Source organism: Acidimicrobiia bacterium, assembly GCA_035471805.1.
Lineage (GTDB): Bacteria > Actinomycetota > Acidimicrobiia > Spongiisociales > JAHEDJ01 > JAHEDJ01.
Genome location: DATIPS010000058.1, coordinates 1 through 115343 on the forward strand (window position 1 = coordinate 1; position 115343 = coordinate 115343).

102 protein-coding genes and 3 tRNA genes are annotated in these 115343 nt (G+C 63.3%); 54 read left to right on the top strand and 51 right to left on the bottom strand.

Features of this window, described 5'->3' with window-relative positions; translation table 11 throughout:
• Positions 1-113: 113 nt before the first annotated feature.
• Complete coding sequence (locus VLT15_12080) at positions 114-1031, bottom strand: hypothetical protein (protein ID HSR45949.1); 918 nt, start codon at positions 1029-1031, stop codon at positions 114-116.
• Between the two features lie 229 nt (positions 1032-1260).
• Between VLT15_12080 and radA the strand changes: the two genes are divergently transcribed.
• The 8 genes from radA to rlmB all read left to right on the top strand — a co-directional run bounded on the left by radA (position 1261) and on the right by rlmB (position 8841).
• Positions 1261-2550 (top strand): DNA repair protein RadA, encoded by a 1290-nt coding sequence (gene radA, locus VLT15_12085; GenBank protein ID HSR45950.1) that lies wholly within the window; start codon positions 1261-1263, stop codon positions 2548-2550.
• A 68-nt stretch (positions 2551-2618) separates the two neighbouring features.
• On the top strand, positions 2619-3686 hold the full coding sequence (gene disA / locus VLT15_12090) for a DNA integrity scanning diadenylate cyclase DisA (GenBank protein ID HSR45951.1): 1068 nt from the start codon (positions 2619-2621) through the stop codon (positions 3684-3686).
• A gap of 50 nt (positions 3687-3736) precedes the next feature.
• The gene (locus VLT15_12095; protein ID HSR45952.1) at positions 3737-4576 is read left to right on the top strand and encodes a CarD family transcriptional regulator; all 840 of its coding nucleotides are present in this window, start codon (positions 3737-3739) and stop codon (positions 4574-4576) included.
• A gap of 11 nt (positions 4577-4587) precedes the next feature.
• Positions 4588-5652, top strand: a complete 1065-nt coding sequence (locus VLT15_12100) for a TRAM domain-containing protein (protein ID HSR45953.1) — start codon at positions 4588-4590, stop codon at positions 5650-5652.
• Complete coding sequence (locus tag VLT15_12105; GenBank protein HSR45954.1) at positions 5649-6254, top strand: 2-C-methyl-D-erythritol 4-phosphate cytidylyltransferase; 606 nt, start codon at positions 5649-5651, stop codon at positions 6252-6254. The genes VLT15_12100 and VLT15_12105 overlap by 4 nt, the downstream gene beginning before the upstream one ends.
• Complete coding sequence (ispF, locus tag VLT15_12110) at positions 6251-6730, top strand: 2-C-methyl-D-erythritol 2,4-cyclodiphosphate synthase (protein ID HSR45955.1); 480 nt, start codon at positions 6251-6253, stop codon at positions 6728-6730. Before VLT15_12105 ends, ispF begins: the two co-directional genes overlap by 4 nt.
• A 13-nt stretch (positions 6731-6743) precedes the next feature.
• On the top strand, positions 6744-8144 hold the full coding sequence (gene cysS / locus VLT15_12115; GenBank protein HSR45956.1) for a cysteine--tRNA ligase: 1401 nt from the start codon (positions 6744-6746) through the stop codon (positions 8142-8144).
• A complete protein-coding gene (gene rlmB / locus VLT15_12120; protein ID HSR45957.1) occupies positions 8122-8841 on the top strand; it encodes a 23S rRNA (guanosine(2251)-2'-O)-methyltransferase RlmB in 720 nt (239 codons plus the stop codon). The genes cysS and rlmB overlap by 23 nt, the downstream gene beginning before the upstream one ends.
• Before the next feature lie 131 nt (positions 8842-8972).
• Here rlmB and VLT15_12125 read toward each other — a convergent pair whose 3' ends face one another.
• On the bottom strand, positions 8973-9581 hold the full coding sequence (locus tag VLT15_12125; GenBank protein ID HSR45958.1) for a sensor domain-containing protein: 609 nt from the start codon (positions 9579-9581) through the stop codon (positions 8973-8975).
• Between the two features lie 241 nt (positions 9582-9822).
• Between VLT15_12125 and VLT15_12130 the strand changes: the two genes are divergently transcribed.
• Complete coding sequence (locus tag VLT15_12130) at positions 9823-10524, top strand: DUF6629 family protein (GenBank protein ID HSR45959.1); 702 nt, start codon at positions 9823-9825, stop codon at positions 10522-10524.
• Here the strand turns inward: VLT15_12130 and VLT15_12135 are convergent.
• The gene (locus VLT15_12135; protein ID HSR45960.1) at positions 10521-10913 is read right to left on the bottom strand and encodes a VOC family protein; all 393 of its coding nucleotides are present in this window, start codon (positions 10911-10913) and stop codon (positions 10521-10523) included. The genes VLT15_12130 and VLT15_12135 overlap by 4 nt on opposite strands.
• A gap of 67 nt (positions 10914-10980) precedes the next feature.
• On the opposite strand from VLT15_12135, the gene VLT15_12140 reads away from it, so the two are divergent.
• From VLT15_12140 to VLT15_12150, 3 genes are all read left to right on the top strand, one after another.
• Positions 10981-12039 carry a ferritin-like domain-containing protein gene (locus VLT15_12140; GenBank protein ID HSR45961.1) on the top strand — a complete coding sequence of 353 codons (1059 nt, stop codon included), beginning with the start codon at positions 10981-10983 and terminating at the stop codon, positions 12037-12039.
• Between the two features lie 651 nt (positions 12040-12690).
• Positions 12691-14658 carry a glycosyltransferase gene (locus VLT15_12145; protein HSR45962.1) on the top strand — a complete coding sequence of 656 codons (1968 nt, stop codon included), beginning with the start codon at positions 12691-12693 and terminating at the stop codon, positions 14656-14658.
• Positions 14655-15971: a glycosyltransferase gene (locus VLT15_12150; protein ID HSR45963.1), complete on the top strand. Its 1317-nt coding sequence runs from the start codon at positions 14655-14657 to the stop codon at positions 15969-15971. Before VLT15_12145 ends, VLT15_12150 begins: the two co-directional genes overlap by 4 nt.
• 74 nt (positions 15972-16045) lie before the next feature.
• Here VLT15_12150 and VLT15_12155 read toward each other — a convergent pair.
• The 3 genes from VLT15_12155 to VLT15_12165 all read right to left on the bottom strand — a co-directional run bounded on the left by VLT15_12155 (position 16046) and on the right by VLT15_12165 (position 17382).
• Positions 16046-16111 (bottom strand) — tRNA-OTHER (locus VLT15_12155).
• A gap of 273 nt (positions 16112-16384) precedes the next feature.
• Positions 16385-16876, bottom strand: coding sequence for a DUF3592 domain-containing protein (locus VLT15_12160; protein HSR45964.1), 492 nt, complete (start codon positions 16874-16876; stop codon positions 16385-16387).
• 430 nt (positions 16877-17306) lie between these two features.
• Positions 17307-17382, bottom strand: a tRNA-Thr gene (locus tag VLT15_12165).
• 63 nt (positions 17383-17445) lie between these two features.
• Between VLT15_12165 and VLT15_12170 the strand changes: the two genes are divergently transcribed.
• The 4 genes from VLT15_12170 to VLT15_12185 are packed head-to-tail and all read left to right on the top strand — an operon-like array spanning position 17446 to position 20416.
• Positions 17446-17724, top strand: coding sequence for a DUF3263 domain-containing protein (locus VLT15_12170; GenBank protein ID HSR45965.1), 279 nt, complete (start codon positions 17446-17448; stop codon positions 17722-17724).
• A complete protein-coding gene (locus VLT15_12175; GenBank protein HSR45966.1) occupies positions 17725-18306 on the top strand; it encodes a LytR C-terminal domain-containing protein in 582 nt (193 codons plus the stop codon).
• Complete coding sequence (locus tag VLT15_12180) at positions 18303-19178, top strand: hypothetical protein (GenBank protein ID HSR45967.1); 876 nt, start codon at positions 18303-18305, stop codon at positions 19176-19178. The genes VLT15_12175 and VLT15_12180 overlap by 4 nt, the downstream gene beginning before the upstream one ends.
• Positions 19175-20416: an AI-2E family transporter gene (locus VLT15_12185; protein HSR45968.1), complete on the top strand. Its 1242-nt coding sequence runs from the start codon at positions 19175-19177 to the stop codon at positions 20414-20416. Before VLT15_12180 ends, VLT15_12185 begins: the two co-directional genes overlap by 4 nt.
• Before the next feature lie 109 nt (positions 20417-20525).
• On the opposite strand, the gene VLT15_12190 is transcribed toward VLT15_12185, so the two are convergent.
• The 5 genes from VLT15_12190 to VLT15_12210 are packed head-to-tail and all read right to left on the bottom strand — an operon-like array spanning position 20526 to position 26200.
• The gene (locus tag VLT15_12190) at positions 20526-21248 is read right to left on the bottom strand and encodes an ABC transporter ATP-binding protein (GenBank protein ID HSR45969.1); all 723 of its coding nucleotides are present in this window, start codon (positions 21246-21248) and stop codon (positions 20526-20528) included.
• Complete coding sequence (locus VLT15_12195; protein HSR45970.1) at positions 21245-22033, bottom strand: ABC transporter ATP-binding protein; 789 nt, start codon at positions 22031-22033, stop codon at positions 21245-21247. Before VLT15_12195 ends, VLT15_12190 begins: the two co-directional genes overlap by 4 nt.
• Complete coding sequence (locus tag VLT15_12200; GenBank protein HSR45971.1) at positions 22030-23727, bottom strand: branched-chain amino acid ABC transporter permease; 1698 nt, start codon at positions 23725-23727, stop codon at positions 22030-22032. Before VLT15_12200 ends, VLT15_12195 begins: the two co-directional genes overlap by 4 nt.
• A complete protein-coding gene (locus VLT15_12205; protein ID HSR45972.1) occupies positions 23724-24812 on the bottom strand; it encodes a branched-chain amino acid ABC transporter permease in 1089 nt (362 codons plus the stop codon). The genes VLT15_12200 and VLT15_12205 overlap by 4 nt, the downstream gene beginning before the upstream one ends.
• Positions 24813-24871: 59 nt before the next feature.
• A complete protein-coding gene (locus VLT15_12210) occupies positions 24872-26200 on the bottom strand; it encodes a branched-chain amino acid ABC transporter substrate-binding protein (protein ID HSR45973.1) in 1329 nt (442 codons plus the stop codon).
• Positions 26201-26375: 175 nt separating this feature from the next.
• On the opposite strand from VLT15_12210, the gene VLT15_12215 reads away from it, so the two are divergent.
• The 3 genes from VLT15_12215 (at position 26376) to VLT15_12225 (ending at position 28877) form a co-directional block, all read left to right on the top strand.
• Positions 26376-27086: an alanyl-tRNA editing protein gene (locus VLT15_12215; protein HSR45974.1), complete on the top strand. Its 711-nt coding sequence runs from the start codon at positions 26376-26378 to the stop codon at positions 27084-27086.
• Positions 27087-28055: a CvpA family protein gene (locus tag VLT15_12220; protein HSR45975.1), complete on the top strand. Its 969-nt coding sequence runs from the start codon at positions 27087-27089 to the stop codon at positions 28053-28055. It abuts the gene before it with no gap.
• Positions 28056-28118: 63 nt separating this feature from the next.
• A complete protein-coding gene (locus VLT15_12225; protein HSR45976.1) occupies positions 28119-28877 on the top strand; it encodes a hypothetical protein in 759 nt (252 codons plus the stop codon).
• Here the strand turns inward: VLT15_12225 and VLT15_12230 are convergent.
• The 4 genes from VLT15_12230 to VLT15_12245 all read right to left on the bottom strand — a co-directional run bounded on the left by VLT15_12230 (position 28860) and on the right by VLT15_12245 (position 33941).
• Positions 28860-29771 carry a DMT family transporter gene (locus VLT15_12230; GenBank protein ID HSR45977.1) on the bottom strand — a complete coding sequence of 304 codons (912 nt, stop codon included), beginning with the start codon at positions 29769-29771 and terminating at the stop codon, positions 28860-28862. The genes VLT15_12225 and VLT15_12230 overlap by 18 nt on opposite strands.
• 1 nt (position 29772) lies before the next feature.
• Complete coding sequence (locus tag VLT15_12235) at positions 29773-31182, bottom strand: wax ester/triacylglycerol synthase family O-acyltransferase (GenBank protein HSR45978.1); 1410 nt, start codon at positions 31180-31182, stop codon at positions 29773-29775.
• 17 nt (positions 31183-31199) lie between these two features.
• A tRNA-Arg gene (locus VLT15_12240) sits at positions 31200-31272 on the bottom strand.
• Between the two features lie 98 nt (positions 31273-31370).
• Positions 31371-33941, bottom strand: a complete 2571-nt coding sequence (locus tag VLT15_12245; GenBank protein ID HSR45979.1) for an EAL domain-containing protein — start codon at positions 33939-33941, stop codon at positions 31371-31373.
• Positions 33942-34095: 154 nt separating this feature from the next.
• Here VLT15_12245 and VLT15_12250 point away from each other — a divergent pair, with 154 nt between their 5' ends.
• Together VLT15_12250 and VLT15_12255 are read left to right on the top strand one after the other, a co-directional pair.
• On the top strand, positions 34096-35160 hold the full coding sequence (locus tag VLT15_12250) for an NYN domain-containing protein (protein HSR45980.1): 1065 nt from the start codon (positions 34096-34098) through the stop codon (positions 35158-35160).
• Positions 35161-35237: 77 nt separating this feature from the next.
• On the top strand, positions 35238-36632 hold the full coding sequence (locus VLT15_12255; protein ID HSR45981.1) for a tyrosine phenol-lyase: 1395 nt from the start codon (positions 35238-35240) through the stop codon (positions 36630-36632).
• A 36-nt stretch (positions 36633-36668) separates the two neighbouring features.
• On the opposite strand, the gene VLT15_12260 is transcribed toward VLT15_12255, so the two are convergent.
• Complete coding sequence (locus tag VLT15_12260; protein HSR45982.1) at positions 36669-38024, bottom strand: Glu/Leu/Phe/Val dehydrogenase; 1356 nt, start codon at positions 38022-38024, stop codon at positions 36669-36671.
• A gap of 124 nt (positions 38025-38148) precedes the next feature.
• Here VLT15_12260 and VLT15_12265 point away from each other — a divergent pair, with 124 nt between their 5' ends.
• Complete coding sequence (locus VLT15_12265; GenBank protein ID HSR45983.1) at positions 38149-38562, top strand: OsmC family protein; 414 nt, start codon at positions 38149-38151, stop codon at positions 38560-38562.
• 7 nt (positions 38563-38569) lie between these two features.
• On the opposite strand, the gene VLT15_12270 is transcribed toward VLT15_12265, so the two are convergent.
• Genes VLT15_12270 through VLT15_12280 form a run of 3 tightly spaced genes read right to left on the bottom strand, consistent with a single transcriptional unit; the run spans position 38570 to position 40270 of the window.
• The gene (locus VLT15_12270; protein ID HSR45984.1) at positions 38570-39454 is read right to left on the bottom strand and encodes a hypothetical protein; all 885 of its coding nucleotides are present in this window, start codon (positions 39452-39454) and stop codon (positions 38570-38572) included.
• 24 nt (positions 39455-39478) lie between these two features.
• Positions 39479-39748: a hypothetical protein gene (locus VLT15_12275; protein HSR45985.1), complete on the bottom strand. Its 270-nt coding sequence runs from the start codon at positions 39746-39748 to the stop codon at positions 39479-39481.
• Between the two features lie 60 nt (positions 39749-39808).
• Complete coding sequence (locus VLT15_12280; protein ID HSR45986.1) at positions 39809-40270, bottom strand: FABP family protein; 462 nt, start codon at positions 40268-40270, stop codon at positions 39809-39811.
• Between the two features lie 98 nt (positions 40271-40368).
• Between VLT15_12280 and VLT15_12285 the strand changes: the two genes are divergently transcribed.
• The gene (locus VLT15_12285) at positions 40369-42441 is read left to right on the top strand and encodes a chloride channel protein (GenBank protein HSR45987.1); all 2073 of its coding nucleotides are present in this window, start codon (positions 40369-40371) and stop codon (positions 42439-42441) included.
• A gap of 43 nt (positions 42442-42484) precedes the next feature.
• Here VLT15_12285 and VLT15_12290 read toward each other — a convergent pair whose 3' ends face one another.
• The 10 genes from VLT15_12290 to VLT15_12335 form a co-directional block, all read right to left on the bottom strand.
• Positions 42485-42961, bottom strand: a complete 477-nt coding sequence (locus tag VLT15_12290; GenBank protein ID HSR45988.1) for a proteasome activator — start codon at positions 42959-42961, stop codon at positions 42485-42487.
• A gap of 114 nt (positions 42962-43075) precedes the next feature.
• Entirely contained in the window at positions 43076-44248 is a 1173-nt protein-coding gene (locus tag VLT15_12295) for an ABC transporter permease (protein HSR45989.1), read from the bottom strand.
• Positions 44245-45438, bottom strand: coding sequence for an ABC transporter permease (locus VLT15_12300; GenBank protein HSR45990.1), 1194 nt, complete (start codon positions 45436-45438; stop codon positions 44245-44247). The genes VLT15_12295 and VLT15_12300 overlap by 4 nt, the downstream gene beginning before the upstream one ends.
• Positions 45439-45440: 2 nt before the next feature.
• Entirely contained in the window at positions 45441-46397 is a 957-nt protein-coding gene (locus VLT15_12305; protein ID HSR45991.1) for an ABC transporter ATP-binding protein, read from the bottom strand.
• A 157-nt stretch (positions 46398-46554) separates the two neighbouring features.
• Complete coding sequence (locus tag VLT15_12310; protein ID HSR45992.1) at positions 46555-47487, bottom strand: LLM class flavin-dependent oxidoreductase; 933 nt, start codon at positions 47485-47487, stop codon at positions 46555-46557.
• A 37-nt stretch (positions 47488-47524) separates the two neighbouring features.
• Positions 47525-48364 carry a hypothetical protein gene (locus VLT15_12315; protein HSR45993.1) on the bottom strand — a complete coding sequence of 280 codons (840 nt, stop codon included), beginning with the start codon at positions 48362-48364 and terminating at the stop codon, positions 47525-47527.
• Positions 48365-48486: 122 nt separating this feature from the next.
• Positions 48487-51270 (bottom strand): molybdopterin-dependent oxidoreductase, encoded by a 2784-nt coding sequence (locus VLT15_12320; protein HSR45994.1) that lies wholly within the window; start codon positions 51268-51270, stop codon positions 48487-48489.
• Between the two features lie 12 nt (positions 51271-51282).
• Positions 51283-52851 (bottom strand): NrfD/PsrC family molybdoenzyme membrane anchor subunit, encoded by a 1569-nt coding sequence (gene nrfD / locus VLT15_12325; GenBank protein HSR45995.1) that lies wholly within the window; start codon positions 52849-52851, stop codon positions 51283-51285.
• A 56-nt stretch (positions 52852-52907) separates the two neighbouring features.
• Positions 52908-53132, bottom strand: a complete 225-nt coding sequence (locus tag VLT15_12330) for a sulfurtransferase TusA family protein (protein HSR45996.1) — start codon at positions 53130-53132, stop codon at positions 52908-52910.
• A gap of 12 nt (positions 53133-53144) precedes the next feature.
• Positions 53145-53672: a DsrE/DsrF/DrsH-like family protein gene (locus VLT15_12335; GenBank protein ID HSR45997.1), complete on the bottom strand. Its 528-nt coding sequence runs from the start codon at positions 53670-53672 to the stop codon at positions 53145-53147.
• A 143-nt stretch (positions 53673-53815) separates the two neighbouring features.
• Here VLT15_12335 and VLT15_12340 point away from each other — a divergent pair, with 143 nt between their 5' ends.
• From VLT15_12340 to VLT15_12355, 4 genes are all read left to right on the top strand, one after another.
• The gene (locus VLT15_12340; protein HSR45998.1) at positions 53816-54145 is read left to right on the top strand and encodes a metalloregulator ArsR/SmtB family transcription factor; all 330 of its coding nucleotides are present in this window, start codon (positions 53816-53818) and stop codon (positions 54143-54145) included.
• A gap of 117 nt (positions 54146-54262) precedes the next feature.
• Positions 54263-55390: an MBL fold metallo-hydrolase gene (locus VLT15_12345; GenBank protein ID HSR45999.1), complete on the top strand. Its 1128-nt coding sequence runs from the start codon at positions 54263-54265 to the stop codon at positions 55388-55390.
• Between the two features lie 38 nt (positions 55391-55428).
• Positions 55429-55776 carry a DUF202 domain-containing protein gene (locus VLT15_12350; GenBank protein ID HSR46000.1) on the top strand — a complete coding sequence of 116 codons (348 nt, stop codon included), beginning with the start codon at positions 55429-55431 and terminating at the stop codon, positions 55774-55776.
• Between the two features lie 8 nt (positions 55777-55784).
• Entirely contained in the window at positions 55785-57311 is a 1527-nt protein-coding gene (locus VLT15_12355) for a SulP family inorganic anion transporter (GenBank protein ID HSR46001.1), read from the top strand.
• Positions 57312-57561: 250 nt separating this feature from the next.
• Here the strand turns inward: VLT15_12355 and VLT15_12360 are convergent, their stop codons facing one another.
• Positions 57562-58497, bottom strand: coding sequence for an oxygenase MpaB family protein (locus VLT15_12360; protein ID HSR46002.1), 936 nt, complete (start codon positions 58495-58497; stop codon positions 57562-57564).
• A gap of 336 nt (positions 58498-58833) precedes the next feature.
• Entirely contained in the window at positions 58834-62424 is a 3591-nt protein-coding gene (locus VLT15_12365) for a response regulator (protein HSR46003.1), read from the bottom strand.
• 400 nt (positions 62425-62824) lie between these two features.
• Between VLT15_12365 and pyrB the strand changes: the two genes are divergently transcribed.
• Positions 62825-63802, top strand: a complete 978-nt coding sequence (gene pyrB, locus VLT15_12370; GenBank protein ID HSR46004.1) for an aspartate carbamoyltransferase — start codon at positions 62825-62827, stop codon at positions 63800-63802.
• A gap of 43 nt (positions 63803-63845) precedes the next feature.
• On the opposite strand, the gene VLT15_12375 is transcribed toward pyrB, so the two are convergent.
• Genes VLT15_12375 through VLT15_12395 form a run of 5 tightly spaced genes read right to left on the bottom strand, consistent with a single transcriptional unit; the run spans position 63846 to position 69231 of the window.
• Positions 63846-65123 (bottom strand): FAD-binding oxidoreductase, encoded by a 1278-nt coding sequence (locus VLT15_12375; GenBank protein HSR46005.1) that lies wholly within the window; start codon positions 65121-65123, stop codon positions 63846-63848.
• The gene (locus tag VLT15_12380) at positions 65120-65938 is read right to left on the bottom strand and encodes an ABC transporter permease (GenBank protein ID HSR46006.1); all 819 of its coding nucleotides are present in this window, start codon (positions 65936-65938) and stop codon (positions 65120-65122) included. The genes VLT15_12375 and VLT15_12380 overlap by 4 nt, the downstream gene beginning before the upstream one ends.
• The gene (locus VLT15_12385) at positions 65939-66841 is read right to left on the bottom strand and encodes an ABC transporter permease (GenBank protein HSR46007.1); all 903 of its coding nucleotides are present in this window, start codon (positions 66839-66841) and stop codon (positions 65939-65941) included.
• A complete protein-coding gene (locus tag VLT15_12390; GenBank protein HSR46008.1) occupies positions 66834-67952 on the bottom strand; it encodes an ABC transporter ATP-binding protein in 1119 nt (372 codons plus the stop codon). The genes VLT15_12385 and VLT15_12390 overlap by 8 nt, the downstream gene beginning before the upstream one ends.
• A 4-nt stretch (positions 67953-67956) precedes the next feature.
• Positions 67957-69231, bottom strand: coding sequence for a spermidine/putrescine ABC transporter substrate-binding protein (locus VLT15_12395; protein ID HSR46009.1), 1275 nt, complete (start codon positions 69229-69231; stop codon positions 67957-67959).
• Positions 69232-69587: 356 nt separating this feature from the next.
• Between VLT15_12395 and VLT15_12400 the strand changes: the two genes are divergently transcribed.
• The 5 genes from VLT15_12400 (at position 69588) to VLT15_12420 (ending at position 78434) form a co-directional block, all read left to right on the top strand.
• Positions 69588-70064 carry an Lrp/AsnC family transcriptional regulator gene (locus VLT15_12400; GenBank protein ID HSR46010.1) on the top strand — a complete coding sequence of 159 codons (477 nt, stop codon included), beginning with the start codon at positions 69588-69590 and terminating at the stop codon, positions 70062-70064.
• Between the two features lie 94 nt (positions 70065-70158).
• Positions 70159-71520: an aspartate aminotransferase family protein gene (locus VLT15_12405; GenBank protein ID HSR46011.1), complete on the top strand. Its 1362-nt coding sequence runs from the start codon at positions 70159-70161 to the stop codon at positions 71518-71520.
• A 40-nt stretch (positions 71521-71560) separates the two neighbouring features.
• On the top strand, positions 71561-73201 hold the full coding sequence (locus tag VLT15_12410) for an amidohydrolase family protein (GenBank protein ID HSR46012.1): 1641 nt from the start codon (positions 71561-71563) through the stop codon (positions 73199-73201).
• A gap of 169 nt (positions 73202-73370) precedes the next feature.
• Positions 73371-75860 carry an FAD-dependent oxidoreductase gene (locus VLT15_12415; protein HSR46013.1) on the top strand — a complete coding sequence of 830 codons (2490 nt, stop codon included), beginning with the start codon at positions 73371-73373 and terminating at the stop codon, positions 75858-75860.
• Between the two features lie 102 nt (positions 75861-75962).
• Positions 75963-78434 carry an FAD-dependent oxidoreductase gene (locus tag VLT15_12420; GenBank protein HSR46014.1) on the top strand — a complete coding sequence of 824 codons (2472 nt, stop codon included), beginning with the start codon at positions 75963-75965 and terminating at the stop codon, positions 78432-78434.
• A 167-nt stretch (positions 78435-78601) separates the two neighbouring features.
• Here VLT15_12420 and VLT15_12425 read toward each other — a convergent pair whose 3' ends face one another.
• From VLT15_12425 to VLT15_12450, 6 genes are all read right to left on the bottom strand, one after another.
• Positions 78602-80611, bottom strand: a complete 2010-nt coding sequence (locus tag VLT15_12425; protein HSR46015.1) for an FAD-dependent oxidoreductase — start codon at positions 80609-80611, stop codon at positions 78602-78604.
• A 159-nt stretch (positions 80612-80770) separates the two neighbouring features.
• Entirely contained in the window at positions 80771-81883 is a 1113-nt protein-coding gene (locus tag VLT15_12430) for a spermidine/putrescine ABC transporter substrate-binding protein (protein HSR46016.1), read from the bottom strand.
• Positions 81884-81896: 13 nt separating this feature from the next.
• Complete coding sequence (locus tag VLT15_12435) at positions 81897-82688, bottom strand: ABC transporter permease (GenBank protein ID HSR46017.1); 792 nt, start codon at positions 82686-82688, stop codon at positions 81897-81899.
• Positions 82685-83572: an ABC transporter permease gene (locus VLT15_12440; protein HSR46018.1), complete on the bottom strand. Its 888-nt coding sequence runs from the start codon at positions 83570-83572 to the stop codon at positions 82685-82687. The genes VLT15_12435 and VLT15_12440 overlap by 4 nt, the downstream gene beginning before the upstream one ends.
• Positions 83569-84639, bottom strand: a complete 1071-nt coding sequence (locus VLT15_12445) for an ABC transporter ATP-binding protein (GenBank protein ID HSR46019.1) — start codon at positions 84637-84639, stop codon at positions 83569-83571. Before VLT15_12445 ends, VLT15_12440 begins: the two co-directional genes overlap by 4 nt.
• On the bottom strand, positions 84636-86099 hold the full coding sequence (locus VLT15_12450) for an aldehyde dehydrogenase family protein (GenBank protein HSR46020.1): 1464 nt from the start codon (positions 86097-86099) through the stop codon (positions 84636-84638). Before VLT15_12450 ends, VLT15_12445 begins: the two co-directional genes overlap by 4 nt.
• A gap of 66 nt (positions 86100-86165) precedes the next feature.
• Here VLT15_12450 and VLT15_12455 point away from each other — a divergent pair, with 66 nt between their 5' ends.
• Genes VLT15_12455 through VLT15_12465 form a run of 3 tightly spaced genes read left to right on the top strand, consistent with a single transcriptional unit; the run spans position 86166 to position 88924 of the window.
• A complete protein-coding gene (locus VLT15_12455; GenBank protein HSR46021.1) occupies positions 86166-86402 on the top strand; it encodes a hypothetical protein in 237 nt (78 codons plus the stop codon).
• Positions 86402-87712, top strand: coding sequence for an aspartate aminotransferase family protein (locus tag VLT15_12460; GenBank protein ID HSR46022.1), 1311 nt, complete (start codon positions 86402-86404; stop codon positions 87710-87712). Before VLT15_12455 ends, VLT15_12460 begins: the two co-directional genes overlap by 1 nt.
• A gap of 48 nt (positions 87713-87760) precedes the next feature.
• Positions 87761-88924, top strand: a complete 1164-nt coding sequence (locus VLT15_12465; GenBank protein HSR46023.1) for a saccharopine dehydrogenase C-terminal domain-containing protein — start codon at positions 87761-87763, stop codon at positions 88922-88924.
• Between the two features lie 4 nt (positions 88925-88928).
• Here VLT15_12465 and VLT15_12470 read toward each other — a convergent pair whose 3' ends face one another.
• The gene (locus tag VLT15_12470) at positions 88929-89330 is read right to left on the bottom strand and encodes a TIGR03667 family PPOX class F420-dependent oxidoreductase (GenBank protein HSR46024.1); all 402 of its coding nucleotides are present in this window, start codon (positions 89328-89330) and stop codon (positions 88929-88931) included.
• Between the two features lie 128 nt (positions 89331-89458).
• On the opposite strand from VLT15_12470, the gene VLT15_12475 reads away from it, so the two are divergent.
• A complete protein-coding gene (locus VLT15_12475; GenBank protein ID HSR46025.1) occupies positions 89459-90304 on the top strand; it encodes a phospholipid scramblase-related protein in 846 nt (281 codons plus the stop codon).
• Positions 90305-90369: 65 nt separating this feature from the next.
• On the opposite strand, the gene serB is transcribed toward VLT15_12475, so the two are convergent.
• Positions 90370-91587 carry a phosphoserine phosphatase SerB gene (serB, locus tag VLT15_12480; GenBank protein ID HSR46026.1) on the bottom strand — a complete coding sequence of 406 codons (1218 nt, stop codon included), beginning with the start codon at positions 91585-91587 and terminating at the stop codon, positions 90370-90372.
• 123 nt (positions 91588-91710) lie between these two features.
• Between serB and VLT15_12485 the strand changes: the two genes are divergently transcribed.
• Both VLT15_12485 and VLT15_12490 read left to right on the top strand, forming a co-directional pair.
• Positions 91711-91947: a PGPGW domain-containing protein gene (locus VLT15_12485; protein HSR46027.1), complete on the top strand. Its 237-nt coding sequence runs from the start codon at positions 91711-91713 to the stop codon at positions 91945-91947.
• Between the two features lie 142 nt (positions 91948-92089).
• Positions 92090-92491, top strand: coding sequence for a YbaN family protein (locus VLT15_12490; GenBank protein HSR46028.1), 402 nt, complete (start codon positions 92090-92092; stop codon positions 92489-92491).
• A gap of 63 nt (positions 92492-92554) precedes the next feature.
• On the opposite strand, the gene VLT15_12495 is transcribed toward VLT15_12490, so the two are convergent.
• Entirely contained in the window at positions 92555-95974 is a 3420-nt protein-coding gene (locus VLT15_12495; GenBank protein HSR46029.1) for a vitamin B12-dependent ribonucleotide reductase, read from the bottom strand.
• Positions 95975-96412: 438 nt separating this feature from the next.
• Between VLT15_12495 and VLT15_12500 the strand changes: the two genes are divergently transcribed.
• The 7 genes from VLT15_12500 (at position 96413) to VLT15_12530 (ending at position 102198) form a co-directional block, all read left to right on the top strand.
• Positions 96413-96850, top strand: a complete 438-nt coding sequence (locus VLT15_12500) for a hypothetical protein (protein ID HSR46030.1) — start codon at positions 96413-96415, stop codon at positions 96848-96850.
• 127 nt (positions 96851-96977) lie between these two features.
• Positions 96978-97493 carry a hypothetical protein gene (locus VLT15_12505; protein ID HSR46031.1) on the top strand — a complete coding sequence of 172 codons (516 nt, stop codon included), beginning with the start codon at positions 96978-96980 and terminating at the stop codon, positions 97491-97493.
• A 140-nt stretch (positions 97494-97633) separates the two neighbouring features.
• Positions 97634-98536 (top strand): haloalkane dehalogenase, encoded by a 903-nt coding sequence (locus VLT15_12510; protein ID HSR46032.1) that lies wholly within the window; start codon positions 97634-97636, stop codon positions 98534-98536.
• A gap of 37 nt (positions 98537-98573) precedes the next feature.
• Positions 98574-99164, top strand: a complete 591-nt coding sequence (locus VLT15_12515; GenBank protein HSR46033.1) for a hypothetical protein — start codon at positions 98574-98576, stop codon at positions 99162-99164.
• 76 nt (positions 99165-99240) lie between these two features.
• Positions 99241-99825 (top strand): NfeD family protein, encoded by a 585-nt coding sequence (locus VLT15_12520; protein ID HSR46034.1) that lies wholly within the window; start codon positions 99241-99243, stop codon positions 99823-99825.
• 10 nt (positions 99826-99835) lie between these two features.
• Complete coding sequence (locus VLT15_12525; protein ID HSR46035.1) at positions 99836-101128, top strand: SPFH domain-containing protein; 1293 nt, start codon at positions 99836-99838, stop codon at positions 101126-101128.
• Positions 101129-101187: 59 nt separating this feature from the next.
• Entirely contained in the window at positions 101188-102198 is a 1011-nt protein-coding gene (locus tag VLT15_12530) for a MoaD/ThiS family protein (protein HSR46036.1), read from the top strand.
• 71 nt (positions 102199-102269) lie between these two features.
• Here the strand turns inward: VLT15_12530 and VLT15_12535 are convergent, their stop codons facing one another.
• Positions 102270-102650, bottom strand: a complete 381-nt coding sequence (locus VLT15_12535; GenBank protein HSR46037.1) for a CrcB family protein — start codon at positions 102648-102650, stop codon at positions 102270-102272.
• An 82-nt stretch (positions 102651-102732) separates the two neighbouring features.
• Here VLT15_12535 and VLT15_12540 point away from each other — a divergent pair, with 82 nt between their 5' ends.
• From VLT15_12540 to VLT15_12565, 6 genes are all read left to right on the top strand, one after another.
• Positions 102733-103704: a M20/M25/M40 family metallo-hydrolase gene (locus VLT15_12540; protein ID HSR46038.1), complete on the top strand. Its 972-nt coding sequence runs from the start codon at positions 102733-102735 to the stop codon at positions 103702-103704.
• 117 nt (positions 103705-103821) lie between these two features.
• Positions 103822-104925, top strand: a complete 1104-nt coding sequence (locus VLT15_12545) for a peptidoglycan DD-metalloendopeptidase family protein (protein ID HSR46039.1) — start codon at positions 103822-103824, stop codon at positions 104923-104925.
• Between the two features lie 10 nt (positions 104926-104935).
• Positions 104936-105469, top strand: a complete 534-nt coding sequence (locus tag VLT15_12550) for an aerial mycelium formation protein (protein ID HSR46040.1) — start codon at positions 104936-104938, stop codon at positions 105467-105469.
• Positions 105470-105476: 7 nt separating this feature from the next.
• Complete coding sequence (locus tag VLT15_12555; GenBank protein HSR46041.1) at positions 105477-106415, top strand: asparaginase; 939 nt, start codon at positions 105477-105479, stop codon at positions 106413-106415.
• Entirely contained in the window at positions 106412-107326 is a 915-nt protein-coding gene (locus tag VLT15_12560) for a GNAT family N-acetyltransferase (GenBank protein HSR46042.1), read from the top strand. Before VLT15_12555 ends, VLT15_12560 begins: the two co-directional genes overlap by 4 nt.
• Complete coding sequence (locus VLT15_12565; GenBank protein ID HSR46043.1) at positions 107323-108531, top strand: glycosyltransferase; 1209 nt, start codon at positions 107323-107325, stop codon at positions 108529-108531. The genes VLT15_12560 and VLT15_12565 overlap by 4 nt, the downstream gene beginning before the upstream one ends.
• 395 nt (positions 108532-108926) lie before the next feature.
• On the opposite strand, the gene VLT15_12570 is transcribed toward VLT15_12565, so the two are convergent.
• Both VLT15_12570 and VLT15_12575 read right to left on the bottom strand, forming a co-directional pair.
• A complete protein-coding gene (locus tag VLT15_12570) occupies positions 108927-109643 on the bottom strand; it encodes a CAP domain-containing protein (GenBank protein ID HSR46044.1) in 717 nt (238 codons plus the stop codon).
• Positions 109644-109707: 64 nt separating this feature from the next.
• A complete protein-coding gene (locus VLT15_12575; protein HSR46045.1) occupies positions 109708-110598 on the bottom strand; it encodes a Clp1/GlmU family protein in 891 nt (296 codons plus the stop codon).
• A 191-nt stretch (positions 110599-110789) separates the two neighbouring features.
• Between VLT15_12575 and VLT15_12580 the strand changes: the two genes are divergently transcribed.
• Positions 110790-111602 (top strand): SAM-dependent chlorinase/fluorinase, encoded by an 813-nt coding sequence (locus tag VLT15_12580; protein ID HSR46046.1) that lies wholly within the window; start codon positions 110790-110792, stop codon positions 111600-111602.
• Positions 111603-111907: 305 nt separating this feature from the next.
• A complete protein-coding gene (locus tag VLT15_12585) occupies positions 111908-112186 on the top strand; it encodes a glutaredoxin family protein (protein HSR46047.1) in 279 nt (92 codons plus the stop codon).
• Between the two features lie 29 nt (positions 112187-112215).
• On the opposite strand, the gene VLT15_12590 is transcribed toward VLT15_12585, so the two are convergent.
• Genes VLT15_12590 through VLT15_12600 form a run of 3 tightly spaced genes read right to left on the bottom strand, consistent with a single transcriptional unit; the run spans position 112216 to position 115338 of the window.
• A complete protein-coding gene (locus VLT15_12590; GenBank protein ID HSR46048.1) occupies positions 112216-113133 on the bottom strand; it encodes a cytochrome c in 918 nt (305 codons plus the stop codon).
• A complete protein-coding gene (locus VLT15_12595) occupies positions 113130-113912 on the bottom strand; it encodes a cbb3-type cytochrome c oxidase subunit II (protein HSR46049.1) in 783 nt (260 codons plus the stop codon). The genes VLT15_12590 and VLT15_12595 overlap by 4 nt, the downstream gene beginning before the upstream one ends.
• Positions 113905-115338: a cbb3-type cytochrome c oxidase subunit I gene (locus tag VLT15_12600; GenBank protein ID HSR46050.1), complete on the bottom strand. Its 1434-nt coding sequence runs from the start codon at positions 115336-115338 to the stop codon at positions 113905-113907. The genes VLT15_12595 and VLT15_12600 overlap by 8 nt, the downstream gene beginning before the upstream one ends.
• Positions 115339-115343: the final 5 nt, after the last annotated feature.

Sequence of the window (115343 nt, forward strand, 5' to 3'; positions counted from 1 at the left end):
CGCCCTACATAGTCACGATCATCGTCGTCGCCGGAGTCGTCGGCAGGGCCCGTCCACCGGCGGCCGATGGCCCGCCCTATATCCAGGATTGAGCCGGAGTCGGCTCGTTGCGCTCAGCTACCGGGCTTCCCGTAGAACTCCAGCTCTGCCAGCGCCAGCTCCGAGAACGGTATTCCGACGTTCCCGGTGGCTGGGTCGGTATAGGCCTCGGCAGGATAGGTTCCGGTGACCCTGATGGTCAGCTCGGTCGTGGCCAGTGTCTGGATCCTCACCGATTGAGGCTGCGATCTGTCGTCCAGTGTGAAGTTGAACGGCGACGTCACATCGTTGGCGATGATCTCGAGGTCCTTGATCCGGTAATTCCTCTTGAACTTCTCCTCATCGGTCACGTTCATGATGACGATCGTCTCGAGTTGGACGGGAGAGCCGAAGGTGATGACGAACTCTGCGCCTTCGCCTTCGAGGCTCTTGTCGTTCCAGTAGGTCTCGACAGATTCATCCTTGAGGTTCTCGCATGGAAGGCTGTCGAACTCCGAGGAGCATGAGATCAGCAGCACCGGCAGCTTCTGGGTGGCAGGGACCGTCGCAGGGGTGGCGACGGTACTGGAGGTGTCGGTGGCGGCCGTGTCTTCAGGAGAGTCCCCGGTGAGGGCACCGAAGGCCCATGCAACGAGGAGAACTCCTGCCAGGACGAGGGTGATCATGATCGCCGCGCGCACTCCGGCGGACACCTGGAGGAGCGGCTGCGGCGCAATCGGGAGTGGGCCCTGTGAGAGGCGAGCCCCGCACTCTTCGCAGTGCCGGTTCGTTTCCGGGTTGCCTGCGCCACACGACGGGCAGGTCACCGAGTCGTAGGGAATGCTCGCCACGCCGGAGCCGGCGTCGTCCAGATAATCGTCCGGCGGCGCGCTGTCGAGATCGAACTGCTCGAACTCGTCATCCGCCAGGGGATCGACCCATTGACCGCATTGCGGACAGAACTGATCATCTGAGAAGTGGGTTCCACAGTTAGTGCAAGTGTGTTCGCTCAACCAGAGTCCTTCCGTCGTGGGTTATTGTGCCATGCATCGATGGTGCTTTGGGCGATCAGGACCGCTGAAACATGGACTCCGGGAGATTATGTCGGTCTCCTGGTGCTGTTGACGGTCACTTCGGCAGCCGGCTACTGGCTGCGTCGAGCTCGCAACGGCAGGGATTGAGCTCTTCACCCGTTGCGCAGTCCGCCCCTTTTCCGTCACATGCCGTCGATAAGATCGCCGCATGACGTTTCATTGCGGCGAATGTGGCTATCGATCAGGGAAGTGGATGGGCTTCTGTCCACAGTGCCGGTCGGATGCCGGCTTGGTCGAAGATGACCGGGCTCGACACTCCCGACCTATTCCGACGCCCGTTCCGCTTGCGGCTGCCGGCAAGAAGAACGTGGTGCGAGCGGCCGTCGGGATTGCCGAGATCGACCGGGTGCTCGGCGGAGGCTTAGTACCAGGCTCGGTTGTCCTCGTGGGCGGCGAGCCCGGTGTCGGCAAGTCGACCCTGCTCCTGCAGATGGCCGGGAGCCTTGCAAGTTCAGGCAGAAAGGTGTTGGTCGCGACTGCCGAGGAGTCCGAGGATCAGGTGGGGTTGCGGGCCCATCGCCTGGATGTGAGCGACGATGATGTCTTCCTGCTCGCAGAGGAGGATGTCGATACCGTCATTGCGGCAACCGAAGAGCTGCGCCCCGATGTACTGATCGTCGATTCGATTCAGGCTGTGAGTGTCGCCGAGGTGGGGAGCGGAGCGGGCTCGGTGGCTCAGGTTCGGGAATGCGGCGCTCGTCTCACGAGGTTCGCCAAGACGCAGGAAGTAGCGGTGGTATTGGTCGGCCATGTCACCAAGGACGGCGGGATAGCCGGGCCCAAGCTGCTCGAACACATGGTTGACGTTGTGTTGTACCTCGAGGGGGAGTCCGACCGGGGTTTGCGGACACTGCGCAGCCTCAAGAACCGATTCGGCGCCACCCATGTAGTTGGGCTCTTCGAAATGGCCACCGGCGGCCTCATCGAGGTTGCCGACCCTTCCGCAGTCTTCCTGGCAGGATGGCGCCATTCGGTGGCGGGATCCGTGGTGGTGCCTGCAGTCCAGGGTCGACGGCCGGTGCTGGTCGAAGTCCAGGCTCTCGTCGCCCCCACGAGGCTCGTCCAGCCGCGCCGCAGCACCCGCGGTTTGGAAGCAGCCCGCCTCCACCAGCTGCTCGCGGTCCTGGCCCGGCATGGGGGTATCCCATTCGACGATCGCGAGGTCTACGTCGGCCTCGTGGGCGGCCTGCGCGTGGTCGAGCCGGCAATCGACGTGCCGGTTGCCCTGGCGCTGGTCTCTTCGCTGCTCGATAGGCCGCTCGGCAAGCTGGCCGCCTGGGGTGAGGTAGGCCTCACCGGAGAGATCAGAGCGGTGCCTCATGAATCCCGTCGCCGGGAGGAAGCCCAGCGGTTGGGGGTGGAGCGAATAGTCGCTCCTTCCGACGTTGCCTCATTGCCGGAAGCGCTCGAGTGGGCGGCCCTGACTCCCGGCAGTTGATCGCCGGACTGCTGCGGGTCGACCGTTACCTGCCGCCCCCCCGGCACGTGTAGTACCCTCTGCAGGAAATGTCTGGTCCCGTCACTCTTCACCAAGTTCTCGAACGCTTGGCACCGGGAACTCCGCTGAGGCAGGCCGTCGAGCGCACCATCCAGCAGCGAAACGGTGCACTCGTCATCCTGGGTTTCGATGCGAGCGTCGAGGGACTCTGTAGCGGCGGTTTCGAACTCGCCAACTCGGCGTTCACCCCGGCCAAGCTTGCCGAACTGGCGAAGATGGATGGGGCAATCGTGATGAACAATGCCGGCGATCAGATACTCCGCGCCAACGTGCACCTCTTGCCGGATCCAAAATACGGTACGGATGAGACCGGCGCCCGCCATCGGACTGCCGAACGGACCGCCCAGCACACGGGCAAGCCGGTTCTCAGCGTGAGCGAGGATCGTCGTACGGCCACCCTGTTCATCGACGGAACCAAGCATGAACTCCTCAGTCCGACTCTTGTGGCCGCCAGTGTCAATCAATCTCTGCAGACTCTCGATCGGTTCCGGAGGCGCCTGGACGACGCAGAAGAGATACTCACTCGCTCGGAGATGGCGGATCTCGTCACGTTTCGCACGGTTCTGGCGGTGCTGCAGCGATCTGAGCTGGTGCGGAGGATCGGCCAGGAGATCAAACAGGACGCGGTCGGCCTTGGCGAGGAGGGAAGTCTTATCGCCCTCCAGATCGCCGATCTGATTCATGGGGTCGATGAGCTTCGAGAACTCATTCTCGCCGACTATGTTCGCCCCAATCGTCGTAGTCGGGTTCTGGGAGCGCTCAGCGACCTCGAAGCTATTCCGACGGTGGATCTGACCAGCGCCGAGGCCGTGGCCCAGGCGCTCGGCCTGGACCAGCCGGACAACGAGGCGAATGCACGCGGCCTACGGCTCCTGTCACAAGTTCCCAGGCTCCCCGATACTGTCCGCACGGCTCTGGTCAGGCACTTCCGCAATCTTCAGGGATTGCTCTCTGCTTCGGCGGCCGATCTCGAGCGAGTGGAAGGTGTTGGGGCTGCGCGAGCCGAACAGATCCGGCAGTTCTTCGATCGGATGCAGGACCGAACACAGATGTGGCAGTCGACCTTCCCCGACTGACGGGCTGCGGCCGACGCGAGGTACACTGGCTCGCCCCAACGAGAGTGTCCATGGCAACAAAGAAGACCCCTGCAACTGAAAAGCCTGCCGCCGCTGCCTCGAAGAAGGCGGCCGTTGCCAAGTCCGCAACCAAGACTGCGGCTGCCAAGAAATCTACAGCCGGGAAGCCGGCGGCGAAGAAGCCCGCGGCGGCCGCCAAACCCGCTGCTTCAAAGAAGACCACCGCCGCCAAGAAGCCCGCCGCCAAGAAGCCCGCGGCGGCCGCCAAGCCCGCTGCTTCCAAGAAGCCCGCCGCCAAGAAGACGGCGTCCGCCCCAACTCCCGCGGCCAAGCAGGCGGCCGTTGCTGAAGCTGCGGGCAAGACTGCTGCACCGCGGCGCAGGAAGAAGGCGTCGCCGTTCAGCGTCGGCGACAAGGTAGTCCATCCGCATCACGGAGCTGCCGTGATCACCAAGAAGACCAAGCTTGAAGTTGCCGGAGAGAAGCGCGACTATTTCGTCCTGGCGATCGCCACCGACCAGCTCACCGTCTCCGTCCCCATCGACAATATCGAGGAGACCATTCGGCCGGTCATCTCCAAAGCTGCCGCCAAGCGAGTCTTTCAGCTCTTCAAGGACGACCCGCAGGAGGCCGGAAGTAACTGGTCGCGTTGGTACAAGGTCCTGAACGAGAAGATGACGAGTGGCGACATTTACCAGGTTGCCGAAGTCGTCAGGGACCTGACGTTCGCCCAGCAGACGAAAGGCATCTCGCCCGCACTCAAGCGCATGCTGAGCAAGGCCCGGCTCACCCTCACGAGCGAGCTCCAGTTCGCGCTGGCCATCGACGAAGAAGAGGCAACCAAGAGGCTCGACAGGGCGCTTCCCAAAGTAGAGATCGAAGAAAGTTAGGGAGGGCCGCTGTGGTCGTTGAGGCCGTTCGCCTGCTGATCACGTTGGTCTTGACCGCCGTCGGTTTCCAGCTCGGAGATGCCCTTTCCGACCGTTATCCGGAAGCTTTTGGGTTGTCGGATACGGCGTCCGTGGTCGGTGCAGTCCTGGGGGCCGGAGTCGGCTATGTAGGCGGCGGGATATTCGGCCGCGCCTTTCGAGTCCGCCTCGAGGTAGCGCCGGAGCGATTGGTGGCACGGGTTTCCGGACCGAGCCTCTTTGCGGGGGCATTCGGGGTGGTAGCCGGCTTGCTCGTGGGGATTGTCATCTCGATTCCCGTCGTCCTGCTTCTTCCCCCGGCGATCGGCTGGCCGCTGGCGGCTCTCGCCGTACTGCTGCTCATCCTGATAGCCGTCCGGGTCTTCATGGCGCGAGCCGAGGATCTGCTCGCGGTAGCGGGTCTGCGCAGCCGGGGGCCTCTGCGGGCCGTCACTCTCGAGGAGGATGAGCGGGCACATCTGATCGACTCTTCGGCGGCCATCGACGGCCGCCTGCTGGCGCTCGTCCAAACCGGCCTGGTGGAAGGCCGATTGTGGGTCCCGGCTTTCGTCGTCGACGAGCTGCAGGGTCTCGCCGATGCCGGTGACGCCGGTCTGCGGCGACGCGGGCGTCGGGGACTCGAGGCACTCGAAGCGCTGCACAGCGCTACGCCCGAGTTCATGGTTCTCGAAGAGACCGTGCCCGAGTTCGACGAGGTCGACGCCAAACTGCTCCAACTCGCTTCCAGGGCCGGCGCCCGCCTGGTCACAACGGACTACAACCTTTCGAAGGCGGCGGAACTGCGCGGCATAGTCGTTCTCAATCCGAGCGTTGTGGGGGAGAAGCTGAAGCCGATCGTCAGCACCGGGGAGACTCTCACCGTGACCATCTCCAAGCCCGGCAAGGGAGCCGGGCAAGGTATCGCCTATCTGGACGACGGGACGATGGTGGTTGTGGAGGAGGCAGGCAGCCTGGTAGGCCATGACATCGAGGTGGTGGTGACCAGTACTACGAGGACGGCAGTGGGCCGGATGTTGTTTGCCCGCCCCGCTTCATGAGCATCTCAGGAATCGTCGTTGCCGCAGGTTCAGGGCGTCGGTTCGGCGCCATGAAGCAACATGTGGAACTCGACGGTGTGCCGGTGTGGCAGTGGGCGCGAAGGGCACTGATCGAGGGCGGTGTCGATGAAGTCGTCGTCGTCGGTCCGGTCGAGGGCGGCATTCCCGGTGGCTTGCGCCGGCGCGACTCGGTGGCGGCCGGTCTCGGCGAGATTTCCGATCAGGCGACTTTCGTTCTCGTGCATGATGCGGCGCGGCCGCTGGCGAGCCCCGACTTGGTAGATCGAGTCATCAAACGTCTGCAGGAAGGGGATGTCGACGGAGTTGTTCCGGTTGTTCCAGTCCGGGACACACTGAAAGAAGTCTCCGGGCAAGACATCGTCCGCACCGTCGACCGTTTGAACCTGGTCACCGCACAGACACCCCAGGGTTTCCGCGTCTCGACGCTCGCCCGAGCACACGCATCGATCACTGCAGATGCCAGCGACGACGCGTCGATGGTCGAAGCCGCAGGGGGCACCGTGGCCTGGGTTGCCGGCGATCCGGGTAATTTGAAACTGACATTTCCAGAGGACCTGAAGGTTCTGGAGGCCCTGTTGTGAGCAGTGTCGGCTGGGGCTACGACGTTCATGCGTTTGGTGGGCTCGGACCGCTGGTACTGGCCGGAGTGATCATCGATCCGGATCGAGGATTGGCCGGGACATCCGATGCGGACGTCGTGGCGCACGCCGTTTGTGATGCGCTTCTCGGTGCGGCCGCATTGGGTGATCTGGGGCAGCTCTTCCCGTCATCCGACCCCCGGTGGCTGGGGGCAGATTCGATGGCCTTGCTGGGCGATGTGGTCGGCCGCTTTGTCGGCGCCGGGTTCGCCGTCTTGCATCTCGATGTGTCCGTGGTTGCGGAGCGGGTTCGAATCGCGCCGTATCGGACTGCCATGCGAGAGCGTCTGGCCGCCGCTTTGGAAGTCGGAATCGACAGGGTCTCTGTCAAAGCGACAACCACAGACGGCCTCGGTTTCGTGGGCCGCGATGAGGGACTTGCCGCAGTGGCGGTGGTGACCGCCTCGGGACCCGCCTAGCATCCGGTCCCGCATGCAGTTCTTCAACACACTCGGACGGACCATGGAGACGTTCGTTCCTCGCGATCCGGGCAAGGTTTCGATGTATGTGTGCGGTCCCACAGTGCAATCCGAGCCCCACCTTGGCCATGGGCGGGCGGCTGTGGCGTTCGATGTGATTCGCCGCTATTTGAGGTGGCGGGGGTTCGAGGTGACTCATGTCCAGAATGTCACCGACATCGAAGACAAGATCATCGCCGCGGCAAACGAACGCGGGGTGCCGGTAGCCGACCTCGCCGCGGAGATGACCGCGCGCTTTGATGCCGCGTATCGCAGCCTCGGGGTCGAACGACCCGACATAGAGCCCCGGGCAACAGAGCATATAGACCAGATGCTCGACCTGATCTCAACTCTCGTCGAGCGTGGCCTGGCGTATTCCGCCGGCGCCGACGTCTACTTCGCAGTCCGATCCCTGCCCGGGTACGGGAAGCTCTCCGGAAGAAACCTGGACGACCTTCTGGCGGGTGCACGTGTCGCAGTGGGTGAGGACAAGCGAGACCCTCTCGACTTCGCATTGTGGAAGGGAGCGAAAGAGGGGGAACCCCGGTGGGATTCTCCTTGGGGTCCGGGTCGACCCGGCTGGCACATCGAGTGCTCGGCGATGGCGGCCGAGTATCTGGGCGACGGCTTCGACATCCACGGTGGGGGAGTGGACCTGATATTCCCGCATCACGAGAACGAGATCGCTCAATCTGAGGGTGCAGGGGCAGCCTCTTTCGCCCGCTACTGGTTGCACAACGAGATGCTGAACCTCGGTGGAGAGAAGATGGCCAAGTCCACCGGCCACGTCATCGACCTCGCCACGGCCATCAGTCTGTTCGGGGGGCCAACGGTCCGGCTTTTCTACCTGCGCGCTCACTATCGGTCTCCGCTCGAGTACTCGGAGCAACTGCTGAAGGACGCCGGAGCTTCGCTGGAGCGGTTGCAGGCTTTCCACCGTCGTTCTGTCGTCAGTGAGTCTCCGGCGGACCCGCAGCTGATGGGGCGGTTCACCGCGGCGATGGACGATGACTTCAACACCCCGGACGCGCTCGCCGTCGTCTTCGAGGCGGTGAAAGAGGGGAACCGCCGGCTCGACGAGGACCTCGATGCCGGTCCGGCGATCACGGCGTTTTCCTCGATGATCGCCGTCCTCGGCCTGGATCTGACGGGCACGGTTGGTGATGATCTGGGCGGGCCGCTCGGGGCGATCGCCGACCGATTCGGTGTCAAAGGCTCCTCGACCGACGAGATCATCGCCGGTCTGCTGGCATTGCGAGCACGGGCGAGGGATGAGCGGGACTGGGCGACCTCGGACGGCATTCGCGACGATCTGGCCGATATCGGAGTGATTGTGGAGGACGGGGTCGATGGTGCCCGCTGGCATCGGGGATAGCGTCGAAGGAGTTCATGCGGTGCGGGCGGCGCTGGCAGCGGGCCGTGTCGACAAACTGCTGGTCGATCGGCGCCGGCGAGACGACGTCGACGGCATGGTCGGTACGTCCGCAGTCCCCGTCGAGTTTGTCGACGATATCCGAGCCCACGCGCGGACCGAGGTTCCGCAAGGATTCGTCGCCCGATGTCGTCCAATCGCAACGGTCTCGCTGGAGGAGGCGATAGGGCTTGCCGATCCGCCGGCTCTGATGGTGCTCGATCACGTGGAGGATCCGCACAATCTCGGGGCGGTGGCGCGTTCGGCGGGCGCCGCCGGAATACCCGCCCTCGTCGTCGGTGGTCGGAGATCGGCACCCATAGGGGCGGTGGCATTCAAGGCGGCCGCCGGTGCGCTGGAGCATGTGCGCGTGTGCATCGTCAACTCGATCCCGGACGGAGTGGCGAGATTGAAGAAGGAGGGCGTATGGACCGTCGGGCTGGCCGCGCACGCGGCGGACAGCCTCTTCGGACTGCCGCTCCTCACCGAACCGGTCGCCATCGTCGCCGGCGCCGAGGGCAAGGGATTGAGCCGGCTCGTGGAACAGCGGGTCGACGTGCGGGCCTCTATTCCGATGAGCTCCGGTGTCGAAAGCCTCAACGTCTCGGTGGCGGCTGCGCTGGCGATGTTCGAGATCGGCAGAGCGCGCGGAAGCCTATGACGGTATGCGGGTCTGTTTCGGCAGGCCCGTGTCAGTCCGAACACGCGCCTTCTTGAACCAGGAGCGCATGACCCCCACGACTCACTGGTCGCGCGACCCGATCATGCCGCCGAATCCGGCATGGTCTGCGGTCATTGATGGCTGGGGCCCAGCATCGCCCTGGCGAACTCGCCCCACACTCGTGCCATCCCGTTGATCGCATGGATCAGCACAAACCCGACCAGAACGGCCAACACTGCCAGCACGATCGCCTCACCCAACGTGTCGATGATCCACACTTCGTCGATCCATCCACGACCGTCCAGGAACCAGGATCGCTCGTAGAAGAACGGCGCGGTGACCAGGGCGAATACCGATGCGGTAACGGTGATCATTACAAAGGAAACGATTCCGAAGACAAACTCGGTGAAGAGGTAGAAGACCCGCTTCCATGTCTCCGAACTCGTCACCAGGGCTTTGACCTTGGGCCACAATCCGCCTTCGACCTCAAGTCGATGGGCGGCCGGTGTCTCCTGTCCGAGAAGGAGATTGGTGGTGGTCCGTTCGAACTCCCCCATGCCGTAGGCGGCCGCCAGCACCCCAACCAGGATCGGTATTCCCAGCAAGGTGATGGACAATCCGAAACCGAGCGACAGTCCGGTAACTAGAAATACGAAATAGAAGATGCCGAGCGGGAAGGTCAACAGAAGGTATCCGAAGTTTCTCCACGTCTGCGGTTTGGCTACTACATCAAAGAACACAGCAAACCTCCTGGCGATCACCCTACGCCGAATACGAACCGCCTGATACGGGCATGAGGAGACCGGCCGGCAGGAAGCCGCACGTGGCTCGAGGGCCCTACGGCCCTGGTGGCCGCACCATTTACCCTGATATCGTGAAGGAGATCGGCTCGCCCGGCCCGGCCGATTCATCGGCCGCGGTAAGAGGTGACCGACTTCGGGAACGGGTTCCGGGGCGTATCTAGGTGAGGCGGAGCCGACCGTGTGCTTTTCACCTGAGGCGGATCTCATCGCCGGAGTTGTCATCACCGCCATCGGTGTTGACACGCTCCGCAGCGTCGAGCATCCGGCCGAGCGACCGCTGGCTTCGCTGCCTTTGATCTTCGGAACTCATCAACTGATTGAATCCCTCGTCTGGTGGGGTGTAGACGGCTGTGTCGGAGAAAGTGTCTCGCAGTGGTCCACCTGGCTCTATCTGGCCCTTGCGTTCGGCTTGCTTCCCTGGTTCGTTCCATGGGCGGTGCAGCGCATCGAGCCGCGGCCGCGGAGAAGGTCCCTGATGGCGCAACTGGCGGTGCTCGGAGCTTTCGTCAGCCTCCTCTTGATGTGGGCCATCATCGTCGGGCCGGTCGAAGTCGCCGATGCCGGATACCACCTCGATTACTCGGTATCCGTCCCCTACGGTGGCTACGTCGTAGCCTTGTATGTGGCCGCCACGTGTGGATCGCTTCTCCTTTCCTCCGACCGGTATTTGGCGATATACGGAGCCGGCAACCTGCTGGCGGTGAGTGCTCTGTCGGTATTGCTCTTCACGGGAGTCATATCACTCTGGTGTGTGTGGGCTGCGATCACCAGCGCAGCCATCGCGGTGCACTTGCGACGGGCCGACTCACAGCGAAACCGGTTTCGAGCGGTCGGGATGAGCGGAGGCGGAAAAGCCTCGCCAAACCGACCCGTCGTCTAGCCGGCGGGAGCCAGCTTGGCGGGTCGCGGCCGAGGGTGCTCGCAGAGTTCGTAGTAGTTCCCGTCGGGTGCCCTGAAGTAGAACCAGCCGTGCCCATCCCTTCCCCGCTCGATGCTGGTGAGGCCATCGGCTCCGGCCTTCTCCAGTTCGCGATGGGCGGACTCGATATCGTCCACCCACAGCCCGGCAACCGGCCCTTGGTCGAGCTGGTCGTGCTCAACCGAATCGGGGCCGAAGAGTTCCAGACGGTCTCCGTTCTCCGCGACGAGTTGCGTGAATCCCGGAACATTCAAAGCGACCCGCAAGCCCAGGTGTTCGGCAAAGAAGTCGGACGTCGCCTGCCGGTCTTTGGTGGCCGAACCGACCCAGATGATTCCCTTGACCCGCACATTCCCTCCTCAGATATCGGAAGCCTACAAGCGGTCGAGCAACTAGATTCGAACTCGGGAGGTGCCGATGCCGATCGCAACACCGCAAGACCTGCGAGAGCACATAGAACTCGCCGTAAAGGTGGAGTTGGCGACTATTCCGCCCTACCTGTTCGCCATGTACTCCATTGAGGATCGAAACTCCGAACCGGCGCTCTTGATCAGGAGCATCGTGGCCGAGGAAATGCTTCACGCGGCGCTTGCCGGCAACCTGTTGCTGGCGGTCGGGGGCCGCCCCCGGTTCGAAACGACCGCTTTGATGACGACCTACCCGGGACTCCTGCCTCACCACGTTCCGCCACTCGAGCTTCGCCTCGAGCCCATGTCGCAGACACTCGTCCGCAACGTGTTCATGAAGATCGAACAACCCGAAGAACACGGAGCCCCCGCCGAACCTGACGCATTTGAGAGCCTTGGCCAGTTCTATCACGCACTCGAGCTCAGCATCGGCGATCTCTCCGAACGCTTCGACTTGTTTGGCGATCCCCAGGCGAGCAGCCAACTTTCCGACCCGACGTTCTATGCTCCGATCGCCTACGACGCCGACGACAGCGGCGGTCTCATGCTCGTGGACGGCCCCGAATCCGCCCGGGCCGCCATCGAGGTGATAGTGCATCAAGGTGAGGGGTTGAGTACCGCTCGCTGGGCCGATCCTGCCCATCAGGAACTCACCCACTACGCCAAGTTGTTGCAGATCGCCTCCGGCGTGAGTCCGCTCGGCAACGTACTGGCGGTGAGATCCGACCCGCGCACCGTCGAGTTGCCGAAGGCCCTGCAGCCCGTGTCCGAGCTCTTCAACGCCAGTTATCGCTACCTCTTCTTCGTGCTCTCCGAACTTTTCGGGCCCCTCGAGGACAAGGGCAGGACGGTAGATCGCATGTATCGACTCATGGTGGACGTCATGTCTGAACTCGCATACTTCCTGGTGCGACAACCGATCGGCGGGGGAGAGTTCGCCGGACCCACTTTTGAGATCTTCGAGTTCGGCTCAGACGATCGGAAGGGTGAGCTGGCGGGTCTTGCCGGACGGGCCGTCGAGCTCCATCCCGATCTCGCCCACATCGCTGAGGCAATCGAAGTCCTCTAGACGGCAGTTTCAAACGTATCCTCTTCGTGGTGTCGGGGATCGCACAAAGTGCGTTATCGCCTCAGGTCGACGCGGACGGTTCAACCGGCGACCAGTAGCAAGCAAGGCAGAGGTCGTCGAGAGCATCGGGCGGATCGTGAACCGGATCACGGCAGCCCGAGCCCCTGTGACCGAGATCAGAACCGCCGAACCGAGCAGCAAGCCTGCCACGGCGCGCCACAGAGGTTCTGCTTCCTTCCAGCGTCGCCACCAGGACGATTGCGAACAGCCCCCTGCATCGTGAAAGCTTCTGCAATCCACTCCAAGGCAGGGAGGCGGCGAATGCCGGGTTCGATCGGGGCGAATCCGACAATCACCTCACGGGTCGGGATGGCATGGCCAACCCCAATGGGCGACGAGCACCGAAGCCATGACCACATGTTGCCGCATTCGCCGGACGGCGATACATCATTGTTCTTCCGGGTCGACACCGACCGTATCGCGAGTTTGCGGTGCCCGCCGTGGCCGCGTCCAGGGCCGAGCCGTGGTGGGCTGTCCGGTCGAGACGGAGGGGACACGAACCGCGAAAACCTCCGCCTCGTCGGCCGCAGAAGGGTCTGCCCGGCATTCCCACTTCGGTGCCGCTGCAAACCCTCCCATCCGTTCCCCCCGGTGGAACCGTACAAGTTGCACATGCTCACCACCTATCCCAATGAAGTTGCAGGAACAACGGCCACCCTGGCTCCGTTGTCCGGTGATGCCGGAGTGCTGGAAGGTTTGCGGGCGCTTCCACACATCGTCGAACTCGCCCGGCAGCATGCTTTCCCCGATGAGATCGCCGGCACGCTCGTGGATGTTGCCGAGGGCCACGCCGACGACCCTCTGGCCGCCTACGTGGCGCTTCAAGCTGCGTCCCGGGTCCCTTCGAGCATCGTGGACAAGGCATTGTCGCGCTTCATCAGGAGCGATCATCCCGGATTGCGAGAGCATTCCGCGTGGGCATTGAGCCGCCGTCGTCCCATGTCGTCTGCAGTCCCCTATCTCGTCGACATGGCTGCTGCCGGTGGATTCGGCCGGATGATGGCCGAGTTGGCCTTGGAGAACTGGCTTCATCTCGATCCTTCCCTACCGCTGCCGCCTTCCGTACACGGCACGCCGCTCGACGCTCGCCTGCGGTGGTTGGCTTCGACACCTGCGTCACCGCGTCCGGGCGCCCGGAGGTCGGGGGGATTACGGATCGCGCAAGTCCTAATGCAGGGAAGGGTCGACGGCCGCCTCACCTCGGCCGGGTCGGGAGACGGAGGAGGTTTGGCCACCTTGCAGGTAGGCCTCACCGGCGCGCTGGCCGATCATGATGCGGTGGCCGACACCTACCTCATCACCCGGCGACTGCCCGCCGCCGAGGGTGTCTTCCATCTGGAGAGGGAACACATCGGACGGCGTGGGACACTCGCCCGGCTCGAGTTCGGACCGCCCCGATATCTCTCGACGTCCGAGATGTGGGCCTGGCGGGCGGACATCGAGCGCTCCATTCGCCGTCTATTGATCTCGGAAGGCCCCTTTGACGCCTTGCACCTCCGTTTCGCCGATGCCGGCACCTTCGCTGCGGCCCGTGCCGGCCGGGCTCTGGGTATCCCCGTATTCTTCACCCTCGCCCCCGATCCCCACTCGGTCATTGCCGCCGACGAGGCCTCAGGCCGGCTGAACCGGGCCGGCTTCGCGGCCGCCGATCTGGAGCATCATTACGTGTTCAGGACCTGGTTGATCGAATGGATGCTCGAGCATGCAAGGCGACTGGCCCTGATCCCACGACCCGATCACACCAGACAACTCCTGGATCTGGTCGGTGTCGACATCACGGCCGATCCCGGCCGATTTCAGTCGATAGCAGAAGGAGTCGACTTCGGAGTGGCCGAGCGCGCCGCGCGGCAGGTGAAGACGGCTCAGGACGGAGTTTCGCGACAGGGAATACTTTCGCACCTCGAGGACGCCATCGGTCGACTTCCTGAAGGTAGGCGCGGACTGCCGCTCATCGTCACAGCCGGGCGGCTCCATCGGGTCAAGGGGATTGATCGGCTGGTGCAGGCCTGGTTGACCGATTCGGCTATCCAGGAATCGTTCAATCTGGCCGTCGTCGGCGGCAACCTGGTCGAACCCAGCTCTGAAGAACGGCTGATCCTGGATGCGGTGGAGGCGCTGCTCGGCGACCGCCCGGCCGAGGACGTAGGTCTGTTGATGCTCGGTAATCGAACGCACGAGGAGGTGGCCATCCTGCTGGCCGCCTCCTCTGCCGGAATGCCGGGACTCGTTGGGCCGAATGGGATCTATGCCTGTGCGAGCGACAAGGAGGAATTCGGACTGGCCATCCTGGAGGCTCTGGCAGCAGGTCTACCCGTGGTCGTTCCCAGGGTGGGCGGTCCTGCGACCTACGTTGATCACGGCTTCACCGGACACCTGACCGACACCCGTTCCGTTCCGGATTTGCAGCAAGCGCTGCACTGGGCTTGTGAGACCCGGTTCTCTGAGATTCGGGCCGACGCCGGCCGCCGGCTCGTGAAGACGGGCTACAGCATCGCCGCTATGGCTGATGAGCTGGTCGACTTCTATCAGGCCGATGATCTGGAGGAGGCCGCCGGGTGAACGTGGCGCTGATTATCAGCCCAGACTACGCCTCCCACTACTTTCCTCTTTCCACCGTTGGGAGAGCGCTTGCCGAGCGCGGATACCAGGTGACGGTCGCGACCGGTCCTGCTCTGGAAAGGAGTGTGTGGAGGGACGGATTCGCATACCGCCGGCTGGTGCTTGGTCCGGGGAGCAATCCCGGTCTCATCAGAGAAGACGGCCAGCCTCCGGGTGAAGACGAGAATCTGGCGGCCTTCTTCGAGGCAAGCCGGCGGGGTATGGTCCCGACGCTCCTATACCAGGCCCGTCGGCGGCTTCACGACTTGCTGTGGCAACCTGATCAGGTGATGTCCCGCCTCGGCGGGCTGCTGGGCCGCCTGCAACCTTCCGTGGTTATTTGCGACCAGCTCTCGTATAGCGCCACCGCCGCCCTGCGAGCCCTGCAACAGCCTTATGTGGGGTTTCTTCCCGGTCACCCTTCTGCGGTCGCACTCGATGTTGCATACGGGTATCCACCCAGTCATCCGGGCCGGCTCACCGCCGCGGATTGGGACCTCGCCGAGCTTCACGAGGTCTGCCGCAGTGTTGCCGAGCAGTTCACCGCCCGGTTCAACGAGGCCGTGGCGCGACACAACCCGAACGTGAGCGGCGTCGAGGATGCGTTCGCCGCAACGTCGGGAATGCTGACCCTCGTGAACTACCCGGGTGTGCTGGGCCGGTCCTACCGGTTGCCGGCTGATTGTCGCTTCATCGGCTCGGCCGTTCGACCGGTCGAGCTGCCCGCACGGCTGCGAGAAGTGGTTACGTCTCGGGCAAGGCCACGGGTCTATGCATCTCTCGGGAGCTTCTTCTCGACGCGTCGCGACATACTGCAGAAGCTGGTGGATTCGTTCCGTCGCCTCCCGGTTGACCTGATACTCGCCACAGGAGTAACCCCGCCGGGTGAGCTGGGCTCGCTCCCCGAGTCGTGGGTCGTCGAACCGTACCTCCCTCAACCAGCTCTGCTACCTCATTGCGACCTGGTGGTCACCCACGGCGGGAACAACACCGTGACCGAAGCCCTAACGGCCGGAAAGCCCCTGCTGGTTGGACCGCTCTCCACAGATCAGTTTGCCGGAGCCGCCGACATCGAGCGGGCCGGCCTGGGCCTGGCGTTCGACCCCAATCATGATGACCCGGGTTCCATCGCCGACCTCGCCGAACGGGTGCTGGGAGGTTCGGCAGTCGATGAGTCGAGGCGCCTCGGCAAAGAACTGCGGGCGAATCCAGGCCCGGAATTGGCAGCAGATCTAATAACACGACGAGGTACGGTCACAGCGAGAACCGCCTGAGCAGGGCTTCCGGGGGAGCCGGGGAGCGGAGTCGAATCTGCCAGAAACCCCCGCTGACCTGGGGCTTCTTCCGGAGCCGGGTACCGGAATCTAACCGATGGCCACTTCTCAGAGTGGCGGTCTACTTGGCTGACCTGGGCAAATGCTCAAGAAGGAGGTCTGCCCTGGGATTTCACTCCTCATCCTTTCGCGGCGTTTCTCGCTGTATTCCGTACTCTCACAGACCCCACACGGACCCGCCGACGGATTCCGGGCAACTATCTCCTGGACGCCCGCGGACCGTCGCCGGCGTTTGTGGCCGTCGCAACACTCCCGTGCCCCTTGCCGTCGCCGAAGCATCCGTGGCGATTTCCGGCCCTTCCTTCTCCTGGTTCTCAGGATCAATCGAGATCATCAGGCAGGAATGCCGGGCGCTAGCCGGTTCGGAGCTCTAGGTATTCACAGATTGGTTCGAGAAACTCGTTCCGAATCGAGCTACACGCCTCACGGGCGACACCAAACATCAGGGCCACTCCTGCCAAAGCTCCGACCATCCAGAGCAGAGCAACACTCAGCTTCCAGTACGGGTTGGACGACCAATGTTCAATCACCGCAATGTCAGGCTTCTCAGGATTCACACGAACCGGGACGGAAGAACCTTCGGGCAGTTCCCACCAGGCGTGTGGCACTTGAAACTCGCCACTGTGATACCCAGAACCCGACCGCCATCGAACCGTCAGAAAGAAATCAGACGGCGCATCACCTTTGGGAGCGCTTTCGAACCGGCGGTCCAGGATCTCGGCCGCTTCAACCACACCGGACATCCGCAACCGAACAGCCCGTACCGCCTTCCTGACCGCCCCAAACGACATCCGAACACCGCCCGCAAAGAACCCAAGGCCCACCACAAACACCACAATGTCCATATCGACCAACCATAGGGCACCGCCAACCGTCGAGAAAGCTTCACACCACCGGCCCATGGAACGTCATGCCGGTAGGAGCGATGACATGAAGCGAAGAAACGGTCGTGGAGGGGAGCAGAGCAAGGGGTGGAGCTCCGACCAGAACTCGGCATCCTTCAGAGACATCACGGCTATCGAGAAAGACCCCTTGGCAGCCAAGAACAGTTGGGTCGACCGCCACCGCGACCTGATTCGATCCCTAGAAGCGGCCGGGCACTCGCTGACCTTCTCGGTTCATCCGGATCGGTCGGCGACAAAAGGAGCAGATCGTGACGCTGCGGACCGTCTCGACGATGCTTGGACTGGATCTGTGACGGACCCACGACCAACTTGCGGGCACTTCTATACCTGACATCGCAGCAGAAAACCCACACTGACCTGGGGCTTCCTGTGGAGCCGGGTATCGGAATCGAACCGATGACCACTTCTTTACAAGAGAAGAGCTCTACCGACTGAGCTAACCCGGCGATGGCGGACAGAATAGCGTCGTTCGGCGAGGAGCCGATATTGGGCGAAATACCCCGGTTCTCATGGCTCCTTCGATAGCCTCATCGTCATACGTGGCCCTTTCTCAACGCGACCAATCGGTCCTCGACTTCGAACGCTCCTGGTGGTTGATACCGGGGCCGAAAGACCGCGCCATCGGTAAGCACCTGGGAATGAGTGCGACGCAGTACTACCGCACCCTGAAGCGCCTGGCAGACGATCCCGCTGCGGTGCAGTACGATCCACTGACGGTTCGACGACTCCGGCGGTCGGCCACTAGGAAGAATGTGCGGGTATTGGCCGCGGAAGGAGAAGACCTCTAGATGGGCAGGCATGCTTCGCCCGGGTACGGTCGATTCACGCGAGAGCTCACCTCGTTCGCGGTGAGGCTGTTCCTTGTCGCCGTCGTCTTCTTCGGGGCGATCTGGGTCCTGGTCACCGTCGTTCCAGACTGGCTGGGCAACGGTGGCGACGAAGACACTGCGCTGGCGACGGATCAGACCACGTCGACGACTGAGGAGTCGGTTTCTTCGGTGCTCGACTCCGTCCTCACTCCCCCGACCGTCGGCACACCTACCACCACCTCGACGGCTCCGGAGACGACGACGACGGTGCCTCCGGAGCGTTTGCCGGCCGACGTCGTCGTTCTTGTGCTCAACTCGACGAACAGAAGTGGACTGGCGGCTTCCGCGACCGCAGTGCTGGCGGATCTCGGCTATCAGACACTCGAACCCGGCAACGCGACCCCGGTTTTGAGCGATTCAGAGATTCACTACTCATCGGGGTTTGCGCTGGAGGCTTTCACAGTGGCGGCACAGTTCCCCGATGCTGTGGTGGCGCCGGACCCGGAGACAGATCCAGCCGCCGACATCGTGGTCATCCTCGGGACGAGCTACGTTCCGTGACCGGGCTGACGGGCAGACGGTTCTCGAGCGTCTGGCCGATCTGGGCCTGGACCATGGTCGCGTTCGGATTCGTGGTGACGGGGATCGGTGTATTCGGTGGGGTGTTCGCCCGATCGTTGGTGCTCGACCTCATCTCTTTCTGGCCGGGTCTGATCCTGGTGATGCTGGTGGCGGCGGCTCTGTATCCATTTCATCGAGGGGAGTGGACCCGACTGGCGGCGGTCGTGCCGCTTCTCATCCTGACGTGGCTCGGATCGACGATCGCCCTGCATTTGGCCGAATGGAGCGTGCTTCCCTCGGCGGCTGCCGACTTCGCCGGTCCTTCGGCCACCGGTATTGAGGAGGCAAGCCTGACCATCGTCACCGGCGGTGATTTGGCAATCGACTTCTCGGGAGCGGCTTCTTTGTATGCAGTGAAGTCGGTGCGGCGCGGCGGTTCGACTCCTGCAGCACGGAGTTTCGAGCGGGTCGACGGCGGGTCTGCGCAAGTGGTGATCGATCAGCGCACCCCGGACACCTGGTTTCTCACGAGCGGGTGGCGTGTGGAACTGAACGACGCCGCATCCTGGAATATCGTCCTGGATGCCGCCTCCATCGAAGCCGACCTGAGCGGAGGCAGCTTGTCGTCCCTACGATTGGCGGGAACGGGTGACGTCCTCCTCTCGGAACCGTCGGGGGACGTGCAGGTCTTCGTTGACGGCCGGTTCGGGCTGAGTCTCCCGTCGGGGGTAGCGATGGTGGTGACCGGGGATGACGTTTCGGTGCCCGCCGGTTGGACCGGTGCCGGTGGCGAATGGCAGTCGCCCGGATCCGGCGAGGGATACGTCGTCACGGTAACGAGTGGAGCCTCCTTGGTGGTCAAAGACGCATGACGATACCGACGCCCTATGAGCGCATCCGCAAGGTGGGAGTCACGATCTGGACGGCCATTGGGGGATTCGCCCTTCTTGGTCTCGTCACGTGGATTCTCATCCAGATGCATGTCATCTGGTCTCCGGTTGTCTTTGCGGTGGCCATCGTGTACGTGCTCAATCCGCTGGTCAGTCGCCTCGAATCTCGCCACATCCACCGGTTGCTCGGGTCCTGTATGTCCTACCTGCTGCTCATCTCGGTCTTGACCGCCATAGGTTTCCTGGTGGTACCGATAATCCGGACACAGGCGATAGCACTCGCCGAGGAAATGCCGGTGATCATCGATCGAATCTCGGAAGCTGCGCAGAACCTGGGCGACCGTTTCGACGTCACCATCGAGATGCCGGGATTCGACGCAGTCAGCGACTGGTTCTCACAGACTGAGAACCAACAGCGCTTGACCGACGTGGCGTCCGGTGTATTCGATGTTGCGGCGACCGTCGTAGAAGCGGTCCTTCTGTTCCTGCTCGCTCCGGTGCTGGCCTTCTACATGCTCGTAGATGCACCGGCAACGCGGCGAGTCGCCCGAAGTCTGGTGCCGGAGGACATGCGTGATGAGGTCATGCATGTATCCGGTCTTGTCGGCAGGGCTCTCGGAGGCTTCGTTCGCGGCCAGTTGCTCGTAGCGCTGATCGTAGGAGTGCTGACGAGCTTGGCTCTGTGGATAATCGGCCTGCCCTTGTGGTTGATCATCGGAGCGATCACCGGCCTCCTCAACCTCGTTCCCTTCGTCGGTCCTACTTCCGGCGGGGTCCTCGCCGTGGCGGTATCGCTGGTTCTCGGCGACTGGCGCATGGCCCTCTGGGCTGCGGTGGCAATGATCATCGTGCAGCAGATCGACAACCATCTGATCAGTCCGATAATCCTCCGCGCGACGGTCAAGCTGCATCCGGTGATCATCATCCTGGCTCTGCTGGTCGGAGGGTCACTCGCCGGGTTGCTCGGTGTGCTGGTAGCCGTCCCGACGGCTGCGATCGCCAAGATCATCGTTGCGCACATCTGGCGCACGCGCGTCCTCGGCCAGTCGTGGGATGAGGCAACGCAGGCGGTCCTCTTGGAGTACGATCCTCCGTCGGCCGAGAACCTCCTGAGTCGATTCCAACTGATCCGCGACCTGCAGGTGTCGAAGGGCGACGTCTCGCACCAGCCCCACGGCGTGCCGGATGACTCGAGGGACGATCTCGAATCTGACGACTGATCGACAAGGGCCGGCCGCCCGGGACTCCTGCCCCGAGAATCGTCGGCCGGAGAGCAGCCCCTTTCGACCTTCGGCGAAGCCCTTGGCCGGCGATCCACCCGAGACCGTGTTACTCCATTTCGCCGAGATAGGCGGCCGACAGTTTGGGATGCTGCAGGAGATTGGCAGCGGTATCTTCGAGGACGATCGACCCGGTCTGGAGAACGTATCCGCGGTTTGCGATCGAGAGAGCCATATGTGCGTTCTGTTCGACCACGAAGATCGTTGTTCCTTGCAGGTTGATCTCCTGGATGGTCGCGAAGACCTGCTCCACGAGAATAGGGGCCAGCCCCATCGACGGTTCGTCCAGCAGGAGCACTTTGGGTCGGGCGGTCAGCGCCCGACCTATCGCCAGCATCTGCTGCTCGCCACCGGAGAGCGTCCCCGCCCGCTGGCGAATTCGCTCCTTGAGCCGCGGGAATAGAGAGAAGACCCTCTCGATGTCTTCCTGAACCGCGGCCTTGTCGTCGCGCAGATTGGCGCCGATCTCGAGGTTCTCCTTCACCGACATCTTGCCGAACAAACGGCGATTCTCCGGGACCATCGTCAAGCCACGGCTCACGATTTCGGGGGTGGTCAAACCCTCGATTCGCTCACCGTCGAACACGATCTCACCGGCGTTCGCCCTCGTCATTCCAAGGATGGTTCGAAGTGTGGTTGATTTGCCGGCGGCGTTGGAACCAAGCAGGCAGACGATCTCGCCCTCTTGCACATCGATGGAGATGTCGTCCAGCGCCCGGACGGGCCCGTACGAAGCGCTGACATGGCGGAGGCTCAGGATTGCTTCGCTCATTGCTGATCTTCCGATCCGGCCTTGCCGAGGTAGGCGGCGATGACCTGAGGGTCGGCTGCGACTTCGTCGTAGCTGCCTTCGGCGATCTTCTTCCCGTAGTCGAGAGCGACGACCCGATCAGACACTCCCTTGATGACGGGCATGTCGTGCTCGATGAGAACGATCGCATAGCCCTTCTCGTCCCTGAGCCGGCCGATCAACTCGATCAACCCTTCCTTTTCAGCCGGGTTCATCCCGGCAGCCGGTTCGTCGAGGAGGAGGAGTTGCGGTTCGGTAGCCATCGCCCGTGCGATCTCGAGGCGCCGGCGGTCGGCGTAGGCGAGTTCGGAGGCGAGAGAGTTGATGCGCGGAGTCAATCGCTCGCCGAAGAAGGAAAGAGACTCGATGGCCGATGCGTGAACCTTCTGTTCCTCGGCCACCGTGTGGCGGGTGTTGAACAGCGCTCCATAGATTCCGGCCTTGGTTCGCGTGTGTTGGCCGACCATCGCATTCTCGAGAACGGTCATTGCCGCAAAGAGTCGTACCGATTGGAACGTTCGAGAGATGCCGACCCTGGTGATCTGGTTTGGCTTGAGTCCGACGAGATTGTGCCCATCGAAGTTGATCTTGCCTGCATCCGGCGAATAGAAGCCGGTGACGATGTTGAACAGCGTCGTCTTTCCGGCTCCGTTCGGCCCGATTACTCCGACGATCTCGCCGGGATCGGCGAAGAAGTCGACGCTGTCGACCGCCTGCACGCCCCCAAATCGCTTTGAAACACCCTCGAGTTCGAGGAGGTGGCTCATGATGACCCCCCTTCGGCGACCTCCACGGCCGCGCGTTCTTCCCCTTCGTGAAGCTCGCGCTGGCGGCGCTTGTTCGGCAACAGGCCCTCCGGCCGGAAGATCATGATTGCGATGAGGATGGCACCGTAGATCAATAGGCGGAACTCACCGAACTCACGGAGCAGTTCGGGCAAGCCGACAAGGGCGGCGGCACCGACGATGACGCCCGGAATCGACCCGATCCCGCCGAGAATGATCACTGCAAGCACGTTGATCGACACCTGGAGCCCGAAGCTGTTGGGGAAGATCGAGCCGATCTTGGCGGCGAAGAAGACTCCACCCAGACTTCCGACACCCGCACCCATGGCAAAAGCGAGGAGTTTGTAGCGGACCACGCTGATTCCCATCGCCTCGGCAACGTCTTCGTCCTCGCGCATGGCTGCCCAGGCACGCCCGACACGTGAATCGACGAGCCGGTAGGAGATGTATGCCGCAATGAGGCCGAAAGCGAGGATCAGATAGTAGATGTGTTGCGGGTTCCTCAGATCGAACGAAGCAGGCGGTGCCGCCGGGACTCTGGTCAAACCCTGAGCTCCACCGAGGTACGGAGCCAGCCAGTCTGATAGAACCAGCGTGCGAATGATTTCGCCGAAACCGAGCGTCACGATCGCCAGGTAGTCGCCGCGCAACCGGAGAACGGGGGCGCCGATGGCCGCGCCGATCACCACGGCGATGATGACAACGAACGGCAGCGCAACCCAGAGATTCGTCAGGCCGGCCTCAGCGAACTGTTGTCCTTCCTCGGTCACCAGGAACGAGGCAGGCGACGTGAAGATTGCCGCCGCGTATGCGCCGACCGCGAAGAACGCAACGTAGCCGAGGTCGAGCAGTCCCGCATAGCCGACGACGATGTTGAGGCCCAGGCCGAGCAACACGTAGAGGCCGACGGTTCCGAGCACGTCACTGACAAACGGGCCGACTATCCAGGGAAGAGCGACCAGAGCCACGATGGATACCGTCAACGATGCACGACTCCACGTGCGACGGGTTCCCTCCGGCATGTGGTCGGCAGCCTCCCGGCGGGTCTCGGCACGGCTCATCCACCACCAGCGAAGGCCGAACGCAAGGGCGAGGACGATGATTGTCCCGGCGATTGTGAGGCCACCGAGTTCATAGAGCCAGCCGGTCGGAATCTGCAGGTTGCCGAGCGTAACTCGCAGGATGGGTTCGCCGAGGCTCATGAGCAGTGTGATGCCGATGGCGAAAACCACTGCCGACCGGAGATGGCTTTCGAGCCCGACTAGGACACCGGCAACGGCTCCCACCGCCGTCGACGCTACGACCATCATGATCGCACCGGAGACCGGATTGAGGCCAAACTCGAGGGTCTCCAGCAACCCGGGAGTGATGCTGACGAACATGCCGCGCACGTCGAGCCCGGCGTTGATCAACCCTTCAAACCCCAGGGTCACGATTGCGACGAACGCGCCGGAAACGAAGCCGACGGCGATGCCGGTCGCAAAGGGTGAATCGCTCTTGCGAGCGGAGGTGTAAGAGGTGATCGCAAAGGCAACGAGCATCAGGACCACACCGAGCCCGACCAACCCCGTGATGACGTTGCGGTCCTGGAAGCGTTCGACCATGCCGATCGCGGACAGGTAGATGACGACGATGCCGCCGATCAGACCCGGCTTCAATGCGGATCGCAGCTTCATGCGCGCTTCTCCTCAGATGCTCCGAGGAATCCGCCGGGCAGGAAGATCAATACGAGTACGAGGATTCCGAAGGCGATGACCGGCTGGAGTTGGTTCGGTGAGGGGACCTCGGCGCCGGTGAGGAAGAGGTTCGGTCCCACCGCCTCGAGGATCCCGAGGATGAGGCCGCCCATGGCCGCTCCGGTGATGCTGCCGATACCGCCCAGCACCGCGGCCGTGAAAGCCTTGATACCGGGCAGGAATCCCATAGTGAAGATGACTTGATTGAAGAGGAAGACGTAGAGGATGCCCGCCGCCCCGGCCAGTGCACCTCCGATCGCGAAGGTGGCAACGATGGTCCGGTCGACGTTGATGCCCATCAGGGAGGCAATCTCGCGGTCCTCGCCGACTGCGCGCATCGACCTCCCGGTCCGGGTTCGGGCCACGAACAGGTAGAGCAGGACCCAGAGGAGCAGAGCGGCAACGATGACTATGCCTTGCGTCTTGAGCATCTGGATGCCAAAGACCGTCCATTTGCCTTGGAGGACTTCAATAGTGGGGTAGGCGCGTACGTTGGCCCCGTAGAAGCCGCGAAACGTGTACTGGAGAAAGAACGAGGCGCCGATGGCTGTGATCAGCGGCACGAGGCGAGGTGCACCTCGGAGGGGTCTGTAGGCGAGGCGCTCGAGAAGCACGGCGATGAAGACCGATACGGACATCGAGACCAGCAGCAAGATGGCTATCGACAGAAGGGGGTTGGAGTTCAGAAAGCCGTTGCCCGCAAAAGCCACTGCGACGAAATAGGCGGTGTACACGCCGGCCATGAAAACCTCGCCGTGCGCGAAGTTGATCATGAAGAGGATGCCGTATACGAGGGTGTACCCGATGGCGATCAGGGCATATACGCTGCCTCGGGCTAGGCCGTTGATGAAAAGCGACTGCCAGTCTTCTGCAGTGAAGACCTCGGTTCGGAGGGTGGCGGTGCTTCCGGCCACCACACCGTAGATGATCGACACACTCAGAATGATCAGGATTATCCGACGCATCGGGATGCGTTCGAATCGAAGTCTGCGGCTCGACTGTTCGGCGGGTGCGGGAGCGCTCATGGGTGTCACGGTGTGAGGAGGGGGGAAGCTGAAGCGCTTCCCCCCTCGGTCACATCTTCTCAGCTATCGAGGCTCGCGACTTCGCTGTAAACCGGGTTGGCGGTGTCGTAGTTCCCGCCAATGACCTGGTACACGGCGATGGTGGCCGTCGACTGGCAGTCACCGAGGTCGTTGCAGTTCAACGTACCGGTGATGCCCTGGACGCCGGAGGTGGCGAACAGTGCGTCCTTCAGAGCCGTCCTCGGGATGTACAGCGTCCCATCCTCGTCGATCGCTACCTCTTTGATGGCGTCGAAGAGCATGTTGGCTGCATCGTAGGAATGGGCGTGGAAGGCCGCAGCCGGCTCACCGCCCCACAACTCCAGATAGGAGGTCTTGAACTCGCCCTCGTAGAAGTCCTGGTCGCCGGTGAAGGCAGACAGGTCCGGTCCCGACAGGTAGACGCCTTCAACGGCCTCGCCTGCCGCCGCAACGTAGTCGGCCGACAGCATGCCGTCGGAACCGATCAGGATCGTGTCGGCCAGGCCGTCTGTCTGACGTGCCTGCTGTGTGATCAGGCCACCTTCAGCGGCAAAGATCGGGAAGTAGAGCACGTCGGGGCTGTCTGCGCCGATCGAGGTGAGCACCGAGGTGAAGTCGGTCTCCTGGACCTGGATGGCTTCACGGACGGTGATAGTGCCGCCGAGCGACTCAAACGTGTCCGCAAACACGGCCTGGAGTCCGTCGGCGTAGGGGCTGCCGTCATGAATCGTGGCGGCCGTGCGCGCCCCAAGCTCGTTGTAGGCGAACTTGGCGACTGCTGCGCCTTGCAGCTTGTCGTTGTGGGCGGTACGCAGATAGAAGGCCTGATGCTCCTCGGGCGTAGTCAGCGCCGGACCGGTGTTGGACGGCGAGATGATGGCGATTCCCTTGTCGCTGAGGATCGTGTCGGCTACACCGAGCGCGGCGCTCGAGCAGCTCGTCCCGATGACCCCGACGGTACTGGGGTCGGCGGCAAGGGCCTGAGCACCTGCCTGGCCACCTTCAGCCGAGCAGCCATCATCCTGATGGTTGAAGGCGATCGGATGTCCGAGTAGCTCGCCGTTGACCCCGTCGAACGTTCCGTCGAGGTGGTCGGCGGCCATCACGACGCCGTTCTGGCTGTCCTGGCCGAGGCTGGCGTTCGGGCCGGAAATGACGAGCAAGGTTCCGATTGTGATCGCTTCGCCGTCTCCGACCTCCACACAGCCGAATGGGTCGGCATCGCAAGCTGCTGCGGCTCCACCGTCGCCACCATCTCCGGTGTCGGCAACGGTCGTATCCGTGCTGTCACCGCCGCAAGCGGCGACGATGAGCGCGAAGACCATTAGCAGCAGAACGAGCTTCCCGAAGGATGAGTAGTTCCGCATTGAGTTTCCTCCTTGAGTACCGCAGGGCGGTACCGCTTTTCCCTTTGAACCTGCCGAAGGCAGGATGTGGAGCGGAAGTTTAGGCACGTTGCGGGCAAGGTGGCGGAGGGATCGGCCAATCAGTGGCTTTTCTTGGGCTTGCTGTACTCTGCCTCGACCGACCGAAGGAGTGTCGATGACCGAGGAGATAGCCGCTGTGGACGCCTACCGGCGTTCGGTTGATGCCGTCGTCTTGGGTGTTGATGAGGCAGGCGTCATTCTCGATCGCACCGTGTTCTACCCGCGCGGCGGCGGGCAACCGGGTGACACCGGAATCCTGCGGGCGGGCGGAGCCGAGATACGGGTAATCGACACTTTCAAACAAGGCGGAGAGCTCCGGCATCGGATCGAGGGAGGGAACCTCGCGGCGGGTTTGAGCGTTGAGGCGGTGATCGACTGGGAACGGCGGCACACTCTGATGAGAACCCACACGGCGCTGCACGCGCTGTCGGCCGTCATCTGGAGGGACTTCGGTGCCAAGGTGACGGGCGGCAACATGGAGCCGGGGTCGGCCCGAATGGATTTCGAGCTCGACTCGATATCGACCGACTTCGGCCGCGAAGTCGAGCGTGTCCTGAATGAGGAACTCGCCAGGGATCTACCGGTTTTCGTTCACTTCCTTGCCAGAGAGGAAGCGCTGGCCGACCCGGATCTCATCCGTACCAAGGTGAACCTGCTGCCTGAGTTCCTCGATCCCATTCGAGTGATCGAGATCCAGGGCCTCGACAAGCAGGCCGACGGCGGGACTCATGTTCGATCGACCGCCGAGGTCGGCCGAGTCGCAGTGACCGGGACGGAGAGCAAGGGCAAGGCAAACAAGCGGATCCGGATCGAACTGGCAGGCTGAATGCTCGACTTCGTTCTCGGTCTCTACTTCGCAGGTTTGTTCGTTCGAGGGTGGCTTCGTGGCTTTGTCAAGGAAGCTCTCGACCTGGCCGGGTTGCTCGTCGGCCTGGCCCTTGCGTTTCGATTGAGTGGACCGGCGGGCTCCGCCGTTGAGGCAGTAACCGGGGTGAGCGACCCGACCGCACCGCTGCTGGGGGGCGTAATCATCTTTCTGGTGGTCGGTATCGGTGTCACCGTTGCCGCCCACTTCCTGAACAAGGTGGCCAGGTTGCCGGGTCTCAACCTGAGCAACCGGGTGCTCGGCGGGGTGATCGCTCTGAGCTGGGCGCTGTTTCTCGCAACACTCATCTTGTCGCTGGTTCGGGTGCTGCCCCTTTCGGAGTCCATGCAGGACTCCATAGAGGAGTCGCGCGTTGCCTCGACTCTCACCGACCCGGGGTTCGTGACGCACCAGGCGTTCTCCGCCATCTCAGGCGACGACATCATCTCGAATCTCTTGAGCCTTCAGGAGGTCCTCGGGGAGAGATCGGTCATCCTGGATGAAGATGACCGGATCGAGTTCGCAGCGGTGCCGGTGGACGAACTGGAGGAGGCACCGGATGCCGCACAGGAGATTTTCGAAATGTTGAACATTGCCAGAATCGAGGACGGCCGAGCTCCGCTGGCCTTTTCCGAGGGCCTCACCGCCGTTGCCCTCGGCCATGCCCGGGCCATGTATGCCCAGGGCTACTTCTCTCATGTGTCTCCTGCGACCGGGAGCGTCGCCGACCGGGTCGATGCAGCCCAGATCCCCTACAGAATCGTCGGAGAGAATCTCGCCCTGGCCGTGACACCTTCTCAGGTACACGACGGATTGATGGACAGCCCCGGCCATCAGGAGAACATCCTCCGACCGGAGTTCCGCCGGGTCGGGATCGCGGCGATCAAGGGGCCATTGGGGTATATGGTCGTTCAGGTCTTCAGCGGGTAGCGCTTTTGCGTCGCCTGCAGCCGCCCTCCGTTAGCCGTAACCCTGATTCGCTACGCTCTTCCCATGCCCCTCTCTGATGTCGCGCAAGCTCTCTTCGATGAGTTCACTTCGGTGTTCAGACCAACGATGGAGGAACGGCTCGGAGCCGGCGGGTTCGCGCTCTCACCGGAAGTCGACCTGGCCATCGACACCGGCGAGCAATGGCTGCGCGGCCGGTTGGCCGAACTGCTCGAGCAACCGTTTGCGAAGCAGCAGCGGAGTCCGCTCGAACTCTTCCAGGCTGCGGCCCGCTTTCCGACCGAGGCGTTGAGTGCGGCAGGAGAGACGCCGGTCGTCAGAGATCGCGCCGCAGCTGCCGCGTTGCCGGGGGACTTGTACGGACTGGCACCTGCCTCATCGCAGGAACTGACATCCGAAGCCTGGCGGGCTCATCTCGCCTGGGGCGCCGGCAAAGCTCAGGAAATGGCGCACCGGGTGCTGCGCCCGCTGGCCGGTGTGTACAGCCGGAACCTGATGGACCGTTCGAAGATCGAGTTGGAACTGCGCGCAGCCGGGTTCGACATCTTCCTACTCCGGAACCTCGATCTGGTCCGTAGAGCAATGACGGGCAAGAGGCCGTCCGTCGCTTTCGTCGACCTCGAGAGCCCGGACGTCGACGAGGTGGTGCTCGTGCTCTCCGGTGCAGGCGTCCGGGTCGTCGCATACGGCCCCCACGTGGACGACCTGGGTCTCCAACGGGTCCTCAGCCTCGGTGCCGCCGATGCCGTCACACGGGCGCGGTTCTTCGGACGGTTGCACGAGTACCTACCCCAGATCGTCTGACGGGGCCGGTAGGCGAACCGACCCTTTCCACGTTACGAGTGCGATGCCGCTGAGAATCAGCGCCACGCCGACCCCTTGCGTCGGAGAGATCGCTTCACCGAGAAGAGTTGTGCCCCAGACGAGTCCGAGCACCGGTTGCAGGAGAATGAGGAAGGATCCGGCGAGCGCAGGCAGGAGAGGAAGAGTCGACCCGATGAGCAGCCAGCCGGCTACCTGCACCGTCAACGCCATGAGCACCAGCCAGCCGTGTGACGGCCAGGCGGGAACGAGGTCGAATCCGGAGTCGAACAGGCCGAGCACGAGAGCCCCGGCCGCGGCTCCGTAGGTTGCGTCGAGCAGTGGTCCGGCAGGCGGCGCCGGGGCTGTGTTCGCCGATCTGAACATCAGGATGAAACCGGCGTAGGCCATTGCCGCGCCCACTCCGAGAACGACGCCGAGGCCGGGCTCCGCCCCGTAGGTGTCGATCCTGCCAAAACCCGACAGGAAAGCTGCGCCGGTCAGCACCGTGGGAAGGGCGATGAACGCCGCCCGGCTCGGTCGATCTCGATACACGAGAAAGGCTGCAAATGCCACGAACAGCACCTGGAGATTCGCCAGAACCAGGCCGAGCGCCGCACCGATCGCATCGATCGCGGCGTGAAAGAGCATCAGGTCGACCGACAACATGAGGCCGGCTCCGATGGCCATCGCTCTCTCCCTCGTGGAACGGCGGTCTCGAGAACGAGCGGGGCGCCAAATCAGCAAGAGCATGGGAATCGCGTAGAGAGCTCTGAAGAAGGTCACCGTGTTCGGCGACGCCTCGGACAACTTAACGAGAGTGGATGAGAAGGAGATGAATGCGACACCGACCGCGCCGCGCAGGTAGATGCTCGTCGGGGTTCTGTCGGGCGGCACGTCAGATGGCGGCCGTCAGAGCATCGAGAGAAGCCTGGATGGCTTCGCCGAAGTAGCGAAGGTCGGGGACGAGATCCCGATCGGCGTTCAATCCCCAAGTCAGTGTGCCGTCGTAGCTGAACTGAGCCATCCCGAGGCCGTGCTGCGCCCAGAGAGGTACCAGAGGGACCTGGAGCATCATCCGGGAACCGAGGAGGAACAGCGGAAACTGTGGTCCGGGAACGTTGGTGATCGTCATGTTGAAAGGCCTGATCGTTCCGGCTGCCAGCCTTGCCCCCATCGAGACGAGCGTGCTCGGTGCTCCGGCACTGAGTTGCACGAGCGTCGAGGCTCCGAGTGCCTGGTCGCTCTCCTTGAGTGCCTTGGTCTCCTGCTGGACCCGCCTCAGACGTTCGCGCGGATCCGGTTCGTCGAGGGGTAGGGACATGAGCCACATCGCCACCTGGTTGCCGAGCTGACCGCGCTGATCGGCAGAGCGAACGCTGACCGGTGCCATGATGCGGTAGTCGAGGTCATCAACGGGGAAGTCCCTGCATTCGATCAGGAACTGTCGGATGGCGCCGGCCGCGACGGCCAGTACGGTGTCGTTGACGGTTCCGCCGAGAGCGTTCTTGATCGCCTTGAGCTGAGCCAGGTCGGTCACCTGCCAGTCGACTCGCCGGTTCGGGCTCATCTGCCGGTTGAGTGGTGTTTCCGAAGCCGAGCTGAGCCAACCTGAACTCAAGGATTGTGTCATCGCCCGCAAGCGCCTCCCCGCTTCTCCGGTGAGCCGCTGTGCGTCCCTTGTGAACCGTCCGAGGTCCTTGACGAGGTCGATCGAAGCCCGGAGGCGTCTCCCCGCCTCACCGGCAACCAGTTCGGCACCGGAGGGAACGGGACGCGGCACCCACCGGGGCGCCTCCTCGATGTCGTCGGAAGGTATGACGTTGAACATCACCGCCATGAGGTCCACACCGGCGATGCCGTCGATCATGCAGTGGTGGACTTTGGCTACGACGGCCAGCCGGTCGCCTTCGAGTCCCTCGATTATCGACAGCTCCCACAGCGGTTTGGCCCTGTCGAGGTTGCGAGAGGCCATGTGCCCTACCAGCTCCTGCAGTTGCTGGTCGGTGCCGGGTTTCGGCACGCTGGAGTGCCGAACGTGGAAAGACAGATCGAACTCTGGGTCGTCTACCCAAACCGGGTGTCGTTCGAATGGAACCCATGCGAGCTTCTGCCGATACCTGGGTACGTACTGCAACTTCGATCCAACGAAGGCACGGATCCGATCGAGGTCGATTCCACCGTCGGCCCGGCGCAGGGGGCCGGCCTCGAATATCCCTATTGCCGCAACATGCATGTGGAGATCTGGTGTCTCGAGAGCCAGAAACGATGTATCCAACGCTGAGAGTCGTTCGTAGCCGGCGGCCATTGAGGGGGTCCTTTCGGCGCCCGCGGCAGGAATCGAACCTGCGACCTACTGCTTAGGAGGCAGTTGCTCTATCCCCTGAGCTACGCGGGCGGTTGACTGCAAGCGTACTAGGAGGGCCCGCAGTTGACAGCCGTTGCTCTGACGGGTCGGGTATTCGAAGCGGACGGATGCCTCGATCGAGGTTCCCGTCAGCCGGTGCGCAGTTGCCTGACAGAGTACGAGTATTCCGGCGGCTCGATTATCTGCCGCGTCGCCATCTCGACGGCGTCGTCGATCGTCACGGCGGGGGACAGATAGAACCCCTGGACGTGTCTGCATCCGAGCTCTCTCAGCCGCGTGAGCTGCTGGCGGGTCTCCACGCCCTCGACGATCGAGCCTATTCCCAGGGAGTTTCCGATGGTCAAGACGGTACGGACCAGTGAGGTCTCCCCTTGTCCGAGTTTCTCCACGAATGAACGGTCGATCTTGACGATGTCCAGCGGCAGCCGGTCGAGATAGCTCAACGAGGAGTACCCCGTCCCGAAGTCGTCGATGGCAAGATGGATTCCCAGCGACTTCAACTGCTCCAACTTCTGCACCGCCGTGTGCATCACCAGGTTCTCGGTGATCTCAAGAGTCAGGTGATCGGCCGCCAGGCCGCTGTCGGCCAGCGCCGAGCGGACATCGTCGACGATGTCCCGCTCGCTGAGTTGCTTGGGAGAGATGTTGACGGCTACTCCGACGGCACAGCCCGGGTTGGCGACCAGCCATTTCCGCGCGTCATCACACGCTCTCGCCAGGGCCCACCGGCCGAGGTGGACGATGAGTCCCGAATCCTCGGCGTAGGGTATGAAATCGGTTGGTTGGATGGTTCCCAATGTCGGGTGGTGCCATCGCATGAGCGCCTCGAAACGGCTGATGGTTCCCGAGGTGATGTCGACTATTGGCTGGTAATACATCTCCAACTGGTTCAGCTGGAGGGCGGTCTGCAGCGATGTACGCAGCTCGAGGGTCTTCTTCACCTCGTCGTGCATTGTGTCTACATACTGCCTGTAGGTTCCTTTGCCCTGGTGCTTGGCTGCGTACATCGCCGCGTCCGCGTTGCTGAGCAGCTCTCTCGGGTCTCCATCGGGGACCGAGAGAGCGATGCCGATGCTCGCCCGGGCCAGCATCTGGTGGCCGTCGATGAGGAAGGGCAGTTCCAGGGAGTCGATCATGCGGGAGGCGAGTCCTGCGGGAGCGGCGGTGTCTCGTGTTGAAGGGATGAGGATGGCGAACTCGTCACCTCCGATGCGGGCGACCGTGTCATTGCTGCGGCACTCGGCTTGAAGTCGCTCCGCAACGCCGATCAGCAACTGGTCACCTGCGGCGTGGCCGAAGCTGTCGTTGACGGTCTTGAAATCGTCGAGGTCGAGGAACATGACGGCGGCAGAAGCACCTTCTTCCAGGTTGCTCAACGCGTCGCTCACGCGGGCGGTGAAGTTTGCCCGATTGGCGAGACCGGTCAACGAGTCATGGAGCGCCTGGTGCCTCAGCTCCTCTTTCAGGATGGTCAAGCTTGCGAGGGAGTCGACGAGTTTGCCGTTTTCGAGGGAGACGGCGACCTGCCTGGCGAAGGTCTCGAGGAGTTTGATGTCGCTGGGTTTGTACGAGCTCACGTCGTCGAGCTTGTTTGCGACGAGAAGGATGCCGCCGACCGCCTCATCCACGAACAGCGGTGTGGCGATGCCTTCCCGAATGGACGGGCAGTCGCCCAGCCGCGTGAACTCCTCGTCGTCTCTGTCGAACAACCTGCTGGCGCGTGTCGATGCAATCTCATGCCAGACAGGGCGTTCGTGATCCAGGGGAATCAACTTCATCTGGAGTTCGCCGTCGGCCGGACCGACCCGGGTCCGGTATCCGGCCTCATGGGATTCGTCGACGAACAGTGTTATCTCCGCGAACTCCGCCGCAAACATCGCACGTGCCCGGTCTACCGCCACGAGCATCGCCTGCTCGATTTCGGGCGTCTGGTGCAGCACCCTGGTCGCGTCGTAGAGGGCCTCCAGGCGTGTGCGCTGCTCGCGCTGGCTCATATAGGCCCGGTAGGAAAGGAAGAGAATCGCCGGCGGGATCATTGCCAGGAAAGCCATCCCCGGTGCCAGTTGGGTCATGGTGACCGCGATCAGCGCCAGGCTCGAACTCATAAGTGTGGCAAGTGTGCTCAGGCCGATGACCTCGCCGATCCCGGGCCTGCGGAAAGATCCGGAAACCAGGAAGATGGCCAGGTTGACGAGGAACATTGCCGTCGTGAGGGCGGCCAGCGCCGCAATGAGCGCTCCTGCCCATCCGGCGATTCCCAGAGGCTGCCCGAGCCGCGCAATGCTCCGGAACACCACGATCGCTATTCCGAACACAAGTGTGAACTGGGAAACGTTGAAGAGGAGTTTCAACAGGGGTTGACGGCGGTGGAGGCTCAACACGAGCGTCGAGCCGATCGCAACAGAAAGCATCATGTGGGCAGGCGCGAAGAAGAAGAGGCCGAAGATCATTGGGATCTCGCTCATCGAGAAGGAGTGAGCGTCGCGTCTCCCGCGAAAATGGACGACGGTGATCTCGCTCAGGTATACGGCCGGGATCAGAACCCACCACGGCACACCGAGTTCCTCCCCCAGGGAGTCCCAGTCGGAGACGATCATGGCGATCAGCAGGGCGGCAGCCGCGATGACGGCCGTCAGGAAGAGGACGCGCGTCGACCCGGACCTTCGAGGCGCTTTGGTGCGGGTTGTTGGTGCTTTCACTGCGACCGCTTTCTATCGATCGAGCCGGAGCTTGCCCGATGCGACTTCTATCGGCGCTTGAACACGGGAACTTGCGATCTGTTTGACGGGCTCTCCAAGTGACTAGTGCCTTCCGGGTGCCGGAGCGGGCCGTCACGGCGGCTACGCTGAACCCATGGCACCTGAAGAAGAACGCATCGCCCTCTTCCTGGACTATGAGAACCTGGCGATCGGAGCTCGAGACCACCTCGGGGTCACCTTCGACTTGAAGCCGATTGCCGACGCTCTGGCCGAACGCGGCAGAGTGATCGTGCGGAAGGCCTACGGCGATTGGTCGATGTTCGACGAGGATCGCCGGATGCTCACTCGGAACCATGTGGAACTGATCGAGATCTCCCAGCGGATGGGTGCGTCTCGCAAGAACGCGGCCGACATCAAAATGGCAGTCGATGCGCTCGAACTGGCTTTCGAGCGAGACTACCTCTCGACGTTCGTCATCGGCACGGGGGACAGCGATTTCACCCCGCTGGTCCACAAGCTTCGAGAGTTGAACCGGAAGGTGATCGGGGTCGGAATCAAGGACTCGACGAGTGCGTTGCTTCCGCCCGCCTGCGACGAGTTTCTGTTCTATGAACGACTCGAAGGAGTCGAGGTGCCCGCCGGTACCCGGTCGGGGGCCCAGCGGCCTCATCGCCGGACGAGTGATCAACAGGAAGAGCCGAAAGTCGAAGTCGAGGTAAAGGGCCTCGACGACCTCGACAAGCTGGTGACCCAGACACTTTCGGGCCTTCAGCGTTCCGCGCCGGGCGCCGTACTTGCCTCCTCCCTCAAGCGGGCATTGATCCGGAAGGATCCGACCTTCAGCGAGGCCGACTTCGGCTTCCGGGCTTTTGGAGAACTCCTGAGGCATATGGAGAAGCGGAAGGTCGTCGCCCTGAGCGAAGGGAGCGCAAAGGGCGATCCGGTCGTTGATTTCCGCTCAGGTGACAGCGGTGAAGACGAGGCTTTCTCGCTCCTGTTGTCGGTTGTGGCGGGTCTGGAGACGGCAGACGGCCCACCTGCTCTATCCGGCCTGAAGAACCAGTTGCGCAAACAGAATTCGAAGTTCACCGAGAAGCGCTATGGATTCGGGGGGTTCCTGCAGTTCTGCAAGGCAGCGCAGGCCCGTGGACTCATCGAACTCGAGTGGAACGAAGCTGCAGACGACTACCTGGTCAGGGTCGCGCTGCCCGATCGGTAACTGCCAACGGCCGGACAGCGGGTCCCGGCCGGGGCTTAGACTTAGGGATCTTCGCCTCGAAGCCTCAGGAGGTCATTGTGGAACAACGCCGTCGCAGCTGGGCAGAGCCCTACAAGATCAAGATGGTTGAACCCATCAAGATGACCACCCGGGAGCATCGCGAGAAGGCAATCGCCGAGGCCGGATACAACAGCTTCCTGCTCCGCTCCGAGGATGTCTACATAGATCTACTCACGGACTCCGGCACCTCGGCGATGTCCGATTATCAGTGGGCCGGTCTGATGCTCGGCGATGAGGCCTACGCCGGTTCCAAGAGCTTCTACCACCTGGTCGATGCCGTGCAAGAGGTGTACGGCTATCCCGAGTTGATCCCGACGCATCAGGGCCGTGGCGCCGAGCACATTCTGAGCCAGCTGATGATCAAGCCGGGCGATTACGTGCCGGGCAACATGTATTTCACTACAACTCGTTTCCACCAGGAGCACGCCGGCGGGATCTTCGTCGATGTGATAATCGATGAGGCCCATATGCCTTCGGTCGAGCACCCGTTCAAGGGCAACGTCGATCTGGGCAAACTCCAGAGCTTGATCGACGAGGTGGGAGCGGACCGGATCCCCTATATATCGGTTGAGACGAACGTCAACATGGCCGGCGGCCAGCCGCTGTCCATGGCGAATCTCAGAGCGACTCACGAACTGTGCAAGAGAAACGGCATCCCGGTGATGCTTGACGCCACCCGTGCGGTTGAGAACGCCTACTTCATCCAGCAGCGTGAGGGCGGTTATGAGGACAAGTCGGTCAAAGAGATCATGCTCGAGATCTGTTCCTATTCGGACGGCGCAACCGTGTCGTCCAAGAAGGACAACCTCGTCAACATCGGAGGGTTCCTGGCAGTGCGCGACCCGGATCTGGCCACTCGAGCCCGTGCGATGCTCGTCCAGTTCGAAGGTCTGCACACCTACGGGGGAATGGCGGGCCGTGACATGGAAGCGCTTGCCCGCGGTATCTACGAGATGGTTGAAACCGATGATCATGCAAGGGCTCGAGTAGGTCAGGTCGAATACCTCGGGAACGCGTTGCTGAAGGCAGGTATCCCTATAGTGATGCCGGTCGGCGGCCACGGGATCTTCATGGACGCCGCTGCGATCCTGCCGCACCTTGCGCAGGACCAGTTTCCTGCTCAAGCATTGACGGCGGCGCTGTACGTCGACTCGGGTGTACGCGGGATGGAGCGTGGAGTTGTCTCCGCCGGGCGGGATCCGAATACCGGCGACCATCGCTACCCGAAGCTCGAACTCGTGCGGATGGCCATTCCCCGCCGGGTCTACACGCAGGCTCATATGGACGTCACCGCCGAGTCGGTCATCGAGGTCTACGAGAACAGAGAAAACGTCGGCGGTCTGAAGTTCACCTACGAACCGCCGGAACTCCGTTTCTTCCAAGCCCGCTTCGAAAAAGTAGCGAGTCGCTAGAAGCGAGTCTCGGGCAAGCTAGAACTCGCGACCCTTCTACGGCCAGATGCCTCTTTCCATCAGCGTCTTGACGCACCGTCCCACCGCGACGACATAGGCGGCGGTGCGAATGGTGGGGGCTTCGAGGGGAGGTTCATCTGGATGATCGACGGCCCACTCTGCTCGATAGTGGTCTATCGCATCGACCAGAGCGGCCCTGGAGGTGACCACGACGTTGGTCGCTCGATACATCTTCTTCTTGAGCTTCTCCTGGACCTCGTGTTCTTCCCATTGCTGATTCTGGAGGTTTTGCACCCACTCGTAGTAGCTGACCACGACGCCGCCGGCGTTCGCCAGGATGTCCGGGAGGACGATGATGCCGTTGTCGTGAAGGATCACATCGGCTTCAGGGGTCGTCGGGCCGTTGGCGGCCTCGACCACCAATCTCGCTTTGACGCGACCGGCATTGCTCTCGACGATCTGATTCTCCATCGCGGCCGGTATCAGGATGTCGCACGGAACTTCCAGGACTTCTCTGGGTGCGAGTGCGTTGGAGCCCGGGAAACCGACGACCGATCCTGTTGCCTCCTTGTGATCGGCGACCCTCTTGACGTCGAGTCCCCCCGGGTCGAAGATCCCGCCCCGAGAGTCGCTGACTGCCACGATTCGGGCGCCGGCGTCGTCGTAGAGCTCGGCAGCCCATCGGCCTGCGTTCCCGAAACCCTGTACGGCGACATCGGCCCCCTTGAGCGAAGTCAAACCGGGGAGACCGCCCAGTTCCAGGAAGTGCTCGGTCACATACAGACAGCCCATCGCGGTGGCACTCTCGCGCCCGAGCGATCCCCCGAGGTCCACGGGCTTGCCTGTGACCACCGGAAAGCAGTTCTCGCCCGGGTGCATCATCGAATATGTGTCGAACACCCAAGCCATCGTTTGCTGGTCCGTGTACAGGTCCGGGGCGGGAATGTCCGTATGAGGTCCGATGTTGTCGCCCAGGGCTGAGATGTACCTGCGCGTGACCCGTGCTTTCTCGCCCTCCGAAAGCAGCCGGGCGTCGCAGGCCACCCCTCCTTTCGCCCCACCGAACGGCACATCGACCAGGGCGCATTTCCACGTCATCCACGCCGCCAGGGCACGGACTTCCTCTTCGTTGACCGACGGATGAAACCGGAATCCTCCCTTGCCGGGTCCGCGGGCGTTTGAGTGCAGAACGCGGTAGCCGCGGAACATCTCCACACATCCGTCATCCATGCGCACCGGCAGGGAGACCCGGACCACTTGTTCAGGTTCGAACAGCCACTCGCGCATGCCAGTGCATTCCTTGAACTGATCGAGGAATGGAACGGCCTGGTTGAACTGGTGGTTGGCCACCCGGAGCGGATTCAACTCTCCTTCGGTGATCACCGCAGTCATCCTTTCCGGAACGGACGCCGCCGACGGGTCCCCATTCGTCTCATCGTCCTCCCGGTCGTCTCGCCTCCCAAGGGGCCAAACGACCTTGGACTCGAGACACCCGGCCCTCAGCCATACTGGGGCGATGCAGAAGATCGCCACAGCAATTCATGACGAAGGCATTGCCTTCAACGTTCGAACCCGCTCCGGTCATGACATTCGAGTCGAGGGCACGGCTGCCGAGGTGCAGTCGGGGCCGGGGCCGATGGAGTTACTTCTTGTCGGTCTGGCTACTTGCAGCAGTACGAATGTCGTAGAGATGCTGACGAAGATGCGACAGCCGTTCACGTCTCTCGAGATAGACGTCTCGGGCGAGAGAGCTCCGGATCCTCCACGGATTTGGACCGACATCGCCCTGCACTACCGGATAAAGGGCAACGTCGACCCGCGCCGGTTGGAGCGGGCGATCTGGCTGAGCGACAACAAGATCTGCTCGGTATACGCCATGCTGTCTGCCGTTGCCAGCATCCAGAGCACCTATGAGATAGCCGCCGGATGATTTCCGCTCAGGTCGAGACGTAGGTCACCCGTTCCCGGCCGATGCGGTCCCAGAGGGCGACGCCGGTCACGGCCGCCCACACCGGCGAGAGTCCCACGATTCCCGCCTCGCCCGCCATGGCGAAGGCAAGCAGACCGGTGCCCAGCGCGCCCACCCGGGCGCTCCGGAGGCGCCGCACCTCCAGGAGGGTGTCTGTGTGATCGGCGCGGCTGGAGGGTTGGTAATTCCGGAGGCTGAGCCCTGCAGAGAGGCCGACTGCGAGGACCGCGATCGATCCCAGAGCCGGGACCGGCCAGCTCCCGGGAAGGCCGGTCGCTGCGGCGCCTGCGGTCGCCGATGCGGCAATGAGGAAGGCACCGGCTAGCTGGAACCTCGGCGCAGGCTCGGGCAGCCGGTGGTCTCTGGCTACGGCGAACGCCATTGCCACGCCGCTTGCCCAACCGGTTGTTGAAGTCCCGCCGACGTAGGCGACTCCGATCAGGGCAAGCACGTCGAATGCGGTGGGAGGCAGGCCCGTTGATCGGTGGAGTATCCGAGCGGTGACGAGAGCGAGGGCCACCGGGAGCAGGAGCGCCTTTCCCAATAGGGCGATCGTGGCTCCGGCGAGTACGCCGCTCAGTGCCGCGGCGTCCGGGCGATCCGGGTCGAGCTCCCGGGCCACGGCCCAGCCGAGGAAAGATCCTATGCCGGCGTTGAATGCGTACCCGAGCGAGTTGTCGAGGTTGACCGCGAGCGCCAGTGCCCCCGACGCGATGGAGATCAGAAGCGCCTTTCTATGCGAAGGCAGACGAGGATCGATGATTCGCGCAAGCGCGGTCAGGCGACGCGCGGTCCGACCTGAGTCTTCGGCGGGTTGCGGACCGGCGAGGTTGTGTTCCATTTCATCGTTCATACGTCACCGAACCTTTGCCGGATGTCATCGCGGCGGGATGCGCCGTCGGGGAGTCCTCACAGGGAGCACGACCACCAGTTCGTCGTGGCGACCCGGGATGGGTTCACGGCCGACGTCTCTTCGGGCGGTGTCATGATCCCACTTCCCGTACATTTCCCAGCACGATTCGGAGCAGAACTCCGATGCCTCGTCACGCCTGCCTCCGTCCCACAGGCAGCGCGTATAGGAGGCCCGCAGCCAGGGCGGGTCCCACACGGGGTGATATGCCCGATCGGGGAAACTCGCTTCGGTCATCAGATACCAGTCTGCCCCAACAGTAGGAGAATCCCTAGCGCTCTCCCCGAATGGAAGGAATCAGCCAGTCCGCAGGAGCTCTGCTTCGAGATGAAACTGGTACGGCCGGCCGACGGCCTCCATGTCGAGGCGATAGCGCAGTGCATTGCCCGTCATCTCGAGTCTCCTGCCAACGGTCACGATCTGCTTGGCGGTCGGAGTGAGCAGGACTCCTGTGCTCTTGAGGTCGATTGTCGAACCGCGGAGACTTCCGACGTGGACTTCGGCGATGCCGCTCGGCTGGGCAATCACGAGTTCGACCCCGTCGCCCATTCGGAAGTAGCCGGCTTCGGAATGGAGCGGAGCCCCGTCCGGCCGTCGCCAGGTTCGCTGGTGATAGAACAGGAACGGTTTGCCCGTATGGTCGATGCTGATCTCCTCGTCGTACTCGAAGGGAGCGATCGTCGGGTACTCGCCGCGTCCCCTCCCGCTCCAGGCCCCCACCAGGAATGCAAGTGGTTGAATGTCAGGATGCATGTCCATCGTTGTGCCTGCTATCTCGGGATTGGAGCACTGAGACTAGGGCATTGGCGACGCCCAATCGGCCGGGCTTCAGTGCCGTCTCGCCTACCCTGTCCTCGATGTTCGACCGGATAACGCAAGCCTTCAGCGCCTCCCGTCGCGCGGCCGGTGAAACGGGCGATACCGCCTGGACGCTGGCGCTCGCCGCTCTCGTGGGTGTCGGTGTCGGCGGTGCCGCGGTGCTGCTGATCGCCGCCATCGAGGTTGTCGCCGACGTCTTCTCCGAAGCGGGGGAAATGTCGGGCATTGGTGACTGGATGGTCTTCATTTCACTTCCCCTCGGATTCCTCGGTGCCTGGTGGGTTGCGAAGCACTTCGCTCCGGAGGTCGAGGGTGACGGCGTACCCGAGGCAGCCGAGGGCCTGGCCCTGCACGGTGGATACCTGGGGAGTCGATCGGTGCCGTTCAAGATCATCGCAACTGCTCTGACCCTCGGAGGGGGAGGATCGGCGGGCCGGGAAGGACCCGTCGTGCAGATCGGAGCCGCCGTCGGATCTTTCGTGTCACGAAAGGCCCGTCTCGGTGAGGATCAGATCAGGAGCATGGTGGCTGCCGGAGCAGGTGCTGCCATCGGAGCGAGTTTCAATGCTCCGATCGCCGGGATGTTGTTCGCCATGGAGGTCATTCTTCGCAGCTTCGCCGCCCGACATCTCAGCTCGGTCGTCGTCGCGTCCGTTGCCGCCGCCGTGACGACCGAGGGTTTGTCCAACACTTTCGGCTTGGATGAGGTGCTGCTGGTGGCATTCCCCTTCGGGATGGAAGACTCCCGGGAACTCCTCCTGTATCTGCTGCTCGGTCTGGTCGTAGTTGTGGCGGCCTGGGCATTCCTGCGGTCGCTCGACGTCATGGAGGGGCTGGCGGCTCGTCTGCCGGGACCGGCATGGATTCGGCCGGCGCTGTTCGGACTCGCGGTGGCCATGATCGGTTTCTTCGAGCCGCGGGTGCTGGGAACCGGCCAGGAGTTCACTCGCCAGACGCTTCAGCTGGTCTCGGAGGCCGACGACGTGTGGTGGGCGCTGCTGTTGCTTGTCTTGCTGAAGCTGGTTGCCACCTCGGTCACTCTCTCGTCGCGCGCCTCCGGTGGCGCCTTCATGCCGTCGTTGTTCCTTGGTGCAGCACTGGGGGCAGCGTTCGGGGAGTTCCTGGCCCCGTACTGGACGATCTCCGTGCTGGCGCCCGGCGCTTTCGCCATCGTCGGAATGGCCGCCATGTTCGCAGCAGTTGCCCGTGCCCCCTTGACGGCCATCCTGATCGTCTACGAGATAATCGGTCGCGACTATGCGCTGATTCTCCCCTTGATGCTCGCCGCGGCCATCGCGACGGCACTCACGGAACTCATCCATCCCGAGAGCGTCTACACGATGCCGCTCAAGCGTCGCGGCATAGTGCTGACCAGCGTCGGGGAGGTCGATCTGCTCGACACGATTGCCGTCGGCGAGGTTATGTCCACCAGCGCTGCCTTCGCGGAGCCGGCAATGACGTTGCGCGAGGTGCAGCAGCTGTTGGATCGCAACCGGCATCATGGAGTGGCAGTGCTCGATGAAGGTCGTCTCGTCGGCTTGATCACCGTCAGCGACATCATGCGGGCCGGAGGGGCACGTGACGACCTCACCGTCTCACAGGCGATGACTGCCCGGCCCGTAACCGTTCAGCCGTCGACACCGGTGTCCGCCGCGCTCGAGCGCATGGCTGCACTGGGAATCGGCCGTATGCCGGTAGTGGCCGACGACGATCCCGGACGTCTCGTCGGAATGTTCCGCCGTGAGGACGCGGTGCGGTCGTATCACTATGCGCTGGCTGCCAATACCGGGCGCCGGCTCGATCGTCAACGCATGGCAACCCGAACCGACCCCGGCACCAAGTTCTTCGATTTCCGTGTTCCGCCCGGCTCGTTCGCAGACGGGCGCCCGCTCCGTGAGATCGCCTGGCCGGAGGGGTGCACCATTGTCTCGGTTCGGCGCCACACAGAAGTCACCGTTCCGACCGGAGACACGCAGCTACACGCCGGAGACGTGGTGACGGCTTTCGGTACGACCCGCGGGCAAAATCGGATGATCGAGCGGCTGAACGCCACGGGCGATGAGCCGACGGCGGAAATCCAGCTGGAGGACCGCATCGAAGACGAGCAGTGAGCCTGTGCGACCTGCGACTCGCGACTCTTGACTCGCGACCCTTCTAGAGATACACCCCGGGGTAGTCTTCTTTTTCCTCCGTTGCCGGCAGGGCCGGCGGTTTCTGCATCTGCTGGAGTTGCGCCCGCGTGGCCAGCTGCTGGCTGAACAGCGACGCCTGAATGCCGTGGAACAAGCCCTCGAGCCAGCCGATCAGCTGTGCCTGGGCGATGCGTAGCTCAGACTCGCTGGGGGTGTCGTTGGTGATGGGAACGAAGATGTCGTTGAACTCCTCGCGTAGATCCTCCGACAAGACGCCCTCGAGTTCGGCCAATGTGCGCTTGTGGACGTCCAGTAAGCGACGCCTACCTGCTTCATCGATGGGCGCCTGGCGCACTTCGTCGAGCATCGCCCTCGTCATCGAGGCAAGCCTGATCAGTTTCGTCGGGTGGGTGACGAAGCTCTCTTCGCCGTCGGGCACTGCCGATTCGGGGGTCTCGACGACCTCGGGATGAAGCGGTTCCTCGTGTTCGGTGGGCATCATTCTCCTTGGATGCTGCTGCTTCGAAGCTTAGAGCCGTTCACGAACTTGGCGGTTGCCGGCCGGAGGAGCAGGTTGAACGAGGGTCGGCGCCGGTCCTTCCAGGCCCGGCCGTCACCTGGTCAGGATCGCTCGCAATCTCCAGGCACCCACGGCGAAGAAGATTGCTGCGTAGCCGAGCAGGATCAGGAGGAATCCGGCGATGTCGCCGAATCCGCCCCCGTATCCCACCAACTCCTCGAAGGACTCCAACGCCCACGCGTGCGGAGTTATGTGAGCCACTCGCCAGACCGTGTCCGAGAGGAGTTCGAAGGCTGCGAGCGGAAACATGGCTCCGCCCAGCGCGGCCAGTCCAAGGCCGATCATCGTCGCAAGGCCGCCTGCCTGCTGGTCGTTGGACACGACCGCACCCAGCAACATCGCAGCCCCGCTCGAAACCAGGGCGAAGACGGCGAGAACGACCAGCGCCAGCAACGGGTCTCCCCAATCGACTCCGAATATGAGCCACGTGCCGACGAAAACGACGATTCCCTGCACGAGTGCGATCGCCAGTCGGCTGAGTCCTTCGCCGAAGATGACGGTTCTTGCCGTAGTCGGTGTCGAGATCATGCGGCGGGTGACTCCGAGCCGCCTCGATTGGACCAGAGCGGCCGCTCCCTGGAGTGTGGTGAGGAAGATGAACAGAACGAGCATCGTTTGGGCGTAGATATCGAACTGTCCCAGCCCGGCGAGTGCGAATGGTTCACCGGCGGTTGAGGCTACGACTTCAACGGGAGGGATGGCCGTCTGCACCTCGGTTGCGACGGTGAGAGCTTCGTTGAACGAACCGGCGCCTTGCAGTTCTGCGAAGCGGGCCGTTCGGAGGATCGTCGACTGCTGGTTGACTACCGAAGCTATTGCCGTGTTGATGCCCTGAAGCTCCTCGCTCTGGGTGCGGGTGACGTAGCGGACTTGCACATCACCGCCCGACTGAAGGGTCGCCGCGTATCCGTCGGGAAGTATCAAAGCGGCCTCGATTTGTCCCCGTTCCACGGCCCGGACGGCAGTCTCCTCAGAATCGAACTCCTTGACGATCATGCCCTCGATGTCTTCGAGCCCACCGAGAAGCTGGGTCGAGAGGGCGTCCTCGGCCTCTGCGTGAAACCCCAGCCGCGGGGTGGAGGCCCCTCCTTGCATGGAGCCGAGTAGCAGTACCAGCAAGATCGGAAACAGGAAGACGGAGAAGATGTTGGAGCGATCGCGGAAGAACCTCCGCAGGCTGGTTCCGGCAATCGCCAGGGCCTTCATGGTCGCATCCCCCTTCTGAGGCCTGCCATTCCGATCGAACCCGTCACCAATCCGAATGCCAGCATCACAACCACCGGCAGGAATACGACTCCGAGTTCACCGGAGCTCAAGTCCGCCAGACCCTGCATGAACCAGGCATGGGGCGAGACGAACCGGAGGCCGGCGATCAACCCCCCAGCCTGCGCAACGTCGAAGAAGGTGCCACCGAGGAACCCCAGGATGACGCCCGCCATCGACGCCATGGAGGCGGCTTGCTCGGCTGTTCGTGAATAGGAACTGACGAGAGAGACGATTCCCATGGCGGATATCACCGCAGCCAGCACCAGCAGGGTCACTCCCAACGGGTTTCCCCAATCGGCCTCGAGGATGAGAGTGGTGGTCAACATCAGTACCGCAATGCTCACTATTCCAACGAGGAAGGCACCGGTCGCCTTGCCGGCGATGATTGAACGCTTCGAGATAGGCGCGGCCAGGAGCCTCGCCAGCGTTCCGTTGTGACGTTCCTCGAGCAGGCTGGTGATGCCGAACTGTACGGTGAAGAAAACGAAGAAGATGGCCATCCCGGCTGCGTAGAAAGTAACTTGATCCAGTTGCTTGGTGTCGGCAGAGACATCGGCCAGCGTGGCGGGATAGGGCGTACTCAGGACGGCGAGCCCGGTGGAGAAACGATCCACCTCCTCTTGGAGCAAGCTCTCGACGGTTGCCACAGCCACCCGCACCGAAGTGATTTCGGCGGCGTATCCCTGCGCAAGAGAGACGGCGATCCCGGCATTCGACTCGGCAGATTGGTTTCCGATCACCTGGAGTGCCACTTCCCGCTCGGATTGAACGTCGGAGCCGAACTCCGGGGGGATGACGAAGAGGGCATCGGCGCTCGTGCCCTCCTGCTCGGCGAAGGGGTTGGCATCCTTGTCGACGAGTGCCATCCCTTCGTCGACGGTCGCCAGTTGAAGTACCTCGACGCCCGGCGCCTTGCGAAGGACGTCGTCGACGAACAACCTGCTCACCTCGCTCTGATCCAGGTCCACCACGGCATAGGTGGCGCTGAACTCGTAGTTCTTGAGAGGGTTGAGAGCGAACCCGAAGATCAGTGCCATGGCCAGGGGCGCCACGATTCCCACTATGTATGCCGAACGGTCGCGCAACCGTTCTCTGAGGTCTTTGGCGGCGATGGTCCACGCGGTGCCCATGATCACTCCCTCAACGCGCGCCCGGTTAGGTGCAGGAACACCGCCTCGAGGTTGGCGGTGTCGACATCCACCCCTCCAACGGAAACCCCCGTCGCTGAAGCCACCGACAGGATCTCCGGCAACTTGTCGTGGGCGTTCCCAACCAGCAGGTCGATTCCCTGGGCGGTCACGGCAGCATCTTCGATGCCGGGCAACTCCACGAGGGCGGCGGATCCGGCGGCGAGGTTTCCGGTGGCGACGAGGCGGACACGGTCTCGCTGACCGACGAGCTGCACGAGGTCGCGTTGAGTTCCTTCAGCTTTGATCGTGCCGTGGTCGATGATCCCGATGCGATCGCAGAGCCGTTCTGCTTCCTCCATGTAGTGGGTGGTGTAGAGGACCGCCATTCCCTCCTCGCCGAGTCGTTCGACGCTCTCGAGAATGGCATTGCGGCTCTGCGGATCTACGCCCACCGTGGGCTCGTCGAGTATCAAGAGAGTTGGATGGTGAAGGAGGCCGATTCCGATGTTGAGCCGCCGCTTCATACCGCCCGAGTACTCGTCTGCCCGGTCGTCGGCCCGGTCGCGCAGTTCGATGATGTCGAGCACTTCGTCCACCCGCCGGTCGAGTTCCGCACCCCGCAGGCCGTAGAGCTTGCCGAAGAAGCGAAGATTCTCACGGGCATCGAGGTCCGGGTAGATGGCGAGATCCTGAGGTACCAGTCCTACGTGACGTTTGGCGGCAGTGGCCTCCGGATCCATCACCTCTCCGGCGACGAGCACCCGGCCGCCGTCACGTTCGAGCAACCCTGCGATGATCGAGATGGTGGTCGTCTTGCCGGCTCCGTTCGGCCCCAGCAGTCCGTACGTCTCCCCGGCTGCGATGTGGAAGCCGACACCGTCCACGGCAGTCAGATCACCGAAAGACTTCCGGATGTCCGAGCAATCGAGCACGATCCCGTCGGATGGTCCCGACCCCATTTCCACCTCCGTTTCTGTTGAGGACAGGTTGGGTCCGCATGAAGAGATGTCTTAGGGTCTTTCGGCCCATTCACGTACGGCGGTCAGAAGGCTCCGAGTAGCGCGCAGGGCTTCGACCGGCGCGCAGGCCGAACTGACGGCATGCCGCCTCCCGCCCCTACCGTCTGCAGAGCTCGGCGAGGGCGCGTTCGAGATGCCAATCGACGCCGGCCGCGAGCTGCAGGTAGGTGCGCCGGATACCGGAGTGCTCCATTCTCTCGATCCACTCGCGATGCTGGTCCCAGGATCCGACCTGTATGCCGTCCGTTTGGCGATAGCGGGCGAGCAACTCTTCGGGATCGGCTTTGGTTCGCCGTGCCAGCCCGGCCGCCGCTTCGAGGAGTTCGGCATCGGAGTCCCCGCCCAGCATCGGCATGCAGGTCGAGATGAGGATCGCATCCGGATCACGGCCGGCCTCTTCGGCGGCCCGCCGCATCACCTCGATCCGCTCTGCGATGCCTTTCGGTTCGTGGTGGTACAGGTTGAACTCATCGGCGTACATACCTGCGAGAGTCGGAGTCTTCGCCGCGCCGGAGCCACCTATCAGGAGTCGCCTGCCTTCTCTGCGGGCCTTCGGATGTGAGTCGAATCCGGTGAAGCGGAAGAACTCGCCTTCGTGTCCACCCTGGGGGTTGTCGAAGTATTTGTGAACGTAGGCGAACGCGTCGGCGAGTTGGGCGAACCGAACCTTGCGATCCGGGTAGTCGAGGCCGTGGTAGTGGTGCTCGTCGTCGTGCCATCCGGCACCGAGTCCGAGGGTGAATCTGCCCCCGGAGATCTCGTCGATTGTGATCGCCCCTTTGGCGTAGACCGCCGGATGACGAAAGGTGATCGGGCTGACCAGCATCACCAGTTCGAGGTCCCGGGTGTCGCGCGCCAGGGCGGCCGCCTGAAACAGCGAGTCGTAGGCCGGGTTGCGGTAGTCCTGAGGTTTCGATCCGTACAGGTAATGATCGGCGAGGGCCAGGGCGACGGCTTTGGACTCTTCTGTGATGCGGGCGATGTTGGCTACGTGGGCGTAGTCGCCGACGACTTGAACTGCAATATCCATGGGAGCACGGTATCAGGCCGGGGGCGCAGGCCTCCCTCTACCACGTATCTTCATCCGAGATGTCGCGATAGGGACGCCAGCGGCTCAGTTTGGCTGCGGTCCGGCGAGCTCGGTTGGCGAGATCTCGCCAGAGCTGGGCACTTCCCTGTCTCGAAAGCGCCAGCTCGTCCCACCGCTGAGCGGAGGCACTGAAGGTGGCGTGGAGAGCCGGGAGAGCCCCCGGATATGCATCCCATCCCTCGGGGAGCCGGCGACCCTCGACCGGTTGGTCGAAGAGGTCGGTCAGGTACCCGTTCAAGAGCACGGTTCCCCCCCACACCGAGAGCATCATCGTTTCGAATGGGGCGTCGTCGAGTGGTCCGTATCCATCGAATCCGGGAACCACCAGGCCTTCGGTGCCGGAGAGGGCCGGGGCCGGACGGTGCAGGTCACCGAGGTCCAGCAGGATCCGCTTCGCCTCGTTGGCGGTGTCGGTCGATGCCGGGTAGTGCCTGCCGACGGCGTCCAACCAGGGGATTGCCCAATGAAGGATCCGGTCGCCCAGGAGGAATCGCCTGTCTTCGTGCGCCCGGGTCGCGATGTGTCCCCGGTCGCCGGCCCATGCCTCGCCCTCCGCGCGGGCCAGCGCTGCTCCGAAACGTGCAAGATCGGAGAGATCGCCACCTTTGATGTCGTAGTTCCAGGTCCTGGCGCGTCTCGACAGGTCTTCAGCCGGGTTGAACAAGCGGACTACCGCAGCTTCCGTAGGTGGAACGTCGATCAGGGCGGGCTTCTGCCGCCCGGTGTGCCAGGCACGGGCGACGCTCATCCATTGGGCGGCTTCGGCATTGGAGCGCGCCGCCGCATCCAGAGAAGAAGATGTCGGTGAGGTGGTCATCCGTCCCTACGGTAACCCGGATTGTTCACTGTGCGTGGCATCTCATCGGTGCACGTGCAGTGGCCGAGGTGTTACCCCCGCCAGTGCGCCGATGTCGATTGCCGGCTCTGGTTGATGTCCCGTCAATGGGCCCTGTAAGCCTCCGGGCTTGGCTTCACCGGGCGATCCAGCCAGAGCGGTCGGCGGGTTCCATCGGGCCCCGGGCCCGGCTTCGTCTGCGCCAACCATTCCCTGTAGACCTCGAAACTCTTGGAAGTGTCCACAACCACGTCACCGTACTGATCGCCCGGCTCGGCCTTCGTGATCCGCACCCGCTGGTGCCAGGCGTGCATGCCGGACACGGGATCGGGATGCGTCGGGAAGGTGAGATTCTGGTGAACGCCCGCATCCTTCCACCAGATGCGCTCCGAGTCGGGATCGTCCGATTTGAAAGGTTCGATTCCTTTCTTCTGACGCATCATCCACGTGCTCGAACCGGTCTTCGTGATGTCCACCAGCGCCGATGACCACCGCTCGTTTCCGAAATCGTCCGAAAGGCGCCAACGACCGAGGTGGTGGCTCGCAGCCACGACGCCCGGGCGTATGCCTTCCGTCCGCCAGGCACGAATCACGAAGTGGCCGTTGTCGGTGTTGACCCGCACCAGGTCACCGGTGTCAAGATCGAGCGCGTCGGCATCGACCGGGTTTATCCATAGAGGGTGGCCGTGGCTGATCTCATACAGGTACTTGGCGTTTCCGGATCTCGTGTGAATGAGCGTCGGCAAGCGAAAGATCGGCAGAAGGATCCTCTCGTTGCCGGCCATGTCCATTTCTCTCCAGTAGACGTGCGTCTTGAGATACGAGGGGATCGCCTGGTCTGGCCAGCCCCATTCGTGCATCGTCTTCGACCACCACTCCAGTTTCTTGGACGGCGATTTGAATCCGGTGACTACATCCGAGTGGACCCGCACGCCCACCGGCTGGCCCTGTCTCCGGGCAATGCCGTTCATGCCGACGTCGTCGTAGGCGACCGGTCGCTCGTGGACCTCATAGATGTCCTTCTCCACCTCGACCGCGCCGTACTTGCGCATGAACTCGAGCGGTGTGATCCCTTCAGCGGCCGCCTTGTCGGGGAGGCCGGGCACGGAGTTGTCGAACATCCACCCGTAGTATTCGTCGACCGAGATGGGCCGGTTCGGGTCGTTGGGCGACTGGAACCATTGCTTGATGCTCAGTTCGCCGTCCGGGTCGATCCGCCACGACAAGTCGATCCAGAACTCGGTCTCTTCCCAAACCTCACCCGGATTGGCCTCGTACGTGCGCTCGTATACCTTGCCGTCTCGTTCGCCGGCCACGCGCAGGACGGGTTGGCGGAAACCAAGCCACTGCCCGGCATGGGTTTCGTAGGAGTGCGTGTCGTGTCTCTCGGCACTCACACCCATCGGCAGGACGTAATCGGCGTACCAGGCCGTCTCCGACCAGGTGGGGGTGAGGGCGACGTGGAGGCCCACCATGTCCTCGTCTGTCAGCACTTCTATCCAGCTGAACCCATCGGGGTTGGTCCAAACGGGGTTGTATACGCGGGTGAAGTAGGTGTCGAGTTTCCCCCGACCTTCCTTGAGGAAGTAGGGGAGCAATATGCTCATCTCGTGGTGAGCCAGCGGATACTCGGGCGGCCACAGGAGCTCATTCCACCGGTTGTGGGTGGGCGGCATGTTCCAGTGGGTCGGCTTGAACTTGTCCCAGGCGCTCGGCGAGGTGCCCCCCTTGGTGCCGACCGAGCCCGTGAGGACGTGCAGGAACCACAGGGTCCGGGAGACTTGCCAACCACCCAGATTGCCCGATCCTGCCGAACGCCAGGTGTGACTGGCGAACCGGTGTCCGGCCTCGGCGATCCCCCTGGCGACCTCCACGAGACGGTCGGCATCGACACCCGACTCCTCGGCGGCCCACTCAGGGGTGTAGGAGGCGTAGGTCTCCTTCAGCACTGCGATGAACTCGCTGAACGTGCAGGGTCGATCGGGGTAGACCTCGGTGAGGGTCTGCTCCCAGTTGACCCAACGCTCCACGAAGGAGCGATCGATGGCGTCCCATTCGAGGAGCAGCCGGGCGATGGCGAGCAACATTGCTGCCTCGGTTCCCGGATAGGGCGATAGCCAGATGTCCGACATGGAGGCGGTGTTTGACAGCCGCGGGTCGATGGTGGCGAGTTTCGCACCCGCCTGCTTGCCCTCCATGATCCGTTGTGCGTGAGGGTTGAAATAGTGGCCGGTTTCCAGGTGAGAGGACAACAGCAGAATGAATCGGGCGTTGGCGAAGTCGGCGGAAGGGCGGTCGTGTCCCATCCACATGGCGTAACCAACCCGGGCACCGGACGAGCAGATATTGGTGTGCGAGTTGTGGCCGTCGACCCCCCAGGCCTTCAGAGTGCGATCCATGAAGCCGTCCTCGCCGGGACGGCCGACGTGATACATGATCTCGTCGTTGCGATCCTCCTGGAGCGCCTTGCGCATCCGGCCCGCGATGTCGTCGAGTGCTTCGTCCCAGGAGACCCGCTCCCACTCGCCCGAACCGCGCGGACCCTTGCGCCGCATCGGGTACAAGATGCGTTCGGGGTCGTAGACCTGGTTGATCGTTGCCGGGCCCTTGGCGCAGTTGCGTCCGCGTGATCCCGGGTGTTCGGGGTTCCCTTCGAAGCGGCGAATCTCCCCCGTGTCCTTGTCGATCACGGCAAGTAGACCGCAGGCGGATTCGCAGTTGAAACAGGTGGTCGGCACCATACGCACGTTGTGCTTGACCTTCTCCGGCCAGGCCTGTGCGTCGTACTCCTCCCAATCGTCCCACCGGTCGGGTGGCGGGAAACTGGTGAGTTCGGTTCCCGGCAGCAATCGGGGAATCTCGAGGTCCGGCTCTCGGTGTGCGGTCATGCGATCCCTTTCCTACGAGAGCGGAACACTCTGCCCGGCTTTCACGAATGCGTCGTCGGCGAACCAGATCCCCGCCGACGCGGCTAATCCTCCAACGGCTCCTATCCATGTGGCTCCTCCGGCGAGCATGATGGAGCCGAGAGCTATCGGAACGACCACGCCGATCAGCTGTCCACCGATCCACCATTCCCTGGCGAAGTGGCCGCGGGTCATGTGGTGCATGGCCGCCTCGATGTTCCTGGTCGGGTGAGGTGTAGTCAGTTCGGCCAGTGCAATCAATCCGAGAACCGAGCAACCGATCACGAGCGTCCATCCGAATGCTCGCTCGGCCGTTTCCCCGACATCGAAGAACAGCGAGGCGATCAAGGCCACGCCGCCGCCTGCCGCGAAAGCTCCCGCAATCATGTGGTAGAGCAGCACCGGACTCTGCCACAGGTCACGTGCTTCGGCCTGGCCGAACAGGAAGGCGGTGTATCCGGCGGTGGCGATGCCCAGCGGCAGTCCGATCCATGCCATGATCTCGACCAGGCCGTCCAACTCGAACAATCCCGCCAGGAACCACACGGCCAGGACGGCCGCATAGGCGCTCAGAATGTAGGCGCCCCGCACCAGCCACGATCCCGGGTTGCCTTTGATGATCAGGTAGTGGAATCGATCGGGGCGTTTGAGGTCCCAGATCAGCAGCACGCCGGTCAGCGCCAGAAACAATCCGGCGACCAGCGGTGTCGTCCAACGCATCCAGTTGCTTGTGAGTGAGGCGCCGAACAGCATTGCCATCGCAACGGCGATCGCCAGCCCGGCCGCGATACCTTTCGTGAGGAAGTAGGCGGACACGCGCCATCCCCACGGTGCCGGGTGATCGGTGTTGTATACGACGCGCGGTGGAGCGGCAGCATGATCCGAGGCCGCCGAAGGAGTCTGCCGGCGGCCGTTGGAGCCGGGGGTCAGGTCGACTGCCATGAAAGACCCTTCCGATGCTGGTTCGCGCCAAATGCCGCCATCGTGGAGGCTCGTCGCCGCCAGGGGATCGATGCTGGCGCCGTCTGCCCCCAGGTAGAAGAGGTTGGGGCCGGTTCCCTGTTCGGGAGCGCGGACGGTGGTGACCCGCGTCCGCACCAACCCGGCGATCTCAGTTGTGGGATCGTCCAGGTCGCCGGCGACGATGGCGTGTTCGGGACAGACGACGACGCAAGCCGGCTCGAGGCCCACCTCGACGCGGTGGACGCAGTAGTTGCACTTCTGAGCGGTGTGCTCGTTGGGGTCGATGTAGAGCGAGTCGTACGGGCAAGCCTGCATGCACGATTTGCACCCGATGCAGCGGCTGGTATCGAAGTCGACGATGCCGTCGGAGCGCTTGTTGAGCGCAGTGGTCGGGCAGATCGCCACGCACGGTGCGTCGGTGCAATGGTTGCACCGCATTACCGAGAAGAAACGCTTGGTTTCCGGCCAGGCGCCTTTCTCTACGTACTTGACCCATGTGCGGTTGACCCCCAGCGGAACCCCGTGCTCGGTCTTACAGGCGACCGTGCATGCGTGGCAGCCAATGCATTTCGTCTGGTCGATGACAAATCCGTACCTCAGCTTGCCCTCCCAGGTTCGCTACAGAGCCCAATTCCCACCCGAGGTCTCGTCGGTTCCTACGCTTTCTCGACCACGAAGTGATACTCGCTGTCCTGTTCGAACTGTTCCTTCAACGGGTTGCCCGTGTCCTTCGACCAGGCCGGGATGTCGCTGAGGGCGCCGCGGTCGGTTGCGACGAGTTCGATTGTCTGGCCGGCGGCGGCACCGCTGACGGCCTGACTGAGTTTGAGAACGGGCATCGGGCATTGAAGATTGCGAGCGTCGACGATGATGTCGGCCATGTGCTCTCCTTTCTAGATGAACAAGCTGATCGAAGCCTCTTTCATGAGGCTAATTGCGGAACCCGCCCCGACGGGTGCGGAGAGGCCGTCGATGAGATGCTCATCCTTGAGGCCCATCAAATCCATCGTCATCTGGCACGGCCAGAGGTTCACTCCGAGGCTGATCGCCATTTCGAGCAACTCCTGTACGGAAGCGACGTTGTGGTCTTCCGCCAGGCCGCGCATCATTGCCGGGCCCATGCCGGCGAAATGGAGCTTGGACAATCCGAGTTTGGACGGCGACGCGTTGTGAAACATCGAAAGCATCTTCTGGCGCCAGTCGTCGCCCGTCAGGCCGGCATCCTCCTTCTTGAGGATGCCGAGTCCCCAGAAGGTGAAGAAGACCGTGACATCCATGCCGTAGGCGGCACCGGTGGTGGCCAGGATGAGCACCGGCCAGGCCTTGTCCAGATCGCCCGAAGCGGCGATGATGACCATCTTCTCCTTCTCAGGAGTCGTCTTATCGGCGACAGGTTCGGTCTGATGAGCAGTATCGGTCATCGTCCCTCCTTCTCGTGGGCTCGTCCCCCTGCGCGCATATGCGCCTCGGCGAATCTTGGTACGGCCGCTTGCGGGCGTCAACCGGTTCCCGGGGTTTTCTGAGCGAGCACGATGAGGTCGGACCGGTCGGCTATGTTCTTGAGATGCAATCCGTCGCCGACGAGCTAACCGCGCTGCACGCCAGGGTCTGCAAGGGCATAGCGGACCCCAAGCGCCTCCTCATCCTCAACGCCCTCCGTGGCGGTGAGCGCTCCGTGATGGAGCTGTGCGACGATCTGGGCTTGCCTCAGGCCAATGTATCGCAACATCTCGCGGTGCTTCGGGACCGCGGTCTGGTCTGCACCCGCAGAGATGCTCAACGGGTGTTCTACTCGTTGACTTCGGTCAAGATCGTCGAAGCCATCGATCTCTTGCGCGAGGTGATGGCAGAGCAGGCAGGCTCGGGTAGCGAGTCGCGCGCAGCCGGCCGGTAGCCGGAGTCCCGGCCTCCAGACGCTCAAGAACCCCTTGCCGCGCGTCTTGCCCTCCCATAAGATACATGCGCCGATATGCATGTCAGGCACCGAGATTGCCTGTGAGGAGGGAGACCAATGCCCGGCTCGATTACCACCGACGATCTTGCCGCGCGGATCGAGGATCCCGAGAACGCCCCCTACATCCTCGACTTGCGTGCCGGGGACCAGTTCGAACGCTGGCGCATCGAGGGCAAACTGGCGCTCGACACGGTGAATGTGCCTTACTGGACGGCGCTTGGAGACATCGAAGGCATCGCCGCCACGCTTCCCGACGATCGCGACGTGATAGCTATCTGCGCGCACGGAGGATCCTCGGGCATGGTGGTTGAGATGATGGACAAGCCGAACGTCAAGAACCTCGATGGTGGCATGGACCTGTGGGCTAACACGCTCATACCGCGAGTCCTTTTCGACGACGGCACTCACTTCGTGATCCAGCTGGATCGAATGGCAAAGGCGTGCCTGTCCTATGCCGTCGGTGCGCGCGGTCACAACATGGCCGTCATTGATCCGGCCGCCGACATCGACCGCTACCTGGCGCTGGCCGAGAGCTACGGGTCGAAACTGTCCGACATCTTCGATACCCATCTCCACGCCGACCACATATCGATCGGCGCTGCGATGGCCGAGCGCACCGGCGGCACCTACCGGATCGCGCCGGGCGATGCGGAGGACGCGGTCTTCGAGTACTCGCCTCTGGAGGACGGCCAGGTGTTCACGTTCGGCGAGCTTGAGATGATCGTACGGTCGGTGGCGACGCCCGGGCATACTCCCGGATCGACATCACTCGAAGTGCACGGACGATTCCTGATGACGGGTGATGCCGTGTTCGTGACCGGCGTTGGACGGCCGGATCTCGGCGGCGAGACCGAGCCCTGGGCCAGGGACCTGTTCAACACGATTCATGTCAAGTTGTCGCCGCTCGATCCGAACCTCGAGGTCTGCCCCGCGCACTACACGAGCCGCGCCGAATCGCGTGACGACGGGACCTTGCGCCGCAATCTCGGGGATCTGCTCGAGAATGATCCGGTGGTCTCGATTGCGGACGAGTCGGAGTTCGTTGATTTCGTGGTGTCCCACCTCGGCGAGCCCCCGGCGATCTACAACGATATCCGAAAGGTGAACCTGGGCTTGCTCAGGCCCGACGCAGAGAAGGCGAAGGAACTCGAAGTCGGCCGCAATGAGTGCGCCCTTTCCAAGTGACGGGTGGCCGGCTCCGGAACCCGGGTAACCTCTCTGTCGTGAGCATTCCCCGGAGCCCGATTCTTCCGAACAACGGAAGCCGTGCGCGCGACCATCTCGCCAACGAGCGGACCTACCTCGCCTGGGTGAGGACTGCGCTCGGCATCATCGGTCTGGGTGTCCTCGTGGAGAAGCTCATTGAGTTGCAGGGCGTGGCGGCGGAAATCGCCGGGTTGAGCATGGTGGCCATGGGGGCTGCGGCGCTCGTTTACGCAACATTTCGCTACGAGCGAGTGCGGAGGCAGCTCGAAGAAGGGATGTTCCAGACCGCATCCACCGGCCCGATCGTGATCACTGCGCTGGGGCTGATCATGACGGTCGTCGCCGTCGTTTTCGTCCTGCTGTAGGCGGAGACTTGACGCCGCCGACAGGAAAGAGAGGCCGCCCGCGAACGGGGGACGTCATCGCCGGGCTGAGTGTTGCCCTCATCCTCGTCCCGCAATCGCTGGCCTACGCCGAACTGGCCGGTTTGCCGCCCTTCGTTGGCCTGTACGCGGCTGCGCTGCCGCCCCTTGCCGCCGCCTTCCTCGCTTCATCCCCGTATCTCCAGACAGGGCCGGTGGCGATGACGGCCTTGCTGACCTTCGGAGCTCTGAGAGGGATAGGGGCCGAGCCGGGCACCGCCGAGTACGTGGCGCTGGCCGCCTTGCTGGCGCTCATCGTTGGGGCGGTGCGGACCTTGATCGGGGTCGCCCGCGGCGGGTTTCTCGCCTACTTCATGTCGCAGCCCGTACTGATCGGGTTCACCTCTGCCGCGGCAATCCTCATTCTCTCCTCACAGTTCCCCACCGCGGTCGGCGTGTCGGCCCCGGCCTCCAGAATCCTCGGAAAGCTCTGGTGGACACTGACCCACTTCTCAGAATGGGATCCGGCGGCCGTCGTAATATCGCTGACGACCATCGGGCTGGTTGTAGGGGGGCGGAGGCTGCATCGGCTTTTCCCCGGCGTGTTGGTGGCAGTCATCGCAGGGATCCTCTACAGCACGATGTCCGGCTACGAAGGATTCATCGTCGGAGACGTTCCGGCCGGCCTACCGCCCTTTTCGCTCGACCTGCCGTGGCATTCATTGCCGTCGCTGCTCGTCAGCGGTGTGGTCATTGCACTCGTCGGGTTTGCCGAAGCGGCCGCCATCTCGCGCACGTTCGCCGCCCAGGATCGTCAGACCTGGAACCCGAGCAAGGAGTTCGTGAGCCAGGGCATCGCCAATCTCGCCTCCGGCATCTCGGGCGGCTTTCCGGTGGGCGGGTCGTTCTCCCGCTCGTCCGTGAATCGTCTGGCCGGTGGCAAGACCCGTTGGTCCGGTGCCGTCACCGGGATTGCGGTGCTGGCCTTCCTCCCGGTCGCCGGCGTGCTTTCTCCGCTACCCCAGGCAGTTCTCGCAGCCATCGTGATTTCTGCAGTCGCCCGCCTCATCCGGATCTCGCCTTTGTGGTCGATGTGGAGCTATTCGAAACCCCAGACCACGGTGCTGTGGACGACTTTCCTCCTGACTCTGATTCTCAGCCCTCGCATCGAGATCGCCGTGATTGTCGGGATCGGGCTCGGAATCCTCATTCACCTGTGGCGCGAGATCAAAATCGGCGTGCAAGCGAGCTACGACGGCGGGACGTTGCATCTGACACCGACCGGAGTCTTGTACTTCGGCTCTGCGCCGCAGCTGAATGAAGCGCTGCTGGCGTTGTTGACGAGCCATCCTGAGGCCAGAGCCATGGTATTCGATCTCGGCAATCTGGGTCGGATCGACTACACCGGCGCGCTCGTCCTCAAGAGCGTGGCGGACGAGGCAGTGGCTGCAGGACTCGAGATCTCATTCGAGAATGTTCCGCCGCAAACGAGGCGGATACTGGGCCGCGTGCTCGAGCAGAAGCTGCCGATTCCCTAGCCGGGTCGAAGAACGCGAAATCCAACCCCTCGACAACCCCGGCGAGTTGGTCGTACGATGAGGATCCGATCGGGATACGTAGGCGGCTGACGGGCCGATACAGAAGGGCTCTCACTGCCGGACCACGGCGATGGGTGAGTGGGCACCAGGCGGTGTTCACGAAAGGGAAGCCCCGGGATGTTGCAACATCGCGGGGCTTCTCCGTGTGCGGACTCCCGTCTGTCGGGCGTTCGATCTCCCGCTGGCTGGCTCAACCGGCGGTCGGCGGGCTGATCGGCGGCGGCTGGCGGAAGAGTCCCGCCGGCACGGGCGATTCTGTTCTTATCAGAGCGAGGTTCCAGGAGGGAGAAGAGCCGAGCGCCCACCTGAGCACGCCGACGGTGCGGCGGCCGACCCAAACCGATCCCGGAACCCGCCGGACGCCGAGTATCAGCCGCAACCGGGCCGGGACCGTTGCGACCGCCGCGTTGAAGAGGAGCTTGTAGCCGATTCGTTGTGACCTCGACAGCGGGGGGTCGCGAAGGAATCCGATGACCTCCTGCATGCCGGTGGACGAATCCAGATCCGGATGCTCGGAGACCCATGCCGACAGTGCGGCGGATTCGCCCGGCAGGGGATCAGCACTAAGCATCGATCCGACCATTGTCTGTTCGCTCACGAACAGGTCTGCCTCTTCGGACGTCAACCGGTCGCGTCCGAACACCTGGTAGGCGGTCATGAATGATTCGGTGAGCGCATTGTGTACCCATGCTGCGAACTCGGGGGTGGCGGCCGTGTAACTCCGGCCCCTCGAGGACTTGCCGCGTACCGGGCGGTGCGCCCTTCGCACGACGTCAACGGCCTGCTCCACCTCGGGCATCGCGCCGTAGCAAGTAGCGGTCACATACGCCGACGTTCGGGAGAGTCTTCCGAGAGGATCGGACCGGTAGGCGGAGTGGTCGGCCACCCCCGCCACCACCTCCGGATGCGCCGCCTGGATGAGCAACGCCCGAATCCCGCCGACGAATGCTGCAACGTCGCCGACCACCCGCCATGTCACCGAATCCGGACCGAATAGCCCGGGATCACCTCTGTAGTCCAGTGTCGAAGCCAGCGGGTAGCCGGCGTGGCTGAATGGATCGGTGACACCGGCCGTCAAGCGGCTGCGGATGTATTCAGCCGGTCGGGCAATGGTCGGGAGGGGCATGCCGAAAGTCTTCCACGCTCGCGCCGCAATCGGGAATTCTCGAGCTGTTCCCCGGCCCAATCCATAGCCCCGGCGCCGGAAGCGAAGATCTCGATGGGTCTCTTCGTTTCCGTTGAGGGGATTGGCTTGGCCCTTGTCAGGCTGGTACCCGACCCGACAATGAGAGGTGCTGCGGGCTCTGATGATTCCACCGACGACGCGCCCAACGCCTCGCGGGCCGTCCGATCGGCATACCCGACGGGTCGGTGAGCCGGGTGCGCGGAGCGGTTTGCTCGATCCTGTAGGTCATCTCATGGCCGCCGCCACTCCGGAGCTCACTCGGCGGTGCGCAGTTTCTCAACTCGCATCGATGTTTGATGGTTGTCGGGACGAGGGGGGAAGGTGTGGCCCGGCCGGCCGCTGAGGAATCAGCCCCGCATCGAGAATCAGCTCTTGCAGCTCGGGCTCGAGGCGCGAGATCTCGAGTTCGAGTTCTACCCATGCGCCGCCGGCTCCCTGCCGGTCGCCGGCCCTGGCAACATCGTTCAGATCTCCGGCGGCTGCGGACACTGCGGTGGCCCCCAGCAGGCTGGAGCTGCCCTTCAGGCGGTGGGCAGCCTTGGCGACTGCACTCAAGTCTCCTTGGTCGATCCCGGTCTTGATGGCCCCGACCAGCTCCGGGAGCTCAACCATGAAGAGATCAGCCATTTCCGCGAGAACGTCGAGCATCCCCTCGACTCTGCCGAGGGCGTCCTGGCGGTCGAATACCCTTGGCCGGCCGGCTTGATCGGCGAAGCCGGACCGATCGGTGCGCGTCGGGTTGCCGGGCACCATCTGCTCGAGGGTGGCGAACAGCTCTTCCGCTCGGAAAGGCTTGGAGAGGAAGCCGTCCATACCGGCTTTCAGACATCTGTCTCGATCGGAATCCATCGCGTGAGCGGTGAGAGCGATGATGGGAATGTGGGTCTCGTCGTTCTCGTTGTCGCGAATGACCCGGGCCGCTTCGAGGCCGTCCATCCCCGGCATTTGGATATCCATCAGGACGGCGTCGAAGTTGCCCTCTGCGACCGACCGTACTGCCTCGTAGCCGTTCTCGACTGCGACCGCGACGTGCCCGCGTTTTTCGAGGAGCCTCAACGCAAGTCGCCGATTCGTGGGGCTGTCGTCGGCCACGAGGACCCGCATCCGTGTGCGCCGTTCCCGGATCCAATGGCGGGTAACCAGCTGATCGGGTCGGGACGGTCTGCTGAGAACCCTGACCATCTCGAGGAGCTCGGAGGCGTCATAGGGTCGAGCGAGGTATCCGGCCACACCGATCGATCTGTATTCGGCAGCTTCGCCGCGCCGGCCCGAACTCGGGCAGGCAATGATCGGGATGCCTGAGAACTCTCCGAGTCGCAATACCCGCGACGAAACCTCGAAAGTGGTTCGCTCGGTGTCGACGATGATGACGTTGGGTCGCCTGTTCAGCTGCTCGACCTCGAGCATCACGCTGACCGCAGTGGAGAGATCGGTCGCCCCGACCGACGCGACGTTGCCCTGTCGGAGCATCTCGACGATGTTCCGCTGGGTGGCCGGCGAGTCCGTGATGAGGAGCGTCTGTATCTTCCCGGACGCAACCGGGCCGAGGGATTGGAGAAGAACGGCGGTGTCGTCGGCTACACCCAGAGTCGCTGTGAAGTGAAAGGTGCTGCCGGCTCCGAGGGCGCTCTCGACCCAGATTCTGCCGCCCATCTTCTCGACGAGTTCCGCGGTGATCGTGAGCCCGAGGCCCGTGCCGCCGAAGCGGCGGGTGGTAGATCCGTCGGCCTGGGCAAAGGCTTCGAATATCTGTTCCTGCTTGTCTTCGGGTATCCCGACGCCGGTATCGGCTACCAAGACGTGCAGGTCGATGTCCGTGTCGGTGACTCTTTCCCCCTTGACGCTGACGAGAACACGACCGACATTGGTGAACTTGACCGAGTTACCGACCAGATTGAAGAGAATCTGGCGAAGTCGCCCGGGGTCACCGACGACCGCGTCCGGGAGCTGCGGGTCGAGTTCGTAGTCGAGTGACAGTCCCTTTTCTGCCGCTCTCACTGCGATGGTCCGTATGGTGTCGCCGACCGTCTCGGTGAGACTGAACGGTATCTCCTCCAGCTCGAGCCGCCCTGCTTCGATCTTGGAGATGTCGAGAAGATCGTTGACGAGCGTTAGAAGGCCGTCTACAGACAGTTTCACCGTCCCCAGGTACTCACGCTGCTCGGCCGTGAGATTCGTGGAGAGGGTCAGTTCGGTCATTCCGAGAATGGCGTTCATAGGGGTGCGGATCTCATGACTGACGTTGGCCAGGAACTGCGACTTGGCGTCTGTGGCTCGCTCGGCCGTCTCCTTCGCTTCCCGCAGAGCAGTTTCCGCAGTCCGCCGCTTCTGTTCGGTTCGGATCGCGTCGGCGAGGCCTGCGACCGTGGCTACGAACGGCTCCAGGTCCTCGGCGATTCGCGAGGTGTACCCGCCGGGACGGTTGGCGACGGCGAAGGCACCGGAAACCGATCCGTCCAGCCCGAAAGGTACGACCATTACCGAATCGAGTGCGGAAGCATCGCCTGGGAACAGGGGGAGATCCTCAGCGTTCGGTCTGTCGGCTATCACGACTTCCCGGGTCCCGAGGGCCAGCCCGATCAGTCCTCCCGGCGCAGCCTGTTGGGTCTGCCCGGCCGGGTTCCAGCCTTCGCCCTGGGTGGCCTGGAGTTGCATCTGGCCGGCCTCGTCCATTTCGACGATTACCCCCCATGGGCTGGCGGTCAGGGTGAGCAGGTCGTCGAGGAGTGGCCCGAACTGGTGCAGGCGGTTGCCGTTGTCCTGGATGAACCGTCGCTGGGCTCTCGCCACGTGATCCAGCAGGGCGTTCTTCGCTGCCAGGTCGCGTTGGGCTCTCTTGAGCCGGGACACGTCGACGATCGAAAGCACGACGCGGCTCAGGTCCGGGTTGCCGTTGGTATGGAACGGCACCTCCCAGTGCATCACACAGTCGATGGGGTTCCCCCGGAGGGTTGATCCGGAGAAGTCGATGTAGAAACTCGATCGCTTCTCCCAAATGGCCAGGATCTGTTCGGTGAAGGCCAGATAGGTGCCGGCATCGATGGTTGTCGGGTTGATCGGTCCGATCAGATCGGCGCGACTGCCGGCCTCGACGAGGTCGACCGCCGCGTCGTTGACGTCGGTCACCTTTATGGCGGCGATGGCAGCCTCGAGGACCTCAGGATGGTCCCCGAGATACGAGCGGAGGTCCTCGACACCGTCCCGGCGGAGGCGGTCGAGGATGGCTGCAGTGTCGAGATAGTTCTCCTGCCAGATCGAGGTCGGTGCGCTGTCGAACAGAGAGCGGTAGCTGAGCTCGCTGGTTCTCACCGCGTTGGAGATCCTGTGGAGGGCGCCGGCGATGATCACGAAGACCGCGACCTGGAGAGCCATCGTGAAGAGGTGGGCTTCCCGGTCCCCGGCAAAGATCCCGGCGCCCCGGTCGGCCGCCCACACCAGCTGCAGCGCCCAGATCGTACCCAGGTAGGCGAGGTACCATTTCTGGTGCTTCTTGGGTAGGAACAGCAGTCCAACCGCGCCGATCGCCGCTACTCCAACCAGCAGTGGGCTCCAACGCTCTGCCGGTTGGACCGGCAACTGGAGCGCGGCCAGTGTGGCGACCACCAGAACCAGTTGCGGGGCGTTGATACTGCCGCGGTTGATCTGGAGAAAAGCAAAACCCGCGGTGACGATCGACAGCGCCCCGAGGAAGCCGACACCCGCGTCTCTCGACAGGGTGGCGGCGATGATCAGCGGCACTCCGAGCGCGACTCCACCCCAACTGAGGCCGCGCACCACCGTTCGCTCGATGGCGGATGCCGTGTCGTCGACGGCGTCGCGCGCCGCGGAGATATCTGTCCCGGCGCGTAGTCCCTGTAGCTCGACCATGGCTAGATATTCGGCAGGTCGAGTAGCACCCTTGATTGCTTTCCCCGGGTCGGGGCATGCCGACCTCGAGGCGAAGGTGACGGTCCCGCGTTGTGGATGAAACAGGGCCCACGCCCTCGGCGCGGCTCGCCCGGTTTGTGTTCTTCCGTGTGTTCAGCCTCAGCGTCCGTCCGCCTTCGACCTGCCGGTGGGTTACGGCGTGGACGGGCTCCCGATCGTGAAATCTCCGAATAGGCGCGAATATGTCTTCCGCAGGATCGCCGTTCGGCTATGGTGGCGTCTCGATGAGCCACAAGCCGTTCGTTGAGAAGCCGCCCGAGGGGGCGGCCTTTTTTCTGCCCGGGACACGGTGCGCTGCCGCACCCGGCGCGGATCAGCGGCGAATCGAAGGAGATACGACATGACCACGCTGCGTACCACCGAGCACCTTCCTTTCGGCGAGAAGAGGGATCCGCGATTCTTCGGAAGGGACATCCTCTCGGTCTCGCAGTTCGATCGCTCGGATCTGGACACCATCTTCGCGGTCGCCCATGAGATGCGCGGGATGGTCGAGCGCATCGGTTCATTCGACCTGCTCAAGGGCAAGGTCCTGACCAACCTTTTCTACGAGCCTTCGACCAGGACGTCTTCGTCGTTTGTGGCGGCGATCGAGCGTCTCGGGGGCAGCGTGATTCAGATCAACAACGTCACGTATTCGTCGGTCTCGAAGGGCGAATCCTTGCCGGACACCGTCAGGACTCTGGAGTCCTATTCGGACGCGATCGTTATCCGTCACCCTGAAAAGGGTTCTGCGGCCGAAGCTGCCGCAGCCGCCTCCAAGCCCGTGATCAACGCCGGCGACGGCCCGGGCGAGCATCCAACTCAGGCGCTGTTGGATGCGTTCACGATCCTGGCGGAGATGGGGACTCTCGACGGGCTCACCGTGACAATGCTCGGAGATCTCAAGTACGGGCGCACTGTTCATTCGCTGGCCAAACTCTTGACCATGTTCGACGTGAAGCTCAACTACGTTTCGCCCGAGATACTCAAGATGCCGGCCGACCTCGTAGCTGAGGTTGGGGCGGCGGGAATCGCGCAACTGGAGACCCCCGACCTCGACGCGGTCCTGCCGGACACCGACGTCCTCTACGTCACCCGTATCCAGAAAGAGCGTTTTGAGAGCGTGGACGAGTACGAGTTGGTGAAAGACTCGTACGTGATCACTGCGGAGACCATGAAGCACGCCAAGGAGCAGATGGCCGTGCTTCACCCGCTGCCCCGTGTCGGTGAGATCGCCATGGAGGTCGACGACGATCCCCGCGCTGCCTACTTCCGGCAGATGGAGTACGGCATGTACGTCAGGATGGCCCTGCTGGCGCTGGTGCTCGGCCGGGCCTGAGCCTTGGGCGGTCGGGCGACCCGTCGGACGGGGTCGGCGAGGGTCAGCGGCTGAAGCGGTCGAGTATCCGGTAGCCGGCGGCCGCTGCCGGGAGGAACCACGGCCGAGATCGGTAGTACCACCGGTGGGGATGTCCGATCTCGGCGAACGGGCTTCGGTCGATCTCACCGATCATCAGACGAGCGACCTCGTCGCCCAGGTAGGTGCCTAGTCCGAGTCCGTGGCCGCCGTATCCGAGCGTGTACCAGATTCCGTCGATGGTGCCGATGTGCGGCATCAGATCGAAAGTGGCGGCGAGGCGTCCGTTCCACACGTGGGTGATCGGCACGTCCTCCAGCTCGGGGAAGAACTCGACTATTCGACGGCCGAGATCCCGTCCGCTCTCCAGGAGGTCGAGGTCGGGGGACATGTTCCGGCGGCCGCCCATGAGAATCCTGTTGTCCGGTGTCCGCCGGAAGTAGTTCAGCAACCGGCGCGCCGTCCAGGCCATTCTGTTGCCGGGGATGAGGCGTTCGGCCAGTTCGGGCGGCAGCGGTTCGGTGACCGCGGAATAGCTGCCGATTGGTATCACTCCGCGTCGAAGGCCGGGCACCAGATGCCCGGTGTAGCCGTTGGTGGCCACCAGCACTTGCGGTGCAGCCAGCATGCCTCGCCCGGTGCGTACCGAGAACCGGCTGCCGGAGCGCTCGATCGACTCAACGGGTGCATGCGGAACGAGCGATGCACCGGCCTCCAGCAGCTGCTCGGCGAGTCCGAACGTGTACCGGGCGGGATGGACGCCTGCGCTGGTCGGCTCGGTCAGGGCCCCTGAGAACCGGTCGCTGCCGATCACCGACCTCATCTCGTTTCCGGAGTGGAACATCAGGTCCAGTCCGGTCGCCTGCCGGTGCCAGGCCTGTTCCTCCCGCAGGAGTCCGACGTCTCGCTCGTTGTATCCGAGTTCGAGCGACCCCGACCGGGAGAAATCGCAATCGATTCCGGACGCCACCTCCTCGACGACATCGATAGCGCGCATCGACGCGTCCCACAATTCCTGGGCGAGGGCGGGCGGATAGTTGGCGAACACCGATCTTGCGGAGGCCTTGAGCCCGTAGATGACCATGCCGCCGTTGACCGCACTCGCTCCGCCGGCCAGCTCGAGAGAATCCAGAACCACGACCGATTTGCCGGCCGCCCGGAAACGGCGCGCGGCCGCGAGCCCGGTGATTCCTGAGCCGACGATCGCTACGTCGCAGTCTGCCGGCAGGTTGGAACCTGCGGCGAGTTGATCGGAACGAGGCCGGTCTTCCGTCCAGAAGGAAACTGTGAGCGGCGGGCTCATCCCCTTCGCCGCTGCAATCGGATGTTGAGCAACATGATCGAAACGGTGATGAAGAAGATCGCCGCACCGAAGACGTTCACCTGCGCCGGGACGCCGACGCGTGCGGCACCCCAGATGAACAGCGGGAAGGTGATCGTGTTGCCCGAGTTGAAGTTGGTGATGATGAAGTCGTCGAACGAAAGTGCGAACCCGAGCAGGAACGCCGCCATCACGCCGGGCAGGATCATCGGCAGGGTTACCTTCCGGAAGGTCGTCCATTCATTCGCATAGAGATCCATGGCTGCTTCCTCGAGATGTCGATCGAATCCGGCGAGCCTTGCCTTGACGGTCACCACCACGTAGCTGATGTTGAACATGATGTGAGCGATGACGATCGTTGCGAATCCGCGGGCAACGCCCAGGACGAGGAAGAGGGTGAGGAGCGAGGATCCCATCACGATCTCAGGGGTTGCCATCGGCAGGAAGAGCCCCAGGTTGGTCATCGATCGACCCCGGAACCGGTAGCGGACCAGCGCCAGCGCAATCAGCGTCCCGAGGAGTGTGGCAACGGCCGAAGCGAGGAAAGCGATCTGCAGACTCGTAACGAGAGAGTCGAAGAGTCTGGGGACGCCAAATGCGTTCTGCCAATGGTCGAGCGTGAATCCCTGCCACGTGAAGTTGAACCGTCCCTGATGGTCGTTGAACGAGAACAGGATGACGATCGCCACCGGCATGAACAGGTAGGTGAGGGCGATGATCATGTAGGCGGGCAGGATCCGGCGTTTGATCCAGGCCCAAACCGACGGCTTCCGGCGTGTGGTTGCAGACTGGGCCATCTACGCCACCAGGTCCTCGGTGCCGGATGCGCGGACGTACGGGATGATGATGGCCAGGATCACCAGCATCAACGAGAACGAGAGGGCTGCCGCCGTTGGATAGTCCACGATGCGCAGGAAACGGTTGTCGATGATGTTGCCGACCATCAACCTTTGCGGATTGCCGAGGAGGCTCGCGTTGACGAAGTCGCCTGCCGCCGGGATCAGAGTCAGCAAGGTTCCCGCCACGACCCCGGGCAAGGACAGTGGCAGTGTGACCTTCCGAAAGGCCGTCACAGGTCTCGCGTAGAGGTCGTTCGCCGCCTCGATCATGGACGGGTGGATCTTCTCGAGTGACACATAGATGGGCAGGGTCATGAAGGCCAGGAAGTTGTAGGTGATTCCGGCGATCACCGCCCAGCCGGTGGCGAGGACCCGCCCGGTCGGAGAGATGATGTGAAGCGTCTTGAGTGCCTCAACGACGAATCCGCTATCGGCCAGGATGACCTTCCATGCCAGTGTGCGGAGCAAGAAGGGGGTCAGGAAGGGCATCAGCACGAGAACCAGCAACAAATTCTTGTACCTGCCTCCGCGGAATGCGATGCCGTAGGCGAGGGGATAGGCGATCAGCAGCGCGAGTACCGTCGCTGCGCCGGCGTACAGGAAGGAGCGAAGGAAATGCTCGCCTGCCAGTGAGAAAGCATCTGCATAGTTCTCCCATCGCCAGGTCATCTGGTACCCGGTCTGGTAGCTCCCTTCCTGCAGCGAGATACCGACGAGCTGGACCATCGGGGCGATATAGAAGATCGCCAACCACAGGCCGCCCGGCAGCAGCAGCAGATAGGGCACGGCCTTGCGTCGGCGGGCCGCCTTGCGGGCGCCGACGTTCACCAGCGAAGGAGCGTCGTCCGTCGTGCTAGTCATGGATGACGAAACTTCGTTCCGGGTGCCAGCCGACGGTGACCTCCTCGCCCGAGGCGAAGCGATCACCCGTGAGATTCTGAACGACGGCGGTCAGATCGCCGGCAGTTCCGGTCCGTATCACGTAGTGGGTGCTGACACCTATGAATGACGCGTCCAGGATCCTGCCGGTGAGAACATTCGGGGGGACATCACCGCTTCCCGGCCGGTAGACGTTCAACTTCTCCGGTCTGACGCCCACACGCAGCGTGCTGGTTCCGGTACCGAGTGCCTCGGGCCTGACGAAGAGCGCCGTGCCGTCTGCCGTTGCCACCGACCCGGCCGCTCGATCGACGACCGATACCGACATCAGGTTCGAACCACCGAGGAAGTTGGCAACGAACGCGGTTCTCGGGTCCTCGTAGATCTCGGCCGGGTCGCCCATCCGCTCGATCTTTCCCTTGTTCATCACCGCGATGGTGTCGGCCATCGTCATGGCCTCCTCCTGATCGTGGGTCACGTGGATGAACGTGATGCCGACCTCCTGCTGGATGCGTTTCAGCTCGATCTGCATCTCCTTGCGAAGCTTGAGGTCGAGCGCGCCGAGCGGCTCGTCCAGGAGCAGCACCCGGGGATGGTTGATCAGAGCGCGCGCCAGCGCCACCCTTTGCTGCTGACCTCCCGACAGCTTGCCGGGATGCCGGTTCTCGAGGCCGGCCAGCTGAACGAGTTCGAGCATCTCGCCTACCCGCCGATCCAGTTCACTCTTCTCGACGTTGGTCCGGCGCAAACCGAAAGCAACATTCTCGAAAACCGACAGATGGGGAAAGAGCGCATAGCTCTGGAAGACCGTGTTGACGGGGCGGCGGTAGGCCTTCAGGCCGGTGACATCCTCGCCGTGCAGGTTGATCGTGCCTTCAGTTGGGTCCTCGAACCCGCCGATCATGCGCAGGGTCGTGGTCTTTCCGCAGCCCGACGGTCCGAGCAGGGCGAAGAACTTGTTCTCTCCGATGGCAAGCGTCAGGTCGTCGACGGCGAGTACGTCTCCGAACCGTTTGGTGATGTTGAACAGTTCGACGGCGGCGGGTTCGGGTGACCCGAACCCGCCTTCCGTCTCTACAGGCCGATCGGTCACCCGATTATCCACCGGTTACAGCGGCGAACATCTCGTTGAGCTCCGTCTCCTCTTCCTCGGTCAGATCGCGGAAGATGTGCGTCTTGGCCAGGGTCGCCGCATCCGGGAAGATCAAAGGATCGTCTGCGATGGCGGCCAGTTCCTCGTCGCCCATCTCGGCGCCGAGCTCGCGCAGCGCCTCTTGCGCGCCGGCCACCGGTGAGATGAAGTTGATCCAGCTCTCGGCTTTGGCGGCCACGACCGGGTCGTAGAAGTAGTTCATGAACGCTTCTGCTTCAGCCTTGTTGGTGGCACCCTTGGGGATCAGCATGTTGTCCGACCACAGCATCAAGCCTTCTTCAGGAACCAGGAACTGGAGATCCGGGTTGTCGAGCTGAAGCTGAACGACGTCTCCGGACCAGGCGAACGCGGCAGCCAGGTTGCCTTGCGCGAGTTCCGGCCCGTAGTCGTTGCCGAGGAACTGGCGGATCTGGCCGTTGTCCACGTTTTCCTGGATCTTGTCCATGGCTTGCCTGGCCTCGTCCATCGTGAAGGTTGCCGGATCGATGCCCATTCCGAGCATGACGAGGCCCACGGTGTCACGCATCTCGGTCAGCATGCTCACGCTGCCGCCGAAAGCCGGATCGAAGATGTCGTTCACCGAGGTGAGTTCCCGTCCGGTCAGCGCCGGGTTGTATCCGATGGCGGTGAAGCCCGACTGCCAAGGCAGGGTGTACTTCCGATCGGGGTCGAATCCGGGGCTCTTCAGCGCGTCGACGAGATTGGCGGCATTGGGGATGTTGGCGTAGTTGAGTTCCTCGGTCCAGCCCAGTCGGATGAACCTGGCGGCCATCCAGTCGGTCAGAACCGCGATGTCCCGGTCGATGTTCTGCCCGGCGCTCAGCGGCGCCTGGTACTTGCCGAAGAAGCCGTCGTTGTCGTTCACCTCCTCGATGTACTCGAGTGCGATGCCGGTTTCCGCCATGAAGTCGTCGAGCGTCGATGTCTCGAAGTAACTGTCGTCGCCTCCCGGGTCGATGTAGAAGGGCCAGTTGGCAACCACCAGCTTCCTCGGCCCGGAGGCGGCCGTCGTTCCGGTGGTCCCTGCGGAAGCCGCGGTCGTCGTGGTCTCAGATCCATCGACACCGCACGCGGCCAGGAGCGCTGAACCGCCGAGTATGAAGAGGCCGGTTCCTCCGGCCCTCTTGAGAAACTCTCGTCTGTCTATCCCTTGTCGGGATAGCTCTCTCATGATGGCGTCCCGCCCGCCACGACGTCGTGATGTTCGCTCGTTGGTCACGTGACCTCCTCAACGAATGGGATCCGGTTTCCCGTGATCCGCATAGCCGGTTTTGCTAGTGGCGCTCACCATTGTGCAGGTCCGCCGCCGATTCGAGGCTACCTGGCGGACGTGAGCTTTGCCGGTCGGGTGGCATACGATTTCACAGTCCGTGTGCTTGGACCTCCCGTTTCTGCAGCGTTCATGCCCCGACCACGCTCGCCGGGTCGTTCCCCGACATTATCGATTGCAATTGTCGGCATGGCAAGCGAAAATGTCGAAACAGGCGATATGTTCGAGTGTTAAGCTTGGATGTGTGATCCAGTGCGATTGAATCCGAATACGACCGTGCCCGGGCTGATCGAGGGTGGGTAACCATGGCCGAAGAACCTGCCGTCAAACATCCTCGGTCCCGCCTCGATGAAATCGACAAGAAGATCATCCGGATACTGCAGACCGACGGTCGAATGCAGTTCTCCAAGCTCGGCCCGCTCGTCGATCTATCACCTGCAGCCGCCCGGCAGCGGGTATTACAGCTGATCGAGGACGATGTGATCTCCTTTGTGGCGGTCACCGATCCGACGGCAACCGGCCAGCTGGCCCAGGCGATGGTCGGCATCAAGGTGCAGGGCGACATCGATCGTGTACTGGAGGGGGTCGAGGCCCATCCCGAGGTCGTCTATCTGGTGTTGACGGCCGGTCGGTTCGATCTTCTCGCCGAGATCGTGTGTACGAACACGGACCGGTTGATGGAGGTCCTGCAGGGCATCCGGATGCAAACGGGAGTGCTGTACGCGGAAGTCTTCACGTACCTCCGCCTGGCCAAGCAAACCTACAACTGGGGTGTTTCTTGATGCGACCGGAGCTACCCGACCATTTGAGCGAAGAGACAGACGCCGGCTCCGCCGTCACGTTGCTCGAGATCGCCAGACACTCACGGAGGAAACCATGACCGCAAACATCGACCGCGATCGTATCGCGTTGCTCACCCGGCAGATGGAGGAGCGATTGCTCGCGCAGACCGTCCGATCCGGTGAGTTCGTCGAGGAGGCGAAGCGAGTCCTGCCGGCCGGCGTTGCCTCCTCATTCCAGGATCAGCCGCCCCATCCCGTCTACATCGTCGAAGGGCGGGGATCGCGGGTCATCGACCTGGACGGAAATGTCTACACGGACTACCACAACGGTTTCGGCGTCATGGTCGTCGGCCATGCTCATCCGGTGATCGTCGAAGCCATCGCGAATGCGGCTTCCAAGGGCACCCATTTCGCGGCGCCCAATCAGGCCGCGGTCCGGGTGGCAACGGAGCTCTCGAGAAGGTTCCGGCTGCCGAAGGTCAGGTTCTCGAACTCGGGAACTGAGGCAACTCTCGACGCGGTGCGCCTGAGCCGGGCATTCACCGGCAAGGACGCACTCATAAAGGTCGAGGGGTCGTATCACGGGCACCACGATGCGGTGATGGTTTCGGTGGGTCCCGATCCCAAGCTGATAGGTCCGCGCGCCAGGCCGGTCTCCGTACCGCAGACCGCAGGAATCCCCGCTGCGTTGCTCGACCTGACGGTCGTGGTCCCGTTCAATGATGCGGATGCGCTGGACAAGGCGTTGAGCGAGCGCGATGACATCGGGACGATGATCATCGAACCGATCATGCTCAACATCGGAGTCGTACCTCCGCTGGATGGATATCTCGAAGCCGTACGCGAGATCACCGCGAAGCACGGAGTCGTGCTCATCTTCGACGAGGTCAAGACAGGAGCGACGATCGCTCCCGGTGGGGTTGTGGAGCGATACGGGGTGGTCCCCGATCTCATCTCCCTGGCAAAGGCGACCGGTGGCGGTACCCCGATCGGTGCCGTCCTTGGAACCGAGGAGATCATGGGTCAGATCAGCAGCGGCAAAGTCACCCAGATCGGCACGTTCAACGGCAATCCGCTGACGATGGCCGCCGCCGAAGCGACCCTCACCAGGGTTCTGGATGGGAGCGCATATCAGAAGCTCGAAGACGCCGGGAGCCGGATCCTCGCAGGGTGCCAGGATGTGTGCGACCGCTACGGTTTGCCGGCCTATGCCGTCGGGATGTCCTCCAAAGGCTGTGTGATGTTCTCCAAGGAGCCTGTGATCGACTACCGCTCGTACGTAGCCGGGTTCGACGAAGACCTCAACTACTTGGGTTGGCTGTATCACATGACCAACGGCGTCTACATGACGCCCGGGGCCGATGAGCAGTGGACCCTGTCCGTCTCCCATTCGGACGAGGAACTCGACCACTACGTCGCCGTCTTCGAGGAGTTTGCCAGAGATGTGACTTCCTGACGGTGGCGCCGGGCCGGCAGGTTTGAAGAGAGGCGCAGCTTTGAGAAGCCATACGGAATCGCAACGGAGGGCCGACCTCATTGTGCACGGCGGCCCGGTTGTCACGATGGCACCAGGGGTCCGGGAAGCAGATCACCTGGTCGTCCGCGGCGGGGCAGTAGTGGCGGTCGGGGGCGACGCGTCCGAGTGGGCGGGTCCGGGAACCGAGTTCCTCGATCTGGAAGGCCGGATGGTGGTGCCCGGCTTCCAGGATGCGCATGTTCATCCCTCGACCGGCGGGCTGAATCTGCTGCGCTGCGACCTGGCGGGCGACGCGGATCGCCGGGACTACGTGGACACCATCCGCCGCTACGCAGACGCCCATCCCGATCGGATCTGGATTCTCGGAGGCGGCTGGGGAATGGACCGATTCCCGAGCGGGATCCCGACCAGGGAGGAACTCGATGCGGTGGTCGCCGATCGCCCGGTGTTTCTGGTCAATCGGGACGGGCACGGTGCCTGGGTCAACTCGAAGGCGCTCGAGCTGGCGGGCATTCATCGGAACACGGCCGATCCAGCCGACGGCCGTATCGAACGTGACGCCGGCGGCGAACCCATCGGTTGCTTACAGGAGGGCGCGATGGATCTGGTCGAGCGAGTGCTGCCGGAGACGACCGAAGACGAACTGCAGCGGGCGCTCGCGGAAGGGCAGAGACATCTGTTGTCCTTGGGAGTCACTGCCTGGCAGGACGCGTGGGTGACGCCGGTGGTGGAGAAGGCGTATAGAGCGCTTGCCTCCAACGGCACGCTGAAAGCCCGCGTGGTGGGAGCACTGTGGTGGGAACGCGGCGAAGGCGAGGAGCAGATCGAAGACCTACTCGCCAGGCGAGCGAAGGGCCCTGCCGGCAGGTTCAGGCCCGGCGCAGTGAAGATGATGCTCGACGGCGTTGCCGAGAACTTCACGGCTTCGATGCTCCATCCGTATCTCTGTGCCGACGGCCGGCCGACTGCGAATCGGGGCCTCGACTTCATCGATCCCTCCCTCCTCGGCGGATACGTCACAGCGCTGGACGCCTTCGGGTTCCAGGTTCACTTCCATGCCATCGGGGATGGCGCCGTCCGCAACGCCCTGGATGCAATCGATGAGTCGAGGAGGGTGAACGGGGCGTCGCAAAACCGCCATCACATTGCCCACCTTCAGGTCGTTCACCCCGACGACATACCGCGATTCCGCCTGCTGAACGTGGTGGCCAACGCCCAGCCTTTTTGGGCGGTCCACGAGGACCAGCAGGATGTGCTCACCCTTCCCTTCCTGGGACCGGAGCGGGGCGGGTGGCAGTACCCATGGCATAGCCTGGTGAGCGCCGGTGCTCGACTCGCCTTCGGCAGCGACTGGTCCGTTTCCACTCCGAACCCCCTGGTGATCATCGAAACCGCGCTGCGGCGTGTCTCGCCCTTCAACCGCGCGGGCGCGCCGTTCCATCCCGAGGAGAGGCTCGACTTGGAAACTGCCCTGCGTGCTGCGACCAAAGGAAGCGCCTACGTCAACCATCTGGACGACCGGACCGGGACTCTGGAGCCCGGCAAGCTGTCCGACTTCGTCGTCCTGGACCGGGATATCCGAAAGGTTCCACATGATGAAATCGGCGACACGCGGGTCGAGATGACGTTCATCGAAGGCGAGTGCGTCCATGGGGGTTGACGGCAACCAGAAGACCATGCCGCCGACCGGTCCCGCTCCGGCAGATCGTCTGCCGGGGGATCTTGAGGAGGAGCGTGAGCGCACGGGGGACCCGTGGAAATCGAAGTCTTGACGTGTACCGAGGACGGGAAACCGGCATTGGTCCGCGCTCAGAGAGAAAGGTCAGAACGTGCAGGACTCAGCGACGACATCGGACACAACTCCGGGCAATGATCTTCCCACCCGGGCTCGAGTGGTGATCATAGGTGGTGGGGTCATCGGTGCCAGCGTCGCATATCACCTGACCAAACTCGGCTGGAGAGACGTGGTCATCCTGGAGCGCTCTCAGCTCACCTCCGGGACTACCTGGCATGCGGCGGGCCTGATCGTCTCAGGTGGCATGACCACTGAGACACTGGCCTGGATGGCCAAGTACTCGCGTGACCTGTTCGAAGTCCTCGAGCAGGAAACCGGCCTCTCGACCGGTTTCCGTCCGGTCGGATACCTCCAAACGGGCAGTACGAAGGAACGAACCCACAAGCTTCGCCGGGAAGCTGACTTCATGCGGTTGATGGGAATCGAGCGCGAGGAGATCTCCCCCGCGGAGGTCGCCGCCCTGTGGCCCCAGGTCGACGCCTCCGACGTGATGGCAGGTTTCTTCACTGCCAACGAGGGTCGGGCGGACCCTGCGAATGTCACGATGTCCCTGGCCAAGGGGGCAAGGATGGGCGGGGCCCGGGTACTGGAGGGGACCCGTGTGACGGGGATCACTCAGAAGGACGGGCGGGTCACCGGTGTCGTCACCGACCGTGGAACGATCGAGGCCGAGTACGTGGTCAACTGCGCCGGAATGTGGGCCAGGGAAATCGGGGCCATGGCCGGCGTCTCGGTGCCACTCCAGGCTTGCGAGCACGCCTACCTGATCACGGAGCCGTTCGAAGGGGTTTCGCGCGACTTGCCGATCTTCGAGGATCCCGATCGTTTCGCCTACTACCGCGAGGAAGTCGGAGGTCTGATGGTCGGCTTGTTCGAACCCGTTGCGGCTCCCTGGTCGCTCGACGCGATTCCCGACGGCTTCAGCTTCGGCGAGATACCTTCCAACTGGGACCGGCTGGCGCCCTTTCTCGAGTATGCGATGGAGATCTTGCCCGACCTCAAGAACGTCGGTATCCGTAAGCTGTTCACCGGCCCCGAGAGCTTCACGCCGGATAACGGCTTCCTGATGGGCGAGGCGCCCGAATTGATCAACTTCTTCGTGGCAGCCGGATTCAACTCGCTGGGAATCCTCACGGGCGGGGGAGCCGGATCGATCATCGCCGGCTGGATCGTCGACGGCCTGCCCCCGGTAGATGTCACCGATGTCGACATCGCCAGGATGTCTCCGTTCCAGACGAACCGCCCCTATCTGGAGGAACGGAGTGTCGAGCTGCTCGGCAGGCTCCACTCGACCGGCTCGTGGCCCCATTCACATCCGGCGACGGCGCGCAATGTGCGGCGCTCCGCCGTGCACGAGCGCCTGGAACGAGCCGGTGCTCACTTCGCAGACTCTTCCGGGTGGGAGAACGTCGCCTATTTCGCCACTCCCGGCATCGCGATCGAGAACAAGCTCACCTATGCCCGACAGGATTGGTTCGAGTTCCACGCCGCCGAGCACCGCGCCGTTCGAGAAGATGTCGCCATGTTCGACCTCTCGTCGATGTCGAAGTTCTTGCTGCAGGGGCCCGATGCCGAGGAGGTTCTGAACTTCATTGCCGGCAACAATGTGGCCGTCCCGGTTGGACGATGCGTCTACACGCAGTTCATGAATGTCCGCGGTGGTGTCGAGGCCGACGTCACGGTTACCAGGATGGCCGAGGATCGGTTCCTGATCGTTGCGGCCGAGGCATTCCATCGACGGGTCGAGAGAATGCTGCGCAGGGGAGTGCCGGCGGACAAACGTGCCTATGTGACGGACGTGACGTCCGGCTACACGCTCCTCAGCGTGCAAGGCCCCCGGTCGCGCGAGCTCTTGAGCGAGGTCACGGCCGCGGACCTCAGCAACGACGCCTTCCCCTATTTCACGGGAAGAGAGGTGGACCTGCACCATGCGAGAGGGTGGGCGCTGAGGATGAGCTTCGTAGGAGAGCTCGGATGGGAGCTCTACATCCCTACCGAGTTCGCCCTCGGCGTGTACGACCGGATCATCGAGGTCGGCACCGAGTTCGATCTCGCCCATGCCGGAATCGAGACTCTCGAGAGCACGCGCACGGAAGCGGGGAGGCGAGATTACGGTCTGGACATGGAGAACAGCGACACGGCCCTCGAGGCGGGGCTTGGATTCGCCGTCGCCTTCGACAAGCCGGGAGGATTCGTCGGTCGCGAAGCACTGCTGGCCCAAAAGGAATCCGGGCCGCTGCAATCTCGACTCGTTCAGTTCCTTCTCCGCGATCCTGAGCCGTTGCTGTACGGGGAAGAGCCGATACTGCGCGACGGAGTCGCGGTCGGGTATCTCCGGTCGGGTGCCTACGGCCACACACTCGGCGGTGCCATGGGGTTCGGCTACGTCGAGCACGAGGAGGGCGTAACGGCCGACTTCCTCAGGTCGGGAGACTTCGAGATTCTGGTCGCCGGAGAACGCTTCCCGGCCGCAGCTTCACTCCGGCCCATGTACGACCCGGGCAACGAGCGGGTCCGCATGTGAAGTCGGGGCACCGCGCGGTGGAACCCCCGGGTAGGATCGCAATCCGGCGCACTCCGCGACGCGTCGGATTGAGAAGCCGGTCAGAGACGGGGTGAGGTGACCGTGAGTCGAGCATTCGAGCCGCCGGTTGGATCAACCGCCGAAGTGCCCGACCGGTCCCAGGTTCTCGTCATAGGTGGTGGCATCGTCGGATGCAGCGTCGCCTACCACCTGACCCGGCGCGGGATCACCGACGTGACGATCATCGAGCAAGGGGCGCTGACCGGGGGAACCACCTGGCACGCCGCCGGCCTGGTCTCCCAGCTCAAGTCCTCTCATAGCCTGACCAGGCTGGCCACCTACTCAGCACGACTCTTCGAGGAACTGGAGGATGAGACCGGACAGGCAACCGGCTGGCGCACGCCGGGTTCGATCTCGGTTGCCGCCGATGAGGAACGGTGGGAAGAGATATTGCGCGGCGCAACCATGGCAACCACCGTTGATGTCGAGACGGAGGTAATCGACCTCGATCGAGCCAAGGAACTCTGGCCTCTCCTCAACACCGACGACCTGGTCGGAGCGTTGTACATTCCACACGACGGAGTGACCTCCCCGGTTGACACGACCATGGCCCTGGTCAAGGGGGCGAGGGCGCGAGGGGCACGCGTCGTCGAGGGGGTGGCGGTCACCCGTCTGGTAGGCAAGAACGGCAAGGTTGTAGGCGTTGAAACCGAGCAGGGCTACATCGAGGCCGAGACGGTCGTTCTCGCCGGCGGAATCTGGACCCGTCACCTCGCTGCCACGATAGGTGTGAACGTTCCGCTCCAGGCCTGCGAGCACTTCTACATCGTCACCGAGCCACTCGACGGAGTGGAGCCGGGTATGCCTACGTTGCGCGACCCGGGGGGCTACACCTATTTCAAGGAAGAAACCGGCAAGATAATGGCAGGTTTCTTCGAGCCCCGTGGAAAGGTCTGGAAGCTGGAGGGTATACCGCGCGACTTCTCGTTCGGAACCCTGCCCGAGGACTGGGAGCATGTAGGCCCGATCTTCGAGCGTGCCGTTCACCGCGTTCCGGCGCTGGGTGAGTGCGGTCTCCAGCTGTTCTTCAACGGGCCGGAGGCGTTCACTCCGGACGGTGTGTACTACCTGGGCGAAGCGCCGGAGGTCGACGGCTGTTTCGTTGCCGCCGGGTTCAACTCCGTGGGCCTGCAGTCGGCCGGGGGTGTCGGCTGGGTCCTGGCCGACTGGATAGCCGACCGTCATCCCCCCATGGACCTGTCCTCCGTCGATATCCGTCGCGCCTTTCCATTCCAGGGCAACCCCGAGTACCTGCGGGAACGGATCTCGGAGAGCCTCGGGCTCCTATACGCCATGCACTGGCCGTTCCGCCAGTACGAGAGTGCTCGCGGGCAGCGTTTGTCTCCCCTCCATGACCGCCTCGAGGCGGCTGGCGCCGTTTTCGGCGAGGTGGCCGGCTGGGAGCGACCCAACTGGTTCGCGTCCGATGGACAGGAGCGCATCTACGAGTACAGCTACGGCAAGCAGAACTGGTTCGGGGCGTCCGGGATCGAGTGCAACGCGGTTCGGACTGCTGTTGGACTGTTCGACCAGGCGTGCTTCGTCAAGTTGCGGGTGGAAGGTCCGGACTCTGCAACAGCTCTCAACGAGATCTGTGCGAACGAGGTGGATGTTCCGCCGGGTACGGTCGTGTACACCCAGTGGTGCAACGAGCGCGGCGGGATCGAGGCCGACCTCACCGTCACCAGAATCGACGAGAACGAATACCTGGTAGTGACCGCGGCCGCCGCCGGCACTCGCGATGGTGCCTGGCTCCGCCGTGGATGCCGTGACTACGACGTGACCGTGACCGACATCACCTCGGAGACTTCGACACTCGGTGTGATGGGCCCGAAGTCGCGGGCACTGCTGGCGACCTTGACATCGAGCGGATTGACCAACGACGACTTCCCGTATGGAACCGCTCGGCATATCGAGGTGGCCGGGCACGACGTGCTTGCGATGCGCATTAGCTATGAGGGCGAACTCGGGTGGGAGCTGTACGTCCCCTGGGATGAAACGCCGGCACTGTACGACGCCCTGTTCGGGGTCGGCGACGATTTCGGGCTGAAGCACGCCGGATATCACGCGATGAACACCCTGCGTCTCGAGGCGGGGTACCGCCACTGGGGACACGACATCACCGACCAGGACACACCACTCGAGGCCGGACTCGGTTTCGCGGTCGGATGGGAGAAAGCATCCTTCAAGGGCCGCGCCGCGCTGCTGGCACAACGTGAGCTTCCGCCGACGAAGCGTCTGATTCAGTTCCGGCTGGAAGATCCCGAGAGGCTTCTCTACCACGATGAGCCAATCCACCGCGATGGACGGCTCGTCGGTCGGACCAGTTCGGGGATGTGGAGCTATGTCGAGAATCGGTGCCTGGCGATGGGATATCTCCACCATCCGGACGGTGTGACGAAAGAGTGGCTCGAGGCGGGTAGCTTCGAGATCAACGTGGCGGGAGACCGTATTCCCGCCACCGCGTCGATCCGCTCCTTTTACGACCCTATGAATCAGCGCGTGAGAATGTGAGGTTCTCCAGGTTCTGGGTTCTGGGTTCTAGGTTCTAGGTTTTAGGTTTTAGGTTCCGGGTCCGGGGCGGTCGACAACAGCGGAACATCCACGGGGCGGAACCCATAACCCGTAACCCCTGGACCTCAACCGCGGTTCGGTGAAGACTTCTCGGCCGCGTCTGCTGCTCACTCCCGCCGGAACGGGACCGGGACCATCAACTGAGAGTCCATCTCACGTGCATATCGATGTCCTGAGTAGACCGACGTTGCGATAGTGCCGGGCGCCAGGCAGTCGCCGATCCGCTCGATGTCGAGACGATCAACCAGCGAGTAGAAGAGAGCATCCTGGGGCCGTCGCGAGGTGACCATGACGGTGCTCTGCGCGGCGACCTCGCGGGTTTCCCCGGTGTAGATGCACTCCAGCAGCACCGAGTCCCCGGTCACACCGGCCAGCGTCGTACCGGTCTCCAGCACGATTCCCAGCGCCAGGATCCGCTGCTGAATGCGGTGCTGTTCCTCGGTGTGAGTGGTCCAGGTCGAAGCCTCGTTGGCCGGCGTAACGAGGGTGACGGCGAGCCCGTCTCGCCGGAGCTTCTCCGCGATCACGCCGCCCATGTAGTAGTGGTCGTCGTCGTAGACGACCACCGGGCCGGCCGGCGTGACCCCTTCCATGATGTCGTCCGGGGTGATAACCGAGGGGGTCTCCCAGCCGGGCACCGGTTCCTCGAGCCAGCGCCCGGTGCCGTCGCGGCGCCACTTGGCGCCGGTGGCGATCACGACCCGATCCGCACCGAACTCGAGGATCTGCGCCTCGTCGACAACACTCTCCAGGTAGAAATCGACGTTGCCGAGCTTCTCGATCTGGGTGAGGCGCCAGTCACGGACCCGGGCCCATTGGGCCAGTCCAGGGAGAGCGGACTCGAGCGTGACCCGGCCGCCCAGCGCTCTGCGTGCTTCTGTCAACGTGACGTCGTATCCCCTCTTCCCGAGGGCCACCGCCGCTTCGAGTCCTGCCGGACCGCCCCCGACGATCAGTACCGATGAGTCGGAACCTCTGGCAGGGATGTATTCCGGGTGCCATCCCTTGCGCCACTCCTCTCCCATCGTTGGATTCTGGGTGCACCGGATCGGCGTCCCCGTCTGGTCGCCGGTGTAGCAGATGTTGCAGCCGATGCACTCGCGGATCTCATCGTCGCGACCCTCGGCGATCTTCAGCGGGATGAACGGATCGGCGATCGAGGGCCGCGCCGCGCCGACGAGGTCCATCACTCCTTGACGAACGAGGCGCAGCATCGTCTCGGGAGAAGTAAACCGCCCGACGCTGACCACCGGTTTGGTCGTCACGCTCTTCACCCAGGACATGGTCGCCTCGAGTCCTGCTTCGGGAACGAACCGCGAAGTGCCCATCTCGTATGTGTAGTCGTGCACCGTGATGTCCCACAGGTCGGGCATTTCCCCCAGGAGCTGGATCATCTCGCGCGGCTCGGATGTGTCCTGGTCGTGGTCGGGCCCGCCGATGCTGGCTGAGAAGCGCACCGCGATGGCGCAGGTGTCACCCACGGCTTCCTTTGTCTCCTCGATGAGCTCGCGCAACAGGCGGGCGCGGTTCTCCAGCGACCCGCCGTACTCGTCGTTCCTCTGGTTCGAAGGCAACAGGAACTGGCGAATGAGATACCAGTGGGCTGCATACACGTAGACGATGTCGAAGCCGGCACGCTGGGCCCTGCGGGCGGCTTCGAGGTGCCAGCGCTTCAAGTCGCGGATGTCCGACTTGTCCATGGCACGCGTTTGCACGGGATTCCACACTCCCGCCGGCCGGCTGCTCGGCCCGAGCGGCGCCTCACGGGAATAGTGGTTGGCGCTGGCTGCTCCGCCGTGCCACAGCTCTACGCCTGCGAGTGCGCCGTGGTCGTGAATCTTCTCGACGGTCATCGCCAGCGCGCTCACGTCCTGGTCGTCCCACAGGGATGCCGAAGGGTAGGGTTCGTCGTCGGACGAAGGGTGGATCGAGCAGTACTCCGTACAAACCGTGCCCCAGCCGCCCTCGGCTTTGACCCCGCGCAGCGCGGCAAGGGTCTGCGGTCGTCTGTACCCCATGCCGGTGCAGTGTGGAACCTGATAGAACCGGTTGGGCGCCGTGACGGGCCCGATGCGGACGGGCTCGAAAAGGACATCGAATCGGGGATCGCGTGGCATTGCTCTCTCCAGGTGTGGCTCGTCTACTGGCTCGTTGGACGCCCCCTCAGAGTGTTGCCCATGAGTCCTCAAGCCCACAGCTCCCGAGACTCGGTTGACCTCAGACCGATGACCGATGGCCGGTTGCAGGGGGCGGCCGAAGCCGCCCCCAGACAACTCCTAGCTCTTCACTTCGTTGAGGGCATCCGAGTAGTTGGTCTCGAAGTCGCCGGTGTCCGCCAGGAACTCGAGACGCTCGAAGACATCGTCGGGCGGGTAGATCGTCTCATCCTCGAGTATCTCGGGATCGATGAACGGCTCCGACGCCGCGTTCGGACTTGCGTAGAAGTTGAAGTTCGTCAGCGCTGCTCCGTTCTCCGCATCGAGGATGAAGTTGATGAACGTGTGTGCCGTGCACGGCGAATCGGCCGTAATCGGGATGGCCATGGTGTCGACCCAGGCCACCGCACCTTCCTTCGGGATTCCGTAGCCGAAGTCCTCGTAGGCGTCGTAGTCGTCGGTGGAAGCCTCGTCGAAGGCTGCGAAGAAGTCGCCGGACCAGCCGTGTGCGACCGTGGTCTCACCCGAAACGAGCAGGTCTTCGAACTGGTCGGAATCAAACAGCTTGATGCGGTCCTTGATGCTGAGTATCAGCTCGACCGCCTCGTCGAGCTCTCCCTGGTCGGTGGTGTTGATCGAATAACCCAGGTACTTGAGCGCTATGCCCATCGTCTCCCGGGGATCGTTGAGCAGGGAGATGCTTCCCGACACCTCGGGGGCGAACCCCGGATCGAAGATGATCTCCCAGCTGACCTCCCAGTCCTCCGGAACGACGTCGTAGGTGTAGCCGATTCCGCTGGTTCCCCACTGGTAGGGAACCGAGTATTCATCGTTCTCGTCGTAGGGCAGACCGGTGAAAGCCGGATCCAGGTTGCTCAGATTGGGAAGTGCGTCCTTGTTGAGCGGGATGATCAGTCCTTCCTCGGACATGATCGTCACGGTGTAGTCGGAAGGCACGACCAGGTCGTAGTCGTTCCCACCCGATTCGATCTGGGGAAGCATCGCCTCGTTGGAGTCGTAGAAGGACTCATTGATCGTTACGCCGTACTCTGCTTCGAAGGCGGAAATCAATTCCGGCTCGATGTACTCGGACCAGTTGTACAGGTCCAGGTTGCCGTCGACCTCACCCGCCTCGCACGCTGCGGCCGCGTCAACCAGCTCGGAATTCCCATCCCCCCCGCACGCGGCCGCCAACAGTGCTAGCACCAGCGCGATCATGAGTATGCGTCTCATTGCCGACTCCTCCTTATTTCTTCCTCTGCAAGGCTAGTGAACTCAGCACAAGCACCACAGATGCCGTCAGCATCAACGTCGATACGGCGTTGATCTCGGGCGTAACGCCTCTCTTGATCAGTCCGAAGACGAAGGTTGGCAGAGTGTCGGGTCCCTTGACGAACTGGGTGATCACCACATCGTCCAGGGAGAGAGTGAGGGCCAGCAACGCCCCGCCGAGCACGCCCGGCATGATCAGCGGAAGCGTCACCCTGCGAAAAGCCTGCCACCGGCCGGCGTACAGGTCGGCCGCCGCCTCCTCCAGCGAAGGGTCGAGGTTGGCCAGCCGGGCACGCACGACGATCGAGACGAAGGAGATGTTGAATGCGATGTGGCTGAGCACGATGGTGGTGATGCTGAGCTGCTGGCCCAATGAGGTGAAGAAGACGAGCAACATCGCAGCCATCGTCACATCCGGAATGATGACCGGCAGGTACAGCAGTGCATCGAACGTGCGCTTCCCGAGCCAGCGTCTGTACCGCTCGAGGGCAAGCGCCGCAGTCGTCCCGAGCACGGTCGACACGATGGTCGCAACAATCGCCACCTGCAGGGACGCCAGGAGTGCAGCCATCAGGTTGTCGTTGGCGAACATCTGGCGGTACCAGCGGAGCGAGAAGGACTCCCATATGAAGAACCGGCTCTCGTTGAAGGAGAAGACGATCAGTACGAGGATCGGAAGGTAGAAGAACAGGTAGACCAGCCAGGCGTGACCGGTGAGGAAACGGTCCAGCCGGCCCGTGAGTGCTGTGCTCTGGCGGACGGTCATAACGTCTTAGCCCCGGAGCGGAAGTACCAGATCGTGGCGATCAACATGACCACCATGATGGCCATCGAAACGGAGGACCCGAGCGGCCAGTTGCGGGCAGTCAGGAACTGGTTCACCACGTAGTTGCCGATGAGCGTCGTTTTGGCTCCACCCAGGATGTCCGGCGTGACGTATGCGCCGAGGCTGGGGATGAAGACGAGGATCGACCCGGCGATTATGCCCTGCTTCGTGAGCGGCAGGGTGACCTTCCGGAAGGCTTCCCACCCCGACGCGTACAGGTCGCGGGCTGCTTCGATCAGCGACCAGTCGAGACGCTCGATCGCGGCATACAGCGGCAGCACCATGAACGGCAGGAACCCGTATATCAATCCGATATACACGGCAGGCAACGTGAACAGCATCGAGTCCCAGAGTTTCAGGAACCTGCCCAGTTCGGTGATCAGGCCGTCCTCGCCGAGCAGGACCCTCCATGCGTAGGTGCGTACGAGGAAGTTCGTCCAGAAGGGAATCATCACGAAGACCAGTAGCAGGTTCCTGGCCTTCTCGGATCTCGTGGCGATGTAGTAGGCGAACGGATAGCCGATGAGCAGGCAGAAGGTAGTGGTGAGGACGGCCACGATCAGCGAGCGGGCAAAGATGGAGCGGATTAGATCGTCGGTGAACAGCTTGGTGATCGAGTCGAGATTCCATGCCTCGAGCTTGGGCATTCCGGTGCGGGACCGGCTCGCAAACGAATACATGCCGATGATCACCAGCGGCAACGCGAACAGGAGCAGGAGATAGATGTACGACGGCAGGGCCAGGAAGAGTCCCCGCCGGGACTCCGCCTTCTCGGCCCTCGCCTCCAGTTCGGCGGTGACGGGTCCTTCGGCCGTGAAGGTCATTCGGTCAGAGCCTCGGCCGCCTCCGGGTGGAAAGCGGCGATGATGGGCGCGCCTTCCTCAAAGCGCGGCCGGCCGGGTCGATTCTCCTCGCGAGCGTCCACGACCGTATGCCCGAAGTCGACCTCGTAGAAGAGCGAGTCGCCGAAATAGAGCCTGCGGGAGATCGTTCCCGATAGCTTGTTGAAGTGCTCCGGGATCTTCTCCTCTGCGTCGTGCAAGTCGATCTTCTCGGGCCGCAGGTTCAGGGTCACCGTGGACCCGGCAACCGAGTGGGTTCGAGCTCTCACCAGGCTGCCGTCCGCCAGTTTCACAACTCCGGGCTCTGAGACGGTTCCGGTGATCAGGTTTGTCTCCCCGATGAACTCGGCGACGAATCGGGTGTTCGGCCGCTCGTAGATCTCTTCAGAAGTTGCCACCTGGAGCAGCTGCCCCTCGTTCATCACCGCGATGCGGTCGGACATGGTCAGGGCCTCTTCCTGATCGTGAGTCACGTAGACGAACGTGATGCCCACTTCGCGCTGAATCTCCTTGAGCTCGAGTTGCATGGCCTGTCGCAACTTGAGGTCCAGCGCTCCCAGTGGTTCGTCCAGCAGGAGGACTTCGGGTCGGTTGACCAGTGCTCTGGCGAGGGCAACCCGCTGTTGCTGGCCGCCCGAGAGCATGCCGGGTCGGCGATTCTCCATTCCCGACAGTCGGACGAGATCGATGGCCTCACCGACCCTTCGGCTCGTTTCCTCTTCCGGGACCTTCTGCATCTGGAGTCCGAATCCGATGTTGCCGGCCACCGTCATGTGCGGAAAGAGCGCGTACGACTGAAAGACGGTGTTGACCGGCCGTTTGTTGGGAGGCCGCAGCCCCATCTCTTCACCGTGAATGGTGATACTGCCCTCGGTCGGATATTCGAGTCCGGCGATCATGCGCAGAGTCGTAGTCTTCCCGCATCCAGAAGGGCCGAGCAGCGAGAAGAACTCGCCATCTGCGATATCGAGGTCGATGTTGTCGACCGCCACGACATCACCGAACCGCTTGGTCACCTCCCGGATGCCGACGGCCGGTGCCGCCACTATGCGGTCCCGATATCGAAGACGACGGTCTGCAGGTCGGTGAACTCGGCGATCCTGCCCCGGCCCCAACCTGTGTCGGTTCCGGCTGCGCCGCCGAACGGCTGGAAGGTCTCCCAGAAATCGGTTGAGTCGTTGACTACCACGGTGCCCGAGCGGATCCGGTCGGCATACCAGAAAGCCTTGGAAAGGCTTTGCGTGAATACGGCGGCCTGGAGCCCCAGTCGCGAACGGTTGGCGACCGCCACTGCTTCGGCGTCGTCGGCGGCACGCAGTATGGGGAGAACCGGGCCGAACGATTCCTCCTGCGAAAGGGCGCTGTCTTCGGGGACGTTGTCGACGATCGTGAAGTCGTAGTAGAGATCGGTCGGGTATCCGGGCGCTCTCCCTCCGCCCACCAGCACCTCGGCCCCGCGTTGGCGGGCTTCGGCCAGGTGGCGGTCCATCTTGGATGCCGTCGGCTCGTTGTTCAGCGGTCCCATGGTCGTCTCTTCGTCGAACGGGTCGCCGAGCCTGGCGGCGCCGGCGGCCGCGACGGCCAGCTCGGTGAACTCGTCGTGAACCTCGTCGAGGACGATGACGCGTTCTGTGGCGCAGCAGACCTGGCCTGCGTTGTAGTACGCACCGTAGACGGCCAGGGATGCCGCCCGTTCGAGATCGGCGTCGCCCGTCACGATGGTGGGCCCGTTGCCGGACATCTCCATGATCGACCGCTTGACACCCATCTGGGCGATGATTCGCTTCCCGGTTGCAGAAGACCCGGTGAATCCGATCGCGTCGATGCCGTCGTGTGTGACCAGCGCTTCCCCTACGCGGCCGTTGCCCGGCAGGACCGAGACGGCACCCTTCGGGACACCGGCCTCATCGAACGCCTCGGCCAGCTTCAGGAGGGCCCACGAGGTGAACTCGGGTGGTTTGACGATGACCGAGTTGCCGGTAGCGAGGCCGGGACCGATGTATTCCAGGGGAATCGTCACCGGGAAGTTCCAGGGTGTGATGGCGGCCCACACGCCGACGGGCCGGTGGAATGTGAACATGCGCTTGGCGCGATCAGAGGTGGGGATGACCTCCCCGAACAGTCTCTTGACGTCTTCCGCCGCGTTGTAGAAGTACTGGTTCGCTTCCTCTATGTCCGCCAGCGACTCCGCGTGATAGGGCTTGCCCTGCTCGAGGGTCTGAATCCTGGCGATCTCCGCTTCGAGCGGCTCGATGGCCGCTGCAATCCGGAGACACAGATCAGCTCGTTCGAACGCCGACCAGTGGCGCATCTCGTCCGCCGCGGCGCGTGCCGCACGTACAGCTCGATCGATGTCGGACTGCGATGGGAGCGGAACCGTCGCAATGTGCTCCCCGGTCACGGGAGAGATCAGTTCGTGAGTCTCATTTCCGGTCCCCTCGGTCCATTCACCGCCGAGATACATCTTCAGGTTTACAGCCATTGCACTCCAGAATCCGACTTTCGCCATTATGGCTCAGGATGGTGGCGCTTCGCTCCGCGGAGGCTTTTCGTCTAGCTTGGATGGTGGTGAAATGTGATTCCCTGGGACTCTCCAATTGACGGCGCTCGGAGCTTTGGCGATCTCGTCGTAGTCGGTGTCCCCGCCCCCGTTACGGGTGATTTGCCGGTGCGCGACGCGGCCATCTCCGCGGAACGCGTCGAGCCGATCGGCGAACCCCCCCGGCAGGTCGGCCGGGGCGTGTTCACCGCCCGCATCGGGGCGGTCGGGAATCTGAACATCGAATCCAATCCCTACGAGGAGGCAAACTGATGGGCCTGCAAGGAGAGCAGACCGCAGCCTGGTTCCGGCGCGCCAAGGCTGCGTTGGTCAACGGAGTATCGAGCCAGTTCAGGTACTGGGGCGATGACGACACGATGGTCATCGCCCGGGGTGAGGGCGGCCATGTGATCGACATGGACGGCAACCGCTATATCGACTACCAACTCGGCTTCGGTCCGGTGATCCTCGGGCACGGAGACCCGGATGTGGCGCGAGCAGTCGCAGAGGCCGCAGCCGACGGAACGACATTTGCAATGACGCAGCGTCGCGAGATCGAGGCGGCCGAACAGTTTCTTGCCGCCGTTCCCTGGGCAGATCAGCTTCGGTTCGGCAACACGGGTACGGAAGCGACGATGCACGCGATTCGCCTCGCCAGGGGAGTCACCGGACGTGACGTGATCCTCAAGTTCGAAGGTCAGTACCACGGCGTCCACGACTACGTCATGTTCTCGACGGCCGGTGCGCCTCCAACCGCGCTGGGTTCACGCTCCCGTCCCGTTCCGTTGCAGAGTTCGTCGGGTATTCCGGAGACGATTCGGTCGTACATTCGTGTGTTGCCCTTCAACGATCTGGAAGCCGTAGAGAGACTGTTCAAGGATCAGGGGCAACAGATCGCCGGCGTCATTGTCGAGCCGATGCTGGGTAACGCCTTCGGGATCATGCCCGAGGACGGATTCCTCCAAGGTCTTCGCACACTCTGCACCGAGTACGGATCTGTGTTGATATTCGACGAGGTCAAGACCGGGTTCCGCATCGGCCTGGGCGGCGCCGGGGAGTACTTCGGCGTCGACCCCGATCTGGGCACATTTGCCAAAGCGATGGGCAACGGATTCCCGGTGGCTGCGATCGCCGGACGAGGCGATGTGATCAAGGGTTGGGCCAGGGGTGGCATTGCCCAGGCCGGCACTTACTCGGCCAATGGGGTCGCCGTTGCCGCGGCCGCCGCCACCATTGCGAAGCTCGCAACCGGTGAGCCCTTCGCCCAGATAGAGAAGATCGGCCGCACCTTGATGGAGGGCGTCGCCGCCGTCTGTGCCGATCAGGGGGTGACGGTGCATGTGACCGGCGTGCCGGCGATGTTCGGTCTGGTCTTCTCCGAAGAGGCTCCACGCGACTTTCGCGATGCCGCCAACCACAACGAGGAACTCTACGGTGAGGTCGTCAGGAAGATGATCGGCAAGGGCGTATTCCCGGTCGACGACGCGCTGGAGCCGTGGTTCCTGTGTTCGGCTCACACCGAGGAAGACGCCGCCAAGACCTTGCAGGTGTTCGAGGAGTCGTTGAGAGAGGCCAAGGCCTGAACTGACAATCCGCCCGCGACAATCGGGCGCGACACGAAAGGTAGAGAGATGAAAGTTGCGCTGCTCGGCGCGGGGATCATCGGTGAAGTAACGGCCCGCGACCTGAGTGTGTGGGACACCCCGGACGAGGTCGTCATCGGTGACCTCGATGGAGAGCGGGCCGCCCGGGTGGCCGCAGAGTTCGGGTTCGGCTCCGCGCAGGTCGACGTGCGCGACCCGGACAGCCTCGACGCCTTCCTCGAGGGTGCCGGCGCCGTCGTCAACGCGGCGCAATATGAGATCAACCTGGACGTGATGGAGGGGGCGCTGCGCTCCGGCTGCAACTACGTCGACCTCGGTGGGCTGTTCTTCACCACCCGCAAACAGTTGAAGCTGTTCGATCGATTCGAGGCTGCAGGACTGACCGCCGTGCTGGGCATCGGGGCATGTCCCGGCATCGCCAACGTGCACGCCGGCGATCTCGGCTCCCGGCTGGACACGGTCGATTCGGTCGTCATCTACAACGGTGCGACCGTGGACCCGTCGGACACGCTCAAGTGGCCGTATTCGCTGTGGACGATCTTCGATGAGATCGTCGAACCATCGATGGTGTTTCGCGACGGTGAGTTCATGGCGGTCGAGGCGCTGAGCGAGGAAGAGATGTTCCCGTTCAAGGAGCCCATCGGCTACGCCAAGACGCACCTGTCCCTGCACTCCGAGGTGGCGACGATTCCGCTGAGCCTGGCAGACAAGGGAATCCAGAAGTGTGAGTTCAAGATTCGCTTCTTCGGATTCTCCGAAGCCGCATTGCGGAAGCTGCAGTTCCTTGCTTCGGTCGGTCTCGCCTCCACCGAGCCCAGGAAGGTCGGCGACGTCGAAGGGGTCGTTCCCCGCCGGCTGCTGATAGACCTGCTCGAGGAACTCCAGCCGGAGCCGCCGCAGCACGCCGGATACAAGGACATCGCCACCGTTGCCGTTGGGACGAGGGACGGACAGCCCGTCAAGCTGCGCATCGACACGACGGCCTGGCCGGTACCGGAGTTGAAGGTGTCGGGCGGTACCGCCGTCGTCGCCACTCCGGCCGCGATTCTCGGCCGGTGGCTCGCCTCAGGTCGGCTCGACAAGCCGGGCGTGTATCCACCGGAGACATCGGTGGAACCCCAGCCGTTCTACGCCGACCTGGCCAAGCGAGGTATGGAGACAACGCTGTCGACCGAGGAGATCCTCGCCTAGGCGGTCACCACGCCCGCAGGCGTTTCGGTTGGATGAGGATGGGCACCGGGTAGTCGACGGAGAAGCTCTTCGCCGTCCAGCCGTAGTCGTCGAGGAAGGACTGGTACTTCTCGATGTATTCCGGCAGCGCCTCGGCGGGTGGGTGCTCGCGATTGATCCGGGCGCTTCCTTCTATGACCACGATCGCTCCGCCGCGTCCGTCACCGTCCAGGTTGAGCGAAACATACGGATTGGCGCCGATGTTGGTCAGGCGGGCCGTATCCGCCTTGCTGAACATGAGGATGTCGGCGCCGCTCCACAAGAACCAGATCGGTGACGGCTGGGGCCGCCCGTCCGGGGTGACCGTGGTCATCCACATGATCGGCTCGGAGCGGAGGCGTTCTTCGACTTCGGGCGGGAAGTTCATCGGTCCTCCAAGGTAGATCGCCTGACAGGATACGGCGCCAGGCGGCGTTGGTGTCACCGGAAGGCGGAATCCGGGATTGAATGCCCGTTTGGGCGGCAACGCGGCCGGCCACGTGCGACGATGGAACTATGGCAATCGAACGCGGCTGGTTTGCGGATCCAACCAAGCGCCATCAATACCGCTATTGGGACGGTTCGGCTTGGACCGAACACGTTGCGGACAACGGTGTGCAGGGGGTGGATGCGGCAGACGGACTCGACCGCTTGGAGGCGGCGATGACGCTCGACGATGCTTCGGCTCCTGAGAAGATCCGTGAACAGGTATCAGGCAGCGGCTACGCGGGCGCCGGGATCGAGTCGGCCCGATCCGGTGGCGGCGACATCTTCAGCGAGCCAGTCCTGGTCGTGAATCAGAAGGCCAAGCTGATCGAGCTGTCGAATCAGTACGGGGTGTTCGACAAAGACGGCAACCAGCTCGGCTCGGTCAATCAGATCGGCCAGTCGACGTTGAAGAAGGCGATGCGACTGATTTCATCCGTGGACCAGTTCATGACCCACCGTCTGGAGATAGTCGATCAGTCGGGCACCGTTCTGCTGCGGCTGACGCGTCCGGCCAAGGTGTTCAAGTCAACGGTGGTCGTAGAGGATCCGATAGGGCGGGAGCTCGGGCGGATCGTCCAACGCAACATGATCGGGAAGATCAACTTCGCCCTCGAATCGGGTGGGCAGGAGCTTGGAGCGATCAAGGCGGAGAACTGGCGGGCCTGGAACTTCCGGATCGAGGACGTGACGGGATCTGAAGTGGCCCGTATCACCAAGACCTGGGAGGGCCTGGCCAAGACGATCTTCACCACGGCGGACAACTACGTCGTGCAGATCCACGGCCGCCTCCCGCAGCCCCTCCTCTCGTTGGTCGTGGCCGCGGCATTGTCGGTCGATACGGCACTGAAACAGGATGACCGCGGCTGGAACTGAGTTCCCGGGATTTTCTCAGCAATACCGTGGCGCGTGGGGAACAACAGTATTGCTGAGAAAATCGATCAAGCGGGGCCGGGACCGCGTCGTTGCTCGCCGTTGAACTTCGGGTCGGCCGCGTCGGCCTGTTCTACGTCCGTACGGCGGATTCCGAGCAGGAACAGCACGGCGTCGAGATAGGGGACCGTTACCGCAGTGTCTGCGGCCTCCCGGACGACCGGCTTGGCGTTGAAGGCGATACCCAAACCCGCCGCGGCGAGCATGTCCAGATCGTTGGCGCCGTCGCCGACCGCAACCGTTTGCTCGACCGGGATACCGAGGTCGGCGGCCACCCGGCGCAGTATTTCGGCCTTTCCGGCCCTGTCGATTATCGGGCCCTCCAGCTCACCGGTCAGAATGCCGTCTGCGATCTCGAGACGGTTGGCGAAGGTGAGGGCGATGTCGAGATCCCTGCCCAGCGCCGCCACGAAGAACTCGAATCCGCCGCTGACCAGCACGATCTCGTACCCCAGACGCTTCAGCGTGCGGATGAACGTTCTCGCCCCGGCCGTCAGTGAGATCTTCTCGGCAACACGGCCCAACGCGGTCTCGGGGAGTCCCTTGAGTGTGCGGACGCGGGACCGCAGGGCGTCTTCGAACTCGAGTTCGCCCTGCATCGCCCGTTCGGTGATTTCTGCCACCGCCTGCGTCCGTCCGGCCTCCTCGGCCAGCAGGTCAATGACTTCGTTCTCGATGAGCGTCGAATCAACGTCGAGCACCACGAGTCGCTTGGCCCTGCGCTGAAGGCCCTCCGGCTGCACTGCGATGTCGAGTCTGAATGCCTGGGAGGCCATCAGCAATGACTCGCGGAGACGATCGAAGTCGGCGCCCGAGACGATGAACTCGTAACTCATGACCGGATAGTCGGAGAGCCTGTTGATCCGATCGATGTTGCCTCCGGTGGCCGCGATTGCCGCAGTTGCTCCGGCCAGGGCCTCCGCCGAGAGATCCGGCGCGAGGAGCGTCACCGCGTACCTGGGGCCGGGCGACGGAGTCGGCTGGTCCTCCACGATCTCGAACTCGATGTCGATCCCGCGTTGCCAGCCGAAGAACAAGAGGTCCTTCAGCGTCTGATGTTCCGTCGAGATTCCGATGAGCAGATCCAGTGTGAGGCGGCCCTTGACCACGACCTGTTCCATGTCGTAGACCTGCGCTCTGCCGAGCGAGAGCAGATCGAGCAGTCCGGCTGTGATGCCGGGGGCATCGCGCCCGTTGATCCGGACCAGAATCGTATCGTGTGCCATCCGGCCAGAGGTTACCCGCCCGGCACCCCGTCCCTGTGTGGTCGTTCGCTGCCCCCGGCGAGATTCTCAGGCGAACCATCGATTCGAGTCGGCATTGCGGCTCCGGCGTGGCAATGTGGTGCCATGCAAAGTCGGTCACAGCGTCCCCTGTTCATCCGCATCGCCCTCTTCGTGATCGGCGGTGTGGTTTTGGTCATCGGTGTTCTCGGCTGGTTCCTCCCGCTTCTGCCGGGCTGGCTGCTCGTTGTTGCAGGCTTGGCGATCCTGGCCAGGGAGTTCCCGTGGGCTCGCCGCCTCCTCGACCGCGCCCGGTCACAACTCAATCGTGTCAGGCGCCGGTCGCCGGCAGAGGGTGACTGAGGCGGCCGTCGATCCCGGGGCGGGCCTGGTGCTGGTGCGGCTCGCTTCTGCGTGGAGGCAGGGAACCCGGGCGGGTTGGTACGGCTGAGGGAAGATTTCGTTTCGACATACTGTTGGAACCTCAGCCGATATGCTGCCCGCCATGGCTCAGCAGGCAAGGCGCAAACCAACGCGCATAATTCTGGCGGGACTCGGCTTTCTGAGTCTCGGGGTCGCCATCGTCGGCCTCGTGTTGCCCGGCATTCCGACAACGGGGCCGGTCCTCTTGTCCGGCTACTTCTTCTCGCGTTCGTCCGAACGTTTCGACAGCTGGTTGCTCGGCCATCGGGTATTCGGGCCGATTCTGCGTGATTGGCGTGCAGGCCTCGGTTTCACCGCGCGGGCCAAGACCGCTTCGATAGTCGCCATCGCCGCCACCTTCTCGATGACCGTGTCCTTCGCCGTCTCAAACCTGGGCGTACGGATCGGCCTCGTCCTCCTGGCGGTGGCCATCAGCGCCTATATCCTCTCCCTGCCCACCAAGCTGCTCGAGACGACCGGCTAGAGGCCCCAAACGACAGGAGAGGCGCCGGCCGGCGCCTCTCCCGTTCTCGATTACGTCACCGGTTCACGAACAGCCGGTGGTCTCGCCACAGGTCAGGCAAACGTGGCACGAACCGCTGCGCATGGTGATGTTGCCGCAGTTGGGGCAGGCCGGTGCGTCGCTCACATCGGTGGAAGGTCTTGCCTTTGTGACTGTTGCGGTGGCCGTTCTGCTCGAGCTCTGCGGCGTGCTCCTTGCCGGTTTGGCCGGGGCACGTGTCGAGGCGCCGTTGCCGTTGGGTCCGTTCGGCGACGATGATGGCGAATCGACGAATCGGGCTGCTTCGATCTGAGCGTCTATCTGGCCCTCCATCGCAGCCTCGGTCAGGTCCAACTGGACACCGGCCTCCACTGCCAGCCCCTTCGGTGGTTCAGGAAGCTCGGACGGCCGAACGGGTGGCACCTGAGCAAGTTCGTCTCTGTGCAGGTACTCGACGCCGAGCGCCCGGAACACGTAGTCCACGATGGAGTTGGCCATCTTGATGTTCGGATGCCCCTCCACCATGCCGCGCGGTTCAAACGTCTGGAACACGAACGTGTCGACGTACTCTTCCAGCGGCACTCCGTACTGGAGGCCCTTGCTCACCGCGATGGCAAAACACGAGAGTATGCCGCGCAGCGTTGCGCCTTCCTTGGCCAGGTCGATGAACAACTCGCCCAGCGTTCCGTCTTCGTACTCACCGGTGCGGAGGAACACCTTGTGCCCGCCGATGCGAGCCTCCTGGGTGAACCCGCTGCGGCGGGCGGGGAGTAGGAAGCGGGGCGGTTGCATCCCCTGGTCGTAGGCCTCGGTCGGTGAGAGGCCCGCGGGGATCTGGCCCCAGGCCAGCGCTTTCTCTTCCTGGAGGGCAGCGTTGATGTCCTGGTCCTCTTCCTCGTTGTCGGCTTCATCGGTGGTCGACGAAAGCGGCTGTGAAGCTTTGGATCCGTCCCTGTACAGGGCCATCGCCTTCAGGCCGAGCCTCCACGACAACTCGTAGGCACCTTCGATGTCGGCGGGTGTGGCCTCGTGTGGCATATTGATCGTCTTCGAAATGGCCCCCGATATGAACGGTTGCGCCGCAGCCATCATCTTGATGTGGCCGTCGTGATGAATCAGCCGGGTTCCGTGACGGCCGTTGCGGTTGGCAGTATCGAAGACGGGCAGGTGGTCGTCTTCGATATGCGGAGCACCTTCGATGGTCTGCCGCCCGCATATTGCGTCGTTGGCTTCGATCACCTGTGCCCGTGAGAAGCCGAGCTTGCTCAGCAAGTCGAAGTCGAACGACGTGTACTCGTCGACCTTGTATCCAAGCCTCTGGAGCGTCTCCTCGCCGAGCACGAACGGCGAGAAAGCATGCTTCAGGTCGAACACGGTGGGAAGGACCTTTTCGATGTTGATCAGGTCCTCGGTGCTGAACCCCTTTTCTGTCAGTGACTGACGATTGATGTGTGGAGCGCCCAGCAGCGTGTTGGTTCCGACCACGTAGTCGACGATCTCTTCGATCTCGTTGTCGTTATAGCCGAGCGCGGCCAGCGCCGGAGCGACGGACTGGTTCACGATTTTGAAGTAGCCGCCACCGGCGAGTTTCTTGAACTTCACCAGTGAGAAGTCGGGCTCCACGCCCGTCGTGTCGCAATCCATCAGCAGCCCAATGGTGCCGGTCGGCGCCAGCACAGTTGCCTGCGCGTTCCGAAACCCGACTTCCTTGCCCCAGTCGAGTGCACGATCCCATGAGCCGCGGGCAGCTGCGACAAGATCGGAGGGACACAGGGAGTCGTCGAAGGACATGACCTCATGGCCGATCTCTTCGAAATCGGTTTCTCCATAGGCAGCCCGCCTGTGGTTGCGGATGACCCGGAGCATCGACTCCCGGTTCTCTCCATACTTCGGGAACGGACCAACGGCGGCAGCCATCTCGGCGCTGGTTGCGTACGAAGTGCCGGTCAAGATCGCGGTCAGCGCTCCGGCCAGAGACCGTCCTTCGGCAGAGTCGTAGGCGATGCCCTGGCGCATCAGGAGGGACCCGAGGTTGGCGTAACCGAGCCCCAGCGTCCGGTAGTCGTACGACCCCTGGGCGATCTCCTCGGAAGGGAAGTGGGCCATTGCCACCGAGATCTCGAGAACCACCGTCCACAACCGGATGGCGTGTTCGTAGGCCTCGATGTCGAAGGTCTGATCGGAGTCGTCGTAGAACTTGACGAGGTTGAGGCTGGCCAGATTGCAGGCCGTGTCGTCGAGGAACATGTACTCCGAGCACGGGTTTGACGCACGGATCTCACCGCCCGACGGGCACGTGTGCCACTGGTTGATGGTGGTGTGGTATTGCAGTCCCGGATCGGCACACGCCCAGGCGGCGTCTGCGATCTGGCTCCAGATGTCCCGTGCCTTCACAGTCTTGCGAACCGAGCCGTCCTTGCGGTTGGTGAGGCTCCAGTCCCCGTCGTCGATGACGGCCTGGATGAAGTCGTTGGTGACCCGCACGGAGTTGTTCGAGTTCTGGCCGGAGACCGTCGCGTAGGCGTCTCCGTTGAAGTCGGCCGGCATCCCGCCGTGCCGGATGAGAACCTTGGCCTTGTCCTCCTCGGCCTTCTTCCAGTTGATGAACTTTTCGATGTCGGGGTGGTCGACATCGAGAATGACCATCTTGGCCGCACGTCGAGTCGTGCCTCCCGACTTGATGGCGCCTGCGGCGCGATCGCCGATCTTGAGGAACGACATGACGCCGGAACTCTTGCCTCCTCCCGAGAGGAGTTCGTTCTCGGCGCGTATGTTCGAGAAGTTGGATCCGGCACCCGAGCCGAACTTGAAGATCCTTGCCTCGCGGACCCACAAGTCCATGATGCCCCCGGGGTTCACGAGATCGTCTCCCACGGAGAGGATGAAGCAGGCGTGAGGAGCGGGGCGAGAGTATGAGTCGGGAGAGGCGACCAGTTCACCCGTTTCGTCGTCGATGAACCAGAAGCCCTGCGCCGGACCGGTCAGGCCGTAGTTGTTGAAGAGTCCGGTGTTGAACCACTGCGGAGAGTTTGGAGCCGCCATCTGGTTGGCGAGCATGTACTTGAGCTCATCCTCAAATGCCTGCGCATCGTCGGCAGAGGCGAAGTAGCCCTTCGATTCACCCCAGAAGCGCCACGTATCTGCGAGCCGGTTGAAGACCTGTTTGGCGGAACGCTCCGGACCGGTGAGGCGCATGCCGGATTCGTCGACGAGTTCGTTGCCGTCGGCGTCGTACTGGGGGACACCCGCCTTGCGGAAGTACTTGGAGACCATGATGTCGGTTGCGACCTGTGACCAGGAAGCCGGGATCTCCGCATCGGTCATCTGAAATACGATCGAACCGTCCGGGTTGCTGATTCTCGAATCGCGGTACTCCCATTCGATGCTGTCGTATGGGTCGACTCCCGCTTCGGTGAAGCGACGGCTGATCCGCAGGCCTTGGCCCATGTTTGTCTCCCTCTCCAACGTCCCCGATGCGAAGCCCCAGGGGACCGAATACCCCGCGCTCGACGGGGCCGCTTGGGCAGGCACGAAGCGTCGTGTCCTGCAATTTATTGCCACCACCACCACTACATGTTGTGGTCGGGGCTTGCCTCTACCACGAGATCTGGTGGTGTGTTACGCGAATGTAGTTACACGTGTGAAAGTCGTCAACCTTCGGCGCGTGCTATTTCGCGCATAGTGCGCGGTTCTTTGTCAACCCAGGGAAGGCGGCATCACAAACCGAACGGTTGTGGGTGCCGGGGGAAGCAAGTGAGACTGTATCGCACCGCGGTCGGGCGCGAAAACCGGAAACCTTTCGAGATTTCGCGTACCGACCCCGTTCGGAGGGGACTCGCCCGCCCGGATTTGATAGGCTCAACCTGGGAGGTAGCGGCGCGGCCTGAGGATATTGGTGTACCCGTGAGTCGTAGAATCGGACAGCTGTCGAACTTGGACTGGGGATGGTTGACGGTCCTGTTCGCCCTGGCGCTGGGCGCCGCGGTCTTCCTGATATCGCGCGTTCGCTCCAGGCGGCGACCTCGAATAGCGGCCATGCCGGCGAGCTTCTTCACCCGCAGACGAGCATCAGGTGCGGAAGGCAAAGCCACCTCACAAGGGCCTGGCACCGGACCGGTGGTTCTTCCGGGCGGCGCCCCGCCTGAGCCTCCGGTCGGTCCGGTCGCCCTCGCGGACGAGCATCCGCTTCCTCCTTTTGCTCCGATCGGCCCCCTCCGGCCACCGCCCCCGCCGCTGCGCGACGATCTGGTCGTGACCATCGACCTGACCGAACTCGAGAAGGAATACGAACCGGCGCTCGACCAGGAGCTGGCTCGATTGCCGGCCGACCCGTGGGCTTGATCCGGGGCGATCGGCGGCCGGGACTCTGGGCCGGCCGGGTCGGGCATTGCGGTTTCTCCGGCTTGCATGATTGCTCCGCTCCACGGAGACCGACTCGGTAGTCTGGCGAACGATCGAGGGGGTCATTGTGATGTCGCAGAAGCAGAACCGTCTGCAATCGATGATCGTGCCGATCCTGCTCGCACAGGCAGTCGAACAGGACTCGTTCTCGAGGTGGCTGATCCTCGGTGGTGCGTGCGCGGTTGTTGGAACCGGCCTCGTGATCGCGGTGCTGGCCCGGCAGCGCAGTCGACGACTGGATTTCGAAGACCGTATCGCGGCGCGGGCCGAGGCGTCTTCCCTTGCGCAGTCACCGCCCAACCTGCATCCTCCTGCTGCCCGGCGGCCGTCCGGGCCGACGTTCATCGACCTCCCGCGGAATGAACCGGAACCCGTCGACCTTCGCAACCACCCGGCGCCGGCGTCAGAACCCCGGCGCAGCCCACTCTCGTCCCACCACAACGAAGTCGATCAGAGGCAAACGTTCGTGGATCTCCCCGGCTCGGCGGCGGAGCGGGATCCAGTCATTGATTTGACCGACGGTTCGATCGACCTGACCGAAGAGCGCGAGGACGCCTCCCCAAAGGGAGATCCCTGGGGCTGAGTGCGCCCGCCCGCCGACGGCACAGATGAAGCCTCCCCCGAATCGGGTCCGGGACGGTTCGGGTCATTCGGCCCGGGAAACCGACCCCGCCGCTGCGGTAAGTTGAACAGGGCGGCAGCCTGCATGAGCGAGGGATACGAGTGAAGGTTCTCCGGACACCGGACCAGCGTTTCGAGTCGCTTCCCGACTATCCGTTCGAGCCGCACTATCTGGAGATCCGGAACGCCTGGGGCCCCGATCTGCGGATGCACTACGTCGACGAAGGACCGGCCGACGCACCCAGCGTCGTCATGCTGCACGGTGAGCCCACCTGGTCGTATTTCTACCGGCACCTGATCCCGCCGATGGTCCGAGCCGGGCACAGGGTCCTGGCGCCTGATCTGATCGGGTTCGGCAGATCGGACAAACCGGCCGCTACCGACGATTACACCTACGAACGGATGGTTGAGTGGACCTCAGCCTGGTTCCGGTCGGTCAAACCCAGGAGAGTGTCGCTGATCCTTCACGACTGGGGCGGCTTGATAGGTCTGCGCGTCGTTGCCGGGAGTTCAAGAGCATTCGAGAGGATCATCGCCATGAACACCGGGTTACCTACGGGCGCGCAGGTGATGTCGCCCGAGTCCTCGATGTGGAAGCTCATGGCCCACAACATGCCGGTGCTTCCGGTCGGTCAGGTAGTGAACGGAGGGTGCTTCGTCGAGCTTTCCCGGGGTGTGATCGACGCCTACGACGCTCCCTTTCCGGATGAGTCGTTCAAGTCCGGAGCGCGAGCCCTTCCCGGTCTCGTCCCGGTCCGTCCGGATGATCCCTCGGCTGCGGAGAACCGTACCGCCTGGCGTTCCCTGCGCCGCTTCAGCAAGCCGTTCCTGACGGTCTTCAGCGACCTCGACCCGATGAACAGTGGTGGTGAGGAGGAGTTCAAATCTGGTATTCCCGGTGCGGCGGGCCGGCCGCACACGCGACTCCGCCGTGCAGGACATTTCATAACCGAGGATCGCACCGACCGTCTGATCAAGGTGCTCTGCAAGTTCATCAGGTCCTGAAGCGCAGCCCGGCTTTCGATCTGGCACTCTATGTGCGATGACCGTTTCCCGATCGTTCAGACCACCCGCGGCGCGGCCCCTCGCCGTCGCGATCCTGTGGGCATTCGCGATAGCTCTCACCGGGGGCGCAGTTGTCGGTCTCGCGGCGCTCATCGCGGGTGGTGTGGCAGCAGTTGTGGGGTTCTTCGGCGGCGAGGCCCCGGTCGCGGGTTCAATGGGCGCAACGCTGAGGATCGGTGCCTGGGTCGTCGCTCCTCTCGGGTTGGCGGCCTCCGTATGGGCTGCCGCCTACGGTGCCACACGGCGAGGGTCGGTACCCCGCGCTTTGGTGGCTGCTCCCACGGCGATCGGCGTGTCCGTTGCACTCTTGTTCCTCGGTTCTTCCGGCCTCCTGGCCGCCGGCCTCGCCATGGGCTGGGCTCTGGCCGTGCCGGGCGATTCACCGTCGCACGTTGCGGCTCGCTCCATGCCTCTGCTGCTGGCCGCGCTGCTTGCTCCGCGTATGGGCGACGTGTCCGGATGGACAACCGTGGGGCTACTGATCGCTTCGCCGGTCGTCGCAGCCGTCGGCGTTCTCGCGGCGGATCTCATCTGGGGTCTGCGGGGCAAAGCTCCCGAGATGTCTTGACCGGGGGCCACCGGGTCGCGCCGGTGGGGCCCGGTGGTAGGTTGGGCTTGAGGCACCAGAGGTCGAGAGGTCCGTCATGTTCAGCGTGTATCTGTTCGCTACGCTCGTCGGCTGGCCTTTCGTCTTGTTCTTCCTCTTCTTCTCGGCTGATGTCGATGCGGACGCGGATCTCGATGCAGGTGTCGACGGTGATGCGGATGTCGATGCCGGTGTGAGCATCGTCGGATCCGCGGGTGCCGGCGTGGCCGATGCCGTTCTGTCGATATTCTCGTTTCGAGCCATCGTGTTCCTGTTCGCCTTCTTCGGTATCACCGGGCTCGTCTTGCGAGGGCTGGGCGTCGGCGACTTCCTCACCCTCGTACTGGCGGTGGCCATGGGACTGTTCGCCGGCTACCTGCACGCTCGCCTGTTCGCCTACTTGAAGAGGTCATCTTCCGGTGGCACAACGACCAACTCCGATCTGCGAGGTTCCCGGGCGAAGGTGGTCGTTCCGATTGTTGCGAATGGAAGAGGACGTATCGAGGTGGATGTGGACGGTCAACCGGTCTACCTCACGGCCCGGGCCTTTGGGGGTGGGACTCATGAAGAGGGAGAGAGCGTGGTGGTCGTCGAGATCGACGACGGGATCGCGCTCGTTGGCCATCTGAACCTGGACGAATAGGAGCATTCGCATGGAAGTTGCAATCACGCTGGCAGGCATAGTCGTTGCTGCGGTGGTAATCGTGCTGCTGGCCGTGCGCAGCCTCATCGTCATCTGCCCCCCAAACCGCATAGCGGTGATCTCAGGCCGATCCCGTCAGGATGGCGAAGGCACGGCACGTGGATACCGGATCATCCGCGGCGGACGCACCGTCCGGATTCCCCTGCTCGAGAAGGTCGACTGGATGGATCTGAACACCATTGCCATCGAGCTCTCGGTGCTCAACGCGTATTCCAAAGGTTCGATTCCATTGAACGTGCAGGCGGTGGGGGATGTGAAGATTTCGAGCCGGCAAGGCGTCCTCGACAACGCGATTGAGAGATTCCTCAGCCGGCCGACCGGGTACGTACAGCAGATAGCCAAGGAAACGCTCGAGGCCAACTTGCGCGGAGTGCTGGCCACTCTCACTCCCGAGGAAGTCAACGAGGATCGTCTCAAGTTCGCGTCCGTCCTCATTGAAGAAGCAGACGACGACATGCGGATACTCGGATTGGATCTCGATGTTCTGAAGATCCAGAACGTCACCGACGAGGCCGGATATCTCGATTCCGTCGGGCGGCGGCGGACGGCGCAGGTCGTCAAGGAAGCGCGCGTGGCGGAAGCCGAGAGGCAGGCGGAGGCTCAGGAGAGCGAAGCCGATTCGCGCCGCAGAGCCGAGGTGGCGCGGGCAGAAGCGGACCTTTTGATCGTCGAGCGTGAGAACGCATTGCGGGTTCGCACGGCCGAACTCGAGGCGGATGCCCTGGTCAAGGAAGAGCAGGCAAAGGTGGCCGGAGACAAGGCCAGGGCCATCGCGGAGCAGGAGCTGCAGCAAGAGCGGATCAAGCTCGAGCAAAGGAGGCTGGAAGCCGACATCGTGGCTCCTGCCCGTGCCGATAAAGAGGCGAAAGAGCTCAAGGCCAAGGGTGATGCGGCCTCGATCATCGAGGACGGCTCAGCCCAGATCGAGGTCTTCAAACGGCTCGTCGACCAATATCAGGCGGCCGGGGCCGATGCGCAGCAGATCTTCGTCCTCAACATGCTCCCCGATCTCGTCGACAAGATCGTGGGAACCGTTGCAGGCGTTTCGATCGATCGGGTCTCGGTCATCGATGCGGGCAATGGACAACCGGGTATCCCCGGTGTTCTGTCGCAGTTGCCGGCTGCTGTGATCAGGATCACCGAACAGATCGAGAATGCAACCGGAATCAACATCCTCTCGAATCTCGGCAAGGCACAAGAGTCCGACGAGAGCGTCGAGACGGCTCCGGCCGGCGGCGGATGATGCGTGATGGCGCCGGTCAAGCGTTAGCCTGAGGCTCGACAGAAGAGATGGAGACATCGATGGCGCGACTGCGCCTGTTTGCCAACCTACGAGAGCTCGCAGGATCCGCCCTGGTGGAATTCGAGGCAGACACCGTCGGTGGGCTGCTCGAGAAGGCTTCCGCCGAGTACGGGAGTGCGTTTGCCAAGAGCATGCGGCGGGCGCGTGTCTGGGTCAACGGACAGCCGGCCGCACCGGACGACGTGATCGGCGACAACGATGAAGTCGCTTTGATCCCACCGGTATCCGGTGGAGCCGAGACGAATGTCACGGCTCTCATGGATATGCACGTTTGGGCGCCGATCGTCACGGTTGCGGTGCTGGTGTTCGCCAATCTGCCTTCCTCCCCGGAGTGGTTCGTGACCGCACTGGTCGCAGTGGCGGCGGTGTGGGCCGTTGATCTGGTCGACGCCGCCAGGATGGCCGGGGTTCCGCTGCAACTCCCTCCGCTTCTCGCCACGATCCTCGTCGGCGCGGTGGCTCCCTACGGCATGGCCGACAACACATCGGGTGTCGTCGGTCTCGGCCTCGTCGTTGCGTTCGCCCTCGTGGCCGCTTTCGTGTGGGGGATTGCCGCGCAGCAGAGCAGGGATGCCATTGCGATCGCCACAACTGCGCTCGCCCAGGTCATTGCGGGAACCGGGATCGGATCACTGGTGCTGACCAGACTGTCGCCGGATGGGCGCGGCCGTACGGGCGCATTCCTGGTGATCATCATCGTCTCTGCTGCAGCCTGGTGGCTGGCCGGCCGGGGAAGGGGCATCGGTCTGCTCGATCCGTTCGCCGCCGGGGCGCTCGCTGCGGTTGCCGGTGCCGTCGCAGCGGCATGGCTGTGGGATCTCGGGGTCTTGACGTTCTTGTTTGTCGGCGTTGTGATGGCTCTCGCCCTGATCGCCGGCAGAGGATTCGGTGCCATGGTGAGGACGGGCGAGGTCTATTTGGTCGACCATCCGCCCGGGTTCCTGACCCTGATCGATGGTCCTGCTCTGGCCTCTGCGGCGTTCTACCCGATCTTGCAGCTGGTCATCTAGGCCTGGACCCGTGCCGTCACCCGTCACTGCACGAGTGCGTGCCGACTTCGGCCGGCCCGACCGGGTCGGGTCTAAACGGCCAGTGCCCTCCCGATCGCCAGTCCGCCGATCGCGGCCATGAGGCCCACAGTCGCGGCCGCCAGCACATTGAACAGCCCCGCTCCAACGTGCCCCTTGCCGACGAGTTCGACCGATTCCACCATCCACGTGCTGAAGGTCGTGTACCCACCGAGCAACCCGACCGTGAGGCCGGTGCGCAGCGCCGGATCGTCGGTGACGTGGTCGCCGAATAGTCCCACGAGTATGCCGAGGGCGAGCGCGCCGGAGATGTTCACCGCCATCGTCGCCATCCAGAACTCCCAGCCCGCTCGCCTCCCGAGTAAGGAACCAACGGCGTAGCGGGCCATCGAGCCGACGGCCCCGCCCAAACCGACGGCGAAGAGGGTGCGCATTGCGGCGGCGAGACTAGCGGGTGGCCGGACGTGTCCCTTGGTCGGCGACCCGGCGGCCGCTACTTTGGGCTCTGTGCACCGGATGGCCCTGCTGCTCATCGGAACTGTTCTGACCGTGTCGTGCTCGGGGGCGGCGTCCGGTGACGACGGGCCCCCGCTTCCGGCGCGGCCGGCGGTCGCGACCTCCACGACGCACCCGGAACCGGAGCTCCCGGCGTCGAGCAGCGTCACTGCAACCGGGTCGACGTCGGCGCCGTCCACAACGGCGACTTCGGTGCTCGATCGCGAAGCGGCAGGTGAGCGAATGCAGCGTGATCTCCGCTCCCTGGTTGGGTTGGGAGTACGAGAAGCCGGTTCGGACGCAGAGGCGCAAGCTTCGCAGTTCCTGCTGCAATCCCTCCGGGCCTCCGGTGTCGGCGTCGAGGTCCGTGAGGTTCCGCTGCCGACCGGCGGGACTTCTCTCAACCTTCTTGCCCGGTTCGGGGACGGCGGCACCCATGTTCTCTTCGGAGCCCACTACGACTCGAAACCGCCCTCGCCCGGCGCCGATGACAACGGAAGCGGCACGGTCGTCCTGCTCGAGCTCGCCCGGCGCCTCGTCGAAGCGCCTCCCCGCTCCGGCAGGGTCACCGTCGCGTTCTTCGGCGCCGAGGAAATCCTGGTCGGGTACGACGGGGACTCGCATCACTTCGGTTCCCGCCTGCTCGCCGCGCAGATGGCGGAAGACGGCGATCTCCCCGACCTGATGATCTCCGCCGACATGGTGGGAGTCGGTGAGCAGATAGTCGCGGCGACCTACCTCGATACGGATCCGGGCGCTGCGGAGCTGATCGCCCAGGCGGCTGCCGAACTGGGGCTGAAGGTTCAGGTCGTCCGGCGAGGTGATATCTCGGATCACGAAGCCTTTGCCAGATCGGGAGTGCCGTCTGCCTTCCTCTGGCGTCCCGACAACCCGGACTATCACCGGGCGACCGATCTGGTGGTCCGGACGGAGGCTCTGCTGGAGAACCTGGCGATTCTGGAAGCGTTCCTGAGGCTGACGGTCGACGGCTGAATCCCGTCGGGGGGAGCCTCCGCGTCTGGTCGAGAGTGTCGAATAGTGGCCGGAGAGAGCCGTCGTCGCTCATTCTGTGCTTCCCGATCAACCGCTTGGAAGGTACGCTGAGAGCACATGTTGCGCTCCGTGGCAGCGCGAACGCTGCTCGCCCTGATTCTGGTCACCTCGCTGGTTCTCAGCGCGGCTCCTGCCGCGTCCATCACCAAGGGCGAGGTCGACGAGGCGTGCGCCAATTCCCAGGCGGCCAAGGCCGTCCTCGACGAGGCCCAAGCTCAGCTCGACTCCGCCACGGCCGCCCATCAAGATGCCTACTGGAAGCGCGACGAGGTCTCCTACAAGCAGCTTGGTTTGCGGGCCACCATCGAATCTCATATCGAAGAGATCGATGAGATCCGGGACCGGGTGGTGGAGCGGGCGGTCGACATGTACATGGCGGGTGGGGCGGTTCAGCCGGGAATGCTCTTCAGCGCGGGCTCCGTCGAGGATGTGATCACAGGTCAGGCATACCTCGATGCGGCCACCAAAGATGACGTCCTGGCACTCGAGAGGCTCGAGGCGTTGAAAGTGACCCTCGATGAGTTGCAGGTCGAGTTCGCTGCGCAGAAAGCAGAGTTGGACGTCATCGAAGCGGAGCTGGCTTCCATAGCCCAGGATCAGCTTCGTCTGGTCGAACAGGTGAGTGCCGCGTTCAACGAACTGGATGCCGATTGTCGAGTCGCACGAGAAGCCTATCGAAGGCAACTCGCCCGTGAAGCGGCGCTGAAGGCGGCCCGCGCCTCCGGGGGCGCAGGCGGAGTCGGCGCCGAGGCCACTCCGGGGTTCATCTGTCCAATGCCGGCTCCGGTCTCGTTCATCAACGACTGGGGTTTCCCGCGCTCCGGCGGTCGGAGTCACAAGGGCACCGACATCTTCGCGGCCTACGGGCATTCGGTCGTGGCGGTCGCCAACGGCACCGTCCGCCTCCGGGCTGGTGGCCTTGGCGGAACCTCCGTCTGGTTGCATGCCGACTACGGAGTGAGCTTCTACTACGCTCATTTGAGCGGATATGCGGCCGGTATCAGCGACGGAGTTTCGGTGACAATCGGCCAGCTGATCGGCTACAACGGTGACACAGGGAATGCCCGCGGCGGTGCACCTCATGTGCACTTTCAGATTCATCCGGGCGGTAGTTCACGCCCGGCAGTGAACCCATATCAGACCCTGTCCCGGAATTGTTGAGAGGAGTGAGGTGAACGGAGAGCATCGCAGACGGATCGATCAAATCCTCGAAGAGGGTTTTCTGACAGGCCTCGAGAGCACCGACCTCGACGAACTCCGGGAGTTGCGCCGGATGACCGACGAGGTCGAGACGGAGCTCTCGTACTACCGCCGGCTTCTGCACGGTCGAATGGATCTGCTTTCGTTCGAGTTGCGCAGGCGTGCCGGTGAAGAGACTCGATCACTCATCGAGGCGCTGCCCGAGATCCTCGGATCGGGGGAACGGACCGGGCCTCTCGGCCGCGTGCCTGCCATCTTCTCGCCCGATCTTCCCGAAGAGCGACATCGACCGGTCGACAAGGTGCTCGGAGACGACTTCCTCACCCGGATGCCGGAGCTGAGCGAAGACGAGCTCACCGGGATGCAGGAACTCCTCGCCGAAACCGAAGAGCGGATCTCGGACCAGCGGCGAGCCGTGCAGAAAGTCTTCGACGATATTCAGGGCGAGATCACCCGCCGCTACAAGGACGGTGTCGCCGACAGCGTCGATCTCCTCTCCGACTGATCGATACATGATCGCCCGGGTCGTTCGATCGGGTGTCGTTGAGGCCACCCACGATGGTGCCGTTGCCGCCGTGGATACAGCGGGGCGGCTCGTTGCCTCATCGGGTGATATCGAGCGACGTTTCTTCGCCCGGTCCGCAGTGAAACCCTTCCAGGCATACAACTCGCTCCTATTCGGCGGAGAGATGGCTCCGGAGCGGGTGGCGGTTGTCGCAGCCAGCCACGGTGGCGACCCCGTGCATGTTGCGTATGTGGCCGGGATCCTCGCCGAGGTCGGCCTCGATGAGACTGCACTCCGCTGCCCGCCCGCCTGGCCGTCGTCTTCGGCTGCAGCTCGCAGGGTCGCCGCCGCGCCGGGACCCCGTCGCATCTGGCACAACTGCTCCGGAAAGCACGCGGCGATGCTCCGTGCTTGCTCTGTGCAGGGTTGGCCGCTCGAGTCATATGTCGATCCCGAACACCCATTGCAGCAGGCGAACTACACATTGATCGCGGAGGTGACCGGGGAGGACCCCGGGCCGGTTGGCATCGACGGATGTGGCGTGCCGGTCTTCCAGGTTTCGACTCTCGGGCTTGCTCGTGGCTTTGCCCGGTTCGCCGCGGAGCCGCGCTTGCGCGCCATCTGGTGGGCGATGCATCGCTTTCCGATGCTCGCTTCCGGGGTAGATGAGGCAGACGCCGGCATCGCCCGGACCATCGACGCTGCTGCGAAGCGGGGAGCGGAAGGGCTACTCGGCGTCGCAGTCAGGAATCGGATGGGTCTGGCAGTGAAGGTGTTCGACGGTGCCGGCCGCGCGGCCGGAGTGGGAATGACGGCTGCGCTGGATCAGCTGGGTATGTTGACACGGGCGGCCGGGGCGCAACTCCAGGCTATTGCCCGTCCCGTCGTCCTTGGTGGGGGAGTTCCGGTTGGTCGCATTGAATCGACACTGGAACTCGATCGATGAACTCACACCGGGATTGGACGAGCGCAGGGTTCTCTTTGCCTCCGGTGGCTCCGGTGATCGGGCCCTTCGGCTTGCCCGGGTTTCTGTCGACGCTGTGGGAGAACCTGGCATCCGAGGAAGCCGAGCTCTGCATCTTCGAGTCGGACGATGCGCTGGCGGCCCTGACTATCGGTCACGGGCGGCTCGAGTTCGTCGGACATCGCGATCTCGTCGACTATCGCAGCCCGCTCGGCGGCGGCGCGGCGGACCTGTTCCGAGAGGTGGTGGATTCCGTGCCGCCCGGGACCCGCATTCTGTTCGACTCGCTCCCGGAGGAAGCGGTTGAGCCGATCGGCTCAGGACTTGGCGAGCTGGGCCTCGATCATGTTGTCACCGTGCACACGACGGCCGCGGTGTTGTCTCTTCCAGACTCGTTCGATGACTACCTGACGTCGATCGGCAAGAAGGAGAGGCACGAGCTGCGCCGCAAGCGGAGGCGCTTCGAAGCCTCGGGCGGGTCGCTGGATCTGCAGCGGGCGACGACGGACGGAGAGGCGTTTCGCCGGTTCGTGGACCTTCATCGGAGATCTGACGGTGAGAAGGGCTCCTTCATGACGGACCGCATGGAGCGTTTCTTCGCCGCCCTGTATGCCCTCCCCGGGTGGGAGATCGACTCGCTGGTCACGGAGGCAGGAGAGGTCACGGCCGCTGCTTTCGGATACGTCGACGAGTCGGGTTATTACCTGTACAACTCGGCGTTCTCACCAGACCTGCGCCATCTCTCGCCCGGACAGGTGATGCTCGGTGCTCTGATCGAGAGAGCGATCGGGGAACGCCGCAGGATCTTCGACTTCTTGAAAGGCGAGGAGCCCTACAAGTATCGGCTGGGGGCTACGGAGCGACCGTTGTATGAGATCCTTGCGGTCAGATGATTTCCAGAGTCGCCTTCTTGAGTTATCACACGTGTCCGCTCGTTCCTCCCGGCTCGGGAGATGCCGGAGGCATGAACGTCTACATCAACGAGCTCGCCTCGATGATGGTCACCCTGGGGGTGGGGGTGGATGTGTTCACCAGGAGAACGGGAGCCGAGGATCTCGGCGTGGTGGAGGCGCCGGGCGGATATCGAGTTGTGCACGTGACGGCGGGCCCGTACGAGAGGCTTCCGAAGGTGGCCAGCGCCCCTTTCCTCGCTCCCTTTGCGGAGTCCGTGGCCGAGTTCAACGGTGGATATGATCTGCTGCACTCCCACTACTGGCTGTCGGGTTGGGCAGGACTCCTGCTCAAGCGCCGCCTGGGCCTTCCACTGGCCAACTCGTTTCACACACTCGGGCGGGTGAAGGACGCGACACGGCGAAGTGACGAGCCACCGGAGAGCTTGTTGCGAATCGCCGCCGAGCACGATGTCCTGGCCGGCTCGGATTGTGTCGTTGCCTCGACCCCCAGCGAGGCCGAGGATCTTCTCGGGCATTACGGAGCGGATCCGACCCGGCTGTGCATATCGCCGCCGGGTGTCAATCACGACGTCTTCACTCCGGGAGACAAGGAACGCCGGCGGGGCGAACTCGGGATTCCATCCGGTTCACCTGTTGTTCTGTTTGTGGGGAGGGTGCAACCGCTCAAAGGGATTGATGTCGCGGTGGATGCGTTCGCGTTGGTCAAACAGCAGCATCCTGCGGCGCGTCTGGTGATCATCGGAGGCCCGAGCGGTCCGCAGGGTGCAGCCGAACTGGATCAGGTCAAGGACCTCGTGACCGGGGCCGGGCTGGCGGGGAGCGTTGAGTTCCATCAGCCGGTGGTGCATAGAACGCTGGTCGGTTATTACCAGGCGGCGGACGTTCTGCTCGTTCCGTCGCGCAGCGAGTCGTTTGGACTGGTTGCCGTCGAGGCACAGGCGTGCGGTCTCCCCGTGGTGGCCGCCGACGTGGGTGGCCTCGCGCACGCAGTTGCAGATGGTGCTTCCGGATACCTGATCGATGGATGGGATCCGGCAGACTTCGCCTCAGCCGTGTGTGCCATCCTGGGTGACTCTGAACTGGCGGCACGACTCTCAAAAGGTGGAATCGAGCATTCCGGCCTGTTCTCCTGGAGGTCCACCGCCAACCGTTTCCTGGAGCTCTACGACGGGATCAGCCTCTAGCCGCCCAGCTCGCTCCGGTCGCCGGCCACAAACGCGAAAAAAGGCCTTCAGAAACTTGTCGACAGGGCCTTGTGCACAAGCCCCTGTGGAAACCTGTGGATTCTGTGGACAAGGCCCTTCTTGTTAGCTAGTTAGTATCATTTACTAAGGATTAGCAATAGTTGCATGGCTAAATAGTGCGAAAAACACCCCTGCAAGCCGGGTTGACTGATCGGCTTTTCCTCCTTAGTTTCGAAGGTGCAAAGCCCAAGGTGCTGAGGCCGGTGCAACCTGTCAGGGGAAGTGCGGGGAGCGTTCGGTCGAGGTTCCTTGGGCTTTGCTAATTCGAGTCGCCCGGCGGGTCGCCAGTGGGAGTCGACGACCGGCTGCTCGCGACGAGGCACCCGGGTCTCGACTCACTCCACGCAGAACAACCGCGCAGCCGACCGGCTCGTCATGCCTTGGTCGCATGGGTGGACGACGCGGTACTCCAGGGAGACGTGTCCTGCGGCGACGGTGGGTGTCGGATCGAAGAACAGGGGGGTCGTAGCCGCGCTGGCCGTCTTCGGCTGGGTGGTCGAGGTAGTGGGTGTGGTCGCGGCGGCTGGAGCGGTCGTGGTTGTGGTCGTCGCCCCGGCGGAAGGAGCGATCGTCGTTGTCGGAGGCGTCGTGGTCGTGCTGGGTGAGCCCACCAGACCGCTGGGTCCGAGCATGAACACGACGGTTATGTAGAGGTTTCCATCCGGCGCCCGATCGGCGCCGATTCCTATGTAGTTGTAGTTGCCGAGGATGTTGTCCCGGTGGCCGGGAGAGTCCATGAAAGCCCGGTGAAGGCGGTCGACGTTGGGTCCTACACCGACGTTCTCGCCGAGCGTCGACCAGCCGGTCGTCGCATTCGCCAGGTTCGGGCTGTGCGAGATGTACCCGTCGGAGATCATCGACGCGGTCCATACCCTGGCATCGTCGACCAGATCCCAGTAGACCTCGAGGCTGTTCATACCGCGTGCCGTCCGCTCGGCGTTGATCAGTGCGACCATCGAGGATTCGTCGGTCGAAGAGGCGCTTGCGAGGCCCGCAAACCCCACAGAAGCTACCGCCAGCAGCAGCCATGATATGAATATCCGCCGAATCATGGGTTTGACCTATCCGCCCTTGCTCCTGTTGGTATCGGCAGGAACCGGGAGGACTTGAATCGATTCAGCGGTCGAAGCCGAACATCACCTCGCGCAGATTCACTCTCTGAACCCGGTGGTCTTTGAGATCGATCCTCAGGGACCCCAATCGGAGCCCTTGCATTCCTTCACCGCAGTTGGTTATGACACGCAGGACCCCATCGGCGTACTCGAGCGCCCCGAGGCCGAGACACCGACCGCTGCCGTCTTGGACTCCGACCAACATGCCGTCGAGTCTTGCGAAATCGAGTCCCGCAGAAATGGTCGGCGCGAAAACGGTCGGCCGAACCCGCCACCTCTCCAGCGGTTCCGCGAAGGCGAGAGCGAAGCCCGCTTGGCGCCTGGCCGATCTCTCGTCGGGTGACACTGCCGAGACGTCCGGATGAACCGGAACCGTCTCGACCCGACCGGCGAAGAACCTGCGGAGCATACCGATTATCGGCTCCATTTCGGCGCCCCGCTGCAGGGCGACGACGAGCTCCGGCCGGCACAGCTCCATCTTGTGGTATTTCAAGGTCTGTCCGACAACTCCGGACACCGCTCCGGTTGTGTCTATGACCACGAGATCGGCGGAGCGACGTCCGACGTCGACCAGTGTGGCCGTGGCAAGCACCTGCTGGAGCACGAGTCGCTCGGGGCTGGTGGATCCGACGAATCGAAGATCGTCGGCCCTGGTGAGATCGTCGAGATCTTCCGCCTTGTTTATCCAGTGCAACCCGACGCAAGTCGGAGGGCCGACGGTGCTCTGCCCGACATCGGCGTCCACGTAGGCGATAGACCGTCCGGCCTTCACTCCCAGGGTCATTATCTGGTGTGCCAGAGTCGTTTTGCCGGTGTCCGGGGCACCCACGAGCATCACAACCCCGACCGTGGAGGCTATGTCCGCAGCGAGTTGGGCATGGATCGTCTCGGGCACGAGGCAATGGTAACGGCGTTCGGGATGATCGAAACCGAGCGCGGCTGCGGCCGGCTTCCGGCCCATGGCCGTTACTCGCGGCGGCTGCGGCCGCCGGAACCGGTCGAGGGGTGCCGATGGCCGATCCGAATACGGCCACGGTGGCCGCGTGGCGGCTGCCTGCAGCCTACGTGGCCTCTAGGCTTCCGGACATGTCCGACCCGCTTCCCATCTCTTTTCTCTCCGACTTCGGCCTCGATGATGAGTTCGTCGGCGTCGTGCACGGTGTCATAGCCCGGATAGCGCCCGACGTGCGGGTCATCGACGTGACCCATGGGATTGCGCGCGGAGATGTCCGAGCCGGTGCCCTGGCGCTGATGAGAGCGATTCAATACCTTCCGGAAGGTGTGGCGCTGGCCGTCGTGGACCCCGGCGTCGGTACCGACAGGAGGGCCATCGCCGCAGAGACCCCGTGGGGATACTTCGTCGGACCCGACAACGGTTTGCTCTCTCCGGCCGCCGCGATCGTCGGGGGGTCCGTGCGCGCCGTGAAACTCGACAACCCGGATTTGGTCCTTCCCTCGGCAGGAGCGACCTTTGAGGGTCGCGATCGGTTCGCCCCGGCGGCTGCCGTCCTGGCGTCGGGCCAGGCTACGCTCGACGAGTTGGGTCCGGTCATTGCACCCGATGAACTGACTCCCATGGTCCTTCCGCTGCCGGCAGTCGGGGAGGCTTCGGTGGAAGGCGAAGCATGGTGGGTCGACGCCTTTGGAAACGTGCAACTCAACGTTGGACCGGACGACTTGCGCGAACTCGGCGTGTCGGAGGGTCAGTCCGTCGATGTGATCGTCGGCCCGCTCAAACGAACCGCGACCTGGGTCCGCTCATACGGTGATGTCGAACCGGGAACACCGTTGCTCCATGTCGACTCTGCAGGAATGCTCGCGTTGGCCGTGAGAGAGGGGAGTGGCGCCGACTTCTTCGTTCTGCGTGCCGGAGGTCAGGTCGTGCTCAGGAAGCCATGATCTGGGCGATCTGGATCACGGCTGCAATCAAGATCACGGCCAGCAGGACAATGATGGAGATGGTGGTTCCCGGGCGCATCGGGGCTGCAGCATACTCTGGACGCGCTGAGACCTCCCCGAAGGGAGGTCTCAGCCAGAAGGGCCACTCCAACGTCCGCCGCAGGGGCGGGCTGGGAGGCTTTCCTCTTACAACTTCGGACGTGAACGTGCCCTTGGTTGTAGGGTACGGCGGTCGCCGTCGTAGCCCCTCAATCGAGCACCAGAGATGCTCGACGTCTCAAATATCGGCAAGGTAGGTTTGGAACTTGAGATCTTTTTCCCTCGATTTTCTGACCAGACCACAGTGTGGTCTGTGCGATGCTGCCGCGTCAATCATTTCGCGCGTGGCCGCAATAGCACGTGCCGGGATCAGGATACGGGATGTCACTCAGGATCCGGCGCTTTTCGATGAGTACGAGCATCGAATCCCGGTGGTCCTCGGCCCCGGCGAACGGGTCCTGGCGGAAGGACGGGTTGACTTCTGGGCGCTGCTGGCCGCCGTGCTCAAGGCACGAGCAAGATGGGCGGTAGGCAGTAGGCGGTAGGCGGGCTCATTCGCCTGTCGATTCCGGCGTTACCCGCCTGCAGGCGGCGCCACGTCGGTCGGCTCTTCCTCGGCAATCAACCCGCACGCCGATAGTGTCTCTTCGACCGGCGCACCGCCGAACCTGATTCGCTCGAAAGCGGCAACCGCCCGGATCTCTTCCTCGCTGAGGTCGGCCTGGAAGCCGGGCATGCCTCCCTGGACCGGCTTGTCCTGGGCGCCGTAGGTACCGCCGAAGTCGACCGACCAGCCGTTCGAACCCAGCTCGATCCAGGTGATCTGATCTTCACAGGATGGCCAGGTTTCGAGAACCGCCCCTCCCGACATGGCCGGTCCCGTGCCTCCCTGGCCGTTCGAGCCGTGGCACGAACCGCACTGGGCGCCGACACCGTAGACCTCTTCGCCGATGGCAAGGAACGAGGCGGCTTCGGCCCCACCCCCTCCGCGACCTTCGAACGGTGATCCGTCACAGTTGACGAGTGATCCATCGAAGGCGACCTGAAGTCGGCCGCCTTCGCCGCAGGCGACGCCGTTCGAGTTCACGACCAGATAGAGCAACCCGAACAGCGGGATGATCAGGAAGGCCGCCACGATCCAGGAAGAGAAGCCGGAGCTCGCGCCGGCCTTTTGCACGGATTCCGCCGGTCGAACGGCGGCCGCTTCCTTCGGCTCGAAAGCTGTCACGGCCGGCGGCTCGGTCGGGGCAGTCTCGGGTTGGGATTCGACCTCGTCCACGGTTGCGGCGACCTCGACGGGTGGTGCGGCTTCAGTGGTGCTGCTCGCCGCCGGTGGGGGCGCCGCAGGTGTCGACCCTCCGCCGGTCCACGCCGCCAGGATGTCGTCGGGTGTGACACCGGCGGCCGTCGCTCGAGCTTCCGCAGATCTCCGGATCAGAGCCTCGGAAGCTCCGAATTGGCCGGCGAGTGTGGCTAGATGTTCGCTGGTCACTTTGATTCCAGGAGGTAGGCAACAATGGATTCGATGTCCCGGCTCGACAGATAGTCAAACGACGGGTGGCTGCTCTCGGGGAAGGCCGCCGGGTCTGTCAGATAGCCGGTCAGCCGGCTGCCGCTGTCGGTCGGTGCACGTGAGCCGACGTGAGCCAGATCAGGGCCGAGACGTTGAAAACCGGGAACCAGCGGGCTGTCCGAGAGCGTGACGACGCCCAGATCGGCGTCTGTGACGATCGGCCGGACCTGCTGGGTGTGACAGTAGGCACAACCCTCGGCAAGATAGACCTCGCGGCCCTGCAGAGCGTCTGCGGACAGCTCGATCCTCTCGACCGCATCGAGCGTCTGGGCGTTGGGAGAGGACGAAGGGGCGACAACCGTCGCGATCAGCATGATCGCGAAGATGACCAGAGAGCCCAGCACCAGGCTGCCGAGTGATCCGGAGGAGACCGGCTCTGGTTCGCGCAAGGGGGCGGGTGCCTCTTCCTGCCGGGTTGCGGCCGGTGCGGATGCCTGCTCCTCTGCGGGAGCAGGTGACACCACTGCCTGTTCGGTGACCGCCTCCGGTTTGGGCTCCGGCAGCACCGGTTCCGGTTCGGGTGGCGCAGCCGGCTCCGGCCGTACCGGCGCGGGCGGCGCCGCGGCACCGGACCAGGCCGCCAGCACCGCGTCCGGAGTTGTTCCCAGCGCGGCAGCACGGGCGTCGGCAGAGCGCCGTACGAGGGCCTCCGAAGCGGCGAGCTGTTCGGCCAGGGCGGCGGTCAGTTCGTTACTCACCGTCGGCCTCCTTGGGAACCAGGACTTCCTGTGCGACGGGTGAACCGGACGTGACGGTCCGGTATATCAAGTAGCCGTGGGCGAGCTGCCCGCAGAACGTGACCATCACACCGATCAGAACCAGGATCTGGAGTATCGAGACGGCACTGAGAGTATGGACGAACCCCTCACCCGTGTTCACATAGGCGCCGCTGTAGTTGCCGCCGGCCCAGGTGAAGCCGGCCGCCAGCCCCTCGAGCCACAGGGCAATCGAGGCGACCGACACTCCCACGAGCGTGAGGCGCAGATGCCAGGCGGCCGTACCGGTGTCGAAGAGGTCCCGACCCAGGATGCGGGGCAGCACGGCATATACGAAACCGGCGGTGATCCAGCCACCGATGCCGAACAGAATGAAGTAGGAGGTCCCGTCCCACCATGAGGTGAGCCCGACGACGGCTGCAACAGACCGGAATCCCGCCAGCGCCGACAGCACGATCGGAACCGGTATGAGCAGAGCGCCGGCCAGGGCGAAGCGAAGGGCTATTGACCCGCGTATCTCCTCCCGGTGGTCACGGAGGGTGCCTGCAACGTTGATGAAGCTCGTAATGGCCACGACGACCAGCAGAAGACCGAGGACTATTGCCGTGGTCTCCAGCCATTCGGGGCCCGGGCCGTGGGTGAATCGGGCATATCCGGATGCCCCTCCGGCGAGAGCGAGCGTCCAGAACCCGATCCTGGCCAGCTGGTCGCTGAAGAGAGCACCCCGACCCGTCAGCTTGGGAGCAAGGTAGAAGACGATGCCGAGTCCGCTTGCCATGACCCACAGGTAGTGGACTGCTGAAGTCGTGAAGGCGGAGAGAATCGAAACGCCGACCGGTTCGAGCCCGGGAAGACTCGCCGCGGCGGCGATGGCTGGGAGCCAGACCAGGGCGGCCACCACATATAGGAGAGCCGACGGCGGTGCATCCGATCGGCGTCTCATCGACGCGGCAACCACGAAAGCAGGAACCGCCAGCGCCACGACCAGCAGGAGATCCGCCCAGATCGGGAACTCGAAGAGCTCGAAGCCGTCGCCCATTCCGAGGCCAACGGAGAGAGCGCCGACCACTACCACCGCCGCCGTGAACCAGAGGTTCAATCCGGCCAGCCGGACGTACCGAAGCGGGGCGCCGCTCAGCCGCGGCATGAGGTAGTAGGCGGCACCTATCAGAGTGATGGTCAGCCAGCCGAACACCGCGATGGCCGTCGCCATCGGCCGGAGTCGGCCGTACGTCCAGAACCCGAAGCCATCCAGCACTCCGGGAAACACCGCTTTGAGAACCTGCACAGTCGTCAGGAAGCCTGCGACGAGAAGGAATGCGGTTCCAAGGAGCAAGTGCTGGCGGGCGACCGTGTCGCTCGTAGCCGCCGCTCTAGAGGTTGTGCTGTGCTGGGCCTCAGCAACCAACGTGG

What these genes read in the sequence shown, in the direction of transcription:
- radA (HSR45950.1), top strand. Translation starts at nt 1,261, where the DNA reads ATGACGTTTCATTGCGGCGAATGTGGCTATCGATCAGGGAAGTGGATG.
- disA (HSR45951.1), top strand. Translation starts at nt 2,619, where the DNA reads ATGTCTGGTCCCGTCACTCTTCACCAAGTTCTCGAACGCTTGGCACCG.
- VLT15_12095 (HSR45952.1), top strand. Translation starts at nt 3,737, where the DNA reads ATGGCAACAAAGAAGACCCCTGCAACTGAAAAGCCTGCCGCCGCTGCC.
- VLT15_12105 (HSR45954.1), top strand. Translation starts at nt 5,649, where the DNA reads ATGAGCATCTCAGGAATCGTCGTTGCCGCAGGTTCAGGGCGTCGGTTC.
- cysS (HSR45956.1), top strand. Translation starts at nt 6,744, where the DNA reads ATGCAGTTCTTCAACACACTCGGACGGACCATGGAGACGTTCGTTCCT.
- VLT15_12140 (HSR45961.1), top strand. Translation starts at nt 10,981, where the DNA reads ATGCCGATCGCAACACCGCAAGACCTGCGAGAGCACATAGAACTCGCC.
- VLT15_12160 (HSR45964.1), bottom strand. Translation starts at nt 16,876, where the DNA reads ATGGACATTGTGGTGTTTGTGGTGGGCCTTGGGTTCTTTGCGGGCGGT.
- VLT15_12170 (HSR45965.1), top strand. Translation starts at nt 17,446, where the DNA reads ATGGCTCCTTCGATAGCCTCATCGTCATACGTGGCCCTTTCTCAACGC.
- VLT15_12175 (HSR45966.1), top strand. Translation starts at nt 17,725, where the DNA reads ATGGGCAGGCATGCTTCGCCCGGGTACGGTCGATTCACGCGAGAGCTC.
- VLT15_12185 (HSR45968.1), top strand. Translation starts at nt 19,175, where the DNA reads ATGACGATACCGACGCCCTATGAGCGCATCCGCAAGGTGGGAGTCACG.
- VLT15_12190 (HSR45969.1), bottom strand. Translation starts at nt 21,248, where the DNA reads ATGAGCGAAGCAATCCTGAGCCTCCGCCATGTCAGCGCTTCGTACGGG.
- VLT15_12195 (HSR45970.1), bottom strand. Translation starts at nt 22,033, where the DNA reads ATGAGCCACCTCCTCGAACTCGAGGGTGTTTCAAAGCGATTTGGGGGC.
- VLT15_12200 (HSR45971.1), bottom strand. Translation starts at nt 23,727, where the DNA reads ATGAAGCTGCGATCCGCATTGAAGCCGGGTCTGATCGGCGGCATCGTC.
- VLT15_12205 (HSR45972.1), bottom strand. Translation starts at nt 24,812, where the DNA reads ATGAGCGCTCCCGCACCCGCCGAACAGTCGAGCCGCAGACTTCGATTC.
- VLT15_12210 (HSR45973.1), bottom strand. Translation starts at nt 26,200, where the DNA reads ATGCGGAACTACTCATCCTTCGGGAAGCTCGTTCTGCTGCTAATGGTC.
- VLT15_12215 (HSR45974.1), top strand. Translation starts at nt 26,376, where the DNA reads ATGACCGAGGAGATAGCCGCTGTGGACGCCTACCGGCGTTCGGTTGAT.
- VLT15_12220 (HSR45975.1), top strand. Translation starts at nt 27,087, where the DNA reads ATGCTCGACTTCGTTCTCGGTCTCTACTTCGCAGGTTTGTTCGTTCGA.
- VLT15_12225 (HSR45976.1), top strand. Translation starts at nt 28,119, where the DNA reads ATGCCCCTCTCTGATGTCGCGCAAGCTCTCTTCGATGAGTTCACTTCG.
- VLT15_12235 (HSR45978.1), bottom strand. Translation starts at nt 31,182, where the DNA reads ATGGCCGCCGGCTACGAACGACTCTCAGCGTTGGATACATCGTTTCTG.
- VLT15_12250 (HSR45980.1), top strand. Translation starts at nt 34,096, where the DNA reads ATGGCACCTGAAGAAGAACGCATCGCCCTCTTCCTGGACTATGAGAAC.
- VLT15_12260 (HSR45982.1), bottom strand. Translation starts at nt 38,024, where the DNA reads ATGACTGCGGTGATCACCGAAGGAGAGTTGAATCCGCTCCGGGTGGCC.
- VLT15_12265 (HSR45983.1), top strand. Translation starts at nt 38,149, where the DNA reads ATGCAGAAGATCGCCACAGCAATTCATGACGAAGGCATTGCCTTCAAC.
- VLT15_12270 (HSR45984.1), bottom strand. Translation starts at nt 39,454, where the DNA reads ATGAACGATGAAATGGAACACAACCTCGCCGGTCCGCAACCCGCCGAA.
- VLT15_12275 (HSR45985.1), bottom strand. Translation starts at nt 39,748, where the DNA reads ATGACCGAAGCGAGTTTCCCCGATCGGGCATATCACCCCGTGTGGGAC.
- VLT15_12280 (HSR45986.1), bottom strand. Translation starts at nt 40,270, where the DNA reads ATGGACATGCATCCTGACATTCAACCACTTGCATTCCTGGTGGGGGCC.
- VLT15_12285 (HSR45987.1), top strand. Translation starts at nt 40,369, where the DNA reads ATGTTCGACCGGATAACGCAAGCCTTCAGCGCCTCCCGTCGCGCGGCC.
- VLT15_12290 (HSR45988.1), bottom strand. Translation starts at nt 42,961, where the DNA reads ATGCCCACCGAACACGAGGAACCGCTTCATCCCGAGGTCGTCGAGACC.
- VLT15_12295 (HSR45989.1), bottom strand. Translation starts at nt 44,248, where the DNA reads ATGAAGGCCCTGGCGATTGCCGGAACCAGCCTGCGGAGGTTCTTCCGC.
- VLT15_12300 (HSR45990.1), bottom strand. Translation starts at nt 45,438, where the DNA reads ATGGGCACCGCGTGGACCATCGCCGCCAAAGACCTCAGAGAACGGTTG.
- VLT15_12305 (HSR45991.1), bottom strand. Translation starts at nt 46,397, where the DNA reads ATGGGGTCGGGACCATCCGACGGGATCGTGCTCGATTGCTCGGACATC.
- VLT15_12310 (HSR45992.1), bottom strand. Translation starts at nt 47,487, where the DNA reads ATGGATATTGCAGTTCAAGTCGTCGGCGACTACGCCCACGTAGCCAAC.
- VLT15_12315 (HSR45993.1), bottom strand. Translation starts at nt 48,364, where the DNA reads ATGACCACCTCACCGACATCTTCTTCTCTGGATGCGGCGGCGCGCTCC.
- VLT15_12320 (HSR45994.1), bottom strand. Translation starts at nt 51,270, where the DNA reads ATGACCGCACACCGAGAGCCGGACCTCGAGATTCCCCGATTGCTGCCG.
- VLT15_12330 (HSR45996.1), bottom strand. Translation starts at nt 53,132, where the DNA reads ATGGCCGACATCATCGTCGACGCTCGCAATCTTCAATGCCCGATGCCC.
- VLT15_12335 (HSR45997.1), bottom strand. Translation starts at nt 53,672, where the DNA reads ATGACCGATACTGCTCATCAGACCGAACCTGTCGCCGATAAGACGACT.
- VLT15_12340 (HSR45998.1), top strand. Translation starts at nt 53,816, where the DNA reads ATGCAATCCGTCGCCGACGAGCTAACCGCGCTGCACGCCAGGGTCTGC.
- VLT15_12345 (HSR45999.1), top strand. Translation starts at nt 54,263, where the DNA reads ATGCCCGGCTCGATTACCACCGACGATCTTGCCGCGCGGATCGAGGAT.
- VLT15_12360 (HSR46002.1), bottom strand. Translation starts at nt 58,497, where the DNA reads ATGCCCCTCCCGACCATTGCCCGACCGGCTGAATACATCCGCAGCCGC.
- VLT15_12365 (HSR46003.1), bottom strand. Translation starts at nt 62,424, where the DNA reads ATGGTCGAGCTACAGGGACTACGCGCCGGGACAGATATCTCCGCGGCG.
- pyrB (HSR46004.1), top strand. Translation starts at nt 62,825, where the DNA reads ATGACCACGCTGCGTACCACCGAGCACCTTCCTTTCGGCGAGAAGAGG.
- VLT15_12375 (HSR46005.1), bottom strand. Translation starts at nt 65,123, where the DNA reads ATGAGCCCGCCGCTCACAGTTTCCTTCTGGACGGAAGACCGGCCTCGT.
- VLT15_12380 (HSR46006.1), bottom strand. Translation starts at nt 65,938, where the DNA reads ATGGCCCAGTCTGCAACCACACGCCGGAAGCCGTCGGTTTGGGCCTGG.
- VLT15_12385 (HSR46007.1), bottom strand. Translation starts at nt 66,841, where the DNA reads ATGACTAGCACGACGGACGACGCTCCTTCGCTGGTGAACGTCGGCGCC.
- VLT15_12400 (HSR46010.1), top strand. Translation starts at nt 69,588, where the DNA reads ATGGCCGAAGAACCTGCCGTCAAACATCCTCGGTCCCGCCTCGATGAA.
- VLT15_12405 (HSR46011.1), top strand. Translation starts at nt 70,159, where the DNA reads ATGACCGCAAACATCGACCGCGATCGTATCGCGTTGCTCACCCGGCAG.
- VLT15_12425 (HSR46015.1), bottom strand. Translation starts at nt 80,611, where the DNA reads ATGCCACGCGATCCCCGATTCGATGTCCTTTTCGAGCCCGTCCGCATC.
- VLT15_12430 (HSR46016.1), bottom strand. Translation starts at nt 81,883, where the DNA reads ATGAGACGCATACTCATGATCGCGCTGGTGCTAGCACTGTTGGCGGCC.
- VLT15_12435 (HSR46017.1), bottom strand. Translation starts at nt 82,688, where the DNA reads ATGACCGTCCGCCAGAGCACAGCACTCACGGGCCGGCTGGACCGTTTC.
- VLT15_12440 (HSR46018.1), bottom strand. Translation starts at nt 83,572, where the DNA reads ATGACCTTCACGGCCGAAGGACCCGTCACCGCCGAACTGGAGGCGAGG.
- VLT15_12450 (HSR46020.1), bottom strand. Translation starts at nt 86,099, where the DNA reads ATGGCGAAAGTCGGATTCTGGAGTGCAATGGCTGTAAACCTGAAGATG.
- VLT15_12460 (HSR46022.1), top strand. Translation starts at nt 86,402, where the DNA reads ATGGGCCTGCAAGGAGAGCAGACCGCAGCCTGGTTCCGGCGCGCCAAG.
- VLT15_12465 (HSR46023.1), top strand. Translation starts at nt 87,761, where the DNA reads ATGAAAGTTGCGCTGCTCGGCGCGGGGATCATCGGTGAAGTAACGGCC.
- VLT15_12470 (HSR46024.1), bottom strand. Translation starts at nt 89,330, where the DNA reads ATGAACTTCCCGCCCGAAGTCGAAGAACGCCTCCGCTCCGAGCCGATC.
- VLT15_12475 (HSR46025.1), top strand. Translation starts at nt 89,459, where the DNA reads ATGGCAATCGAACGCGGCTGGTTTGCGGATCCAACCAAGCGCCATCAA.
- serB (HSR46026.1), bottom strand. Translation starts at nt 91,587, where the DNA reads ATGGCACACGATACGATTCTGGTCCGGATCAACGGGCGCGATGCCCCC.
- VLT15_12485 (HSR46027.1), top strand. Translation starts at nt 91,711, where the DNA reads ATGCAAAGTCGGTCACAGCGTCCCCTGTTCATCCGCATCGCCCTCTTC.
- VLT15_12490 (HSR46028.1), top strand. Translation starts at nt 92,090, where the DNA reads ATGGCTCAGCAGGCAAGGCGCAAACCAACGCGCATAATTCTGGCGGGA.
- VLT15_12515 (HSR46033.1), top strand. Translation starts at nt 98,574, where the DNA reads ATGACCGTTTCCCGATCGTTCAGACCACCCGCGGCGCGGCCCCTCGCC.
- VLT15_12520 (HSR46034.1), top strand. Translation starts at nt 99,241, where the DNA reads ATGTTCAGCGTGTATCTGTTCGCTACGCTCGTCGGCTGGCCTTTCGTC.
- VLT15_12525 (HSR46035.1), top strand. Translation starts at nt 99,836, where the DNA reads ATGGAAGTTGCAATCACGCTGGCAGGCATAGTCGTTGCTGCGGTGGTA.
- VLT15_12530 (HSR46036.1), top strand. Translation starts at nt 101,188, where the DNA reads ATGGCGCGACTGCGCCTGTTTGCCAACCTACGAGAGCTCGCAGGATCC.
- VLT15_12535 (HSR46037.1), bottom strand. Translation starts at nt 102,650, where the DNA reads ATGCGCACCCTCTTCGCCGTCGGTTTGGGCGGGGCCGTCGGCTCGATG.
- VLT15_12540 (HSR46038.1), top strand. Translation starts at nt 102,733, where the DNA reads ATGGCCCTGCTGCTCATCGGAACTGTTCTGACCGTGTCGTGCTCGGGG.
- VLT15_12545 (HSR46039.1), top strand. Translation starts at nt 103,822, where the DNA reads ATGTTGCGCTCCGTGGCAGCGCGAACGCTGCTCGCCCTGATTCTGGTC.
- VLT15_12555 (HSR46041.1), top strand. Translation starts at nt 105,477, where the DNA reads ATGATCGCCCGGGTCGTTCGATCGGGTGTCGTTGAGGCCACCCACGAT.
- VLT15_12560 (HSR46042.1), top strand. Translation starts at nt 106,412, where the DNA reads ATGAACTCACACCGGGATTGGACGAGCGCAGGGTTCTCTTTGCCTCCG.
- VLT15_12565 (HSR46043.1), top strand. Translation starts at nt 107,323, where the DNA reads ATGATTTCCAGAGTCGCCTTCTTGAGTTATCACACGTGTCCGCTCGTT.
- VLT15_12570 (HSR46044.1), bottom strand. Translation starts at nt 109,643, where the DNA reads ATGATTCGGCGGATATTCATATCATGGCTGCTGCTGGCGGTAGCTTCT.
- VLT15_12580 (HSR46046.1), top strand. Translation starts at nt 110,790, where the DNA reads ATGTCCGACCCGCTTCCCATCTCTTTTCTCTCCGACTTCGGCCTCGAT.